The organism is Bradyrhizobium algeriense, assembly GCF_003062295.1.
Lineage (GTDB): Bacteria > Pseudomonadota > Alphaproteobacteria > Rhizobiales > Xanthobacteraceae > Bradyrhizobium > Bradyrhizobium algeriense.
On record NZ_PYCN01000014.1, the window covers coordinates 52,458 to 163,780 of the forward strand.

Here is a 111,323-nt window from a genome sequence, read left to right on the forward strand (position 1 = left end):
CTGCGCATGGGCCGGGCCCTGCGCCAGGGCCGCAGCGACGACGACGATCAGCAGGCCTTGGAGCGCCCTCTTCATAAAGCGCAGGTTGCGTCGAGACGCCCTGAAATTCAAGGTTCCAGCCCGCTCTCGCGCAACGCCGGCGCGACCTCGGGCGAGGCGAGAAACCGCAGCAACCGGTCTGCCTCGGCCGGCTTGTGCGTCGCCGCCATTCGCCCCGCGGAAAACACCGCAGGCGTTTGCAGTTCGTATGGAATGGGCCCAACCACCTCGATCCCCCCAACCTGCTTCAACTCGCTGATCTGCTGGACCGCGAGATCGGCCTCGCCGGTCACGAGCTTCTCGGCGGTAAAGCCCTGTGGGATGATGACCGCCTTTGCATTGATGTCGGCGGCAATGCCGAGGCGCTCGATCAGCTTTGCGAACAGAATGCCGCTGGCGCCGAGCCGCGAATAGGCCACGGAGCGGGCACCAAGCAGTGCCGCACGCAACGCCGCCTCGGTTGAGATATCCGGATGGGTCGCGCCGGCTCTCACGGCGATGCCAACCCAGGAGCGGGCCAGATCCACGCAACTTTCAGCGACCACCCGCCCGTCGCGGACGACCTCGTCCAGCCCCTCGCGGGTCAGGATCACGACGTCGGCCGCCTCTCCGGCGCACAACCGCTTCAACAGCGCCAATGTCGGAGCGAAATCGGCATCGATACGCGCGCCGCCGGCCGTTTGATAGCGGCCCACCAGGCCGTGCACGGCGCCCTTCAAAGCCAGCGTCGAGAGCACGCGGATGGCGTCGCTCATCGGCCGCTACACTTGGTGCATCAGCTTCAGCACCGCGGTCATGCGAAGGCTGCGCTTGCCGGCGAGCGCGGTCGCCTCAAGCGTCGCGCCCTCCTTGTCGCAGGTGCCGGAAAAGCCGATGCCGACTTCGTGGCCGCCGAAGATGGGGTTATCTCCCATGGCCGGCGTGTGCTCCTGATTGAGGATCTGGCCCTTCCAGCGGCCATTCTCCGAGGTGTAGGTGCCGAGATAATAGAACGAGGCATCGCCGCCCAGGATGCGGCCTGCATTGAGCAACATGACGCCGGTCAGGCCGCCCTCGACACCGTCAAGCATGCGGATGTGAATGGAATAGAGGCCGTTGACGATGCCATCCTTGCCGACGCCGCCGGCGATCGGTACGGCGTCCTGCTCGATCGGCGTCATCACCGAGTGAAACGCCACGCCGGGCAATTCCTTCAAGCCCCCTTCGAAACGATAGAGGTCTCCGTCAGCCCTGCCTTTCGCCAGCAGGGTGGCATCGTCGGTGCCGGCCATCGCGCGATAAGCCGGGTCCGGGTTATGGCGGACGGTCTGGATCACGATGTCGACGCCATCGTCCCGCTTTTCGTATGTGCCGATATGGGCGAACGCCGAATTGCCGCCCAGCATCCTGCCGTCGCGCGCATACATGACGCTGCGGCCGACCGCAGCGCCAAGCTGAAACCTGACTTTGTAAAATCCCTCAAACAATGCCGCGTCCCCGGCAGGCCAAGCCGCTGTCTAGCGCGCTTCACAACGCAGGGAAACGGTCTTGAACCGGCGTATTTGAATCAATCTCATCAAGACGCCGTGTCATCAAAACGCAATGATCCGCCAAGGCGGTTTCGCCTTGGCGGATCAGCTTTGCAGCCCGGGCACCCCCGGGATCATATCGTGGATCGCTTAGGCCGCGGCTGCCTTGGCGTCGGTCGGGACTTCCGCGATGGTCTTCAGGATCTGGGACGCGATCTGGTAGGGGTCGCCCTGCGAATTCGGACGGCGGTCTTCCAGATAGCCCTTGTATCCGTTGTTGGCGAAGGAGTGCGGAACGCGGATCGAGGCGCCACGGTCAGCAATGCCGTAGCTGAACTTGTTCCAGGGAGCGGTCTCGTGCTTGCCGGTCAGGCGCTTGTCGTTGTCCGGCCCGTAGACGGCAATGTGGTCCATGAGATTCTTGTCAAAGGCCGCCATCAGCTTCTCGAAGTACTCCTTGCCGCCGACTTCGCGCATATACTTGGTCGAGAAGTTGGCGTGCATGCCGGAGCCGTTCCAGTCGGTGTCGCCGAGCGGCTTGCAGTGGAATTCGATGTCGATGCCGTAAGCTTCGGTGAGGCGCAGCATCAGGTAGCGCGCCATCCACATTTCGTCAGCGGCCTTCTTGGAGCCCTTGCCGAAAATCTGGAATTCCCACTGGCCCTTCGCCACTTCGGCATTGATGCCTTCATGGTTGATGCCAGCGGCGAGGCAGAGGTTGAGGTGCTCTTCCACGATCTTGCGCGCGACGCTACCGACGTTCGAGTAACCGACGCCGGTGTAGTACGGGCCCTGCGGCGCCGGATAGCCATCCGACGGAAAGCCGAGCGGACGGCCGTCCTTGTAGAAGAAATATTCCTGCTCGAAACCGAACCAGGCGCCTTCATCGTCGAGAATCGTTGCGCGCTTGTTCGAGGCGTGCGGGGTCTTGCCATCGGGCATCATGACTTCGCACATCACCAGCGCGCCGTTTTCCCGCGCAGCGTCCGGATAGACAGCGACCGGCTTCAGCACGCAATCGGAGCTGTGGCCTTCGGCCTGCATGGTCGACGAGCCGTCAAAGCCCCACAGCGGAAGCTGTTCCAGCGTCGGGAACTTGTCGAATTCCTTGATCTGCGTTTTGCCGCGCAGATTCGGCGTCGGCGTATAGCCGTCGAGCCAAATATACTCGAGCTTGTACTTGGTCATTGAGCCTCTCTTGAGTTGCTAGTGGAATGCGGAAGACCGAAGCCTTGAAATCTGGATTTTGACGCCCAGCCCCCTGGAGGTCTCCGCATACGTGTACCCGGCCACGTCAGGCCACGCCCTACTAAGCATTTAACGTGCCAATCGCTGCACTGCGGCAAGACCTGTCCACAGGAGGCCGGGCACGCCAGCTCAAATAAAAGGTGCGACATAGAAGCGCGGCAGGCCTGCAAAACGAGCGGCTGAGCGACAGATTTGAAGTTCGAAATCAGCTCATTTCTCCGGCATTTCCGCTTCCGGACCGTTCCGCGATTAAAGCTGCGCCACCCCTCCGAACCACCCGTCCGGCACGCCAGCCTCCCCGGGCAACCGTCCCGTCGGCTCATGCGTTGATCGTCCACGCGCTGCCTTGCAGGAAGCAACGCCGCGAATGCCTACGAATTAGACACGATGTGACGCTCTCTTGGTCAGCTTGCATCCATCGAGGGCACGAACGATATCGCCCTTTGTAACCACTAGAGAACGAGTCGGGCGCACCATGGAGGCTAGCGCTTCGATAGAAGGAGAGACTGACATGATGAATACGGGTTTGAGTCAGGGGTCTGCCAAGATCTACCAATTCCCAGCCGGGGGCCGCGCGGCTCTCGGGGGACGTCGCTATGGCGAGACCAAGACGGCCGAGATGACCGCCCAGCCGGTCAACCTCGCGGACTGCAGCGGTAGCTGGTACCACGCCGCCGCCATTGCGGACGACAGCAACGAGCGTGACCACTGATGCCTGGAAGGTGTTTGGCAGAAGCGCGCCCAAGTGAGGCGCGGACGGTGAACTAAAAAAGGGTCGGAACAACGCCGTTTCGGCCCTTTTTCATGTCTGCTGCTCGCATGTGGTGGTCGGCCGCCTGGCATGCTTGAGCGTCGTGACCCCGGCCTTGGTGATCCTCAGGGTCACGCCCTTCGCCTGATAACGCGACCCCGACAGCGTCACGCGCTTGGGTAGAGTGAGCGCCTTGCCGTCGAGCTGCAGATGGGCGCGGGAATCGTACTGAAAGAACCCGACCATGAATTGCGCCCCGTCGGCGCAGCGATAGTTCCGGAAACTCGACTGCGCGAACGCGGCTGACGGTGCGCTCGCCACCGCCGCGGCGCATAGCGCAGCGCCAAAAATCGTATTCCTGCGACAATTCATATTTCGCCCCTTGCAGATTTCAGTATAGACGAGACGGGAGCGGACGACATGCCCTTCCGTCGTTTGTCCAGGTGACGGACCCTACCGGCCCCAGAATACGGGCGCCGCTTTGAACCGCCGCCATCTCTTGCGCAGCGTTCTTGCAGCAGCAATCTGATCGTGGGCTTGCCAACCAGCCACTGCGCCGATGGCGAGATGAAGCGCAGGTTGGTCTTCCTGCCTGATGGTGTCGAGCAGAACGCGGGTGCTTGCGATGTCGCGCACGCGTCCGAGACTGGTCTGGAGCCTGGCGAGCCGCCTCGCGTAACGCCTGGCGCGCGCCTGCGTGGCATAAAGCGGCAGAAAGAACTCCGCCGCATAACGCAGCTTCTTGAGGTCGATCCTGAGATCGTGCTGCGCATCGACGTTGAGCTGCCGAAAATGCGCGCCACGCCTGAGCGCCTTGCGATGCAGGCGCGCCAAAATCTTGTTCGCAAGCGTCGGCATCGGTAACGACAGCGCCGCCAGCGCTTCGCTGTCGATCTCGTTGCGCCAGCCACGGCTTTCGACCAGCTGCCCCAGCGAGAGCAGGAAACGGCTGCAGCGGGGATCGGCGAGAACGGTCTGCAAGGCGGCGTAGCTCGATTTGCGCTGCCGTTCGACCGCCTCGCGCAGGCCGCCGAAATCGACATCCGGAGCCGCCGCGACCAGGCGAGTGATGGTCGTCTCGGCGAAAACATCCCACTCCCGCGCCGGGCCGAGCTGCTGCATCAGCCACCGCGCTTCGCTGTTGACCGTCTGGAATGCAGGCGACGGAATATCGCGCCGGAACAGCGCACATATCGTCCGCAAGCGGCGCAAGGCGACGCGCATCTGATGCACGCCTTCAGGGTCCGATCCCGCCTCCGCCACGGCTTGATTTTTCAGAAGATGATGCCAGCAGGTCCCCAACAGGAGTGCGATGACGTCGTCGACCACATGCTCTGCGGTAATACTGAACGGCTCGGCTTTCGCCGCCGGCTGCACGACGTCGAACGCGAGCGCATAGCCGCGCTCCGCCTTGCTGCGCGTACCGACCTGTAGCGGCGCAGCGTCGAGCAATTGCGTTCCGAGATCGAACAGGATGCCGGCATTGCCGCTCTTCAATTCAAGTTCGATTTCGGACAGGACTTCCTGGCGCCCGCCGGCCTCGATCATCCCCTCGTCGAATGCGATTTCAACGGAAGCATCGGGCAGATCGAGCTGCCGCGCGTGCCGGCGAATTCTCGTCGCGAAAACCGGCACCAGCGCGTCGTTGGTGAGCGTCGTCACGGGATCGCCGACCTCGTCGACGGGAAGCCGCTCCAGATCGGGGGCGACGTTGTCAACCGATGCTTCCCACTGCCGTCGGGTCAGAGGTCGTCCGGCATTGGGTAGAAGCTTGAGTGTCTGAATGAAGTGCTTGCCGCTGCGTCGCACGCGCAGCGACATGCCATGCCGGAACAGCAGGCGCTCCGGCGTGTCGTAATACACCGTTTCCAGCCGGTGAACCGCGCCGCGGTTGCGCGCATGCTGCACGATGACAGGCATCTCGCGCAGTTGCTCGAGGGCGCCTTGCGGCGCGAGCAGCTTAAGTTCGATTTCCGCCTGTTCGGGCCGTCGCACAACCATCGTCGCGCCGGAATCGCTCACGACTGGCTGCGGCGCGCTCAACGATGTTACCATTGGGGCGGTGTATGAATTTTTTATGACAATGAAAAGGCGTGTCCAAGTTATCCAGGGGAATGAGCCTACGAATTGAAGCGAGGATCACATAATAGGGTTTGCGCGACGCAGGATTGCGCGTAACGCGCGGCGCCGCAAGCCGCGGGAACGCCTCTCTCAGACCAAGAGCAGGTTCAGCCTGATTCGCAGTGCCGGGTGAGGCCAGGGGTGGTTGACCCCGGGGCACAGCAGTACGGAACCGGGCTTGTTATTGGCCTTCAAACCAAGACCGCCCTCGGGTGGCGGGCCCCGGCCTTTCGCAAGTTGTATGGTCACCGCCCTGCAAGGGTGATAATCTCTATTTCAAATCAACTAGCCGGAGGAGGTCCCGCCATGCTTGCGGAGAAATTCTTCCTGGTGCTGGAAACACTCAGGAGTTTTGCTTCGGACGGAAGCGCAAAGGTGGTTAGCACCACGCCGCATATCCCGGTCAAGGTGCCGCCGCCACAGAAATAGCCCAGAGGCCGCCTCAGTAGGCGGCTTCTTCGCTTTCGGGTTTTCGATTCCATATCCCCTTCACGAACGCCAAGCGCCAAAAATCATAATCGTCCGACAATTGATGTTTCGCCACATGGCGGGTTCAGTGTAGACGAGACGGGGGCGAGCAGCATGCCCTCCGTCGTTTGTCCGCAAGCCACGAGATCGTTCAAACCGCCGATGACAGAATCCCCTGCCTCCCCCGCCCGCCATCTCAATCTCTCCGGCGCCAGCAATTTCCGCGATCTCGGCGGCTATCCCACCAGCGACGGCCGGACCGTGCGCTGGCGGCAGATATTCCGTTCCAACCATCTTGGCCATCTCACCGACGACGATGTCTCCGTGCTGCGGGAGCTCGGCGTCCGCAGCGCGTTCGACTTTCGCGGCACCGAGGAACGCGCCGCCGCCCTGTGCGGCATACGTGAAATCACCGTCCATTCGCTCCCGGTCGAACCCACCGTCGTCGCGGCGCTGCGCGCCATCGCGGCCGCCGGCACGCCGCTGTCGACGGACCATGCCGTCGAGGTGATGCGCGACTCCTACCGCAGCTATGTACAGAAAAACACGCAGCACTTCCGCACGCTGTTTGCACATCTGCTGGAAGATCGCGCGCCGCTGGTGATCCACTGCACCGCCGGCAAGGACCGCACCGGTTTTGCGTGCGCGCTGATCCTGCATACGCTCGGCGTTGCCGACGACATCATCTCGGAAGACTATCTCCTGACCAATCGCTTCTACCGCCGGGATCCCAACTCAAGCATCGACCTGCCCGACGACGTCAAACAGGTGCTCGGCTCGGTGCAGCAATCGTTTCTTGCCGCCGCGTTCGATGCCATCGACGCCGACTATGGCGATCTCGAAACCTATCTTCGCGACGGCCTCGGGCTCGGTACCGCCGAGCGCACCAGCCTCGAAGCGCGCTACCTGCAAGGCTGATCTACAAGACTGACCTAGTCCGACTTCACCCGCCGCACCGACACGACCAGCGCGGACGGCTTGTCGCCTGTCGTCCTGATGTTGACCTGCACTTTATAGTCGTTGCTGGTTTCGCCCTTGGGCACATAGAGCATCGCGGTAAAGCGCAGGCGGCCGCGCGCATCGAGCGTCACCGGCAGATCCTCACGCACACGAAAGGAATTGCCCTGTCGATTTCGCGGCGGCAGCCTGGCCGTCATGACAGGCTCGACCAGCGCGCGCAGGTCGAGCCTGGTCGCCGTTGCACCGTCAATCCGATAATAGGCAAAGGAATCGCTGTCCCAGCGGCTGTTCGCGACCTCGATGACCGCCCGGCTATCGGGCGACCAGACCGCGAGCAGATCGTAGCGGTTCGCCCGCATTTCGCCGGTCGCCCAATACTCACCACCGAGCTTGGCGAGCACGGTGCCGTCAGCGATGCGGATCAGGAGATTTTCGACGCCGGCTGGCTGCAGATCGCGGCCGGATGGCAGGCCCTGCTCGCTGCGCCAGGCGAACGCGTAATTCTTCGATGGAGAAGTGGTGTCGGCGACGACACGCATGGCGGCCTTCCCCTCGCCGCACACGAGGCCGCCTTGTTGATCGGCAACGCAGGCCTGCGCATGCGCAACAGCCGCTTGCTGCACATAGAGCGCGGTAAGAACGAGTGGAAGAGCCAGAGCTGGGCGCATGCCGCGATCCTATCCGGCGCACGCAAACCGTAAAGTAGGCCGCAAACCAAACCTTGGACGGTTCGGAGGGCGGCGCGCTATCGGCTCAAGCGGCCGCTTCCATTTCCATTTCGGCATCGAGATCGGCGATGACGTCCTCGAACGCCGAGATCGCCTGCTGGATCGCAGCGATCTGCATCAATTCCCAGCTCGAGACCGGACCGCTGCGATTCTGCAGCGCTACGACCAGGTCGCGCCGCTGCTCCTTAAGCTGAACAAGCGGTAAACCGTGATCCGGCAAACCCATGACAAATCCCCTGCCTTTTTGTTGGTAGCCGGTTGTACCGAACGGATTCTGAAAACGGCTTACAGAACTCCGGCAAATTTTATCGATTCCGCCCTATCCCGTAGTCCTACGCAATTCGCCTCCTCCGGATGGGCGCGGCTCGCGGCAATTTGGGCGCGTGAGACAGATCGTTCCATGCAGAATTCGCCGCATCCCAGTGAAAAACTCCTGATATGGTGCGCTCCCGTTTCCCGGCAGGCGGAGGCCCTTCATGGACGGAAAAGTCATTGTCGTGACCGGCGCGCTGGGTGCGCTCGGCCGGGTGGTCGTGGACGAAGCGCTGGCGCGGGGCGCCCGGATTGCAAGCGTCGATCATGCGCCGACGCAAGTGCCGGCCACGGTTGATCTGTTCGAGCTCGGCGGTGTCGACCTCACCGATGCAGCCCAGGCCGGCAAGGCGATCGCGGCCGCTGCGGCGCATTTCGGCAAGCTCGACGCGCTGATCAATATCGCCGGCGGCTTCGCATTCGAGACAGTGACCGACGGCGATCCCAAAACGTGGCAGCGGATGTACGCGCTCAACGTCATGACCGCGCTGAACGCATCGCGCGCGGCAATCCCGCATCTCATCGCGTCGGGCGCCGGCCGTATCATCAATATCGGCGCGATGGGCGCGCTGCAGGCCGGGAGTGGCATGGGCGCCTACGCCGCCTCCAAGGCCGGCGTGCACCGCCTCACCGAGGCGCTTGCTGCCGAACTCAAGGGCAAGATCACGGTCAACGCCGTGCTGCCGTCGATCATCGACACCGCGGCCAACCGCGCCAGCATGCCCAAAGCCGATTTCACCCAATGGGTGACGCCGAAGGAATTGGCCGACGTGATCCTGTTCCTCGCCAGCGACGCCGCAAGCGCCGTCACCGGCGCGCTGCTGCCGGTGAACGGGAGGGTTTAGCCTTCAATCTCCACCAGCTTTCGCAGCACCGCCTTGAAGCGGATGCTGCGCTTGCCGGCGAGCGCGGTGGCTTCGCCTTCGGCGCCCTCGCCGTCATACGTGCCGGAAAAACCGATACCGACCTCATGGCCGCCAAACACCGGCCGCTCGCCCTTTGCTGCCGTATGTTCGCGGTTGACGAGTTCGCCCTTCCATCTCCCGTTCGCCGCCGTGTAGGCCCCGATATAGTCGAAGAACGCATCGCCGCCCCTGATGCGTCCGTCATGCAGCATCATGACACCGGTGTTGCCGGCATCGATGCCGTCGAGCATGCGGATGTGGATGGAGTAGAGCCCGTTGCCAATCCCGTCGGGGCCGACCGCACCGGGCGGCGGCGCGTCGGAATCGTTGATCGGGGTCAGCACGGTCGTGAACCGGACTCCCGGCAAGGCCGCGCTGCCGCCCTCGAAATGAACTTCCTCCCCGCGGCGCACGCCGGTGAAATGCATCGCGATATTGTCGACCTCGAACATCGGGACATATCTGGGGTCGTGGTAGTGGCGCGACATCACGCATTCGGCGGAGACGACGCCGCAGGCCTCGACAAAATGGCCGACGAATGAAGAGCCGGAATCGCCGCCATAGAGCCTGCCGCCCGCGGTGGCGAACATCACGCCGGAACCTTCGCCGCGCTCCGTCGTGAAACGGAATTTGTACAACCCCTTCAGCACGCCCTGCTCACTCCGAAAATCGGCAAAGGTCTATGCCCCGCGAACGATCGATCGCGGGGTTCCCTCAATTGCCGTTGGCCTTGTCCCCGGCCCCAGATTAGCCGCTGAGATGCTGCCCGATCAAACGCTTTGCCGGAATTCGGCTAGAGTCCGGACGTTGAGTCGCGGCCCACGCGCCGCCGGAGCAAATCTTGGAAACCGCGCTTTATCTTCCCGTCAAACGCTTCCTGGAAAAGCTCGGCTTCACCGTCAAGGGCGAGGTCGGGGGCTGCGACCTGGTGGCGTTGAGCGGCGACGATCCGCCGGTCGTGGTGATCGGCGAACTGAAGCTTTCCTTTAACCTGGAACTGATCCTGCAGGCGGTGGATCGCGCGGGCGCAGCCGACGAGGTCTGGCTGGCGGCCAAATTATCGGCCCGCGGCAAGGGCCGCGAGAGCGACGCGCGCTATCGCAATCTCTGCCGCCGCTTGGGCTTCGGCATGCTGGCGGTCACCAACACGGGCGATGTCGAGGTGATCGTCCAGCCTGCGACGGCAGCCCCTCGCCGCAACCCAAAAAAGCGGTCACGGCTGGTCACCGAGCATCAGAAGCGCAAGGGCGATCCTGCCATGGGCGGATCGACGCGCGCACCGATCATGACGGCCTATCGCCAGCAGGCGCTGGCCTGCGCCTCGGCGCTGTCAGGCGGGCCGCGGCGTGTGAAGGATTTGCGAACCGAAATTCCCGACGCCGGAAAAATCCTGTTGCATAACGTCTATGGCTGGTTCGATCGCGCCGAGCGCGGCATCTATGTGTTGACCGATGCCGGACATGCCGCGCTGAAGCGCTGGCCGCAGCAGCCGCTGGACCTGAGCGCCGCCGGCAATTCCGCGCCGTGAGAGCTGCGACAAAAACGGGAGGACAACATGATCGTGGTGACCGGCAGCGTGACCGCGCGCGCGGACAGCTTTGACGAGGTACGCAAATTGAGTCTCGAACACGTTCGTCGCTCGCGCACCGAGCCCGGCTGCATCTCCCACGCCGTCCATGTCGATTGTGAAAATACGCTGCGGCTGGTGTTTTTCGAGCAATGGGCCGATCGCGCCGCCCTGCTGGCGCATTTTGCCGTCCCTGCCTCGCGCGATTTCGTCCGGTCGCTGCAAGCCCTTGCGGAAAGCGCCACCACCATCGAACTGTATGACGCTACCAGGCTGGAGAAATTGTAGGTGCATGGCTGTATTGCCATGCGAAATTCGTATTGCAATGCAGCATAAGGGCACCTAGGTATCTCCGCAATGATATGCGAGGCCCCTATGAGCGAAGACTGGAACACGAAATACGGCACACGGCGCGTGCGGCGGGATCCGCCGACGCTGGAGGAGGCAATCTTCGCCGCGGTAGGGATCACCGACGATCAGCAGCAGCAGGCGGAAATCGCCGCCGCGCTGATGGGCCTGCCCTACGAGGAAGTGCTGGCTGAAGTGAAGAAGACCGGCCGCGCCGTAGCGCGATCGGCCACCCGCATCATCGCGGGCGAGCAAGGCGCCCAGCGCGCCGTCGTGGTCGAGCGCCGTGTCATCAGGCGATTCGGCAACGACAAGCGCACCGGCACCTGAAGCCCATAGCGTTTTTGAAAAGACCAGAGCCCGGTTCTGTTTCAATCAGAACCGGGCTCTAAGTTTTGGGCAATTCGCTGGATCCAACATCAGCGAATTGCCCTGATTGAACGCGCCGCTCAGGCAGCGCGACCCCAGCCATACATCCGCAGCAGCATCCGCCAATAGGCGCGGTTGAAATTCGCGACCGTGCGCGCGGCGTTCAGCGTGCTGTCCGCCCAGGTGGTCGCAAGCTCTGTGTGATCCTGTTTCGTCAGGTCGATGGTACCGGTGGATTCGCCGTGCCGGAACACCAGCTGCGCGCCGAACTTGTTGGCGAGCGCCCGCATCGGCTCGTTCTGCGCACCAGTCGTGATCCGCAGGCTCTTGTAGCCCTTGGCGCGCGCCACCGTGATCAGCTTGCGGAACAGGATGCTGCCGACGCCCCGCCGACGCACCGACGCTTCAACGCTGAAGGCGATCTCGGGCAGCGAATCCGGTGACTGGTCCGGCGGATGCAGCTCCGCTGCGCCCCGAACCACGCCGTTTTCAAAGAAGGCGATGATGGTCGTGCCGTCATTGGCGCATTTCTCGGCGTAGCGCTCGATGAAGCTGTCGTCCATGAAGCCATGGAAACGGTCGCGGCGGCTGGTGCGGTCGAGCCGCAGCAGGTGATCGCGCAACAGCGGCAATTCTTCCTGCTGGCTCAGCGTGCGCACGCTGCTATTGGCGAGCGCGGCCGCGATATGGGTGAGGTACATATCCTAAACTCCTCTGAGAGAAGCCCTCGAGGAGGCGTCGAATCCCTAGACCATCTATATTGTGCATCGCAGCATGAAATTCAAGCCCGGATTGTCCGTATACTGCCTTAAATAATGGCAATCATTCCAGCGGCTTAGCGACATCACTATTAACCAATTGTGAAGGCTGGGCACCCGGCGCAGACTGGGCACGGGGATTGCTTATTTCTGAACGCTGCAGGCTTTAAACAACACCCGGATGGTTCGTGGAGGTCCGTCGTGGCTGTCATGCTCGACACGAGTTCGTGCCTTCCGGAGCGCCGGCTCGCGGTGTGGCAGGACATCGTCTGCGACACCTTCGTCGGCCTCGACTGCAAATCGGACATGCGCGGCGCGTTCTGGGGCGCGGTGTCGCAATGCAGAATCGGACCGGTGGCGCTTACGCAGGTCGATTCCACCGCCCAGCGGGTATTCCGTACGCCGTCGCGAATAGCCCGCGCCAGCGAAGATTACGTGCTGATGGCGCTCGGCAACAACGGCGTGAACGGCGTCTTCCAGGACGGCCGCGAAGCTGTTGTCTCCGCCGGACAATTCGTCCTTTATGACACCACCCGTCCCTACGAGCTGCGCTTCGACGACAGTTTTTCGCAGACCATCTTCCAGATGCCGCGCAAGCTGCTGCAACAGCGCGTCGGCTCGTTCGATGGTTTGACCGCGACCACGTTCGCCGGCGATCGTCCGCTCGAACGGCTGACCTATGATTTCGCGCGCAATGTGAGCCGGACGATCGAGCAGGTCGATGCCGCGGCCGCAAGCCGCCTGCTCGACCAGACGCTCGACCTGCTCGCGATGACGCTTGCCGACAGGCTGCACGCGCGCCTGCCGGACCAGTCGGTCCACCGGTCAGCGCTGCTCTATCGCCTCAAGAATCATATCCTGACGCATCTCGCCGATCCCGAACTATCGCTGCCGCGCGCCGCGGCGGCGACAGGAATCTCGCGGCGTTACGCCAGCGATCTGATGGCCGCCGAACAGACCTCGTTCCGCGGCTACGTGCAGACGCAGCGGCTGGAGCGCTGCAAGCGCGACCTCGCCGATCCTGCGTATCAGGCCCGGCACATCGGCGAGATCGCCTTCGCATGGGGCTTTAACGACCTCGCCCATTTCAGCCGCATCTTCAAGCAGCGGTTCGGCGTCTCGCCGCGCGAATGGCGCGAGCTGCCGCGCCATTGACCGCCCCGCATCCTCCTTCCTGCCACGCCACAGCCATCCGGCGTCCATCTGCCGGTTAAGACAAGTTTTCGTGCCGCTGCGGACAAGCGGCGTGCGTCGCCATGGCTGTAGGTTGGCGACCGAGCGATTGTCGGTCGCCAACGCGAAAGGAACGATGCGATGGGTCTGGTTCATCAGAAATACAAGGTGGCGGTGGTTCAGGCGGCGCCGGTTTTTCTCGATCTCGATGCTACCGTCGACAAGACCATCGCGCTGATCGAGGAAGCTTCCGCGCAAGGCGCCAAGCTGATCGCGTTTCCCGAGACCTTCATTCCCGGATATCCGTGGCAGATCTGGCTCGGCGCGCCCGCCTGGGCGATAGGCCGCGGCTTCGTGCAGCGCTACTTCGACAATTCGCTCGCCTTCGACAGCCCGCAGGCGGAAAAGATCCGCAACGCCGTGAAGCGCGCCAAGCTGACCGCGGTGCTCGGACTATCCGAGCGCGACGGCGGCAGTCTCTATATCGCGCAATGGCTGATCGGCCCCGACGGCGAGACCATCGCCAAGCGCCGAAAGCTGCGTCCGACCCATGCCGAACGCACCGTGTTCGGCGAAGGCGACGGCAGCGATCTTGCGGTCCACGATCGCGCCGACGTCGGACGACTCGGCGCGCTGTGCTGCTGGGAGCATCTGCAGCCATTGTCAAAATACGCGATGTACGCCCAGAACGAACAGGTGCATGTCGGCGCCTGGCCAAGCTTTTCGCTGTACGACCCATTCGCGCATGCGCTCGGCCATGAGGTCAACAACGCCGCCAGCAAGGTCTATGCGGTCGAAGGGTCGTGCTTCTTCCTCGGTCCCTGCGCGGTCGTTTCGCAGGCAATGATCGACGAGCTCTGCGACTCCCCCGAAAAGCACGCCTTCCTGCATACTGGCGGCGGCCACGCGGTGATCTACGGGCCGGACGGAAGTTCGCTGGCCGAGAAACTGCCGCCCGACCAGGAAGGCATTTTGTACGCCGATATCGATCTCGGCATGATCGGGGTAGCGAAGAACGCCGCCGATCCGGCCGGGCATTATTCGCGGCCCGACGTCACGCGGCTGTTGCTCAACACCACGCGCGCCAACCGTGTTGAGCATTTCTCGCTTCCCGTCGATGCCGAGGTCATGAGCGAAATCAGGCTGCAGGCCTGAAGCGTTTCTATTCTGACAAGGAGCAGGCCGATGGAATCCGCGATTCCCGAACATCTGCAAACCGCACGTACGCGTCACCGCCGGGTCGGCGACGATTATGCGCCGCCCTACCCGTCCTTCGTGGCGCGGCACAGACCAAACGTGACGCGGGTGGTGATGGCCTATTTCGGCCTCCAATCCCGCGGCGCTCCGCCGGCCGCCGCCGAGCAGGCGTTGGCGCGGCTCACGTCGGATTTCGCAACGGCCGATGGCCCATCGCATTGGGACCGCGCGAGCTATGTCGACGAGGCCGGCTTCACCAACGTCGTCACAGTGGCGTATTGGGACGACCGGCAAACATTCGATCGCTGGTTTCCGGCCGCGCGCGAGCGCTGGACCGGCGAGCAGCGGACCAACAACGGGTTCGGTACCTTCATCGAAGCGCTTTATCCCTCCGTGGAGGGCTATGAAACGCTGTTCTCTTCCCTCGGAAGGCCCGAAGGCGTCGCCGTTCTCGCCGACGGCATGAGCGGCGAAGTTTTGGAGCACGCCTATTGGGGCGGCATGCGCGACCGCATCCCGTTGTCGCAAACCAGCGAGATGGCGCCGTCAGGCGCGCCCCGCGCGATCCGCGACGGGGCACGCATCCGGATCGTGCCGCATGACAACCTCTGCCTGATCCGATCGGGCCAGGATTGGGGCAACACCGAAGCCGCCGAACGCAAGATGTATCTCGGCGATGTCGAGCCGGTGCTGCGGGAAGGCATGGATTTCTTGCGCGACCAGGGACGTTCGATCGGCTGCTACGCCAACCGTTACATGACCGTCGTCGGAGCGGACGGCGCCGTGACCGAAAAATCCTACGGCATGAGCTGGTGGAAAAGCCTGTCGGCGCTGGAACGCTGGGCTGAATCGCATCCGACCCATGTCAGGATTTTCGGCGCCGCCATGAAATATCTGTCGACGCTGGGGCCTGCCGCAAAACTGCGGCTCTACCACGAAGTCACCGTCGCCCGCGCCGACGAACAGCTTTTCGAATATGTGGATTGTCATCCGCAAACCGGAATGCTGAACGCCGTGCAGACGGTGGAGGCGGCCTGAAGCTACAGCACCATCTGGGTCTGGGTCACGATCGCCACGAGTTTGCCGTCCTCGGTTTCCAGGCGGGTCTGCCAGACTTGGGTGCGGCGTCCCCTATGCACCGGGGTTGCAGTGGCGATCACCGTCTGCCCCTCCTTGGCGCCGCCGATAAAGTTGGTCTTGCTCTCGATCGTCGTGGTGCCCTTGGCGTCCTCAGGCAGGTTGATGACGGTCGCCGCAGCGCCAACCGAATCCGCGAACGCCATCACCGCGCCGCCGTGAATCGTGTTGCGCAGCGTGCAGAGGTCCGGCCGCACCAGCATACGCGCGACCACGCGATCCTTTTCGACTTCAGTGAATTTCACGCCCTTCAGCTCCGCGAACGGCATCTTCATCGCATTGACTTTGTCGAGCAGCGACATGTTCCGGCGGTCCTCCCGTTTCTTGCAATGCACTTCTGATACGCGGGATCGCGTGGCCGATCCATCGATCCCGATCGAAGCATGGACGGCGCACGTAAGCCAGACAATGACTTCCGAGGTAATGGCTGCCGTGACAATGCCCTGTTAATTCGGCATATCGTCCGTATGCGCCAGTTCCCACCCCGCCGGATCGTTTGCCTCACCGAAGAGACCGTCGAGACGCTGTACCTGCTCGGTGAGCAGGACCGCATCGTCGGCGTCTCCGGCTATGCGGTGCGGCCGCCGGGAGTGCGCCGCGAAAAGCCGCGGGTTTCCGCCTTCATCTCCGCGGACATTCCGAAGATTCTGGCGCTGGAGCCGGATCTCGTGCTGGCGTTTTCCGACCTGCAAGCGAATATCGTTGCCGACCTGGTGCGCGCGGGCGTCGCCATCCACGTCTTCAACCAGCGCGACATCCCGGGCATTTTCGCGATGATCCGCACGCTTGGCGCCATTGTCGGGGCAGCGGAACGTGCCGATCAACTTGCTAGTGATCTTGAACAGCGTCTTGCGCGGATCGCCGCGACGCCCCGGCTATCGCCCAAGCCAAAAGTCTATTTCGAGGAGTGGGACGATCCGCTGATCTCCGGCATCGGCTGGGTATCTGAACTGATCGAGATTGCCGGCGGCGAGGACGCGCTACCAAAACTGCGGTTTCAGCAGGCGGCCAAGGATCGGATCATTGCGCCTGATGTGGTGCGCGAGGCCGCCCCCGATGTGATCCTGGCGTCATGGTGCGGCAAGAAGGTCGTGCCGGATCGCATCCGGCAGCGTCCGGGCTGGGGAGATATCCCGGCGGTGAAGAACAACCGCATCGTCGAGATCAAGTCGACGATCATCCTGCAGCCGGGGCCAGCGGCGCTGACCGATGGGCTTGATGCGATCGTGAAGGCGTTGTGGGGATAACCGACCATCTAACCGTCGTCCCTGCGAACGCAGGGACCCATACGCCGCGGCCCATTAATGACGCGGCGTAGCAGTTACCTCCCGTTCCAATAAGCGCCGGTGGTTATGGGTCCCTGCGTTCGCAGGGACGACGGGAGAGTGACCTACACCCTCTCCACCCCGCACCAATCCGCGATGAACAGCGCGGTCGCCTTCGTCGACTTCCGCAGCGACTCCAGTTCGACATATTCGTTGAAGCCGTGCATCGCCGCACCCGTCGCGCCGAAGCACAGGCTCGGGATGTTGTAGTTCAACCCGTAGAACCGCGTATCGGTCAGCGCGGTGAACGCGCGGTCCGGCACCGTGCCGCCATAGACAGCGCCAAACGCTTTTGCAAATGCGGCCTCCGGTTCGGCCGAATTCGTCAGCTCATACCCCTCCGACAGGAAGCCCGACCATTCGACCTGCGGCGGATTGTTGGAGAGAAATCTGTGGTCACGCGCCGAAGCCGACACGCAGGCCAAAATCTCCTTCTGGCATTCCGCAATCGACCAACCCGGCAGCACCGCGATCCGGCAATCGACATCGCACCAGGCCGGCACGCTGGAGGCCCAGTCGCCACCCTTGATGATGCCGGGGTTGAAGTTGAGCGGATGGGCGACCGCGTTGAAATGGCGATCCGCCTTGGCGCGCTCGTTCCACTCTTCTTCGAGCTTCTGCAGCGAATGAATCAGATGATACGCCGCCATGATGGCGTTGGCGCCCGCGCCGGCCTCGAACACATGCACCGGAAAACCGCGCACCTTGAGGCGAAACCAGATCACGCCGACCTGCGAGCGCACCATGGTCTCGCCGGTCGGCTCCGGGATGAAGCAGGCGTCCGCGCGGTAGCCGCGCTGCAAGGTCGAGAGCGCGCCGACGCCGGTGGATTCTTCTTCGATCACGGACTGGAAGTGGATGCGCCCGGTCGGCTTCAGCCCAGCGGCCTTGATCGCATCCAGCGCATACAGCGCGCCGATGGTGCCGGACTTCATGTCGCAGGCGCCGCGGCCGTACATCCGGCCGTCCTTGATGACCGGCGAGAACGGCGGCGTCTCCCACATGTCGAGGGGACCTGTCGGAACGACGTCGCAGTGGCCCTGCAGGATCAGCGATTTGCCGGCATTGTTCGCGGGACGGCAGGTGCCGACAACCGAGCGCGCCCTGGAGAAATCATGCTCGATCGGCCCAAAGCCGCGCAGATCCTTCAAATCCCCGACGTCGATATGCCAGTCGTCGACCTCATAGCCGCGCTGGCGCAGGAGATCGCCGATCATGTCCTGGCACGGCCCCTCGGCGCCGCGGGTCGAGGGGATAGCAACGAAATCCCTTGTCGTCGCCAGTTGCGCATCAAAGCCGGCGTCAACGGCATCGAGGATTTTTTGTTGCGTATCGGTCGTCATGCGGCGGCTCCAGTCGAGAATTCAAAGAGATCGGGAGCGCGCACCCTACCCCGATCTCAGCCGCCGGCGTAATGCGCAAAATGCGCATCCCGCAATGCATCTTCGAGCAGGCGGCCTTCCGAATAGCCGCGCAGCGACGCCGGGCGCTCGACGCCGTCGAGCAGCCGCGGGCACGGTTCAGGCGCGCCCAGCACGGTACGCACCGGAATGCGCTCGGCATAGATCGGCAGCTCGTAGTCCTCGTCGTCGTCGGCGACGCCCTTCGACCTGATCTTGGCGGACGCCTGCTCGATTTCCATCGCTATCACCGACGTCGCCTTGATCTCCTGCACCGTGCTTTGTCTTAAGGTCGCGGTCCGATCGGGGAAGAAGCGGTCGACCATCGCGACCAGCGCACGCTCCTTCTCGGCCGCATCGGTGACGAGGTAGGCAGTGCCGAACGCCATCACCGCGCGGTAATCCGCCGAATGATTGAAGCCGCATCTGGCCAGCACCAGGCTGTCGAGATGGGCGACGGTGAGACACGCCCTCTGGCCGTCGGACTGGTTCCGCAACATGCGGCTGGCGCTGCTGCCGTGCCAGTACAGATTGTTTTCCTCCCGCCAGAAGAATGTTGGCGTGCAGTAGGGTTGGCCGTCGATCACGTAGGAAACGTGGCAGAGCATCGAGGCATCGAGCAGGCCGTGAATCGTCGCTTTGTCGTAAGAGCCGCGCTCGTGCAGGCGCTTGACCCGGTTGCGTGGTGACAACGGGTAGGAAGTGGTGGTCTCGCCTTCGGTTATCACGTCAGCTCCTCTCGGGATTGGCCCAGTCGAAGAAGTTGTACCGGCGAATTTGGTCTGCGATAGTGCCAATTCCATGCGAAAAATTCCGACCAATTCTCCGGCGACCCGGCGCAAGGCCGAGCTTCCGCTCGACCTTGACGGGCCCCATGTAACGCAAGACGCCTCCTCGCAGCACCGGCTCTATCAGGCGCTCTGCCACGCCATAATCGGCGGGATCGCCAAACCGGGCGAGCCGCTGCCGCCGCAGCGCACGCTGGCAAAACAGACCGGCTTTCGCCGCAACGCCGTCACCTCGGCCTATGAGCGGCTGATCGCGGACGGCTTTGCGGTAGCCACCACAGGCTCCGGCACGTTCGTCGCCGCCCGCATTCCCGCCCACGTCAACGACGCACGCAAGACCAGGATCGCGGTCGAGGCGCCGCAGCAAGGCGCGCTCGCGCTCGGCTGCACGCATATCGATGAAAGGGCGCTGCAGCGCTTCAGGGCGTTTGCCGGCCGGCGCTTGCGCGCCTTCGGCAACGAGCACCTGCAATACGGCGACCCCAGGGGCAGCCGCGAACTGCGCGCCGCGATTGCCGATCATTTGTTGGCGGCACGAGGGCTGCGCTGCGATCCGGACCAGATCATGCTGGCGTCGGGAACGCAGCACGCCTTGCGGATCGTGCTGGGCGCAATCCTCAAGCCCGGCGATCACATCTGGTGCGAGGATCCCGGCTATCCTGCCGCGCGAAGGGCAATCGGGCATTATGGCCTGCGCCCCGTCTCCGTCCCGGTCGACTCTTCCGGCATGATCGTGGCCAAAGGCCGGGCGCTGGCGCCGTCGGCGGGCGCGGCCTATGTGACGCCGTCGCACCAGTTTCCGCTGGGTGTGCAGATGTCGATGACGCGGCGGCTGGAATTGCTCGACTGGGCCAGGGAGACGAGCGCCTTCGTGATCGAAGACGATTACGACAGCGAGTTTCGCTACAACGGCGCGCCATTGCTGTCGCTCGCCGGCATCGATCATCTCTCGCGCGTCATCTATATGGGCACGTTTGCAAAGACGCTGTTTCCCGGATTGCGCATCGGCTATTGCGCGATGCCCGAACGACTGGTCGGGCCGGTGACGACGGCCCGCGCCGCGCTCGACCGCTTTCCCGGCACGCTGCTCGAGGGCGCGGTGGCGGACATGCTCAATTCCGGCGCGTTCGCGGCAAATCTGCGCAAGGTGCGCGGGATCTATCGCGAAGCGCGTGACGTCCTGGCTTCAACCTTGTCGGCGGCATCGGACGGGCTTCTCACGGTGCCGGTGCCCTCGCAGGGCCTGCATCTGGTCGCGCGGTTCGATCCATCGACCGATCCGCTGGTGGCCGCCAAGGCAAAGACGGAGGCCGGCGTCGCGGGCTGGCTGCTGGCGGAAACCTATTTTCGTGCGCGTCCCCTTCCAGGTTTCGTCCTCGGCTTTGCCGGCCATCCCCTGCCGCAACTGATCGCGTCGGCCGAACGGCTGGCGAAGTCATCGCTCGCTGCCTTTCAAATAAGTCGCTGGCCGAACAAGGGTGGAACCGGCAAGGTCAAACAGCGGAAGGCCGCGACCTGACCGCAGGCGTCGGCCGTCGCCCTATCAGAATCGCCGCCGCGTCACTAAGCTCGACGCCTGATTGAATATCACGGCGGAAACACCGGATGCCCGGCAATCGCAACGTTCTGTATCTCGTCATCGGCGTGTTGATCGTCGCGGTCGGCGTGCTCAGCTACAATCTCTACAAAGCCAAGCAGGAACCCGAAGGCCTGCAGATCAATGTCGGGCCCGATGGGCTGAAGATCAAGACCAAGTGAGCGAGGCCGGAATGATGACGACAAAGGCTGCCCGATCGCTTGCCCTCCCCGCGGGCGTCGCGCTGTGGCTCCTTACGAGTCCCGCCGTCGCGCAGGCGGCCTCGCGCGAGCAGGACATTATCGACCTGCGGCTCGGTCAGCGCGTCCTCGTCGACGACGGATCGTGCCCGGCAGGACAAATCAAGGAAGTCCAGGGCTCGCAGATGACGGCTTCAGGCGTGCTACGCACCCGCAAATGCATTCAGCGGCTGGGAACGAAGAAGCGATAGCGGCAACCTTGTAGCGCTAGAACATGCCGTTGGTGTTGGCGGCCTTCTCGGGAATCTCCTGCACGACGTCCCAGTGTTCGACAATCTTGCCGTTCTCGAGCCTGAAAATGTCGACGATGGCGCGGCCGCGCGTACCCTTCTCGCGCACGCTGTGAACGTGCACGATCACGTAGTCGCCGTCAGCGAAGGCGCGCTTGATCTCGCTCCGGGAGTCCGGGAATTTCTCCCGCAAGAAGCCGAGGAAGGCCTTGAAGCCTTCGATGCCGTCCGGCGCCGTCGGGTTGTGCTGGATGTAGTGCGGCCCGAAGAACTTCGCGGCGGCGTCGAAATCCTTGCGGTTGAGCGCCGCATCGTAGAATTCGAGCACGGCTTTCTTGTTGGCTTCCTGCGTCGCGGCGTCGGCGGCGAACGCAGGCGATGTGGCCAGCGACAACAGGCCGATCAGGCCGATAAGAAGAGATCGCATGACAGTTCCCTTGTGCAAGCGGTTTCGATGCCGACGAAACTCGTCGAACGGTCATTGATTACAATGGCCGTTACCGGCGCGTCGAGCCTGCGGAAATTTGGGAGACCAAGTATCGCCGAGGTTACTGGTTCGTCGCCGGCTCGAACATGCATTGCAATGTCGGCTTGGCGATCTTGGTGAAGGTCGGGCCGATTTCGGACTGCTTCGACGCCGGCACCCACGCGGTCTCGATCGTCGGCACCCCGGTCTCGCTGATGCCGCGCAGCAGCGCCTCGCGCAGGTCGGCATCTTCCACGGTCGCGGCGGCGTAGTCGTGCAGGCAGCCGCAAACGCTTTCGGGGTGCGCCCAGCGGCCGACCATATGGGGCGCGCAAAGCCGCACGAACTCGCCGCGCGGATCGGGCACCTTGAACAGGGAACGGAACGAGGTCTGCGGCGGCTGAAACTGGAGCTGGACTTGAGCTTGGGCTTGCGCCGAGCCGCTGAGAAGGAGGAACGACAGGATTACAGCGGAGCAGATGCGTACGAACATGCAGGGCCTTTACCGGCGATCTTTTTTGCTATCGGCGACCTTTTGCAAAAGGACTGCTTTTGCAAAAGTTCCGTCACGCTCAGTTGGCGGCCACGACCATCGGCTGGGACGCAGGCGTCGCAACCGGCGAGCCATGATAGGCGAAGGTACCGACGCCCGGGAGGTGCTGGTCGGAAGAACCAGCCATCGAGGGACCAGCTAGGATGAAGGCGAAGGCGAGGATGAAGCTGGTGGTCCGCATCTGACTGTCTCCGGTAGTCGGTGGCCGGCAGTGCCCGCCGTCTCGTTGGCCACGTGATAACCATCGGCTGTTTCCGGACATCTGCGCCAAAAACGGAAAATGGTTTCGTCGCACAGGAGAATTGTTTCGTCGGCTCGATCGGACGAAACAATGGCTGGAAAAATTCAATGAATTCAGCCGCGACGCTCGCACTTGCGAGGATCAGGCTGAACACTGGAAGCCCGCCATTGAAGCCGCTTTGGCCCTCCTTCCGTGGACGAGGACGGCCTCGTTCACCGGCCGATTGGATGAACCCAAGCCCCGGTCCGGCCGACTCAACGCCGTGCAACTTTCCGTGTGCTTGTGCGTTGTGACCCGTTCCTCAACAAAGGATAGCCGTCGTGGGTAATGGCAACATCGATGTTGGCAGTGCAACCCCGACCCGCAAACCCGGCCAGCCGGTGGAGCGCCAGGGAAAGACCTCGGAAGGAAAAACCTCAGAGCATCCTGTGAGCCTTTGTGGCGCGATGTCGCAGCAAGGCGGCGAATTTCGCGGCAATGTATCGGCCCCGCAAAAGCTCGTGCAGCTCGTCGGTTGTCGCGACCGCAAGGCCGGGCCCGGCCCGGAGGCCCGCCAATATTCCAATCCGGTCAAACGGTAAGCCCGAAGCCCTCATCCCGGATCCGATTTCGGACCCGGGATCTCGGCTGGCATCGGACTTACTGGATGAATTCACCGCATTTCTGAACCGCGGCGTCGGCGGCTCCCCAGGGCATGATCGGCACCGAGGAGGTCGAGTTTTTGGGGGAACCCTCGATCAGCCTGTCCGAATAGACCATATAGACCAGCACGTTGCGCTTGGCGTCGCAGCCGCGAACGATCTGCATCTTCTTGAAGAACAGCGAGCGGCGCTGCCGGAACATGTCGTCGCCCTGCTCAAGCTTGTGCTTGAAGTGGATCGGGGCGATCTGGCGGCACGCCAGCGAAATGTCCGAGACCTCCTCGGCAAGGCCGAGCCAGCCTTTGAAGCCGCCCTTTTCCGGCACGGTGAAGTGACAGGCTACGCCATCGACCTCGGGGTCGTCGACCGCGTAGGTCGCGAGCTTGTCGTTCGGGCTCAGCCACTTGAACACGGTCGAGCGGCGAAAAATCAGGTCGGGCTCGTCGGCGGCCGACGCCGGGCCAGCCTGCCAAAGCAACAGCGCCAACACCCCCAAGGCCAGACTTCTCCACTTCTTGTTCCACTTAACGATGGCCTTGGATGTCATTGATATCTCCGCTGAAGGGCACGCCGCCTATGTAGTGGCCGGAAAGCCGCACAGGAAGGCCGCCGCCCGGAGGTGCCCAACCGACCGCCGTTTAACGGATTGTGAGGCTTTTTTGCTACGATCGGGGCGAAAATCGCTGAAATTAGAAGGCCTACGCTGGTGAACGCGTTTTGCCTCTGCGACAACAAATAATTATCGGAAGAGTGGATTCGAGTAACCGGATTTGAGGATCAAGCGCGTGAGCGGGCATCGAGTTTTCAGTGCGGGTATTGCGAGCGCAGCTAATTCCAAACGGCGATTTTGGCAACTGGCGATGTTGACGGCGGCCGGCACCCTGGTTGCCGTTCCCCAGGCAGATGCTGCCGCCCTGTTCTACTGGCAGGACTCCGATCCCGGCTACTACCGACCGGCGCCGGTGGCGCAGCCGCGCAAGCCGAAGGTCCGCCGCCCGTCAGCCAAGACCGAGGCGGCGCTCAAGGAAACCAACGCCAAGCCGCAGGGGCCGCTGATCATTGCGGTGTCGATCGAGCAGCAGAAGGTCCGCGTCTACGACGCCAACGGCCTGTTCGCCGAAAGCCCGGTCTCGACGGGCATGAAGGGTCATTCGACCCCGATGGGCGTGTTCAGCATCATCCAGAAGCACAAGATGCACCGCTCCAACATCTACAGCGGCGCGCCGATGCCTTACATGCAGCGCATCACCTGGTCGGGCGTCGCGATGCATGCCGGCGTATTGCCCGGCTATCCGGCGTCGCACGGCTGCATCCGCATGCCGACGGCCTTTGCCGTGAAGATGTGGAACTGGACCAGGATGGGCGCGCGCGTCATCATCACGCCGGGCCAGATCACGCCTGCCAGTTTCTCGCATCCATTGCTGGTGGCGCAGAAGGTCGTGCCGCAACCCCTTCTCGCCGACGATCCGGCGAACGACGCGCCCGCGGTGAAGAGCGACAAGGGCGCGGATGCCGGCCATGCGAACAAGCTGGCGAATTCGGAGGCGGGCCTGGATCTCCGATCGACCGTCGGTCACGCGGCACCGTTGCGCGAACAGACCCACACCGCGGATGCCCGCGCCGCGATGCCGGCGATGAACGATGTCGTGTCCGATGCAACGCCGTCCGCGGCCAAGGTTCAGCCTGCTAGCGATACTTCGAACGCGGAAGCGAAGGCGGACACGCCAAAATCCGAGCCCGCCGACGCTGCCGATGTCAAATCCGCCGAGAGCGCAGCCGAGAGCGTGAAAGCCGAGGACATCCCCGGCGAGGCAAAAGTCGAAACCAGCTCGGAGATGAAATCCGACGCTTTGAGCGCCGAGGCTTCCACGGCAGCGATTACCAATGTCGAGGAAGCCAAGACTCCTGAGTCCAAGACTCCCGAATCCAAGCCTGCTGAATCCAAGGCTGCTGAATCCAAGGCTCTCGAAAAGCCCACCGAGCCCGTCAAGGCGGTGGCCGATGCGCCGGCAGTGCCGGCGGTTGCACCCGACGTGAAGAAGGATACGGCGCGGCCGCCCGGCGCGGCTGCCAAGGCCGAGCCGCCCAGGCGTCCCGGCCAGATCGCGGTATTCGTGAGCCGCAAGGATTCCAAGCTGTACGTCCGCGAGAACTTCAAGCCGCAGTTCGACGTTCCGATCACCATCGCGCCGAGCGACCGGCCGCTGGGTACGCATGTCTTCACCGCCGAGGCCGACAAGAAGGATCCCAACCTGTTGCGCTGGTCGGTGGTCTCGCTGCCGGTCACGGCCCGCAATGCGGCCCGGACCGACGAGGACGACCGCACGGCACGGCGCCGCAAGGTGGCCGGCGGAGCCCTTGCCGAGGCCAGGCCGCTGCCGATGCCGAACAGCCCCGCCGAGGCGCTGGACCGCATCACCGTTGCTCCCGAAGCCATGGCGCGGATCGCCGAGGTACTGACCACCGGCGGCTCGATCGTGGTGTCCGATCACGGCGTCAACCAGGGCGGCGAAACCGGCGAAGGCACCGACTTCATCGTCCCGCTGCGCTAATCTCTTCTTCTGACGCGTTTTCTTTACGCGAATTCTTTACGCGAACCGGTACCCACTTCGCTCGAAAACGCTATGGCTTCCCATAACGGCTTGTTGAGCGGCATCGTCCCGCGCGTTGCGCTATCCTTCGTCAGTTGAACCGCTGTCGAGGCTTTTCCATGATGGACCGCAGGAGCGTGATATCAGCGGCGCTGGCCGCGATCGCAGCCGTCAGTTCGAACAGGCAATCCCTGGCGCAGGCCGGCATGAGCCGGATCACGGCTTACGCGTTTTCATTTCCGGGATTGGCCGGCGGCGATATCAGGCTTTCCGAATTTGCCGGCCGGCCGATCCTGATCGTCAACACCGCTTCGCTCTGTGGCTTCACGCCGCAATATGGCGGGCTGCAGGAATTGTGGACCGAGTTTGGCGACCGCGGCCTAATGATTGTCGGCGTCCCCTCCAACGATTTCGGCGGCCAGGAGCCGGGCGGCGCGACCGAAATCACCGCGACAACGCAGAACCACCACGTCACCTTTCCGATCGCCGCAAAAGCCGTCGTCAAGGGACCGACCGCGCATCCGTTCTACAAGTGGGCGGCGGAAGCGCGACCGAAGGATGTTCCACGTTGGAACTTCCACAAATACCTGATCGGCCGCGACGGCTACATCGCCGACGTCTTCCCGGAGTCTGTCAACCCCGTGGATACACGGGTGAAGACCGCCATCGCGCGGGCCCTGGCCGCTTCCTGAATTAACCTGTCCGCTGACAAATCGGCTGGGCGTAACCGCAGCGGTTGCGTTGGCGCGCCTGCTCCAACTAGGCTACTATGTGCGTCGGGGAATGGAGGCAGACCGGACGACGGCAGCGCCGCGACCGGATGCGGGATTCAAATTTAAGGAAAACAAGATGCGTATAGCGGCAGGGATGATCTTTGCAGGCGCAGTTTCGCTGTTGGCATCAAGCGCGGCGTGGTCGCAGGCTCTACCCACCAAGGGCGCGGCAGCCGCTCCTCAGGCGGCACCAGCTCCGGCGCCAGCCCCCGTCCCGCCGCCGGCGCCGGTCTCGACCCGTCCGCCCTGCAATAATCCCAACGCGCTCGGCATCGGCCGCACCGTCGAGATCGACACCACGGGCGGTCCCGGCTTCGGCTTCGAACATTTCAAGGAGCTCGACTTCCTTCGCGACAAGGAAGTGGTGTTGACCTTTGACGACGGCCCGTGGCCGGTGAATACGCCTGCGGTCCTGAAGGCGCTGGCGGAGGAATGCACCACCGGCATCTTCTTCCCGATCGGCAAGCACGCCACCTATTATCCCGAAATCCTCAAGCAGGTGATGGCGGCCGGCCATTCCATCGGGTCGCACACCTGGTCGCATGCCGCCCTCGTCAACAAGAAGCTGAACGAGCAGCAGCGCAAGGATGAAATCGAAAAAGGCTTCAGCGCCGTGAAATGGGCGCTCGGCGGCAAGTCGCCGGCGCCTTTTTTCCGTTTCCCTGCACTGCAACACCCGCCGGAGATGGTGACCTATCTCGGCGCCCGCAACATCGGCATCTTCTCCTGCGACCTCGATTCCTTCGACTTCAAGGCGAGCAAGGCGCAAACCATCATCGACAACGTGATGCGCAAGGTCGAAAAGAACGGCAAGGGCATCATCCTGATGCATGACTTCCAGAAGCATACCGCCGAAGCCTTGCCCGAGCTCCTGAAGAAGCTGAAGGCAGGCGGCTACAAGGTGGTTGCGATGCGCGCCAAGACGCCGGTGCAGACCATCGCCCAATATGACGAAGACATCGTCAAGGACCTGAAGCTGCCGACCGTGAGTTCGCGCCCGGTTTCCAGCGTCGTGCAGACGATCTCGGAATAACGCTAAGCGACACGCCCCTGTGCCGGCGCTGCGTATCGAAGGCTATGTCATCGTCTCGGCGGACGGCATGCTCGCCGACGCGCGCAATGTTATGCCGGACGAATTGAAGTTCGAGGGCGACAAGGCGTTTTTCACCGCCGCCCTCGACCGCGCCGACCTGATCCTGCACGGCCGTAACTCCTACGAGGACCAGCCGAACTCGCCGCGGCGCAGGCGCGTCATCCTGACGCGGACGGTCGAGGCGATCGCGCCCGATCCGTCCAATCCGAACGCCACGCTGTGGAATCCCGCGGGTGCGACCTTCGAAGCTGCCTGCGCGCAGGCAGGCGTGCGTGACGGCACTGTTGCGATCATCGGCGGTCCCGGCGTGTTCGGCATGTTCATGGACCGCTACGACGTGTTCTGGCTCTCGGTCGCGCCGCATGTTCGCCTGCCCGGCGGCGAGCCTTGCTTTCCCGGCGTCCCTGCCCGTACGCCGCAGCAAATCCTCGCCGCGCATGGGCTACGTGCCGGTGACGTGCGGACGCTTGATGCAGTGCACGATGTCACCGTCACGCCGTGGCGGCGCAGCGCTTAGAGCGTCATCCTTTCGTACAATCGGCCTCGCCGAAGCCGGCCTCGGTCAGAGATCGCTTGACAGTACGCAGGCGCGGTTCCACCCTGAAAAGAAAAAACATACATATCATCATCGGGAGGACCACGACATGTTGAGGTACGCTTCAACTATGCTTGCAGCGGTGACTCTTGGAATCGTCACCATCTTTGCTCAGCCGGTTCACGCTCAAACCACTGAAAAGCCGTTAGTGCTGAAGGGTCAGTCGACCCACCCCGCATCCTCGAACTTCCATCTCATCTTCAAGCTGTGGGCGGAGACCGTCGAAAAGATGACGGCCGGACGCCTCAAGATCGAGACGCTTCCGGCGGGAGCGATCGTGCCGCCGTTCGAGGTGTTCGACGCCACCTCCAAGAACGTTCTCGATGTCGGCATGGGACCGTTCGGCTACATCCTCGGCCGCAACACCGCGACGATACCGATGTCGCACGGTCCGCTGTACGGCATGGACGGCTCGGACTATTGGGCCTGGTACTATGACGGCGGCGGCATGAAGCTGCTGGATGAGTTCTACCGCGACGTCCTCAAGCTGAACGTCGTCGGCTTCCCGATCCCGACGGACTACCCGCAGGGCATGGGCTGGTTCAAGAAGGAGATCAACAGCCTCGCCGACCTCAAGGGCTTGAAGTACCGGATCTACGGCATCGGCGCGGAGACCTACGGCCGGCTCGGCGTGTCGGTCGTCACCATTCCCGGTGGCGAGATCGTGCCGGCGATGGAGCGCGGCGTGATCGAGGGCGCCGAATGGATCAACTGCGAGGAAGACAAGAAACTCGGTCTGCACCAGGTCGCCAAGCACTACTACACGCCGGGTATGCACGAGCCGGTCACCGGTGGCCAGTTGATGATCAACGGCGACGTCTGGAAGAAGCTCACGCCGGACTTGCAGGAGATCATCAAGGTGGCGAGCGTTTACGCCACGACGCAGCGCAACTTCGCCTTCAACCGCGAGACAGCGCACGCTTGCCAGGAACTGATCAAGATGGGCGTGCAGATGCATCGCACACCCGACGAGATCCTGAAGAACTTCCTCGACGAGTGGGAGAAGATCCAGACCGAGCACGCGGCCAAGAACCCCTTCTACAGGAAAGTCATCGACAGCCAGAAGGCCTACGCCGAACAGATCGTGCCCTTCAAGCTCTCCTGGTTCCCGCCGTACAACTTTGCCGGCGAGTACTACTGGAAGAACAAGATCTACCTGACCAAGAAGTGATCTCTCTGTAACGGAGCTGCTGGCGTCCGAACCGCCGGACGCCAGCACTGTCTGAAGAGGAGCGATCATGTCCGCGGACCCCAGCAGTGCTTCGGTCGCCAGCAATCCCGGCGGCGAATTCCCGCGTGCTTTTTACTCGATCATACGCGCGATCGACCACTTCACTGATGTGACCGGCAAACTCATCGCCCTGTCGATGTTGTTTCTGGTGGTAACGATCTCCTACGAGGTCGTCATGCGTTACGGGTTCGGCGCGCCAACCGTTTGGGTCTACGAATCCAGCTTCATGGTCAACGGCGCGGCCTTCATGCTCGGATCGGGATACGCGCTGTTGAAGGGCGCGCATGTTCGCACCGACATCTATTGGGAGAACTACTCGGAGCGGAAGAAGGGCATCGTCGACCTGATCTCCTATCTGTTGTTCTTCTATCCGGCCATGATCACGTTCATGCTGATCAGCTATGACGATGCGTTGCACTCCTATGACACCGGCGAACGGTCGCAGGAAAGCGTGTGGCGCGCGATCATGTGGCCCTTCCGGGCAACGATCCCGCTGGCGGCCCTTCTTCTCATGATCCAGGGCGTGTCCGAGGTCCTGAAGTGCTGGTACCAGGTCCAGTTCGGGCGCGAGTTCGAGCACAAGGAAAAGATCGAGATATGACGGGACTCGAACTCCTCGGACTTGCCATGCTCGTCGTGATGCTGGGGGCGATCTTCATCGGCCTGCCGATCAGCTTCACGCTGCTGTTCCTGGCGCTGTCGTTCGGCTACGTCGGCATGGGCGAGCGCGTCTTCAACCTCGCCTACCTGCAGACCATCGGCCTCATGAAGCAGGACGAACTCGTCGCGGTACCCATGTTCATTCTGATGGGATTCATCTGCGATCAGGCCGGACTGATGGAGCGGCTGTTCAAGGCGTTCCGCGACCTGTTTGCGCCGATCAATGGCGCGCTCTACGTGGTCGTCATCCTCACGGCGACGCTGTTCGGCATCGCCGCCGGAACCGTCGGCGCGACGGTCGCTCTTCTCGGCATCATGGCCGGGCCGATGATGATCCGCGCGGGCTACGACGTGCGCATGTCCGCCGGCGCCATTGCCGCCGGCGGCACGCTCGGCATCCTGATCCCGCCGTCGGTGATGCTGGTGGTGATGGCGCCGGTGCTCGATATCTCGATTATCGACCTCTATGCTGCGGCGTTCGGCCCGGGCTTTCTGCTGTCCGCGATGTTCATCGCGTACACCCTGATCCGTTGCTACTTCAATCCCAAGCTCGGCCCGCCGGTGCCGGTGGAGGAGCGGCCCGATTCGATGCGGATCGTGCTGTGGGAATGCGTGGTCGGCCTCGTGCCGGTTACGGTGCTGACGATCGTGACGCTCGGCGCCATCCTCGCCGGAATCACGACGGCCGCGGAGGCGGCCGCGTTCGGCGCATTGGGGGCTATCTTCCTTGTAATTGCCTACGGCCGGTTTTCATGGCGAGGCCTGCTGGATGCCTGCTACGCCACACTGGCAACGACCAGCATGGTGCTGCTGCTCGCGGTAGCCTCCAATGTGTTCGGTTCAGTCTTCTCATGGCTCGGCACGGCGACCTGGATGACCAACGCCCTGCTCGCTTCGCCGCTGCCGCCCTGGGGCACGATGTCCCTGCTCCTGACCCTGATCTTCCTGCTCGGCTGGCCGTTCGAATGGCCGGCCATCGTCTTCATCTTCCTGCCGATGCTCGCGCCGGTGGCCAAGGGCCTCGGCTACGACATGATCTGGTTCGGCTGCATCGTCGCGGTCGTGCTGCAAACCGCCTTCCTGTCTCCGCCCGTCGCCATGTCGGCCTACTATCTCAAGCAGGTCGTCAAGGAATGGAACCTGAGGCTGATCTACCGCGGCATGGCCGACTTCATGGTGCTGCAGGTCGCTTGCGTGGCGCTGGTGCTGATCTTCCCCGCCATCGCGATGTGGTTCCCGCAATGGCTGCAGGCGCGCAGGGTTGCGGCGCGCACCGCGCAGATCGAACAGATCGTGCCGACGCAGAACGTCGCCGTGACACCCGACGGTCCACGCGTCGCAATCCGGAATTTCTGACTCGGTCTGGAGCCGCCACTACCGGCTTCAGACGTCCCCGTACGCCGGTTCATTCGGCCGTGGGCCACGGCCGTAGCCCGCGATCATGAACAGCGCGCCGATGATCGACAGGTTCTTCAATGCCTCGATCAGCGTCTTGGCATTTTCGGGCGACGGCTGGTTCCAGAAATCGTGGAAGTAGAAGGTCGTCGCGATGACGAAGATGATCAGCAGGAACGCGAAGAAGCGCGCACCGAAATTCACCGCGATCATCAGGCCGGCCAGGATCTCGAAGCCGCCGACGCCGACCGCCAGCAATTGAGGCATCGGCATGCCCGCCATGGTTTCGAGCTGCGAGGTATAGGGCGCAAGCATCGCGGGAATGGTCACCTTGGTCGCGATGAAGTCTGCCGTCGGCTGAATCGCGAAGAGCTTGGTCGCCCCCGTGTACATGAAGAGGACGGCGAACAGGACTCGCCCGAAGGTAACTAACGCTGGCATGGGATCGGCCTCACTAATGGCATGCAAAGGGTGCAGGCGGCGCGAAACGATTATGGGCGTTTCGTCACCGCTTTTCAAACGCTCAAATCGAAACCATCCGCGCAGGAGCCTGCGCGGGCTATAACCAAACCTTTTGATAGAAGCAGAACCAAGGCCCTTTTTTGGCCATGGCGTTTTCGAGATGCATTCCGCGCAGAGAAAACGCGTCAAGACAAAATACTAGAGCGGGATGACGTTTTCTTCGAATCGGCATCCCACTCTATCTCTTTGATTTGAGCGTGATCTCCGCGCAAACGCGTTCCGCGTTTGTCGCGAGGGAAAACCGGTGTCCACTTTTCCGGATCATGCTCTAGAGCGGGGTTCTGTTTCCATCAGAACCCCTCTATCCAAATAACGTCGGCTGCTGGCGGCCAGCACGCTCCTGGGCTTCGACGGCGGCAACCGCGGTCATGTTGAGCACGCCGCGCGCCGTCACCCCCGGGGTGAGGATATGCGCCGGACGCGCCGGCCCGATCAGGATCGGCCCGACCGGCAGCGCATCCGCCAGCGTCTTGATCATCTGGTAGGCGACGTTGGCGGTGTCGAGGTTCGGCATGATCAGGATGTTGGCATCGCCTTCCAGGTTGGAATGCGGCAGCACCAGCTTGCGCGCCGCAGCCGAGAGCGCGGTATCGCCCTGCATTTCGCCATCGGCCTCGATCTCCGGATGCTTTTCCTTCAGCAGCGCGGTGGCGCGGCGCATCTTGCGCGAGGAGTCGGTGTCATAGCTGCCGAAGTCGGAATGTGACACGAAGGCGACGCGCGGCTTCATGTTGAACCGCTGCACATGGCTTGCCGCCAGCGACGCCACCTCCGCGAGTTCCTCGGCGCTCGGGTTCGGGCGCACCTGGGTATCGGCGATGAAATAGGAACCCTTGGTGGTGATCATCATCGACAGCGCCGCGAAATCGCTGACACCGGGCAGGAACCCGACGATCTCCCGAACATGGCGCAGATGGCTCATGTAGCGGCCTTCGACGCCGCAGATCATGGCATCGGCCTCGCCGCGAACCACGGCAAGGGCAGCGATCACGGTGTTGTTGGTGCGGACCACGGTACGTGCAGCCTCGGGCGTGACACCGCGCCGGCCGGCGACGTCGATATAGGTCTGCACATAGGAGCGATAGCGCGGATCGTCCTCGGGATTGACGAGATCGAAATCCTGCCCGGCCTTGATCGAGAGGCCGAACCGCTTGAGCCTCGCCTCGACGACGGAGGGGCGGCCGACCAGGATCGGCCGCGCCAGTTTCTCCTCAAGCACGACCTGCGTGGCGCGCAGCACGCGCTCGTCCTCGCCCTCGGCATAGATCACGCGGACCGGCTGCGTCTTGGCTTTGGCAAACACCGGCTTCATGACGAGGCCAGAGCGGAAGGCAAAGCGTTCCAGCAGCGCGGTATATTCGTCGAAATTCTTGATCGGGCGCGTCGCCACGCCGGATTCCATAGCGGCCTTCGCCACCGCCGGTGCGATGCGCAGGATCAGCCGCGGATCGAACGGGCTCGGAATCAGCGAGCCCGGACCGAAGCCTTGCGTCTCCCCGCTGTCGAACCCGCGCGCCACCGCATCCGATGGCGGATCGCGCGCGAGCTGCGCAATCGCTTCCACCGCGGCATGCTTCATTTCCTCGTTAATCCCGGTGGCGCCAACGTCGAGCGCGCCGCGGAAGATGAACGGGAAGCACAGAACGTTGTTGACCTGGTTCGGGAAGTCGGAACGCCCGGTGCAGATCATCGCGTCGGGGCGGGCCTTGCGCGCCTCGTCCGGCATGATTTCCGGGTTCGGATTGGCCAGCGCCATCACCAGCGGCTGGTCCGCCATCGACTGGACCATCTCGGGCTTCAGCACGTTGGGCGCGGACAACCCTAAGAAAATATCCGCGCCGCCGATCACATCCGCCAGCACGCGCGCGTTGGTCTTCTGCGCATAGACCGCCTTCCAGCGGTCCATCAGCGTGTTGCGGCCCTCATGCACGACGCCGTCGATGTCGCAGACCCAGATGTTCTTGCGCTGCGCACCGAGCGAGACCAGAAGATTCAGGCACGCGATTGCGGCCGCGCCTGCACCTGAGCACACGATCTTGACGTCGGCCAGCTTCTTGCCGTTCAGCAGCAGCGCGTTGGTGATCGCGGCCCCGACGATGATGGCCGTGCCATGCTGGTCGTCGTGGAACACCGGGATCTTCATGCGCTCCTTGAGCTGCGCCTCGATCTCGAAGCATTCCGGTCCCTTGATGTCCTCGAGATTGATGCCGCCGAAGGTCGGCTCCAGCGCCGCCACCGTCTCGACCACCCGCTCGATGGTGTCGGCGGCGATTTCGATGTCGAAGACGTCGATCCCGGCGAATTTCTTGAACAGGACCGCCTTGCCTTCCATGACGGGCTTGGAGGCCAGGGGGCCGATATTACCGAGCCCCAACACCGCGGTACCGTTGGAGACCACGGCGACCAGGTTAGCCCGGGAGGTCAGCGACGCCGCTTCGGCCGGATTGTTGGCGATTTCGGTGCAGGCCGCAGCGACGCCCGGCGAATAGGCCAGCGCGAGGTCGCGCTGGTTGGCGAGCGGCTTGGTCGCCTGGATCTCGAGTTTACCCGGGCGCGGCAGCCGGTGATACGCAAGCGCCGCGGAGCGGAGATCTTCAGAATAGGACGACATACACTCCCCCACGGGCTTTCTCGACCCCGAATTACGTGCCGAGGCCGGTCTTCGTTCGAACCGTTAGCTTTGCGGCAGATTTAGCCGGATGTGAAGCACGGGCCGCCACTTGGATGCAACATTCGAAAGCGCCGCCGTCAACAAGGGGCTGATCGACGGGAAGCAACAAATCCGGTAGCATATTCGCCTCCCTACCCCATCCCCTTGACCGACAATAAGGCAAATTTGCCTCCCGCAATGTCGGCGTCCGGAGCACAACTAATGGTAAAGATACTGATGGGCCTGGCCGCTGCGGTCGTGATCGCGGTGGGTGGCTTCTTCGGCTTCGAGTTTTATACACAGCACCGGATCGCCGGCGAAGTAGAGACCGCGTTCGAGCAGATTCGCGCGGGCGGCGGCAAGGCAAGCCACGGCAAGGTGTCGTTCGACCTGCGCAGCCGCACGGTCAGGATAGACGATATCGCGACTGAATCGGCAACGCAGCCCCCCGTGAGCGTCAAGATCGCCAATGTGACGGCGGCAGGTGTCAGCCAGCCCGACACGGCGCGTTTTTCGGCTGACAACATCGAAGGTGCCGGCCTGGAGGTCAGCTTCGGTATCGCAGGCCCGACAGGCGGGCGCGTCACCTACAAGGCGCCGCAAATCGTCATGAAAGACTATTCGGGCCTGGCCAGCCTGCCGGTACGGCCCGCTTCGACCTCCATCGTCGAGGCGTATCGGTCCGCGCTGGAGCAGTTTGCTACCGTCTCGGCGTCTTCAATCACGGCGCCCACCATGGTGGGCACCATCAATAACTTCGGCACGGTTACGTCGGCTGATTTCACCTATACGGGTATAGCGCTGCGGGAGATCAGGAACGGCAAGATCGGGTCCATGCAGATCGAGCGCAACGCTTTCACCGCCAGCACCCAACAGGCGGGCAAAGCCGACAAATTGAGCGGCGAAATCGTCAATTTCGCTTCGCGTGATTTCGATGCCGCCGCCATTGCCGCCATCCTCGATCCGCAAAAGGCGAACGACGACAAATACTACCGCGTCTACGGTCAAACGACGGCTGGGCCCTACACCATTACGTCGGGGCAAGGCTTGCGCATGCGCATCGACGGGATGACCGTCGACGATATCAGCGTGCGGCCGTCGCGCCTGCAACTTCCGGCGCTGCTCGCGCTGACGCCGGCGGCCGGCGCCACTCCGACGCCGGCACAGGCGCGCGAGATGATGGACAAGATGGCGAATATCTATGAGGGCATGCGGGTCGGAACAGCCGAGATGCGCGGCATCTCGGCGGACACGCCAGAGGGCCCGTTCAAGCTCGCCGCGGTCAGGTTCAATCTGGAAAACGGCAAGGTCGGCGAATTCGCGGTCGAAGGACTCGATGGACGCTCTCCGAAGGGTCCCGTCAAGGTCGGACGCTTCGCGCTCAAATCCCTCGATATCGCGGGTCTGCTGCGAATCGCGGCGCAATTCTCGAACCCGGGACAACAGCCGTCACCCGACAGGGCGCTGGCGCTGATTCCGCTGATCGAGGGCGTCGAACTCAAGGGCCTCATGGCGCCATTCAAGAACACGGGCAAGCCGGTCAACATCGATACTTTCAGCCTGGACTGGGGCCAGTTCGTCGGTCCGATCCCGAGCAAGGCACGGCTGACGATGAAAATGTCGGGCCCGCTCGATGCGAGCGATCCCGGACAGAAGGTGCTGGTTGCCGGCGGCCTGGACAGGGCGGCGGTCGACCTCGAACTCGGCGCGGCCTGGACGGAAACCTCCGGCGCATTCGTGCTGGAGCCGGCGGCACTCGAAATCGGCGGCCTCGTGAAGGCATCGGCGCGGCTTTCGCTCGCCAACGTACCCAAGGGGGTATTCTCGGCCGACCCGGCCAAGGCGATCGCCGCGGCGGCGCAACTCGAAGCTGGCGCCATCGAACTCACGGTGCGCGATACCGGCGCTGTCGATCTCGCGTTCGCGCAATACGCCCGGGCGCTCGCCGTCAGTCGCGATGCCGCACGGCAGCGTTTCGTTGATGAAATGAAGGCCAGCGGCGAAAAAGCAGCGGCCGCGGATCCTGACATGGTGGCTGCCGTGCATGCGCTGGCCCGCTTTCTCGAGAGCCCGGGGCAAACGCTGATCATCAAGCTGACGCCGCGCGCCAAAGTGCCGGCGCTGCAGCTCATCCAGTTGTTGAAGACCGACCCAGTCATTGCGCTGTCGCAATTCCGGATCGAGACTTCGACGGGACTGTGAGCTACCGCGAGTCCTACGTCTTGTCCGGCAGGTTAAGCCGGATGTGGAGCTCGCGGAGCTGCTTGGTCGTAACCTCTGATGGCGCGCCCATCAGGAGGTCCACGGCCTGCTGGTTCATCGGGAACAGCGAGATTTCACGCAGGTTCGTGGTGCCGCAGAGCAGCATCACGATGCGGTCGACGCCCGCCGCCATGCCGCCGTGCGGCGGCGCGCCGTACTGGAACGCGCGGTACATGCCGCCGAAACGCTCGACGACATCCTTCTCGCCATAGCCCGCGATCTCGAACGCCTTCACCATCGCCTCGGGGCGGTGGTTGCGGATGCCGCCGGAGGCGATCTCGTAGCCGTTGCAGGTGATGTCGTACTGGAACGCCTTGATGGTCAGCGGGTCCTGCGTCTGCAACGCATCGAGGCCGCCCTGCGGCATCGAGAACGGGTTGTGCGAGAAATCGACCTTCTTGTCTTCCTCGTTGTACTCGTACATCGGGAAGTCGACGATCCAGGCGAGTTCGAACTTGTCCTTGTCGATCAGGTTCAGTTCCTCAGCCACCTTGGTGCGGGCGAGGCCAGAGAACTTCCAGAATTTCTCCGGGTCGCCGGCGACGAAGAACGCAGCATCGCCCTCCTTCAAACCGAGTTGCGCACGGATCGCGGCCGTCCGTTCCGCGCCGATGTTGTTGGCGAGCGGACCCGCGCCCTCACCGCCCTCGCGCCACATGATGTAGCCGAGGCCGGGCTGGCCCTCGCCCTGCGCCCACGAGTTCATGCGGTCGCAGAACGCGCGTGAGCCGCCGCCCGTGCCGGGGATCGCCCAGACCTGGTTCTTGGGGTCTTCCAGCATCCGCGCAAACACCTTGAAGCCGGAGCCACGGAAGTGCTCGGAGACGTCCTGCATCACGATCGGGTTGCGCAGGTCCGGCTTGTCACTGCCGTATTTCTTCAAGGCTTCGGCGAACGGAATCCGCGGCCAGCCTTTTGTGACCGGCTTACCCTTGGCGAAATCCTCGAACACGCCGGTGATGACAGGCTCCATCGCCGCGAACACGTCGTCCTGGGTCACAAAACTCATCTCGACGTCGAGCTGATAAAACTCGCCCGGCAGGCGGTCGGCGCGCGGGTCCTCGTCGCGAAAACACGGCGCGATCTGGAAGTAGCGGTCGAAGCCCGACATCATCAGGAGCTGCTTGTACTGCTGCGGCGCCTGCGGCAGCGCGTAGAATTTTCCGGGGTGAATACGTGACGGCACCAGAAAGTCCCGCGCGCCCTCCGGCGAGGACGCCGTCAAGATCGGGGTTTGGAACTCGAAGAAGCCCTGCTCCTTCATCCGCTTGCGCATCGAATCCACGATCGCGCCGCGGGTCATGATGTTCTGGTGCAGCTTCTCGCGACGGAGGTCGAGGAAGCGGTACTTAAGCCTGATGTCTTCAGGATATTCCTGCTCGCCGAACACCGGCAGCGGCAGCTCGGCCGCAGGCCCGAGCACCTCGATCTCGCTGACATAGACTTCGACCATGCCGGTCGGCAGTTCCGGATTGTCGGTGCCGTCGGGACGGCGGCGAAGCTTGCCGTCGATCCGCACCACCCATTCCGAGCGGAACTTTTCGACATCCTTGAACGCCGGCGAATCCGGGTCGGCCACGCATTGGGTCAACCCGTAATGATCGCGCAGATCGATGAACAGCACGCCGCCATGGTCGCGGATACGATGGCACCAGCCGGAAAGGCGGACGGTTTGGCCGATGTCGCTCTCGCGGAGCGCGCCGCATGTGTGTGACCGGTAGCGATGCATGGAATTCCCAAAATCAGATGTCGGAGGTCAGAATCGGGGCCAAAGGCCGCGCGAATTGCGGGAGGGTTTACCCGACGGCGCGAGGGGCGGCAACCAATGGCAGGGCCTGTTTTGGACCCGGAAAGCGAGATTTCCGCCTGCACCGGCCCGAACCGTTTGCCTATTCCGTGCCCGCGCCTATCTTTAGGTCATGACCGTCCATTTCCCGTTCCAGAACACCTATTCGGCGCTGCCGGCGAACTTTTTCGCCCGCGTGGCCCCGACGCCAGTCGCCGCCCCCCGGCTGATCAAGCTGAACCGGGCCCTGGCCGTCCACCTCGGGCTTGATCCCGACGTACTGGAGAGCCCGGAAGGGGCTGAAATCCTCGCCGGAAAGCGCCTGCCCGACGGCGCCGACCCGATCGCGATGGCCTATGCCGGCCACCAGTTCGGACAGTTCGTGCCCCAGCTCGGCGACGGCCGGGCCATCCTGCTCGGCGAGGTCATCGACAAGGACGGCGTCCGCCGCGACATCCAGCTCAAGGGATCAGGACCAACGCCGTTCTCGCGCCGGGGCGACGGCCGCGCCGCGCTCGGCCCGGTCCTGCGCGAATACATCGTCAGCGAGGCGATGTTCGCCTTGGGCATCCCCACCACCCGCTCGCTCGCCGCCGTGACCTCGGGCGAGAGCGTGATGCGCGAGACCATGCTGCCCGGCGCGGTGCTGACCCGCGTGGCCGCAAGCCACATCCGCGTCGGCACCTTCCAGTTCTTCGCCGCGCGCAGCGACACCGATGGCGTGCGCCAGCTCGCCGACCATGTCATCGCGAGGCACTACCCCGACGTGGCAAAAGCCGAGCGGCCCTATCACGCGCTGCTCGAAGGCGTCGTAGCCCGCCAGGCCGATCTGCTCGCGCGGTGGCTTTTGGTCGGCTTCATCCACGGCGTGATGAACACCGACAACACGTCGATCTCGGGCGAGACCATCGACTACGGCCCCTGCGCGTTCATGGACGAATACAATCCCGCGCAGGTGTTCTCTTCGATCGACGAAATGGGCCGCTACGCCTACGCCAACCAGCCGCGCATCGCGCTGTGGAATTTGACGCGGCTCGCCGAGTGCCTGCTGACGCTGTTCTCCGACGAACAGGACAAGGCGATCGAACAAGCGCAGTTCATCCTCGGCGAATTCGCCGAGAAATTCACCGCCGCCTATCAGGCCGGATTGCGCAAGAAGATCGGCCTGTTCACCTCACGCGACAGCGACGAGGCGCTGGTGCAGGACCTGCTCGACGCGATGGCCAAGAACCAGGCCGACTTCACTCTCACCTTCCGCCGCCTGAGCGATGCCGCTGGAGACGCTGACAACGACAGCGTCAGGGCCCAGTTCACCGATCCCACAGCCTTCGACGAATGGGCCTCGCGCTGGCGCCAGCGCCTCGCGGACGAGCCGCAATCCGCGGCCGAGCGTCAAGCCGCGATGCGCGCGGTCAATCCTGCCTTCATTCCCCGCAACCACCGCGTCGAAGCCGTGATCGCGGCGGCCGTGAACAACGACTACGCGCCGTTCGAGGAATTGCTAACGGTGCTGTCGAAACCGTACGAGGATCAGCCGGAGTTCGCGGCCTATGCCGAGCCGCCGCTGCCCGAGCAGCGCGTGCTGCAGACGTTCTGCGGGACGTAGAAGCACCGCGCGCGGATCGTAGGATGGGTAGAGCGAAGCGAAACCCATCAATAGCTTGCGCGGGGCTGATAGGTTTCGCTTCGCTCTACCCATCCTGTACGCACTGTGAGCAGGCTACCCGCGTTAACCGCAATCCTTAAGCGCGCGTCCACCATCCGCGCATGCGCGCCTCCCCCAGTTCCACGAATTAAGAAACGGTCAACGCGCTCCCCGCAATTCTAGTGGCTTACTCGTGGAGAATTGCCGTGGACGCCTTTGCCTTCGAATTCATGGGAATGGTGATGATTGGGCTCTGTCTCATCGTGCTCGCGATCCCGTCGGGCCGTCGACGGTCGCGGCGCATCCGGTACGAGTAGTCCGGGCCCCGCCTCCGTACCCGAAAGGCCCGCAATCCCGTGCACGGCGCCTAGCCGGAAACGGGTTGCCCGGGCGCCTGACCTAAAAACGCCCGCAACGCGCTTGCCGTCTATGGCAGCCCGCCCGCCAAACGACGCAAAAAAGCCGTGCTCAGGCTCAAATGCAGGGCTCAAATCCTGCCCAACACCCTTGACATATCAGCGTTTTCGGCAGAACGCCTGTCGGACGCGTCATGGATTGTTCATGGATCTGATTACCACCACTTCCGACCTCGCCGCTGCCTGCTCCCGGCTCGCCCAGCACAAGGTCATCACCGTCGACACCGAGTTCCTGCGGGAGACGACCTACTATCCCTTGCTCTGCGTCGTGCAGATGGCGAGCGCGGACGAGGCCGTCGTGATCGACACGCTGGCCCCCGGCATCGACCTCAAGCCGTTTTTCGAACTGATGGGCAACGAGGCGGTGCTGAAGGTGTTTCACGCCGCCCGCCAGGACATTGAAATCGTCTGGCATCAGTCCGGCACCATTCCGCACCCGATCTTCGATACGCAGGTCGCGGCCATGGTGCTGGGTTATGGCGACAGCATCGCCTATGACCAGCTCGTCGAGCGCGTCACCGGCCACCGGCCGGACAAGACCCACCGCTTCACCGATTGGTCGCGCCGGCCGCTGACGCCCGAACAGATGCATTACGCGGTCTCCGACGTCACCCATTTGCGCGACGTCTTTGCAGCGCTTGATGCCGACTTGAAGAAGCGCGCCCGCAGCGACTGGGTCAGCGAGGAGATGGAAGTCCTGACCTCGCCAAGAACCTATGATTTCCACCCCGAGCGCGCCTGGGAGCGGCTCAAGACGCGGGTGCGCAAGCCGAAGGAACTGGCGGTGCTGATGGAAGTCGCGGCCTGGCGCGAGCAGGAAGCGCAAAGCCGCGACGTGCCGCGTTCGCGCGTGCTGAAGGACGATGCGGTCGGCGACATCGCCACCCACGCCCCGACCTCACTGGAGCGCCTCGCCGGCCTGCGCTCGCTGCCGAAAGGTTTTGACCGCTCCAAATGGGGCACCGATATCATCGCCGCCGTGCAGCGCGGCCTCGCCCGCGATCCTCATACGCTGCCGAAGATCGAAAAGCCGCGCGGCAATTCCAATGGGGCTGCGACCGTCGAGCTCCTGAAGGTGCTGCTGCGGATGACGTCGGAACGCCACGCCGTCGCCAGCAAGGTCATTGCCACCGTCGACGATCTCGACCAGATCGCCGCCGACGACCAAGCCGACGTCGCCGCGCTGCATGGCTGGCGGCGCGAATTGTTCGGCGAAGCGGCGCTGGCGCTGAAACACGGCAGGCTGGCGCTGGCGATCGAAAAAGGCCGCGTCGTCAGGGTCGACCGGGCGTAAGCTTCGCTCGCTTACCTCTCCCCGCAAGAGCGGGGCGAGGGTGGAAGCAATCTACCACTTCAACTCCAGCCCGAGCGTGCCCTGATGCGACTGCATCGCGGCGCGTAATTTTGCGTCGTAGTTGACGTAGAGCCGCGCGGTGTTGGTCAGGCTCAGCGATGCCGAGGCACCGGCATCGGCGCCATACCGGCTCTCGCCGATACCCTGGAACGTAATGCTCTGCACGCCCTGGCTGACGGTGATGTCGGAGAAATTCTGCACGACATTGTCGACGAACTTGCCGTAGCCCGACAGGTCGAAAATCTTGCCGTCGAATATCCAGTAGTGACCGATCTCCGCGCCGATCAATAGCCGCCCGCGCTGCACGGTGGCGCCGGTCGCCATCACCGGATCAAGGCCGCCGATCTCCTGCAGCGAACCGGTCTGGGCGCGGACATATTCGAACGCGGCCTTGGGCACGATGCGGCCCTGGTCCCTGGTCCAGTAGTAGCTGATCTCGCTCAGGACGCCGTCGAGCTTCGCATGGTATCCGGCGGTCGCAATCCCGATGCCGGTGTCGCGGCGCGAATTGATGTGGCCGAAACCATGGACCACCGCGCTGGCCCAGGTCCATGGCCCGCTGTCGACGGAAGCCGTAAAACCGATCTGGGTCAGGTCGATCGTCGCCGATTGCAGCGCCAGCGGAATGTCGATCGCGGAGCGGCTCTGGTCGATCGACAATCCGATATTGATGCCCGGCGCCACCCGCGCGCCGATTCCCGCCACCCCGCCCCAGGTCTTTCTAGTGTCGCCGACGAAATCGCCGATTGCGCCGTTCTTCGTGTAGTTCCCGTAGCCTTCGAACCAGGTCCGGTAGCGCGGCGCTTCCGTGCTCTCGGAGGCACCGCCGCCGCCGGGATTGGTCCGCTGCAGGCGGTTGAAGCCGTTGCTCGACTGATTGGCCAGCCGTTCCAGAAAATTGCTGCCGAGATTGGTCACCGCCGCACCCGACGACACCGTCGAATTGATCACCGTCGGCGTCGGACTGGGTGTCGGTGAAGGCGTAGGGGTTGGGGTTGGAGTGGGCGTCGGTGTTGGCGATTGCGCATAGGCGGACGACAGCGTGCCGGTCGCGAGGATGAACACAATCGCCAGTCGCATGAACGCGCGACCGGTCCCGATTTTTCGTGCCCGCGAAAGCCGCGATGAGCAGCGCATGCAATCCATTCCCAAAGGCAAAAGCGCCGGCCCGAAAAATGCGCAAAACCCAATCAACAGGAGCGATTTGCTCCCAATTCGCCGGAAGGGTCAATCGGTTGACCCCCAGGCCGGCCGCCGAATACGCATCATTGTTGTTCGGCTGCCACAGCTCGCGCGACACGGCGACGACGTTTCCGGCAGTCGCCAAACCTTGCGAACGCCCTGCCCCGGCATTCAGGCTGCGGCCTGGCAGCCCGCGATCTCCTGGAGTTCCGGATAGTATCGCGCGGTCATCCGGCCGACATACCGCCGCAAATTGCCATGGCTTGCGGCCGCCCGCTGCAAATCCGATTCGAACAACGGACAAATCGCGCTGACCGCGAAGGCAAACATCGTCGCATCGATGCCGGCAGGCTCACTGCCCATGAAGAACGGCTTGTCGCCGAGATAGGCCGCCATCGCATCGATCGAGCGGATTCCGATCGCGGTAATCTCGTCGGCGGAGTGACGCCCGATCCCCTGCCCGTGCAACGTCTTGCGCAGGCGGCGGCGGATCATCGAGGCGACAACGGGCCGGACCGGCGCAGGCACACCCCTGAAGAAATTGACCGGCCCTTTGCGGAAATTGTCATCGATCATCCAGCGGAAATAGACGCTGGCCCAATATAGATTGTCCTCCGCCATTTTCTCGAACGCCCAGGCAATGGCGAGCTGCTCGGCGCTGAGCCCCTGGTCGAAATCGATCCCGTATTTCTTTTCGAGGTGCCAGCGGATCAGCGTGGAGTCGCCGAGCAACTGGCCGTCGTCCTCGATGTAGGGGATCTTGCCCTTCGGCGCCTTCGAAAAGCTCATCAGCGCCTTTTCGAACGGGAGTTTCGACATCCGCAACAAGGTCTCGGCCTTGGTCACGAACGGGCTTGCGTCGGGAAGGCCGAAATTGGGCCCGGAGCCATAGAGCGTGATCATGGAACCTCGATGATTTGCAGAGCGCGGTTTTACGGCGCACACGGCAGATAATATCAGATCGTCCGAGGCGAAATCAGGGTGCCGTCGCGATCGGCGCTGTCGGCGAACCTGCAGATGTCGCCTTCGAGGCGAAGCTTGCCGCTCGCAAGCAAGCGCAGCGCCTCCGGATAGATCCGATGCTCGATGCCGAGAATGCGCTGCGACAGCGTCTCGGCCGTGTCGCCGTCAGCCACCGTGACCGCGCCCTGCATGATGATCGGCCCGGCGTCGGTTTCGGGGATCACAAAGTGCACGGTCGCGCCCGAGATCTTGACCCCGGCCCGTAACGCCTGGCCGTGCGGATCGAGACCGGGGAACGACGGCAGCAGCGAGGGGTGGATGTTGAGCATCCTGCCGTACCAGCGCTGCACGAATTCGGCGGTGAACAGCCGCATGAACCCGCCGAGGCAGATCAGCTCGACCTTCTTTTCTTCCAACGCCGGCTGCAGGACGGCTTCGAAGCCCGCGCGATCCTTGCCGAACGGCTTGCTCTCAATGACGATCGTCGGGATGCCGCTTGCGGCTGCCTTCTCGAGCCCAAGCGCATCGGCCCGGTTGGAAATGACGGCAACGATCTCGGCCGGAAAATCCGCAGCCTTGGCCGCATCGATCAGCGCGGCCATGTTCGAGCCGCGCCCGGAAATCAGGATGGCGACACGGCGCTTCATTGCGCGAGATCGAGGTGACCGTTGTAGACCACGCGATGTTCGCCCGTAGCCGGGATCACTTCGCCGAGCAAGGCGACGGTCTCGCCGCTTTCGGTCAAAACTTCCGTCACCTTCTCGATCGCATCCGGCCTGACGATGGCGATCATGCCGATGCCGCAGTTGAAGGTGCGCAACAATTCGAGTTCGGCGATGCCGCCCTGCTCCGCCAGCCACTTGAACACCGGCAGCACCGGCAGCCGCGCCAGATCGATGCCGACGCCGAGATGCTTTGGCAGCACGCGCGGAATGTTGTCGGTGAAGCCGCCGCCGGTGATGTGGGCGAGCCCCTTGATCGCGCCGGTTTCGCGGATCGCGCGCAGGCAGGATTTCACATAGAGCCGCGTCGGCGCCAGCAGCGCACCGCCGAGCGTCATGACCGGCGAGAACGGCGCCGGCGCGTCGAAAGCCACCCGGGATTGCTCGACGATCTTGCGGACCAGCGAAAAACCGTTGGAGTGCACCCCCGACGAGGCCAATCCGATCACCGCGTCGCCCACGGCGATATCCCCGCTGGGCAGCAGCGTGCCGCGCTCGGCGGCTCCCACCGCAAAGCCCGCGAGATCGTAATCGCCGTCCTTGTAGAGCCCAGGCATCTCAGCGGTCTCGCCGCCGATCAGGGCGCAGCCGGATTCCCGGCACCCCTCGGCGACGCCAGCCACGATGGCCGCCGCGGCCTCGGGATCGAGCTTGCCGCAGGCAAAATAGTCGAGGAAGAACAGCGGTTCCGCGCCCTGCACCACGAGGTCGTTGACCGACATCGCCACCAGGTCGATGCCGATGCCGCCATGCAGGCCGGTCTCGATCGCGATCTTGACCTTGGTGCCGACGCCGTCGGTCGCCGCCACCAGGACGGGATCCTTGAAACCCGCCGCCTTGAGGTCGAACAGGCCGCCGAATCCGCCGATTTCGGCGTCCGCGCCCGCCCGGGCGGTGGCGCGGACCATCGGCTTGATGAGATCGACCAGGCGGTTACCCGCATCGATATCAACGCCCGAATCGGCGTAAGTGAGCCCGTTTTTGCGGTCGATCATGCCCAAATTCCAGTATGATGACGGCTGGTTACGAGGAATTCCGCGATCCTGCAATGGCTCGCAAGCGCTTGGCGCATATACTATGTAGATAAGAACCGGCAGAACCCGCCAGGGGCCGGATTTAGGCCGGGAGCCGGGAAGCGACCGAGTTGAGTATTCCAAATATCATTACGCTGGGCCGCATCATTCTGGTGCCGGTCATCGTCTGGGCGATCGTTTCCAGCCAGATGGAGATTGCGTTCGCAATCTTCGTCATCGCCGGCGTCAGCGATGCCGTCGACGGCTTTCTCGCCAAGCGGTTCAACATGCAGAGCGAACTGGGCGCCCTGCTCGATCCGCTCGCCGACAAGGCGCTGCTGGTGTCGATCTATGTCGCGCTCGGCATCTGGGGCGCCGTTCCGCGCTGGATCGTCATCCTTGTGGTGTCACGGGACATCATGATCGTCACGGCCGTGATCGTGTCGTGGCTGTTCGACAAGCCGATCCCGATGAAACCGCTGATGGTGTCGAAGCTCAACACGGTGGCGCAGGTGGCGTTCGCGGCACTGGTGCTGGCGTCGCTCGGTTTCAATTTCAAACCGGCGCCTTATGACGTGATCCTGATGGGTTTTGTTACGGTCTTTACTTTGGTTTCGGTCTCGCTCTATCTCGTCGAGTGGGTGCGGCACATGAGCACGATCGAAGCGCGGTAACCGTCCTTTTGTTTTGACGCGCTTTCTTCACGCGAACCGGTGCCCACTTCGCTTGAAAACGCTATGAAGGCCGTAATATCCCGGCCTGGAGACTTGCGTGGCAGTCCGCGTTCAACCTCGTCAGCTAGCCTTTGCGCTGCCGCATGCGGAGAGCCTGACCCGCGACAATTTCCTCGAAGGGCCGGCCAACGAAGCCGCTCTCGCGCTGATCGAAAGCTGGCCGGACTGGCCGAACCGCATCATGCTGCTGGTGGGACCGGAGGGCTCCGGCAAGAGCCATCTCGCCGCGATCTGGGCCGAACAGGCCGGCGCGCGCGCGATATCGGCGCACGCGCTTAGCCCCGCCGCCGTCCCCGGCGCGCTCGCCACCGGCGCCCTGGTGGTCGAAGACCTCAAGCCCGGCGATTTCGACGAACGGGCGATGTTTCACCTCCTGAACCTCGCGCGCGAGGACGAGGCCTTCGTCCTGATCACGGGGCGCGTCCCGCCTGTCGCATTCGAGGTCGAACTGCGCGATCTCAGGTCGCGGCTGCGCGCCGCGCCCGTCGTGTCGCTTTTGCCGCCCGACGACCTGCTGTTTCGCGGCCTGATCGTCAAATTCTGCGCGGACCGCCAATTGAGCATCGACGAGACGGTCGTGAGCTACCTCGTCACCCGGATCGAGCGCTCCTATGCCGCCGCCCGCCAGGCGGTCGACCTGCTGGATACCGAGGCGCTGCGGCTCGGCCGGCCGGTGACTCGGGCACTGGCTGTGGAACTGCTGCGCAACGCCTGATTGGCAAGGCGCATGCTGCATCCTGCCGCCTTGACGGCGGCTGTAGGCGGAACATCAATGTCATTGAAACGTCATCGGCGTATCACATGCTGTGAGCTGCATTCCCCTTAAACTAGCCCTACGCCTCTCCGAGATGGATCAAAGCCTTATGGAATCGGCACAAGTTATTGAAATAAAAGAAAAAGAACCAGTTGCCGAGGCTCCACCCTCTATTGCCACGAGCCCGGAACGATTCATCAATCGGGAACTATCCTGGCTGCATTTCAATCGCCGGGTGCTCGAGGAATCGGTCAATCCCGGCCATCCCGTGCTGGAACGGGTCCGGTTCCTGTCGATTTCCGCCAATAACCTTGATGAGTTCTTCATGGTCCGCGTCGCCGGCATCAAGGCGCAGGTCCGTGAAGGCATTGCCGAGCGCAGCCCCGACGGCCTGACGCCGTTGGAGCAGCTCGTACTCATCAACAAGAACGTTTCGGAACTCGCCTCCGACCAGCAGGCCATCTGGCGCGATCTGCGCACCACCCTGTCGGAGGCCAGCATCGTGCTCGTCGACGGCCACGACTTCACCAAGGCGGAGCGAAGCTGGCTCGAGGATCACTTCCTCCGCAACATCTTCCCTCTGCTGACGCCGCTTGCCATCGATCCGGCGCACCCGTTCCCGTTCATCCCGAGCCTCGGCTTCACCATCGCGCTGCAGTTGTCGCGGGTATCCGACGGCAAGGCGATGAATGCGCTGATCCGCATGCCCGGCAAGATCGACCGGTTCATCCGCATACCCGCCGGCAAGGATGGCGCGGTGCACCTGATCCCGCTGGAGCAGGCCACCGGCCTGTTCATCGGCCGTCTGTTCCCCGGCTACACCGTCAAGGGCCAGGGCGCCTTCCGCATCATCCGGGACTCCGAACTAGAAATCGAGGAAGAGGCCGAAGATCTGGTCCGCCTGTTTGAGAGTGCGCTGAAGCGACGGCGCCGGGGATCGGTGATCCGCCTCGAGATGGAAGCCAAGATGCCGGAAGCGTTGCGGGGCTTCGTGCAGCAGGCGCTTGCAGCCGACGACGATGAGGTATTTCTGGTCGACGGCGTGCTGGCGATGAACGAACTCTCGCAGCTCACGCGGCTCGACCGGCCTGACCTCGAATTCATGCCCTACGTGCCGCGCCATCCCGAGCGGGTGCGCGACCATGGCGGCGACATCTTCGCCGCGATCCGGCAGAAGGACCTGATCGTCCATCACCCTTACGAATCCTTCGACGTCGTCGTGCAGTTCCTGCAACAGGCGGCACGCGACCCCGACGTGGTCGCCATCAAGCAGACGCTCTACCGCACCTCGAACAATTCGCCGATCGTGCGCGCGCTCGCCGAGGCTGCGGAAGCCGGCAAATCGGTAACCGCCCTGATCGAGTTGAAGGCGCGGTTCGACGAGGAAGCCAATATCCGCTGGGCGCGCGACCTCGAACGCGCCGGCGTGCAAGTGGTGTACGGCTTTCTCGAACTGAAGACCCACGCCAAGCTGTCGATGGTGGTGCGGCGCGAGGGCGGCAACCTGACGACCTATGTCCATACCGGCACCGGCAACTACCATCCAGTAACGGCGCGCATCTATACCGACCTTTCCTACTTCACTTCGGACCCGATCATCGGCCGCGATGCGGCGCGGGTATTCAACTACATCACCGGCTATGCCGAGCCGAGCGACATCGAGCGGATGGCGGTGTCGCCGCTGACGCTGCGCAAGCGCATCATCGAACATATCAAGGGCGAGGCCAATCACAGCAGGCACGGCAAGACGGGCGTGATCTGGATGAAGATGAACTCGCTGGTCGACCCTGATGTCATCGACGCGCTGTACGAGGCCTCGCAGGCCGGCGTGTCGATCGAACTGGTGGTGCGCGGCATCTGCTGTCTGCGGCCGGGCATTCCCGGACTTTCCGAGAACATCCGGGTCAAATCCATCATCGGCCGATTCCTGGAGCATGGCCGAATCTACTGCTTTGGTATGGGGCAAGGCCTGCCCGGCCCGAAGGCGGCTGTGTATATCTCGTCCGCCGACATGATGCCGCGGAACCTCGACCGCCGCGTTGAAATCCTCTGTCCATTGCAAAATCCCACGGTGCATCAGCAGGTTCTCGAACAGATCATGGTCGCGAACCTGAAGGATACCGAGCAGAGCTGGCAGTTGTTGCCGGATGGGTCTTCAACGCGTATGAAGGCCGCGAAAGGCGAAGAGCCGTTCAATCTGCACAACTATTTCATGACGAATCCGAGTCTCTCAGGCCGTGGAAAGTCTCTCAAGGAATCTTCGCCGCGCCGCCTTACGCGCCGTAACGAACGCCAGCAATCCCCATAAGGAGTTCCGGCTGTGAAGCGACCGCGCAAGCGCGCTTCCAGCGTCGCCGTCATCGACATCGGTTCGAACTCGGTTCGTCTCGTCGTCTATGAGACGATGGCGCGCAGCCTCGTCACCATCTTCAACGAGAAGGCGCTGTGCGGGCTCGGCCGCGAAGTGCAGAGCACCGGCCTTTTGGCCGAGGATGCGGTTGCCAAGGCGCTGACGGCGCTGCGGCGTTTCCGGGCGCTGTGCCGTATCCAGCAGGTGGGACGCGTCTTCGCCATCGCCACCGCGGCCTGCCGCGACGCCAAGAACGGTCCCGACTTCATCGCCAAGGCCGAGCGCATCTGCGGCGCCAGCATTGAAATCCTGTCGGGGCCGCGCGAGGCAAAACTTTCCGCGCTCGGCGTCGTCTCCGGCATCCACAATCCCGACGGCATCGTCGGCGATCTCGGCGGCGGCTCGCTCGAACTGATCGACGTGCAGAAAAACCGCGTCCACAGCGGCGTCACGCTGCCGCTGGGAAGCCTGGCGCTGCAGGACCTGTCGGACAAATCGCTGAAGCGCGCCGAACGCATTGTCAGCAGCAATCTGTCCGACGTGGCCCAGCTCAAGGCCGGCAGTGGCCGCACCTTCTACGCCGTCGGCGGCACCTGGCGCGCGCTGGCGCGCATCCACATCGTCCAGAGCGGCTATCCGCTGCGGGTGATGCACGGCTATGAGTTGCCGGCCGCCGACGCGCTGGATTTCGCGCGGCGCCTGCGCCGGCTCGCGGCGGCCAACATGCTCGCCGATATCGAAGTTGTCGCCGACGCCCGGCGCCCGCTCCTCACCTATGCGGCGCTGGTGCTCGAATACATCATCCGCGTCGGCAAGCCGAAGACGATCGTGTTTTCGACCTTCGGCGTGCGCGAAGGCCTGCTCTACGAGATGCTGCCGCCGCAGGAGCGCGCCAAGGACGGATTCATCTGCGCCACGCAAACCCTGAACGGGTTGTTGTCACGGTCCGCACGCCACGCCGAAGAACTGGTCGCCTGGACCGACCGGCTGGTGCGAGTCGTGAAGTTGCGGGAGACCGAGGAAGATCGCCGCCTGCGCCACGCCGCCTGCCTGCTCTCCGACATCGGATGGCGGGTGCATCCCGACCATCGCGGCGAGGAAACGCTGAGCCTGATCACCAACGGCAATTTCGGCTCGATCAGCCACCAGGGCCGCGCCTTTGTCGCGCTGTCGGTGTTTTATCGCTACGCCGGCTTGAGCGAGGAAAACGAGCCGCCGACCCAAATCCGCGAACTGGTGCCGCCCGCCATGAACGAGCGCGCGCGCGTGCTCGGCGCGGCGTTCCGCGTCGCCCATCTGATCTCGGCGGCACGCACCGGCGTGCTGCCGGCGACGCATTTCCGCAGCGGCAGCCGCAAGCTGATGCTGGTGTTCGAGCATCGCATGGTCGATCTCGTCGCCGACCGCGTCGGCAGCCGCTTCAAGCAACTGGCGCGGCTGGTCGGCCGCACCGGCTCGATCGTGCGGAACTGACGGCTGAACGGCGCCGGCTAGGCAAGTCGAGATTGATTGGTGAGGCTTACTCGACGTCCGCCATGCCCCGACAGCGACCAAATTCTGCATCGCAGCGAAAATGACGCGATGTGCCAGAAGCCAGCGCGCCATGCCGGCACCATTGGACCGCCTCCTCCAGAAGATTGGCGATCCAGAAGAAACACCCGCTCGGTCTAGCGATGGCCGTCCGCGTTCCTGGGGCGGCTGCGACGGCTATCCAGCCGCTGGCGCCGAGATCGCCGCTAAAGTAACATTCCACCGGATCGCTCGACGGGGACTGATTGGTCGCACTGGTTGGTGCGGCCCGTTTTCACGGGGTCCACGACGGGGCTGCCTCTGAGGGTCAGCTGATGGCCACTGCAATGACCAGCGTCTCGTCTCCGCCAAGGCCGACGCCGCCCCGGGGGTATTTGGCCGTTATCCGCACCATCGACAAGTTCACGGAGTGGACCGGCCACCTGTTCGTGCTCCTGCTGATTCCCCTGATCTTCGCAAACGTGATCGAAGTTTTTGCCCGATACGTGCTCAGCGACCCAACGATCTGGGCCCTCGATATAACGACGATGTCGTACGCGGCCCTCTTCATGTTGGGGTCCGCATTGGCGCTCCTGAAGGGCGCCCACGTCCGCACCGACATGTTGTGGGCAGCGTTCTCGGACCGAACCAAGGGCATGATCGACAGCCTGGCGTTTCTGCTGTTCTTCCTGCCGACAATGGCCGTGTTGTTCGTCATCTCGATTGACGACTTCCTGTACTCGGTTTCGATCGACGAGCGCTCGAGCTCCGGTGCGTGGACGCCGATCTTGTGGCCGCTGCGCGGCATTATTCCGTTGGCTGCCTTCATGCTGCTCTTGCAGGGCATCTCGGAACTCATGAAGAGCCTCTGGGCCTGGCGAACCGGCGAGTTCTTGACCAGGCACGAGAAGATCGAGGTCTGAAGCATGAGCTTTACCGAGACCCTCGGACTCATCATGCTCGTCGGCATGGTCGCGGTCATCTTCATCGGTTTCCCGATCTCCTTCACGCTGCTATTTCTCGCCCTCATCTTCGGTGGGCTCGGGCTGGGGTGGGAGCAGACGTTCAATCTGGCCTATCTGCAGATCTGGGGCACGATGAAGGACGAGATCTTTCCTGCCGTGCCGCTGTTCATCTTCATGGGCTATATGACCGAGCAGGCCGGGCTCATGGAGCGGCTCTTCGGAGCGCTGCGCAGCCTTCTCGCGTCGGTGCGCGGCTCGCTTTATCTGGCGGTGATCCTGACGGCGACGATCTTCGCCATGGCGACAGGCATCGTCGGCGCCGCCGTGACCGTGCTCGGCGTCATGGCCGCCCCGATGATGATCAAGGCCGGCTATGATGCCCGACTATCGTCCGGTGCTATCGCCGCCGGAGGTACGCTTGGCATTCTGATCCCGCCCAGCGTGATGTTGGTGGTAATGGGCCCGACCATGGGCGTGCCCGTCAATCTGCTCTATTCGGCAGCGTTCGGTCCCGGCTTCCTGCTCGCCGGCTGTTATGTCGCCTACACGCTCACCCGTAGTTTCATCAATCCGAAGCTCGGTCCACCAATGACGATGGAGGAACGCCGATCCGCTCACGACCAGATGACCACGGAAAAGGTCGGCGCGCCTGTGGTGGGATTGGGTCTCGTCTGCCTGGTGGCGATCACCTATTTGCTCCTGGACTGGATGCTGGGTCGAGCAGATGCCCCGCGTCTTCGCGTCAGCATTGGTCCATCGGGTGTTTCGGCGGTGGCATTGGTACTGGCGTTGTTGACGACGTTTCCCTATGTCCGAAGCGCCTATTTCCGCGCCATCGTCCTCGGTATAGCGCCGCTGAGTGCGCTGATCGGCTTTACCTTGGGAACCATCGTCGGTGGCTTGGCGACGCCGACCGAGGCCGCCTCGTGTGGCGCCTTCGGTGCCGCCTTGCTGGCGCTGCTCTACGGTCGACTCAGCATGAGGTCGATCATCAACGCGGGTACTAACACCATGGTGACCTCGGCCATGGTGCTGTTTCTGGCCGTGGCCTCGACGGTGTTCGGCGCCGTCTTCACGAAGCTTGGCTCGGCGAATTTGATCACAAACTCGCTATTGGCCATTCCTCTGGGAGACGGGTGGAAGCTGGCGCTGATCATGTTCATCTTTTTCGTGCTGGGATGGCCGTTCGAGTGGCCTGTGATCATCCTGGTCTTTATGCCGATCGTTCTGCCGGTGGTGGAAAAGCTCCAGTTCGGCCTGAACAAGCTCGACTTGCTGCTCTGGTTCGGGGCCCTGACCGCCGTGAACATTCAAACTGCGTTCTTGAGCCCGCCTGTTGCCATGTCAGCCTACTATCTGCGCAATGTCGTTCCACAGTGGAGCCTGGCGACGATCTACAAGGGCATGGCCGACTACATGGTGATCCAGGTATTCGTCCTGATCCTGCTGCTGTTGTTCCCGCAGATCGCTCTGTGGCCGCCGAGCCTGTTGAGGTAGGATCTGCTTTTTCCTCGCTCAGGGCCTGCGGCGAGGAGCTATAGCGTTTTCGAGCGAAGTGGATACCGGTTCGCGTGAAGAAAACGCGTCAGAACAAGAATCTTGAGCTTCGGTTCTGATTCAATCAGAACCGAAGCTCTAGAAGGCTTGCTTGTAGGTTGGGTCGAGCGTCGGCGATGACCCCAACATAAATCGGGAGCGCCGCACTGGCTCCTGTTGGGGGCACGCTTCGCTTGACCGAACCTCCGGAGCAAGAAGGGCGGCCAAGGCCGCCCTTCCATCTATCCTCTTGTCCCGAAATATCCGTCAACGCCATGTCATTGCGTTTTCGCGGGCCAATAGTGATCGGCCTGCAATGCGTAAGGCGGAAACATGAAGCGCTTGGCCGGCACCACCTTTGAGGCATAGGCCCGCTGGGACTCGTAGACCTTCTTGAAGAACGGATTCTTCGCGGATTCCGCCGCCGCGAACTCGTCCCAGGTTTTCAGGAACGCCGTGTTGACCTCCGGCGGCGTCGTCAGGAGCTTCACGCCGTGCTTGGTCGTAAACTCCGCAATGGCCTCCGCGTTCATCCTCTGAAACGTCGCCCACCAGCGCAGGAAGGTCTCCGATGAGGCCGACTTGATCGCTTCCTTGTTCTGATCCGGCAGGCTGTCCCAGACATCCTTGTTGATCGCGAGTTCGGCGACCGAGGCGCTCTCGTGCATGCCGGGCGTGTAATGGTACTTCCAAACCGTATGCAAGCCGAGGCGCAGGTCCTCGACTCCACCAACCCATTCCGCACAATCGATAGTGCCACGCTCGGCAGCAGGCAGAATCTCACCCCCCGGCATATTGACGACAGCCATGCCCATCTTGGCATAGAGCTGGGAGACGATACCGGTCTGGCGGCACTTCATGCCCTTGAAGTCGGGGAGGTCCTTGATTGGCCGCTTGAACCAGCCGAGCGCCTGCGGACTGGGCGGGATGCTCGGGAATGCGACCAGATTGAGCTTCAGCTCCTTCTGATAGAACTCGTTCCACAGCTCGAGGCCGCCCCCGTCGTAGACCCAGCCGATGAAGTCGATTGCATCCATGCCGGCAATGCCGGCCGGAGTGTTCGCGAACAGCGTTGCGGCATTGTTCTTGCCGACCCACCAGTAGGAGATGCCGTAAGCACCATCGATCACCTTCTTGTGCGTGGCATCCAGGATCTCGAAAGGCGGCACGACCGCGCCGCCTGGCAGCGCGTCGATCTTGAGGTTGCCGCCGGTCAGCTTGTCGACCCGCTCGGCGAAGAACTTCAACGCGTCCTGCGTGGTGGTCGACGCGGGCACCGCTGACTGGATCTTGAGGATTCGAGGCTGCTGGGCATGCGCCGTGACGGCGAACGCCAATGTGGCAGAGACTGCCGCGACCAGAGCCGTCCTCGTAAGCGAACTGATTTTCATTGGTTTTTACCTCCCTCTAGTGTTCGTTGTACCTCCCTTTAACAGCGTGCAGGCGAGCCATCGGGTTTCCGCCCGCGAACAATCCTACCGCGGATGAGGTGCTTCAGCCAGAGCGACCCGCCGGAGCGGGCTTACTTGCCAATGAGACGAATTTCCCTGCGAAATGGCTGCCGGGCGACCGGGCCGTTAGGGTCATTCGCGACCGGGTCAAGCCAACAGCAAGTCGGGCCATGTCCGCCATGCGGCTAGTTTGGTCGCGCGCTGCCCTCGTACATGAACGTCATCGCCTTGGGTCCAGGCATATAGCCGGTCTCCACCCGATCGATCCTGAACCCTGCACTTTCGATCATCGCGCCGATGGGTCGATTGAGATGACAGCCGCCACTGATGCGTTTCCAGGCCGGCGTCAACCAGTCCTGCCATCGCCGGACATTCTTGTCCGGCGCCATGCCGTGCTCCACGAACAGGAGCTTGCCGCCCGGCCGAAGCACGCGGCGCATTTCAGTGAGCGCCATCGCGGCATCTGGAATGCTGCACAAGGTCCAGGTGGTGACAACGGTATCGACGCTGCGATCGTCGAGTGGAATGGCTTCCGCGGAAGCTTCGATGAAGTTGACCGGCATACCCGGACGCAGCGCCTGTCGCGCCATCGCGATCAGCTTCGCAGACGGCTCCAGCGCCAACACCTCTTGCACCGGTGATCTATAGAACGGCAAGTTCCGGCCTGAACCGATCCCGATCTCGATCACCCGCCCTTCGGCCGCACCGGTCACCCGCTCGCGATACGGCCGCAGTTGCTTGTTGCGCATCGCGAGATCACAAACCCGCGGCAGGATATGGTCGTTGTAGAAGCCCATGGCTCATTTCCTTCGGGCGCAACCTGTCACTTTTCGAGCCGAGCGGCAATGACGGCAACAAGATCCACTGCGGCCCGCCTTGCCGTCACATCAGCGACATCACGCGCGCCACGAGCGCCGGCTCGCGCAGCGCGGCCTGCGGCTTGAGCAGTTGCGAGACTTCCACGGTCAACCGGTGCACCTCGGGATCCGCAGCGGCGAGCCTGGTCAAGGCCATACCGTATTGCAAGCGCTGCGCGAGGTCGGCGGGCCGAACGCCGCGCGTGGCGGGGTAGACGAAATCGGAGACGGCAACGCCCCACGGCGTTGCGATGGTGTCCTGGATGGCAGCAAAGAAGTCTCGCGCGAGCCGCTCCATGGGAACACCTTCCGCCAGCAACCGCTCCAGGATCACGGCCTCCTGTGCCGCCACGCTCATGCCCTGCCCGAACACTGGATTAAAGCGGCAGAGGGCATCGCCGATCACGAGCAGCCCTGCCGGGAAAGCCTCAAGGCGCTCGAAATGCCGCCGCGTGCTGCAAGGCAGCTGGTAGCGGACGATATCAGTCAGCGGCCGCGCATCCCGGACCGCGTCATAGATGGTCGGGGTGCGCAGGCTCCTGACGAAATCCATGAATCCTGCGCGGTCGCCCGGAGGCGCATCGCCATGATTGGCTCCGACGGAAAGCAGCCACCGCTGCTTCTCGATCGGAAACAGGAACGCTCCGCGGCTGCTGGCGGGTGCTGACGGCAGGATGATATTGCCGAGCCAGTCAGCATTGTGATCGATTGGTCGCTCGACGATAGTGCTCGCGTAAGCCTGATCAATGCCGATCTCGGTTTCCTCGGGCCTCTCGAGAGAAAGCTCTTCGAGCAGCTTCAGCGTCAGGCCGCAGCGGCCGGAGGCTTCAACAACCAGGTCGGATTCCTGGGTCACGGCAGGACCATCTTCGCTGTCATAACGGACCGCCTCGATCCGCTTTGCATCACGCGATGCGACCAGCCCGGTCACGCGGGAGCGCACGCAAATGTTGATGTTGGCCGTCTGCTGAACGCGTCGTCGCGTCACGGCTTCGAGCAGTGGGCGCGACATGCAGAAAATGTCGAAGCCGAGATCGCGAATCGGGAAAGGATCAAACCCGGGACGCTCAAACCTTATATCCTTACCCGTGCGGATCTTCACGGCACCCGCTTCCGCCAGATCGTTCTCAAATCCCGGAAACAGGGTCTGCAGCGCCTTCAGCCCGCCTGCGAGCAGTATATGGGCATGCTGGGCCTGCGGCGTGCCGCTTCGGGGCGCAGCGTCGGCGGGAAGCACGTCCCGTTCGATGATCGTGACTTTCCCGAAATGCCCCGAGATCGCCTGAGCGGCCGTAAGGCCGGCCATGCCGGCGCCAATAACCACGGCATGGCTTCTGCTAAGATCTGGCACGTCTTCCTCCTGGAACGGAGTATGTCAAACAAGATCGAAAGGCGATCAACGGACACGTACGGCGGACGCAGCTGCTGCGGGTAACCAAGCTTATCTGATCTTCCTTGGGGCGATGGTGAACGGCATCACAAGTTTGAGTTCGGAGCCCATCACCAAGAGGTCAGCTCAACCAGGTTGCAAACAGCGCCTAGATCACACTGGCTCCTGCTTGTCCGGGCTCCGCTTTCCTCACCGGAACTTGCCAAGCCCCGCCCCCTTGACCATCGCGTAGATCGCCGGGATCACGATCAGCGTCAGCAGCGTTGACGAAATCATGCCGCCGATCATCGGCACCGCGATGCGCTGCGTCATAGGAACGCCTCTTGCTGCGATGAAAGGAAATGTGATGGGTTGCGGGAGTAGACGATCAACCGCAACCCCTCTTGCTTAGATCGCGCCAATGCCTCGGCCGGCGACTTTCATACGGCGGTATAGCGCGGCTTTGGGTATCAACGACCCTTCGGTCCGCCCTGGTAGCGGAACGCCGATCCGCCGGCGATCGTGGGGGCCGGACGGGACGTTGCCCGATCATAGGCGAATGCAGAATACGGATCGGCTTGCGAGCCAGCTCTGATCGGCGTGCTCTTCCTGGCCTCGTTCGGCCAATAGCTCCTATCGGTAATGGTCGAGGCTGCTTGTGCGGTAGTGGAGACCGCCACGAGCGGCAACAAGAGTGAGATTGTCAGAAGGTGTTTGGTTGACATGTTCCGGCTCCATGATGTTTGAAAGCGCCGTGATATGCGCTTCTAACCATGAGTTCGGAGCCGGTTGTCAGCCGGTTACAGGCTCACGTCGACGTGAAGCCACCTGATACGTCATCACCAACGAAGCAGCCGTGGTCCCAATGCTGCACCTGCTAGAGTGCACAGCACAATCGTTCCGCCGTACCAGACGGCAATAAACGGCAGCGAATCGTCCGTGCAATGGAGCGCATAAGCCATCGCGCTGACGCCTCCCGCAACGAGACCTGCGAACGCGCCGGCTCGCGAAAGATTGGTGGGAGCGCCTTTTCGCACGGCCCAAATCGAAACAGCGAAGGGAACGATCGCAATGACCGGAATGGAGAGAAGGCATTCCAGCCATTCATCGCCCACAATCATCCTTTCCCAATGTGACTGGGGTGCGGATCCAAGGCTGATGGCGGCAAGAACCACGATGACGAGAAACGGCACAGCGACAAGCAAGGCGGGCGAGATTTTCCGTTCCCCGCCCGGCCGTGCCAGTCTCGTCAGGTAAAGCAGCGCGACGCCGACGATACCGATTGCAAAGGCAAGCTTTACGGCGAGAAACATCAGTGCGCGGGCTGTTACCAAGTCGGCGCGGAAGCCCAAGCCGACAACGGCGATGCCGAGCGCCACGATCGCCCCTGCGACAATTGCAACGCAAAGCGTGCGAACGACCGCATTGCGGTCGATCGGTTCAAGGTTGGTACTCAGGAGTTCAACCAGATCATCCGTCTTCATGTTCGGGTTTCCCGGGCAATCAGCGCAGCCAGCGCCTTGAGCCCACGGTGGATGTTTACCTTTACGCCCGACTCGGAAAGACCGCATCTTCTTGCGGCTTCGGCTACGCTCAGTCCGTCAAGCTTCACAGCCTGGATCGAACATTGCATGCCTTCCGGCAGCCGTTCCATCAGTCGTCTGATATCATATGTGCTTTCGGCGCCCGTATGGTCGTCATCCGCCATGACCTCGTCGGCTTCGTCGATCGGCACGTCGGCGAGCGAAGCACGGTTGCGACGCAGAAAATCGATCAATTTGTAGCGCGCGATGGCGTGCACCCAGGGCGTCAATGGCTCTCTCGGGTCGTAGGTATGCCGCTTGATATGGATTGCCAATACAGCTTCTTGAACCAGATCTTCAGCCTCCGATGTACCTCTGCCGAGCGCTGCGAACTTAGTCTTGTAATAAGCGCGCAAGCGGCGGCTCAACTGATCGAGCAACGAGCGGTACGACGCCGCGTTACCGTCCAGGCTCGCAAGCATCAGGGCCTTGAGTTCGATTTCCAGGGTCGTCATGCCTGCTATCTCGTGAGTTCGCCGGCCCGACTGGTTTGGTTACAGTCTACTGCCGCTACGACGAAAAAAATCGCGGATGGCATGACGAGTATCCGGACCCGACCCACGTCTGCGCGAATTGCCATAGTGCCGCTCCGTTATGCGACGGCCTCTGGTCGCTTACGTTCGACGGGCTCAATTGCCGGCGGCGGCGATCGGCTACCGGCATCGTCCACGTTTCCCAGCCGAAAGCCCTTCACCAGGCCAAAGATCGCCGGAATCACGATCAGCGTCAGCAGCGTCGAGGAGATCATGCCGCCGATCATCGGCACGGCGATCCGCTGCATGATTTCGGAGCCGGTACCGGTACTCCACATGATCGGCAGCAGGCCCGCCATGATCGCGACCACCGTCATCATCTTCGGGCGCACGCGCTCGACCGCGCCCTCCATGATGGCATCGTAAAGGTCGCTGCGCGTCAGGGCGCGGCCCTCGGCGTCGCTCCGGCCCTTGATCTCAGCCAATGCCTGGTTGAGGTAGATCAGCATCACCACGCCGGTCTCGGCGGCTACTCCAGCCAGCGCAATGAAGCCGACGGCGACCGCGACCGACAGGTTGAAGCCAAGCCACCACATCAGCCAGAGACCGCCGACCAGCGCGAATGGCAGCGAGAGCATGACGATCATCGTCTCGGTGATCGAGCGGAAGTTGAGGTACAGCAGCAGGAAGATGATCAACAGCGTCACGGGGACGACGATCTTCAGCCGGGCAGTGGCGCGCTCGAGGTATTCGTACTGGCCACTCCACATGACGTAGTAGCCCGGCGGAAACTGGATGCTGGCCTGCACAGCGCGCTGGGCGTCAGCGACATAGCCGCCGAGGTCGCGGTCACGGATGTCGACATAGATATAGGTCGCCAGTTGGCCATTCTCGGTGCGGATCGAGGACGGCCCCCGCGCCTGCGCGACCTTTGCGACTTCGCCGATCGGGACGGCGCCGCCGGCTGGCATCGGCACCAACACGTCGCTTTCAATCGTCTTCGGACTATCGCGCAAATCCCGCGGGTAGCGCATGTTGACGGAGAAGCGCTGGCGTCCCTCGACCGTCGTTGTGACCGTCTGCCCGCCAAGCGCCGTTGCAATGGTGTCCTGGACGTCCTGGACCATGATGCCGTAGCGCGCCATCGCTTCGCGGTCCGGCGTGATCTCCAGATAGTAGCCACCGATGCCGCGCTCGGCGTAGGCGGACGAAGTGCCGGGGACCGCCTTCACGACCTGCTCGATCTGCTTGGCTAGCTTGTCGATCTCGATCAGATCGGTACCGATCACCTTGACCCCGACCGGGGTGCGGATGCCGGTCGACAGCATATCGATGCGGGCCTTGATCGGCATGGTCCAGGCGTTGGAGACGCCAGGAAACTGTAGTGCCTTGTCCATCTCCGCGATCAAGCTGTCGATTGTCACGCCGGCTCGCCACTCCTGCTTCGGTTTGAGATTGACGATGGTCTCGTACATTTCCGACGGCGCCGGATCGGTTGCAGTCGCGGCGCGGCCTGCCTTGCCGTAGACGGACGCGACTTCAGGAAAAGAACGGATGATCCGATCCTGGGTCTGCATCAGTTCAGCGGACTTGGTGACAGAGATGCCCGGTAATGTCGTCGGCATATAGAGCAGCGTGCCCTCGTTCAGGTTCGGCATGAATTCGGTGCCTAGCTGCCGGGCGGGCCAGACGCTCACTGCCAGAATCGCGAGTGCGAGCAGGACAACCAGCGTTTTGGCGCGCAGGACGCCCTTGATAACGGGCCGGTAGATCCAGATCAGAAAGCGGTTGATCGGGTTCTTGTGCTCGGGAACGATTCTGCCGCGGACGAAGATCACCATCAGCGCCGGCACCAACGTCACCGAGAGCAGTGCGGCGGCAGCCATGGCAAAGGTCTTGGTGAAGGCGAGCGGGCTGAACAAGCGCCCTTCCTGCTGCTCCAGCGTGAAGATCGGCATGAATGAGACAGTAATGATCAGGAGGCTGAAGAACAGCGCCGGCCCGACCTGCGAGGCCGCTTCGATCAGGACGGCCACCCGGGACTTTCCAGGCTCCGCTCGTTCGAGGTGCTTGTGCGCATTCTCGATCATGACGATCGCCGCATCCACCATCGCTCCGATCGCGATCGCGATGCCGCCGAGGCTCATGATGTTGGAGCCGATCCCGAGCAGCTTCATCGCGCCAAACGCCATCAGCACGCCGACCGGCAGCATCAGGATGGCGACCAGTGCGCTGCGAACGTGCAGCAGGAACACGATACAGACCAATGCTACGACGACGCTCTCCTCAAACAGCGTGTGCTTGAGCGTGTCGATGGCCGCGTATATCAGGTTCGAGCGATCGTAGACCGGCACAATCTCGACCGATTTCGGCAGGCTGCTGGCGATTTCCTTGAAACGCTTCTTGACGTTCTCAATGACGTCGAGCGCGTTGACGCCAAAACGCTGCAGCACAATACCGCTCGCGACCTCGCCCTCACCGTTCAGTTCGGTGATGCCGCGCCGCTCGTCGGGGCCTAGCTCCACCCGGGCGACGTCGCGCAGCAGCACCGGCGTGCCGTTGCTTACCTTCAGTACGACGTTGCCGAGGTCATTGATGCTCTTCAGGTAGCCCTTGCCGCGAATGACGTATTCGAATTCGGACAGTTCGACGGTGCGGCCGCCGACATCGGCGTTGCTGGCGCGGATCGCCTCGCGAATCTTCTGCATGGTGATGCCGCGGTCGCGCATGCGCTGCGGATCGAGGATCACGTTATATTGCTTGACGAAGCCGCCAACGCTCGCGACTTCCGCGACACCTTCGGCCTTGGCAAGTGCAAACTTCAGATTCCAGTCCTGGATCGCGCGTGTTTCGGAAAGGTTCAGCTCCTTCGACATGATAGCGTATTGGTAAACCCAGCCGACGCCGGTCGCATCCGGGCCGATGGTCGGCGTCACGCCCGCGGGAATGCGCGAGGTCGCGGCGTTCAGGAATTCCAGCACGCGGGAGCGCGCCCAATAGATGTCGGTGCCGTCCTCGAAGATGACATAGACGAACGACACGCCGAAGAACGAGAACCCGCGCACGACTTTCGAGCGCGGCACCGTGAGCATGGCCGTGGTCAGGGGATAGGTGACCTGGTCCTCGATCACCTGCGGCGCTTGCCCCGGATACTCCGTGTAGACGATCACCTGCGTATCAGAGAGGTCCGGAATGGCGTCGAGGGGCAAATGCGCCAGCGCGTAGAGACCCGCTGCGGCGGCAAACGTCGTGCCGAAAAACACCAGCAGCAGGTTGCGCGCCGACCAGGCGATGAGGCGGGCAATCATGGCTGGGCTCCCTCGGCAAAGCCTTTCAGCGCCGCCTTCAGATTGCTCTCGGCGTCGATCAGGAAATTGGCCGAGACCACCACCGCATCATCCTCGGCAAGGCCCTCGCGGATCTCGACATATCCCTCTCCGCGCTGGCCGAGCTTGACCTCGCGCGGCTCGAACCGCCCTCCCCCCTTATCGACCAGAACCGCCTGCCGGCTACCTGTATCCATGACGGCGCTTTCCGGAACGGCCAAAACGGCTTCCGGACTGCCAGTGTCGATTTCGGCATCGACATACATGTCGTGAATCAACAGCAGTTGCGGATTGGACAGTTCGACGCGCACGCGCGCCGTTCGCGTCTCCTTGTTGATCTGCGGATAGATGACGTTGATCTTCCCCAGAAATTCCTTTCCGGGAAAACTGCGCGCGCGCACTGTCGCGCGCTGGCCGATCGCCACGCTACCGAGGTCGCGTTCGGCCACGTCGATGATGGCCCACAGCACCGAGTGATCGGCAATCCTGAACAATACGTCGCCCGGTTGGGCGCGCATGCCTTCAGTGACGTTGCGTTCGAGAACGATCCCATCGCGTGGCGATGTCCATTCGATCCCGATCGGAACGTTGCGGCTCTTCTCGATGGCGAGGATGGCCGCTTCAGGCACGTCCAGATTCATCAGCCGCTGACGCGAGCCCCTGCCATATGGCCCCTCGCTGCCGCCGGTGACTTTGGAATTGAGCGTCGAGATGTATTCGGCAGCCGCGGACGAAACCGCCGGGCTGTAGATTTCCATCAGCGGCTGGCCCTTGACGACGTGCGCTCCCGTGGTGACGTCGGCAACTTTCTGGACATAGCTTTCGGCGCGCATCGAGATCACGGAGACGCGCCGTTCATCGAGCTGAACCGTGCCGGGCGCGCGGATCATGGTGCGGATCACGCGCCGGACGGCCGGCTCCGACTTGACGCCGGTGCGCTGGATCTTTCCGGGCGAGACCTTGACCGATCCGTCGTCGCTGTCGTCGCCCTCGTAGACGGGGATGTAATCCATCCCCATCGAGTCCTTCTTCGGCGTCGGCGAAACATCCGGCAGACCCATCGGGTTGCGGTAGTACTTGATCTTGCGGTCGGCAGGCGGCGCAGCCGCCACTTCCGCCGGATCGTCGAAACTGACGTCGGCGCCCGCGGGGACGGCACGGTAGTCACGGCCGTCAGATGTCTTTTTCGGCACCAGCGAATAGAGCGGCTTGTCGTCCGGATCCTGGTAGTAGATCGCAGCGGCAGCCGGTTCGGCTTGCGCGATGACATGAGCGTGCTTGGTATCTCCACTCGACAAGACGAACGGACGCGAGATGATGACGGCCACCGTCGCAGCCGCAATGGCAGCGGCTGCCACGACTAGCAGGATCGACCGTTTCATTTGTCGGCCTGAATGACGAGCTTGTTTTCGACCGTGCCGGTTTCACCCTGCACCTTGGCGCCAAGCGACAACTGCCAGCGGCCGGCCATGCTGAAATTGGCCTTGAACCGGTAGGTGCCCGGCTCCGATCCCGGGAGCGGGATGACCTTGGTGACCATCTCCTGCATGGCATCGGGCGCCATGTCGAGGCGCGTGGCGAAAATGACCGCGTCCGGAACGGACTTGCCCGTCGTCTTGTCGACGAGCTTCACGGTGATGGTCTTGTCGGGGCCGGCCTTCACGGTCGGTTCGACAAACCTAAACTCGTAGTTCTTGATGTCGGCAAGCGCGACGGTGGCGGCGCAGGTCATCGCAGCGCCGGTCAGCGCAACCCAAAGGGTGCGCGAAAACTGATTGGCCTTCATAGTGATAATCCTCAGGTCTCGTGGTCAGCCGCGATGGCGGCATGGGCGCGGACGCCGCAAGAGCGCCGCGTACTCCGGCGAGCTACGCCGAAAGGACCAGGGACCGGGGAGGTTTTGGAGGAGGTGAATACCCGACGCTTTCCACTTCGGGATCGCTGCCGGGAAGCAGCATCCGAAGCGTAACGGGCAGGATTTCAGCGACACCAGCCGGCAGCGGCGCCTGCAACGTCGTCGACACGCAGAGCGCCATCAACGGGCACTGGCCGCAATCCACAGGCGACGATTTATCCGGGCAGCACGGCATATCGTCGGACATGGCGGTCATGTCATCGGACATCGACGTCATCGATGCCGTCGCGCCCGTATTCGCCCGCGCCGTGAGCGGGGCGATGACGAGGCCGACGATCACAAGGACCGCCAGCAGCCGGCAAAGGTGGATCGAGCGTTTCACGGGACCAGTTTCGCACAACCCGACCCATGATGGGAAGCAAAGTTCCATCACGAAATCGCGGGTTTCGTTAACATATCCCGGTCGGGAATGATCGCATTGCGATGAATCAAATCCATCCGCACCGGCAGGGCCAGGTTCGTATTGCCGGAGAGCCAGAACATTTTTCTGGGCCGCGACTTAAAGGTAACGACCGCCCGGTTGGCGGTCTGCCCTCCAGCCAGGAGCACCACCATGCACGCCCGCGAAATGATCGGCACCCACCCGGCCGTCCAGGGCCAGATCAACGACGCCCTGATCCGCTGCATCGAGGAATGTTATTCCTGCGCCCAGACCTGCACCTCCTGTGCCGACGCCTGCCTGTCAGAGCGCATGGTGCAGGAGCTGACCCAGTGCATCCGCCTGGACCTGGATTGCGCCGACATCTGCAATATCACCGGCCGCATCATGACCCGCAGGACGGGTTCCGATGACGAAGTGATGCGCCGCATGCTCAGCGTCTGCGCCGCCGCCTGCCGGCTTTGCGCGGAGGAGTGCCAGAAGCACGCTTCCATGCATGAACATTGCCGCATCTGCGCGGAAAGCTGCCGCCGCTGCATGGAGGCCTGCCAGGAATTGGCACGCGGCATGGCGCACTAGGTTGGACCGACATTCAGGATTCTCAAACCTTGCCGCTGCCATGGTCTGGCTGCGTTGAATGTCATCAAACCTAGTCCAACCCGATCTTGCCCTGCGCCCAATAGGCCTTGCTCTTCACCCGCGATGATACGATGCCGACTGCTTTCAGGGCCCGGCTTACGCGCTGGATCGACGATGCCTTGCCCGTAAGAACGAAATGCGCGCCGCTTGCGGCAAGGCGCAACACCTCGGCTTCGGCTGCGGCGAGATGGGCGTCGGCGGCGAGGCGCTCGATCAAGGTCGCTTGGCCGAGGCCGATCGCCTCCAGCACCGGCCGCGACTCCACGACATCCGAGACCTCGAACACATGGGTTGCGCTGGCACCCTGCGGACTATCGCGGAGTGCCGCCGCCAGGCCGAACGAGGTTTCATCGCCGAACAGAACCACCGGCGATTCAAGGCCGGATAGATCGAGCGAGCGGCGCGGACCGAAGAACTGGCAAGTTTCGCCTTCGCGCAGGCCGCTTGCCCATCGGCTGCCGGGACCGTCGCCATGCGCGAAGGTGAGCATTCGTGTCCTGCCGCTGTCGGCGTCCCACGACATCGGCGTATAGGTCCGCGCGCTAAGGCCCGAGCCCATCGAAACCTGGACCTTTTGGCCCGCCGTCCAGGCGACGTTCCTGAGCGCCTCGCCTTCCAGGTCGGCCAGCCGGAAGCGGGGCGAGAGCGTCTCGACTGCCGCGACGCGCGCGGGACGCATGAACCATCGCAGCAACGTCCGCGTGACAGGGCCCGGCGGAGTGAGCGGCGGCGCAGAATTTTGCGGTTCGTCGGCGGGTTGGGTCAAAGGTTCGCTCCTCTCACCGACATTTCGACGTCGTGGCCCACGCGGATCACCTCGTCTTGACCGTGAATTCGTTGCCGCGCCCCGGATCGAACGACAGCGGCAGTGAGAGATAGCCGTTCTGCGGATCGCGGACATACTCGATGTAGCCGCCCGCCTCCGTGAACGCGTTCTCGCCGATGATTATCGCGCCGGGCTTCAGATGGGGCTCCAGCAGCGTGAGGACGGGAAGATAGAGGGTGAAGGCGCCATCGAGCATCGCCATGTCGATGTCGCCGCCGACGCCGGCTTTGAGGGTTTCCCGCGCATCGCCGATCCGAAACTCGACAAGATCGGCCAGCCCGGCGGCCCTGAGGTTCGCCTGCGCCCGCTCGGCCTTGCTGGGTTCAAGCTCGGTGCCGATCAGGATGCCGCCGCCCATGTCACGCAGCGCCGCCGCCATATAGATGGCGGAAATCCCCATCGAAGAACCGAACTCGACGATGCGCTTAGCCTTGCAGCTACGGGCGCACATGTAGAGAAAGCGCCCAAACTCCGGGGAGACGCTCAGGAAATTATCGGCGTAACCGTGATACAGTCCCGTCAAATCCTTGTTCTCGGCCTCGACAACCTGTTTCATCGCCTGCTCGACATTGGTTATCTCGCTCGCGTAGGCCTGCATCAGCGGTGCATCGGCCGCATCCGCTTCCTGATGAAGGCGTTGGAGAACTTCCGCGACGAGACCGCTGCTGACTGAATCCATTTTTTTCCGGCTCCTAGGGACGCGCCAGTGCGTACGCGTCAGAGCCAGAAATACGAGATCGGCCGCCTGACCGCATTCCGCAAATACGACAATATATTGCGATTTCTGGTCAGCGCCGCGAGGGGATTTGTCCGCGGGTGGACCAGCGCTCACGCGGCGATGCGGCGTTCCGCCAAATACCGGGCGGACAGCCCCTGGGCGGGCGGCCGAACGTTCCGAGGTATCTGCGCGCAGACCAGAGTCATGCGCGCTTCTGACGTTGGGCCAAGCCATCCACGATGAGCGTCAAGCCCGCTTCAAACGCTGCCTCATAGTCTACAGGCGCACCATCGGTCCTGCGATCCCTATCGGCACTCAAGCTGGCGTCCGCCTGCTCTTCCAGCACGCTGCCAACGGTGAAGTGGCCGGCAGCGAGCATCGCCATCTTGGCATCCTGTTCTCCCAGGCCGGAAGCGACCAGGAAGGCGATCTTGTGCGCAATCCGGTCCATATCCGCAACTCCGGGACGGGATCCGGCATGGAGCCGCGCGCCGTCGCGGCGCCACAGGAGCGTTCGTCGGAAGCTGCGCATGTTAGCGAGGAACCAGGCCCGCCAGTCGTCCGTGGGTATCGGTAGCGGCGCGGTCGCATGGGGCGCCATCGCTTCATCAGCCATCGCAGCGAGCAGTTCCGTCTTCCTGCGGAAATGCCAATAGAGCGAGGGCTGTTCGACGCCCAGCCGTGTTGCCAGCCGCCTTGTGCTGACGGCGTCGAAGCCAACCTCATCGAGCAGATCAAGCGCCTCGGCGATGACGGTTTCACGAGTCATCTTGGTCATCTTGACAATCTATCATCGATAGATAATTCTGCAAATGAATCTATCAGCGATAGGCTTCCCTCTATTTGTGCAAACTGAAACCGGAATGACCTGTGAAAATCCTCATCTGCGGCGGCGGTTGTGCCGGGCCGGCCCTGGCCTACTGGCTCGCCGGAGGTGGTCATCAGGTCATCGTCGTCGAACGCTTTCCGGCGCTCAGGGCTGCAGGCGCGCAAGTCGACCTTCGCGGCCAAGGCATCGATGTCGTCAAGCGCATGGGGCTCCTCGACATCATCCGCAGCAAGCTTGTCGATGAAGCGGGCGTCGCTTTTGTAGACTCTCAAGGCAAGGTGAAGGCGACCATCATGGCCAACACATCTGGCCAGGGCGCGCAGTCTTTGACCTCCGAATACGAGATCATGCGCGGAGATGTTGTGCGCATTCTCTACGATGCGACAAAGGATGACGTAGACTATGTCTTTGGCAAATCCGTCGATCGCTTCGAGCAAGACACAAGTCAGGTCATTGCTTACTTCTCTGACGGCACATCCGACACGTTTGATCTTCTGGTCGGAGCGGACGGCCAGGGGTCGCGCGTCCGCAAGGCCATTCTGCCACCCAACGCGCCTGACCCAGTCTGGCGAATGGGAATGCACATGGCGTATTGGTTCATCCCGCCCACCGAGACGGACAATAACATCCGCCGGACATACCTTGCCCCCGGCGGGCGCATGATTTTTCGCAGAAGCCACAATCCGAGAGAAACCCAAGTCTACTTCACACTGAGGGACGCTTCCAAGGAATCATCATCCATTCATCGAGCGCCGGTCGAGCAGCAAAAGCAGTTCTGGAGCGATAAATTCCGGGACGCCGGATGGCAGACCGAGCGATTTCTCGAAGGCATGAAAATAACTGAAAACTTCTACTCGCAAGAGGTCGTGCAAATTCGCACAGCTCCTTGGTCCATGGGGCGCGTGGTTCTCGTCGGAGATGCGGCGCATTGCGCATCGCCATTCAGCGGCATGGGTGTCTCCGGCGCTTTGGTCGGGGCCTATGTCCTGGCCGGCGAGATCAACCGACACGCCGGTAATCTGTCGATGGCGCTTGCCAGTTACGAGACGACGCTGCGGCCATTCGTAAACGAGATTCAAGATGTGAATTCATTCCTGCTGCGGCTGGGAATTCCCAGAACGCAGTTGGGAATTGACGTTTTCCATTTTGTTACGGGATTGGCTTGCTTCCTCCGCATTCCGGATCTCATCGCAAAATTTTCGGTGCAGGACAGGGGCGGCGGCTGGAAATTGCCAGACTATCCAGAACTCAGGCCGGGCCGGTCGATCCCGTGCAGACGCCGCCAGGATTGAAGGTCGCCTAAGGCGGGCCGGCATTGCGTGACATAGAAACCGAGCCAAGGAGGCGCGTCGCCTGACGATCGAGTTGCGCCATCTCCGCTATGTAGTGACGGTAGCCGCCAAGGATGCCGGGTTGATTGGGCGCTCCGAGAGCAGTGTCCTACGCATCGGCATTGTCTCATCGATGGCTTCCGGCTTTCTCGCGGAACTGGTCACGCGGCAATGCGGCGTTCCGCCAGATACCGGGCGGGCGGCTTGCCCAGGGCCTTGCGGAACATGGTGACGAAGGCGCTCGCGCCCTCATAGCCGAGATCGAGCGCCACCGTCTGGACTGACGCTCCTTGCGCGAGACGCTGCAACGCTATGAGGATATGGAGTTGCTGGCGCCAGCGGCCGAAGCTCATGCCGGTCTCGCGTTTCAAGGCGCGGGTCAAGGTCCGCGGGGCAACGGCCATGCGCCGGCCCCACTCGTCTATCGTCGCGCGGTCGGCGGGATCGGCCATCATCGCGGTGGCGATCTTGCGCAGCTTGGCGTCGACCGGCATCGGGAAGTTCAGCTTCTCGACGGGCGCCAGAGACAGTTGGTCGAGCAGCACCGTGGCGATCCGGCCGTCCGCGCCCTCGACATCGTACAGGACCGGCATCTGGGCGACGTGCAACAGCAAACGCTCCAGCAATGGCGAGATCGACAGCGTGCAGCATTGCCTGGGCAGCGCCGGCGCCGCATCCGGTTCGACGAACAGGAGATAGACCTCGACATTTCCGGCGGCGGTCACGCTGTGGGGAAGATTGCCGGGAATCCACACCGCACAGCGTGGCGGCACAATCCAGACGCTTTGGTCGGCTTCACACCTGACGACGCCACGCAAGGTCAGGATAAGCTGGGCCTTCCGATGCGCGTGAATGGGCATCTCCACGCCCTTGGTGAACATGTCGATTCCGACGGCGGCGATGGCGCGGGGCACGTCCGCGGGATCGAAATCATCATCGGGCCGAAGATCGTCTTCGTTGGGTCGGTAGAAGGGCATGGCGAGCGTCAATCTATCCGAATGCGATTGACTAGATAAGACAATATCAGTCCGCGATTGCGATTTTCAACACAGGAGGGGCCGTGTCAGCGGACGGCTGCTCCACCGCTCACGCATTCACAACGAATATTGAATGTCGATCAGTCCTGGCGGACGCGGCAGGCGCGAGTTAGTCCTCGCGCCTGAATACGCTGAACTGGAAGATCTGCCGGGAATCCCACGGGGTCGCGTGTTCGTGCCGCTGCGTGTGCACCAGCTTGAACGCGGTGCCGAGCGTCCGCCCCAAGCTTGCGCTGTCGTAGCGGGCGACCGGCAAGCCGCTGCATTTTTCGGGGCCGTCGAGCGCGAAGGTGGCGATGATGGCGTGCCCGCCGATTTTCAGGCCCCGCTCAAGGCGGGCAATGTAGCCGGCGCGATCGCTTGCGTCGGTGAGAAAGTGAAACGCTGCCCGGTCGTGCCAGATGTCGTAGGCCCTGGCCGGCTCCCAAGTCGTCGCGTCCGCGACGATCCAGCTAACCCGATTGGCGCTGGCGCCAAGATGGCTCTCAAGGCGGCTTCTTGCGGCAGCCAGCGCCGCGCCTGACAGATCGAGCACGGTGACATCCTCAAACCCCTGCTCGACGAGATGGTCGACCAGCCGCGAAGCGCCGCCGCCAATGTCGATGATGGCCGAATTGCTGACAGCGCCTGCCTGCACGATCAAGTCGAGCGAAGGCGCCGGGGTTTGCTGAAACCAGCTGACCTCGTTCTCGCGCTTCGTCGTGTAGACGTTTTCCCAATGAGCCTGACGGCCGGCATCTTCCATGAGCCTCACCTCCCTGTCCGTACATGGTCATGCGGCCCGTCTTCGACAACGAGCCAACGACCAAGCTCTGCTGCGCGGATGGCATCCGGAAATGCATAACCAACGGGATATGTTAAGCTCAGGGCCAGCGGTTCCCTTAGTGAGGCCTGCTATTTCGCTTCAAATTCCCACTTGACCAACCCATATCTCCGCGGTTATGCATCAATCAATAACCCATAGGTTATCGATCCCAGATGCCGAACGCCCAAGACGTGCTCTTCAGAACCCTCGCCGATCCTTCCCGTCGGGCGATCTTCGAGCGGCTGTGCCGCGAAGGAGAGCAGACGGTGGGAGCCCTGACGGCGCGGGCCGGGATCTCGCAACCGGCGGTCTCGAAACATCTCGGCGTTCTCAAGCAGGCCGGGCTGGTGCGCGACCGCCATCAAGGTCGGCAGACGCACTACAGCGCACAGCTCGGCGCCCTGGCCCCGCTGATCGACTGGACGAGCGAGATGGCGGGGTTCTGGCAGAGGAAATTCGACGATCTCGAAGATCTGCTCAAACGGATGGACCAATGACCAACACCACGACCGAAACCCGCTCCGTCGTCGTCGAACGCGAGATGCCGCATGCCCCGGAAAAGCTCTGGCGTGCGCTTACGCAACCGCACCTGATGGAGGAATGGCTGATGAAGAACGACTTCAAGCCAGCCGTGGGCCACCGTTTCAATCTTCGCGGCGAATGGGGCGGCGTGCTGGATTGCGAGGTCCTCGCCATCGAGCCGAACAAGGCGCTGTCCTATACCTGGAATTTCAAGCACGAGGATGCGGCCTTCAATCTGCAGAGCGTGGTGACGTTTACGCTCACGCCAACGCGCACGGGGACCCAGCTGCGCATGGAGCAGTCGGGCTTCCGGCCGGATCAGAAGCAGGCCTACGGCGGCGCCCACGCCGGCTGGCAGCAATTCTTCGCGAAGCTGGAAGAACTCGTGGCGCGGACGGACTGAAACCGCCGCGTTGCGCTTCGGCTCGTCTTCAAGGGGAGGTCTCATTGAACTGGAATATGTCTATTCGGCAAATTCACCGCTGGCTGTCCATTGCCTTCACGGTGGCCGTCATCGTCAACGTCATCGCCATGATGCAGGAGAAGCAAGCCGTCTGGGTGGGCCTGCTGGCGCTGTTCCCGCTCATCTTGCTCTTGCTCACCGGCCTCTACATGTTTGCGCTGCCCTATGCCGCCAAATGGCGCAGCGCGCGAGGCATCAGCGGTTAGGAGTGAACGCAATGGCCGGCAAGACGCCCGCAAAGTCGGCGAAGGTCGCAAAGAAAGCCGCCGCCAATCGGCCGACCACAAAGCCTGTTCTCCTCTCCGGCGGCAATCCCCAGATCGCGAAGGGAGACGGCGACGCCCCCGTGCAGGCCTACATCGCGGCTATGCCGGGATGGAAACGCGACGTCGGGCGCCACCTCGATGCGCTCATCGTGCGCACCGTCCCCGGTGTGCGGAAGGCCGTCAAATGGAACACGCCCTTCTATGGCGTCGAGGACCAGGGCGGCTGGTTCATCGCCTTTCACTGTTTCACGAAGTACGTCAAAGTGACGTTCTTCCGCGGCACGTCGCTGCGCCCTATCCCGCCCGGCGAGTCCAAGCACAATGAAGTGCGCTATCTCGACATCCATGAGGGTGAGCTTGACGAAGCGCAGTTCGTTGCCTGGGTGAAGCAAGCCAGCCAATTGCCCGGCGAACGATTGTGAGTGATGCATGAGCGATGACTGGGACTTTTACGCCCTCCGCGTCGACGGTGAACCGGCGTCGATCTTTGTCGACTTGGGAATAAGCAAGGATGCTCCCATCAGAAGTCATACGACGATGGGTTACCTCCGCGTTCTGATGCTCCGCGCACGAGAGGACGGCCTCTCCAGCCAGGATGAATTCAACGATCTCATTGCATTGGAAGACCACGTCACGGCAAAGGTCATCGAGAATGGAGCGGCGGTCTTCGTTGGTCGAAACACGTCCAGCGGAAATAGGGATTTCTATTTCTATGTTGCCGATCCCACAAATTTCGAGAAGACGGCCAAAGCCGCGATGCGCGAGTTTCCTGCCTACGAGTACGAAACGGGCACGCGCGCGGATCAGGAGTGGCGAACGTATTTCGACTTTTTGTATCCATCAGAAATTGACTTTCAGCGCATCATGAACCGCCGTGTCCGTCAGCAACTGGAAAAGAACGGCGACAACGCGAGCAACGAGCGCAAGATTGATCACCTTGCCTTGCTCCCGAACCCGAAGGCGCAAGCTGCGTTTACAGATTACGTTCAGGGCGAGGGTTACACCGTCGAGAGTGCCCCCGACGAGCCGAACGCCGATGGTCAATTCCGCGTCGAGTTCTACAGAGTAGATCAGCCCGCGCGCATCGACGAGATTGCCATTCCGTTGTTTCGGAAGGTCGCTGAGCTAGCGGGCGAATACGACGGCTGGGGCTGCGAAGTATCGCCCTGAATGTCGGCGAAGGTCGCGGAAAGTTATCGGCAACAACCATGAAGAATACAACCATGAAGATAAAGAAGAGCGGCACGAGCGAAGCAAAAGGCGGCAGCTCTCCTGCTCAGCACATCGATGCAAGAATCAAGGAGCTGGGCGATTGGCGGGGCGAGACGCTCGCGCGTATCAGAAGCATCATCAAGCAGGCCGTCCCCGAAGTGGTCGAGGAGTGGAAGTGGCGGGGCGTTCCGGTGTGGGAGCACGATGGAATCATTTGCACCGGCGAGACCTACAAGGCGGTCGTGAAGATGACCTTCGCCAAGGGCGCCGCGCTGGACGACCCGTCAGGCCTCTTCAACTCCAGCCTCGAAGGCAACACCAGGCGCGCCATCGATTTCCATCAAGGCGAGAAGATCGATGAAAAGGCATTGAAGGCGCTCATCCGCGAGGCCGTCGCCCTGAACATTTCGGCGCGAGCTTCCCGGAAGAAGCCAAAGAACGCTTGAGGCAACGATGGCGACGGACTCGATCAAGGCAGGATTACAGCCGCATCGGGTAACAAAGTTACGGCGCCTTCGCCCGCAATTGCTCAAAGCTCACAATGCGGCCCGCAATCGCGCTGGCCGCCACCGTCGACGGGCTCGCCAGCCAGACTTGTCCGGGTCCGGAACGCCCCGGAAAATTGCGGTTGATCGCGCTCACTGTCACCTGTTCGGCTCGATCTGAAACGCCGGGACCGGCGTTCACACACGCGCCGCAACCCGGTTCGATCAGTTCGACGCCCGCGCGCTCAAACACGTCAAGCATTCCGCTCTGCACGCAATAGCTGCGGACATCCTGGCTTCCGAACTGAAGAAAGAAGCGTGTTCCGGGAGCGACCCGCATGCCCCGCTGCACCGCCCATTCGAGCACGGCATGGTAATGCAACAAGTCTTCACGCTTGCCACCCGTACATGAGCCACCATAGGCGATATCGATGCCCACCGTCCCGGCCAATTCCGATATGGCAATACCGTGACCGGGATCGCCAGGCCTCGCCAGCATCGGCTCGAGCCTGTCGCACTCGACTTCGATGATGTGCGCCAATTCGGCGCCCTCGTCGCTGCACATCCAGGGCTCGAGTTGCAAGTCGGTGCCACGGCGGTCCCTCACAAAGCGGCGCGTCTCTTCGTCAGGCACGACAATTCCACTGAAGCCGCCGATCTCCGCCACCATGTTGGTCAGGGTCGCGCGCTCGTCTGTGGACAGGCTCGACAAGGCTTCGCCGCAATACTCAATCACCTGACCGATTGCCCTTCCCTCGCGCACATAGGGCAAGCGCAACAAATGCAGAACGATATCCTTCGCCTCGACACCTGCCGGAAGCCGACCGTTGAGCCGCACACGGCAAGTCCGAGGGACTTCAACGCGCACCTCTCCCGTCATCCATGCGTTTGCCATCTCGGACGTACCGATACCAAACGCCAATGCCCCCAATGCGCCGCAGTGAGGCGTATGGGAGTCGGTGCCGACGACCAATTGACCGGGCCGAACGTAACGCTCGGTCATGATCGAATGGCTGATGCCTTCCGAGCCGTCACGGTCCGCAAGATAGTCGTGCAAACGTAGCCCGTGCGTTTCGCAAAATTGCTTTTGAACCTTGGCCAGTGCCTGGGCCGCTTCGAGCAGCCCCCGCGCGCGCCGCTCCGGTGACATGCTCCGGTGGATGAAGGGCAAGTGATCGCCAAAGCAGACAATGCTCGCGCGGTCATGGAGCGTGATCTGGTCTCCCATCTCCCGTCCGAGAAAGCTGATGCACATCGGCGTCACATATTCATGCGCGTAGCGCCAATCCGCCCTTGCGAAAATTGCGTCCCCGGCGCGAACCGCTCCGGAATTGCCGGCGGAAGCGCGTGCGATGATCTTTTCGGCATAGGTCATCGGCCGCGGCGCGGTGGCATGCGTGGTCGGCGACCATCCGTCCTTTCGCGCACGCACCAGCTTGAACAACCCTCCTCGGCGAATGAGCTCGGCCGTGAGCTCATCCTCTCCTTGCGTGAACTCGCTGACAGGAATGCTCTCGCCGCGGCGGATGCGTTCGATCAACCCGAAATCGGTCGAGGTGTAGATGCCGAGGTTGCGGCAGTTCTGCCGATAGATACGTTCAAAACTTTCAGCAATCACCAGCCGGATGCCGGCACACCACTCGGCGTATGGACTGGCCTCGCGCGACGAACCCTTGCCGTAGCGCCGCCCCGCCACCGTCACACCGAACCCGCCGGCCTTGACGCTGCCGGCGGTTACCGGCAGGCGCTGACCGCATTTCAGCCCCAGATAGGGATATTCCCCGAGCTTTTCGTCGTAATAGTAGCAGATCCAGGCCGGAGTGATCTCGTCGGTCGACACGTCGCTGCGCAACGGCAACGCGTCGGCCAGCGATACATCCGCCCCCCGCAACTGGCTCTCCACCACGTCCGCGTCTTCAGACAGGAACAAGATACGGCCATCAAACCGGACCTGTTCGCTTGATGCCGTTGCCATCATGCTTCCCTCGCTCACTCGGCGGTGATGCCGAGAGTTCGGACGAGTTCACCGCGCGCCTGATAGTCGACCTCGATCTGGCGCCTGAAATCATCCGGCGTGCCGCCGAGCGCGACCATGCCCTGCTTGTCCAGCCAGGCACGCATGGAATCCGTGCCAAGCACCTGGTTCACTTCCTTGTTCAAGGTAGCGATCACCGGCTTTGGCGTGTTCTTTGGGAGCATGAACCCGATATAGCTGATGATCTTGAACTGCGGAAAGGTTTCGCTGATCGCCGGCACGCCTGGAAGCAACGGGAATCGCTTTTCCGACGTGACGCCGAGCACCTTGATCTTGCCCGCCGTAGCCAGCGGCTCCACCGCCGTCGGCGCGCCGAATAGCAGCGGTATCTGCCCGCCCAGCAGATCGTTCACGGCAACCGACGTTCCCTTGTAGGGAATGTGGGTCATGGTGAAGCCGCCGTACTTCTGCAGCATCTCGCCGGCGAGGCGGTGCGGCGTCGAGCTGCCCGAGCTCCCAAAGCTCAAATTCTGCGCCTTTTGCTTGCCCAGCGCGACGAGTTCAGCCACCGAATTCGCCGGCACATTGTTGGCTGCGGCAAGCAGCAGCGGCGACCATGCAACGTTGATGACCGGCTCCATCGCCTTCGAAAGGTCGAAGTGATTGCTGGTGGCGAGGTGCGGATCGATCGTGACCATCGCATCCGTCACCATGAGAAGGGTGTATCCATCAGGCTCGGCGCGCGCGGCCGCCTGGGCCGCGATCATGCCGTTGGCTCCCGTCTTGTTCTCGATGACGACGGATACTTTGAGGTTCTCGCCGAGTTGCTTGCCGACGATCCGGGCCAGCGCGTCGGCCTGCCCTCCCGCGGAATAGCCCACGAGGATCGTGATCGATCGCGATGGAAACGGTTGCGCCTTTGCAGGGAGCGCGATCGCGCTCAACGCAAGAGCCGCGGTCGCCACACCGAGGATGCGAGCTTTCGCTCGAACCAGTTTGCCGGAAATCATACTCCGCTTCCTCCCTGACCATGTTGCATTACGCGAGGCGGTTGGACCGCTCTTGTTCGCTTCGTCTCATCCGCTTCTATGCGGGCACGCTCGCAGCCTCACCCAATACGCCCGCCGCGCGCAGTTCGATGATTTCTTGCTCCGAATATCCGGCTGCGCTCAGAATCTCGCTCGCGTGCTCGCCGACCTTCGGCGGCTGGCGGTCGAGGCCCGCGCGTTCGCGCCCGTCGCCGAACTCCATCGGAAGCGCGGGGATTCCGACCAGCGGTCCGCCGCCCAGTCCGGAAACGGCTGTCGCAAGCAGGCCGCCATGGGCAAGCAGATGCGGATCGATCGACAATTCATCGGGCCGCCCGACGCGCGAATAGGCCACCCGCGCTGCCTCGCACTTCCGAAGGATTTCATCGAGCGGCAATTGTGTGATGCGCCGCTCCAATTCTGGCAGCATCCACTCGCGCGCCTCGCAACGATTGGCATTCCCCGCAAGCCGTGGATCGTCGCGCCAGTCATCGAATCCGAAAGTTTCGCAGAAGCGTTGCCAGTGTCCGTCCGACGTGCAGCCGATGAAGACCTGGCCGCCATCGGAAGCGGTGAAAACGTCGTACACGCCCCAGGCGTTCTTGCGTGCCGGCATTGGCGGCATCGGTCCGCCGGTCACGGCACTGCCCACGACGATCGCGCCGAGCATGAACGTCGCGCTTTCAAACAGCGAACTCGCAACCTTCTGCCCAATGCCGGTGGCGTCGCGCTCGCGAAGCGCTGATAGCGTGGCCACCACGCCGAACACGCCGCCGAGAATGTCGATGACAGGTGCACCGGCGCGCAACGGCCGGCCCGGCGGCCCGGTCATGTAAGCGAGGCCGGACTGCATCTGCACCACCTCGTCGAGCGCGCCGCGGTTCTCGTATGGACCTTTAAGGAAACCCTTCATCGAGAGGTAGACGAGGCGCGGGTTGATCTGGCGCAGATCCTCCCAACTGCACTTCAGCCGTTCGATGGTTCCCGGGCCGAAATTCTCCAGCACGATGTCGGCATCCCTGACCAGCCGATGCACGATCGCCTGCCCCTCGGGCCGCTTCAGGTCGATCGCGATCGAGCGCTTGTTGCGATTGTAGGTCGCAAAGAATCCGGCGGCGAAGCCCGGCAACCGCCTGGTCGGGTCGCCGTCGACCGGCTCGATCTTCACCACGTCGGCGCCGAGATCGGCAAACACGACGCCGGCGCACGGCCCCATGATGGTGTGACCGAAATCGAGCACCTTCAGCCCCGCGAGCGGCCTGGAGGAAGTCGTCATGCAGCCCGTCTCCTGAATGCGGCGAGCGTTCCCGATCGCAATGCGGCGCTCGGCAGCCTGCGTCCGACGATCCGCTCCGCGAGCCGCCCGGCCTCGATCAGCGCCTCGATGTTCAGGCCGGTAGCGATACCCATCTCCTCGCAGAGCAGCGCGAGCTCTTCGGTGGCGATGTTGCCCGGCGCCCCCGGCTGGCCGGCAAACGGGCAGCCGCCGAGGCCCGCCACCGCGGCATCGAATGCGGTCACGCCAAGCCGCAGGCCCTCATAGGCGCAGGTGATGCCCTGCCCGCGCGTGTCATGCAGATGAAGCGCGATCCGCACATCGTCAAAACGGTCCCGGACGGCGCCGATGGCATCCGCGACCCGCCTCGGCGTTGCCCAGCCCATGGAGTCCGCGAGCGTGACGTCCCGCACCTCCACGCCGGCTTCGCGCGCGATGGCGCGCGCGTCCGCCACCGCCTCGACGACTTCGGCCGGCGAGACGTCTCCGGCAAAATTGCAGCCGAAGGCGGCCATGACGATGATTTTTGCAATCGGCACGCCGGCTTGTCGATGCACGCGCACATATTGGCGCATCGCCTCGATCTGTCCGGCACGGTCGCGATTGAGATTCCTGATCGCGAACGGTTCGGATGCGCTCAGCGAAATGAATCCGGCAAGGGTAAGCTTGCCCTTGAATGCGATTGCGCGCTGCATCCCGGCCTCGTTGAACCACACCGCCGAATATTCGACGCCTTCCCGCGCGGCAAGTCCGTCCACGACCGCCTCGGCATCGGCCCAGCCCGGAACGTGCTTGGGATTGACGAAAGAGGCGACCTGGATCCGCCGAAGCCCGCACGCGGAGAGCGCGTCGACCAGCGCGATCTTGTCCGCCGTCGCGATCGGACCCGCCTCGATCTGAAAGCCTTCGCGCGGCCCCTCCTCGCTGATGACGACGCTATCAGGCAGGTCCATGCGCCGGCGCTCCCCGGTTGTCGTTATCGGCTATGACGGCAGCTTGCCGCGCGCATAGACATCTGACAAATATAATATGAAGATCATTTCGTTCTGATAATTAGATATGAGGGGTGATTTCAGTGGCGCTCGGATTGCGGCAGATCAGATATTTCATCGCCATCGCCGATGCCGGCGTGCTGTCGCGGGCGGCGGAGACGCTCAACGTCGCGCAGTCGGCGTTGAGCCACCACATAGCCGCGCTCGAAACGGATCTGGGCGTCAAGCTGCTCGAACGAAGGCCGCGCGGGGTCGCGCTGACCGCGGCTGGCCAGCGGCTCTACGAGCATGCCAGCGCCGTGCTGTCGGCGCTCGGCAAGGCGGAAGAAGACGTGCGGACCTATAACGAAGCCGCGACCGGCCCGGTTAGCCTCGGCCTCAGCCATACCGCGCTCTCCATGGTCGCACTCGATGTCATGAAGGCGGTGCGAAAGAACTCCCCGGGCGTCCATCTGACGGTCGTCGAGGCGCTGTCGCCGGCGCTGGTCGAGCGCGTCTTCTCGGGCACGGTCGATCTCGCGCTGGCCTATAATCCCCCCAGGGATGCCCGCCTCGACGTCGAGTCGCTGCACGACGAAGACCTCTATCTCGTCGGCAATCCGAGCCTGATCGGCCGGTCATCCGGTCCGATCGCGTTCTCCGCCATTCCGCAACGAAGCGTGATCGGACTGACGCCGACGCCGGCATCGCGCGCCATCATCCAGACCCAGGTTCTCCGCAATCAGATCACGCCGAGCGAGACGCTCGAAGTCGATTCGTTGTCGGCGTTGCGAATGGCGCTCGAGGCCGGACTGGGATGCGCGATCCTCTCCCGCGCCACCGTCCTCTCCGACCTGGCGGCGGAGAAATATCACGCGCGCCGCATCATCGATCCACCGCTGACGCGCTCCTGCGCTCTGGTTGCGCTCGCGGACCGGCCGCAGACCAAGGCGTTCCTCGAGGTGCGCAAGACCATGATCGAGATCGTCCACGTAGCCGTCAACGAAGGGCGCTGGCCGGCGAAAGGAAACGGCCGGAGGAACAAGCGCGCCACCACCTAGTGCCGCCAGTCAGCGGCGACACTTAACCAGGCGGCATTCGCTCGAATGTCTGCAGCGAGGAATCTATCGTATCCCAGGCATGGCCGCGGATGCCGTATGTGACCAGTTGCGGATTGAACCGGCTGGGGTCGTCAAGGCTGGTCGCGTGGACCGCTATCAGTTCCGGCATGGCGACGAATGTCAGGTAGACCGGCGTTCCGCAGGTCGGGCAGAAGGCGTGGAGCTTTTCGTTCCCGCTGTCGCCCGCTACCCGCCAGTCTTTCGCTTCACCCGTAATGATCACGTCCGCTCGCCGGGAGAAGACCAGATAGGATCCATGCCCCGTGCCGCTTCGCTTCTGGCAATCGCGGCATTGGCAGTGGGTCTCGACGATGGGTTTGCTGCTCGTCTCATAATGGATCGCGCCGCACGCACATCCGCCGGTATATTTCGTCATGTCGTTCTCCTGTTTTTGATTGATACGGCGGCGATCAAGCCGATTTCGGCTTGGCGAAAACGTCGAGGCCCTGGCCGGTTTCGAGCAGGGATTTCAGGCTGGCGAGGACGACCGGCCACCCCTTCTTGATGCCGTTCGCCATCGCGCTGCCGGCGGCGAGTTCGTCATGGGTGACGGTCAGCCGGACCATGTCGTCGTATTCCTCGATCTCGAACGTCACCCGGCTGGAGGCGGAAGGATCGGAGGCCTGCGACGGATTCGCCCAGGTGATGACGAGACGGGTCGGCGGCGAGACCTCGATGACCTTGCCGACGAGTTGGACGGTCCGCTCGTCATTGGCGCGGACGTGCTCCCATTTCGATCCGGGATTCCAGTCAGAGACGTTCTCGTGGCCCCAGTAACGCCTTGCGATCTCCGGTTTCGTGATCGCCGCGAACACCTTGTCCGGCGTCGAGCGAATATAGGTCACGTAGACAAAGCTGGTCGTCTCTCTGGTCATCGTCATTCTCCTTCGAGCTCTTTCTTCAGATCGTGCAGCAAGCTGAGCCGCTGCCGTTCGAATTTCCGCACCCACCGTTCGTAGACCTCGTGAAGCGGCACGGGGTTGATGAAATGCAGCTTTTCCCGGCCACGCTTGACCGTGCTTACGAGATTGGCCGCCTCCAGGATTTCGAGGTGCTGCGTGGCCGATTGCCGGGCCATGTCCAGGTTTTCGCAAAGCTGGCCGAGCGTCTGCCCGTTCTTCTCACAAAGAAGGTCAAGCAGCTTTCTGCGTGTCGGGTCGCCCAGCGCCTTGAAAACCTTGTCGGCCTGCATTGGTCTCGCTCTTGATCGAGAACATAATATGCAGGTAAATACCTGCATGTCAAGCAACAGCAATCAAGCTCGCGATCAGGTGATCGTCACCTTTCGGATCAGGACTGACGATTGGATTGGCGACGGGTCACGTCCGGATGCGGCTATTGGCCCACGCCTTGATGGCGCCGTCGCAACAACCGTCGTCGGCCGGCAGTGGCTTCAGGCCTGGCCGTGTATCCGTCGTTGGTACTATTGATCGGCCGACGTCGTGTCGGCGCGCGCATGAGATCGCGCGTCGGCCGCCCGGATCGCATGCCAGATGCGGGCGGGCGTGGCGGGCATGTCGAGATGCCGCACGCCGAGCGGCGTCAGCGCGTTCATCACGGCGTTCATGATGGTGCCTGGGGCTGCGATAGCGCCGGCCTGACCGCTTCCCTTCACACCGAGCCGGTTGGCGCGGCTTGGAAAGTCTGATGTCAAACTGCCCTCGAACGCCGGAAGATCGTCGGCGCGCGGCAGCGCATAATCCATCAGCGAGCCCGAGAGGATCTGGCCCGTCTCCGGATCGAACAGTGCGTGCTCGAACAACGCCTGCCCGATGCCTTGCGCGACGCCGCCATGCACCTGCCCCAGCGTCAGGCGCGGATCGAGCAGCCGGCCGTAGTCATCGAAGATGACGTAGCGGTCGAGCCTCACCTCGCCGGTCTCGGGGTCGATCTCGACTTCGGCGACATGGCATCCGTTGGGAAAGGTGTAGCGGTCGCAAAGGTGCGTCGCCTTGTGCGCTAAACCAGGCGCGACATCGTCGCCAGGCGTCTGATACGAGGCGCGCGCCACCTCCTCGAGGCTGATCTCCTGCCCGGTCGCGGCCACGCGCAGCATGCCCCCTTCGTAGTGAACCGCATCCATACTGGCTTGCAGCAGACGCGCGGCAAGCCGCCGCGCATTTTCGATCACGCCTTCGGCTGCCATCAGCAGTGCGGTGCCGCCCTGATGCATCGAGCGCGCCCCGCCATGCCCGCCGCCGGCGTCGAGATCATCCGTATCGCCCTGCCGAAACCGGAAGTGCGGGAGCGGCAGGCCGAACGCATCGGCCGCGATCTGGGCAAATGTCGTCTCGTGGCCCTGGCCGTTGGAATGCGTGCCGACCATCAGATCGATCCGGCCGTCGTCACCGACGCGCACTTTCGCCACTTCATTGGGCTGGCCGCGCGACGTTTCGAGAAAGCAGGCGTAGCCCAGGCCACGCAGCCTGCCCCGCTTGCGCGAGCTTCGCCGGCGCGCATCGAATCCCGCGGCGGCCTTGACCGCGTGATCGATCGCGTGGGCAAAACTGCCCTGCTCGACCGTGAGGCCCATCGCGCTTGCATGGGGAAAGCGGCGAAAGATGTTCTTGCGCCGCAGCTTCAGCGCATCCATCCCGAGCTCGGCGGCAGCAATATCGATGCAGCGCTCAATCAGATAGTTCGCCTCGGGCTTGCCGGCGCCGCGATAGGCATCGACCGGCGTCGTGTTGGTGAACACGCCGCAGGTTTGAAAGGCGATCAGCGGGATGTCATAGACGCCGCCCATGGCGCTCGCCATCGCCATTGTCGGCACGGCCGGCGCCACCGTCGAGACATGGGCGCCCAGATTGGCGAAGACTTTTGTGTCGAGCGCGAGAAAGCGGCCATCGCGGTCGAGCGCCAGGCGAGCCCGGATCAGGCTGTCACGGCCATGGGCGGAGCCGGTGAAATCCTCGCTGCGATCCCCGATCCACGTGACCGGGCGGCCGAGGCGGCGCGCCGCCCACAGCACCAGCACCCATTCCGGATAGAGCACGTTCTTCATCCCGAAGCCGCCGCCGACGTCGGGAATGCTGACGCGAAGCTTTTCCCTGCCGATGCGAAACACACCGTCGGCGAGCAGGTCACGGATCGCGTGTGCGCCGGCGGCCGAGGCTATCAGGTGCAGGCGACCGCTCGCGGCATCGAACTCCCCCAGCGCACCGCGCGTCTCCATCGGCGCGGCGACGACGCGGTTGTTGACCAGCTCGCATTCCACGACATGGGCGGCGTCGCGGATCACAGCTTCCACCGGGCCGATCTCGCCCCGGTTGAACTGGAACGCGATGTTGCCCCGCGCCTCCGGCCAGATCGACGGAGCGTCCGGCAGAATGGCATCCGCGATCGAGACCACCGGCGGCAGCGGCGCATAGTCGACGATGACGGCCTCGGCGGCATCGCGCGCGGCCTCAGTGCTTTCCGCAACCACGAACGCGACCGGCTCGCCGACATAACGAACGACGTCGCGCGCCAGTGCGTGACAGGGCGGCACCACGAGCGGCGTGGTCATCGGGATATGGGTCACCGCGCACGGCAGCGGCCCAATATTGTCGGCGGCCAATTCGGCTCCCGTGAGCACAGCCGCAATGCCGGGCATCTGGCGTGCCACATCGACGCCGATCGCGGCAATCCGCGCATGCGCATGCGGCGAGCGAACGACGACGCCATGAAGCGCGTTTGGCGCCACGAGATCGGCGACGTAGCGCCCGCGTCCCCGCACGAAGCGCTCGTCCTCAAGGCGATCGATGCTGCGCCCCAATAACGGCTCGGTCATGTGAAGCTGTATGGAACCGGAGGGCTTCAAACGCAAGCAGAAGCCCCGCGAATGCGGGGCTTCCGTTCACCATCATGCGATAACGCGATCAGTCGCTGGCGACTGCCCTCTCCGCCGGGCCGGGAGTTTAAATCCCTACGCCGTAGCGGAATGCGCGGCGCCCTGCAGCTTGCGCTTTCGCCAGATCGATCCCACGACAAGCACAATGGCGATGCCCATGAGTCCAAGGATCACCTCGCCGCCATGCCCGCCATTGGCGAACTGCGGCGCCATGCCGAGCGATTTGAGGAGTCCATCGAGGCCGACACCGACCGGACCGTTGAAGAACGCATGCAGCGGCGGCTGCACCACGGGATCCGTCGCCATCACCTCGCCGGCGATCCAGCCGAGCAAGCCCGCACCGGCCCACACCAGCGCCGGAAGACGCGTCAGCAACGCCATGATCAGCGCGGCACCGGCGACGATCAGGGGAACGCTGATGGCGAGCCCGATGACAAGCAGGGGAATGCTGCCATTGGCGGCCGCGGCAACCGCAATCACGTTGTCGAGGCTCATCACGATGTCGGCGATCGCCACGATCTGCACGGCTGCCCACAGATGCGCAGCCGCATCTACGTCGCCCTCTCCCTCGTGCTCAGGCACCAGCAGCTTCGCTGCGATGAAGAGCAACGCGAGGCCTCCGACCAGCTTGAGGAATGGCAGCCCCATCAACGTCACGACGATGCCGGTGAAGATGATGCGCAGCAAAACGGCGACGCCGGCGCCAAGGACCATGCCCCAGAACCGCTGCCGTGGCGGCAGCCCGCGGCACGCCATCGCGATGACAAGCGCGTTGTCACCTGACAGCAGGATGTTGATCCACATGATCTTGCCGAGCGCGACCCAGAAAGCCGGCTGCTGCATCTCGGCCTGAAACTGGGTGAAGAACGCCGAGATCGTCGCAGGATCGAAAATTTGCCACAGCCAGTTCACAGCGTCTCCCCCTCGGCTCTTTCAGCCGTTGCGCGCGGCAACTATTGCCGCTGTCCTAATAAATCAGCCGACGATTTCGTTGCCCGAAAAGAACTGCGCGATTTCGATCGCGGCGGTCTCCGGTGCATCCGAACCGTGCACCGAGTTCTCGCCGATCGACTTCGCGTGGACCTTGCGGATCGTGCCGTCCGCAGCCTTCGACGGATCGGTGGCGCCCATCACGTCGCGATATTTCAGTACGGCGCCCTCGCCTTCCAGCACCTGCACCACGACCGGCCCCGAGGTCATGAAGTCGACCAGTTCGCCGAAGAACGGACGCGCCTTGTGAACGGCGTAGAAGGTTTCCGCCTGTTCGCGGGTCATGCGAATGCGCTTCTGGGCCACGATCCGCAGCCCGGCCTTCTCGATCAGCGCGTTGACGGCGCCAGTCAGATTGCGCTCGGTCGCGTCCGGTTTGATGATCGAGAAAGTGCGTTCAATCGCCATGTCTTGGTCCTTGCAGAATACTGATGGAGAGTTGGCAGAATACTGACGGAGAGTTGCGGGGCTTATATCGGCGCCACCTCACGACGGCAAGCGACCCGGTGACGCGGCTACCACCCAATTTTGGCGTGTTTTTCGCGCGGCGGACACGCCGCGGGGACAAAGATTACAGCAATTTCACGGAGGTGAACCCTGTCTGAAGCCGCCGTGCCGTCTTCATTCAGCTTCGCGGCCGTAGACTTACGGATGATCGAACGCAGGGCGCGCGCATCCGCCGGGTCCTAAGGCGTCACGGGACCCGATCTCACTGGTGGTGCCAACTGGCACCGAAACTTTGAGGAGACGACTATGTTACGCAAACTCTCGCTCGTTGCAGTGGCGGCAGCTTCGCTGGGTGCGGCCGCGCTGGCGCCGACAGCGGCCTCGGCCGGCGGCTGGCACCATGGCGGCTGGCATCGTCATCATCATCATGGCTGGGGCGGCCCGCGCGTCTTCATTGGCGGTCCGGCCTATTACGGCGGCGGATATGGCGGCTGTTACGCGCGGCGCCTGGTTCCGACCCCTTGGGGTCCGCGCTGGCGGCTGGTGAACCGCTGCTACTGACCTGATCGAGCTTCCCCCTGACTGAGCCCCGGCCGCCGCGCCGGGGCTTTTTTTGTGCCGTGGAACCGGATGCCGAACGTGCTTCGACCACTTGCAGGCGAACGTATATCGCCATGCACGGAAACCAATTTCGCCGCTGTGACTTGACCCATCAATAATAATCAAAGCCTTGCGATTGCTGCTAGGTGGAACTCGTAGAGACCGCTCATGGATGGCCGAATCAACAACGATTTCGAACAGATCGATCACAAGACATGTGTGTCGATATGCGACGCCATCGGCGAACGACTGCAGCGCAGCCTGTGCCCCGAAACCGAGCTGTCCCCGCGTTTGCGCGAGCTCCTCGATGAGCTGCGCCGCCGCGACAACGAGTTGCATTGAGCGCCATCGGATGTCGGCTGATAGATTTTGCCGATACGCCGATAGATTTTACCAATAATGAGCTGCGTTTGGGGTTGCGTTTGCCGGGCACTCCGGTGACAACGCCGCATGCTCTCAATAACGGATATTTCGGTCCGCATCGCCGGGCGGCTTTTGATCGACAGCAGCACGGTGCAGATCGTGCCCGGCGCACGCGTCGGCTTCGTCGGCCGCAACGGCGTCGGCAAGTCGACGCTGTTTCATGCGATCCGCGGCGACCTGCCGACCGAGTCCGGCAGCATCACGCTGCCGCCCCGCTGGCGCATCGGCAGCCTGGCGCAGGAAGCGCCCGATGGGCCGGAAAGCCTGATCAACGTCGTGCTCAAGGCCGACCTGGAGCGCGACGCGCTGCTCCATGAAGCCGAAACCGCTGACGATCCGCACCGGATCGCCGAGATCCAGACCCGACTGGTCGACATCGATGCGCATTCCGCGCCGGCGCGAGCGGCGGCGATCTTAAGCGGTCTCGGATTTTCCACCGCCGACCAGGCGCGGCCGTGTTCGGAATTCTCCGGCGGCTGGCGCATGCGGGTGGCGCTGGCGGCGACGCTGTTCTCGGCGCCGGACCTTCTGCTGCTGGACGAACCGACCAACTATCTCGATCTCGAAGGCACGCTGTGGCTGGAAGACCATCTGGCCAACTATCCACGCACCGTGATCGTCATCAGCCACGACCGCGATCTGCTCGACACCTCGGTCGACCAGATCCTGCACCTCGATCGCGGCAAGCTGACGCTCTACAAGGGCAGCTATTCCTCGTTTGAGGAACAGCGCGCCACGCGCGAGATGCTGGACGCCAAGCACGCCAAGCGCCAGGCCGACGAGCGCAAGCGGCTGCAGGCCTTCGTCGATCGCTTCAAGGCCAAGGCTTCCAAGGCGCGTCAGGCGCAGTCCCGCGTGAAAATGCTGGAGCGGATGAAGCCGGTCACCGCGCTGGTGACGCAGGATGTGCGTGAAATCACGTTCCCGACGCCGGAGAAGATGCTGTCGCCGCCGATCATCGCCGTCGATGACGTCTCGGTCGGCTACGATCCGAAAAAGCCGGTGCTCAATCGCGTCACGCTGCGCATCGACACCGAGGACCGCATCGCCCTGCTCGGCTCCAACGGCAACGGCAAATCGACGCTGGTCAAGCTATTGGCCAACAAGCTGGCGCCTTTCTCCGGCCGGATCACACGTGCGGAAAAACTCTCGGTCGGCTATTTCGCGCAGCATCAGGTCGACGAACTCAATCTCGACGGCTCGCCCTACGACCACGTCCGCCGGCTGATGCCCGATGCGCCGGAAACCAAAGTGCGCGGCCGCACCGGCGCGATCGGGTTTTCCGGCAAGGCCGGCGACACCCTGGTCAAGAGCCTGTCCGGCGGCGAGAAGGCGCGGCTGTTGCTCGGGCTCGCCACATTCTTCGGCCCGAACATGATCATCCTCGACGAGCCGACCAATCATCTGGACATCGACAGCCGTGCGGCGCTGGCCGAAGCGATCAACGATTTTCCCGGCGCCGTCATCATGGTCTCGCACGACCGCTACTTGATCGAAGCCTGCGCCGATCAATTGTGGGTCGTCGCCAATCAGACGGTGACGACTTACGACGGTGACCTCGACGACTACAGGCGCATGGTGTTGTCGATCGGCGACGCACGCAACGGCTCGCGCGAGCGGTCCAAAGAGACCGCAAGACCGGAGCGCGGGAAGAGCGAAAGGCGATCGCCGCTCAAACAGCGGATCGCCGTGGCCGAGGCCGAAATCGAGCGCATCAACGGCATCATCGCCAAGATCGACACCGCGCTTGCCTTGCCGGATCTGTTCACGCGCGATCCCAAGCAGGCCGCCCAGCTCAGCAAGGCGCGCGCCGGCGCCGAAAGCGCGCTGCGGCGTGCCGAGGAAGTTTGGCTTGAGGCCAGTTCGGAATTTGACGAAGCGGCAGGCTGAAACTGATCGTCGTTGCCGGGTCTATGCAGCCGGCTTCTTCTTCGGCTTGGCGCCCTTGGCCGGCGCCGCCTCCGGTGCACGTTCGATCGAGGTCAGGCGTCCCGCGGTGAAGGTGTAGATGCCGGCACGCTGGCCACGTGAATAGTTGACGACCGCCACGCGGTCGCCGCGGGCATTGTTGGAAAAATTGACGTTGTCGGGTGCACCAATGCCACGCACAACGTCGCATTCGGTGTGCCCAAGCGCCACCCTTCCCGTCGTCGAGGGAGGCGGGCTGCCTGCAGCACCGTCCGCCAGCGCGTTTGCACCAGCCCCCGGCGCCGCCATTCCGGGACAGCCGCCATCGGCGCTGACGAGTTCATCCGGCGTCACAGGCTTGTCCGGACTGAGCGGAGGCGTTTCGATCGACACGTTTCGGATGAACACGCGGCCGGTGCGCGAAAACCAGTCCGCATCTTTCGACATGAGGTCGGTCGCACCGGAACAACCTGCAAGCGCAGGCCCGAGCAGCAACAACGTCAGCAGTGGCTTTCGATCGATCGTTCTGCGTCGCACGCTAGACCCAGGCTCCGCTCTTAACTGTAACCATTTGTCCGACCATCACTTTGCGGCACGACCATGGCTGCCCGCAAGGTCCGGCTCAGAATCCGCAGATTATCATTAATTCCTGTAGATTCGCTATTGCCGCCGCTGCCAGCGGCCCCGCTCATCAGCCTGCCAATAAGTCAGTTCGAACCCCCGCGCCTTGCAATCGGCCCAGGCACCGCGCGCCGCGGTCAGCGCGTCGTCATCATCGCCGTTGAAGACCAGCACCACCCGTTCGTAGCTGTCGCAATCGGCCGGTAACGCCGCGTTGTCGATCAGGAATCTGACATTGGCCCGGTTCGGGTTGCCGTCCTCGATCGAGAGAATGATGGGCTGGTCCTGCGCATCGCCGGCGCGCCATGTCGCGTGCGGCAGGAACGAATCGTCGCTGTAGGTCCACAAATGCGCATCGAGCGCCTCGGTGCGCTCCGGCGAAGTCGATTGCACGACCACGCGCCAGCCGCGCTCGAGCGATTTTTCCAGGAGCGGCGGCAATACGCTTTCGAGCGACATGCCCTGCAAATGATAGAACAGGATTTCCGTCATCCACCTGCAACCGAACTACTTCGTGGCTTCGTAATATTCCGCGACCAATCGGTCCAAAAGACGAACGCCGTAACCCGAACCCCAACTGTGGTTGATGTCGGTCTTCGGCGCGCCCATCGCGGTTCCCGCGACGTCGAGATGCGCCCACGGCGTGTCGTCGACGAAACGCTGCAGGAACTGCGCGGCGGTGATCGAACCGCCATGGCGCCCGCCGGTATTCTTCATGTCGGCGAATTGCGAATCGATCTGCTTGTCGTATTCGGGACCAAGCGGCATGCGCCACACGCGTTCGCCGGTTTCGGTTCCGATCTTGCTCAGCCGTTCCGCCAGCTCGTCGTTGTTGGAGAACATGCCGGCATATTCGGTTCCGAGCGCGACCATGATCGCGCCGGTGAGGGTTGCAAGATCGACCATGAATTTGGGCTTGAACTTCTTCGCCACATACCAGAGCACATCGGCCAGCACGAGCCGGCCTTCGGCGTCGGTGTTGATGATTTCGATGGTCTGCCCCGACATCGAGGTGACGATATCGCCGGGGCGCTGGGCGTTGCCGTCGGGCATGTTCTCGACCAGGCCGATGGCGCCGACCACATTGACCTTCGCCTTGCGCGCAGCCAGCGCATGCATCAGCCCGACCACGCAGGCCGCGCCGCCCATATCGCCCTTCATGTCTTCCATGCTGGCGGCGCCCTTGATGGAGATACCGCCGGTATCGAAGCAAACGCCTTTGCCAACGAAAGCAACGGGTTGATCGCCCTTCTTGCCGCCGTTCCAGCGCATGATCACGGTGCGGCCGGGCTGCGTCGAGCCTTGCGCGACGCCGAGCAAGGCGCCCATGCCGAGCTTCTTCATCGCCTTGACGTCGAGCACTTCGACTTCGACGCCGAGCTTCTTGAGCTGGCTCGCGCGGCGCGCGAATTCCACAGGATAGAGAACGTTCGGCGGCTCATTGACGAGTTCGCGCGCGATGATCACGCCGTCCACGACATGGGATGCGGGCGCAAGCGCCTTGCGCGCGGCGGCGACATCCGAAACGGCGATCGAAATGTCGGCGCGAAGCGCGCCGTTCTCGCCGTCTTTCTTCTTGGTCTTGTAGCGGTCGAATTTATACACGCGCAGCCGGATGCCCGACGCGATGGCAGCGGCGGCATCGCCCTGCATCGCCGCCTCGGGCAGTTCGGCGATCACGGTGACCGATTCGCTGGCGGCGTTGAGCTTGCCCGCCGTCACGCCGCCGAATTTGAGAAAATCCTTCTCCTTGATATCGGCCGTCTTGCCGACACCGACCACGATCAGGCGCTCCGCCTTGATTCCGTCCGGCGCCGGGATATCGAGCGTCGACCCGCTCTTGCCCTTGAACTGGTTGGCGGCCGCGGCCCGCTTGACGGTATCGGTCGCCTTCCCCAGCGCCTTCCGCGTCGCCTCGCCGAACTTCAATGCGTCATCGCAAAACACCACGAGAACGCCGCGCGGCGCTGTGGAAAAAGCGACAAAGCCGACCTTGACGGCGTCGGACATGGGTAAATCCTCCAGAATTCAGGGCTGTCTTGCGGGTCCGGAATCGGCCCGTACTATGGAATATTCTCTTCGGTAACGGCCCAAATGGCTCCGGACCTGATGCTTTCGGCACTATGACCCGTTAGCCGCCGCACTGCCAAGGGCCGCAGTGACCGGAAGGCCACATGAAGTGAATTATTAGTCATATTGGAAGCGCGCCACGGCCCGGCCATTTTGTTGACGGATCAAAGGGATGGTAGTGAGAATGCAGACGGCTGACGATTGGCGGCCCGACCAAAGGGGACCCTCAAACAGGGGTTGGTCGGAAGCCGCTCTTTGGGCGTGCAAGGTGGGATCGTACGGTAACGATGGGGTCGATCGACAGGTACATTTTCCGCACGACGCTCGCGTCGTTTGCGCTGGTCCTGGTCAGCCTCACCGGCGTGATCTGGATTACGCAGGCGTTGCGCGGCATCGACCTGATGACGAGCCAGGGCCAGACCATCATCACCTTTCTCGGCATCACCAGCCTGGTGATCCCGGCGCTGGTTTTGATCATCGCGCCGATCGCGCTGATGATCGCGATCTCCCACACGCTGAACAAGCTCGCCACCGATTCCGAAATCATCGTGATGAATGCCGCCGGCTTTTCCCCGTACCGGCTGTTCCGTCCGTTTTTCTTCGCCACGTGTGTCGTGGCGACGCTGGTCACCTTCATCGGGGCCTATCTCGCTCCTGACGGCCTGCGCCGGATCAAGCAATGGGACGCCGAGATCACGGCCGACGTGCTGACCAACATCCTGCAGCCCGGACGTTTCGCCCAGCTCGACCAGAACCTGACGATTCGTATCCGGGAACGGCAGCCGGGTGGCGTGCTCGCCGGCATCTTCGTCGACGACCGCCGCGATCCCAAGGAGCGCGTCACCATCATTGCCGACCATGGCACGGTGCTGAAGAACGAGAGCGGCTCTTATCTGGTGCTGGAGGACGGTAACCTCGAACGTTTCGAGGCGGGAAAGCGCGATCCGGCGCTGGTGGCCTTCGCCCGCTATGCCTTCGACATGTCGAAATTCTCCAATCGGGGCCGCGACGTCGCGCTGGGAATTCGCGAACGCTATCTCTGGGAACTGGTTTCGCCCCCGGAGGACGATCCGGTCTTCAAGCAACTGTCCGGGCAGTTTCTCGCCGAGCTGCATGACCGCTTCATGTCGCCGATTTATCCGTTCGCGTTCGCGGTCCTGACCTTTGCCTTCCTCGGCACGCCGCGCACCACGCGCCAGAGCCGCAATTTTTCGATCGGCGGATCGATCTTTGCGGTGTTTGGGCTGCGCATGGCGGGATTCGCCTGTTCGGTGATGACGGTGAAGACGCCGGGCATGGCGCTCGTTCAATACGCGATGCTGTTCGCATCGATCGGCATCGGGCTGTGGATGATCGTCGCCGGCATCGTGGTGGAGCCGCCGGCCGCGCTGATGGAAGCCATCAACAGGTCGAATGCGCGCCTTGCGCGGCTCTTTGGGCGGCCCGCGACAGCATGAGCATGATGACCAATACGCTCGGGCGATATTTTGCCGGCCGCTTCCTGGTCGCGGCGGTGGGCGTGTTTGCGAGCATTTTCGTGCTGCTCGTGCTGGTCGACTACATCGAAATGGTCCGCAAGACTTCCGGGCTGGCGTCGGCATCCGCGATCACGGTGGCTCAGACGTCGCTTTACCGGGTGCCGCAACTGCTCGAAAAGCTGATGCCGTTCTGCGTCCTGATCGGCGCCATGACCTGCTATCTCGCGCTGTCGCGGCGGCTCGAACTGGTGGTCGCACGCGCGGCCGGCGTATCCGCCTGGCAGTTCATCTCGCCGGCGCTGGCAAGTGCGATCATCCTCGGCACCGTGGCAACCGTTGCATACAACCCGATGTCGGCGAACTTACGCGAACTTTCCAAGCGGATGGAGGCCGAACTGTTCGGCTCGGCCCCAGGCGGCGGCATCCAGGATGCATCCGGCTTCTGGCTCAACCAGATCAACAGCGACGGCCAGTCGATCATCAATGCGGCGCGCAGCGAGCAGCAGGGTGTCCGGCTGACCGGACTGACCGTGTTCCGGTTCGATCCTGATCTGCAGTTCAAGGAGCGAATCGAAGCGCGCGAAGCCTCCCTCGAGGAAGGCCGCTGGGCCTTCAAATCGGTACGAAGATACTCCCTGGATAAACCTCCGGTTGATCAGGAGAATTATTACCTCTCGACCACCCTCACCCCGGCCCAGGTTCGCAACAGTTTCTCCACCCCCGAAACCGTGTCCTTTTGGCAACTGCCCGGCTATATCCGCTCTTCCGAAAGCTCGGGCTTCGCGACCGCAGGCTACCGTCTGCAGTACCATAAGCTCATCGCACAGCCATTTTTGCTGGCTGCAATGGTGATGTTGGCGGCTTCTGTCAGCCTTCGCTTCTTCCGGATGGGCGGCGTGCAAAAGATGGTTTTGAGTGGCGTGGGCGCAGGCTTTCTGCTCTACGTTCTATCGAAAGTTACTGAGGATTTGAGCAAGGCTGAGTTGATGCATCCGATCGCTGCGGCGTGGTTGCCCGTCTGTGTGGGTGGCCTCACCGGCTTTTTGGCCTTGTTGTACCAGGAGGACGGGTAGTGGCCGTTGTCGCCGCCCGCCAATTGAGGTCGCCTGCGTTCAGGCGGCGCACCGATGTGCGCCGCTATCGAACTCGCATGGCTGCCTTTGGCGTTTCTATGTTTGCGCTGCTCGGCGGATTCGTTTTCGCGGGCTCGATCGAGCTTGCCCTGACGGTGCCGGCCTCGGCGCAAAGCTTCACCTACAATCCGCGGCCGCCCAAGCCGCCGCCACGGCCTGCCAACAACGACGGCAGGATGCTCGTGCAAGCGGTCGAGGTGGACTACGATTACAACAACCAGCGCGTGTCGGCGGTCGGCAACGTGCAGATGTTCTACAACGGCACCAGCGTGGAGGCCGACAAGGTCGTCTATGACCAGAAGACCAAGCGGCTGCATGCGGAAGGCAACATCCGCCTGACCGACGCGGAAGGCAAAGTCACCTACGCCAATATCATGGATCTGAGCGACGACTACCGTGACGGGTTCGTCGATTCGCTGCGCGTCGACACCGAGGACGCGACGCGGATGGCGGCGACGCGCGCCGACCGCTCCGCCGGCAATTACACCGTGTTCGAAAACGGCGTGTATACCGCCTGCGCGCCGTGCAAGGACAATCCGAAGAAGCCGCCGCTGTGGCAGGTCAAGGGTGCGCGCATCATCCACGACCAGACCGACAAGATGCTGTACTTCGAAAACGCACAGCTCGAGTTCTTCGGCGTGCCGATGGCGTATCTGCCGTATTTCTCGACGCCCGATCCGACCGTCAAGCGCAAGACCGGCTTCCTGATGCCGTCCTTCACGACGGTCACCGGCTATGGCTACGGCGTGGATACCCCGTTCTACTGGGCGATCGCGCCGGATTATGACGCGACCTTCAGTCCGCGCTTCACCACCCGGCAGGGCGTGCTGTTCCAGGGCGAATTCCGCCAGCGCCTGATCAACGGCTCCTACCAGATCCGCGCCTACGGCATCGATCAGCTCGACCAGGGCGCCTACGCCGGTCAGCCCGGCGACCGCCAGTTCCGCGGCGGCCTCGACACCAAAGGCCAGTTCGCGATCAACGACAAATGGGTCTGGGGCTGGGACGGCGTCCTGCTGTCGGATTACTACTTCTTCTCGGACTACCGGCTGGCCCAGTACAAGGACCCGCTGGGCTCGTTCCTGAGCCTGCCGACGGAAGCGATCTCGCAGCTTTATCTGACCGGCGTCGGCAGCCGCAGCTACTTCGACGCGCGCACGATCTATTACCTGTCCTTCTCCGGCAACCAGGATCAGGTGCCGGTGATTCATCCGGTCATCGACTACAACAACGTCATCAACCACCCGGTCCTCGGCGGTGAAGTCAGCTACAAGACGAACTTCACCAGCCTGTCGCGCACGACCGCGGCCTTCGACCCGATCACGACACTAGCCAACACCAATGGCCTGTGCCTGACCGCATCAGCCGATCCGCTGGCCCGGCTGCCCTCGCAGTGCCTGCTGCGCGGCATGCCCGGCACCTACACGCGGCTGACGGCTGAAGCGCAGTGGCGGAAGTCGTTCACTGACCCCATGGGCCAGATCTGGACGCCGTTTGCGATCATGCGCGCCGACGCCATCGACGCCTCGATCTCGAACCAGCCCGGCGTTTCGAACTTCCTGCCCGTGGGCGACACCCAGGCGGTCCGCCTGATGCCGACGGTCGGTCTCGAATATCGCTACCCCTTCATCAACGTTCAGCCGTGGGGCACCACCACGATCGAGCCGATTGCGCAGATCATCGCTCGTCCCAACGAGACCTTTGCCGGCAGGCTGCCCAACGAAGACGCCCAGAGCATGGTGTTCGACGCCAGCAACCTGTTCGCAGTCGACAAGTTCTCGGGCTACGACCGCGTCGAAGGCGGCGGCCGCGCCAATGTCGGCGTGCAGGCGACCACGCAGTTCGACCGCGGCGGCAGCGTCAATGTGCTGTTCGGACAGTCCTACCAGTTGTTCGGCCTGAACTCGTACGCCGTGGCGGACGCGACCAATACCGGGCTCGAATCCGGCCTGCAGAACACCCGGTCCGACTACGTCGCCCGCGTCAACTATTCGCCCAACCGCACATATACGTTCAGCGTGCGCTCGCGCATTGATGAGGCAACGACGAACGTCAATCGCTTCGAAGCCGAGGGACGCGCCGCGTTCGATCGCTGGTCGGTCAGCATGATGTACGGCAATTATGCCGCGCAGCCGGAACTCGGCTATCTGACCCGGCGCGAGGGCCTGCTCGGCACCGCATCGATCAAGTTAGCATCGAACTGGGTCGTGTCGGGCTCGGCGCGGTGGGACCTTGAAGCCAACAAGCTGAACCAGTACATCGTCGGTGCCGGTTATGTGGATGACTGCTTCGTGCTGGCGGCCAATTACGTTACGTCCTACAGCTACTCCGCGGGGGCGACACCGCCGGTGCTCAGCCACGCGTTCATGGTGCAGATCGGCCTGCGGACCATTGCGAACTCGTCCTCATCCGCCGGCAACACCGGCATTCAGTAGCGTGAGGCCTGACCTTGCCGGAGAGTACCCAGCACAACGCGGTACGAGTTGGTTGATACGGCTGACATGACCATGACGACCATCAAGCTCCTTTCCCGCCGGCCTTGGTCTCTTGTCCGGTCCCTTGCCGCCGGCTCCGCCGTTGCACTTGCGATGCTGGCCGGCAGCGCTTCACCATTGCCGGCGCAGTCTGTTGCCTGCATGGTCGGCGGCGAGCCCATCACCAGTCTCGATATCGAGCAGCGCACCAAGCTCATCTTCCTGACCACGCGCAAACCCGCGCCCAAGCAGGAAGTGATCGATGAGCTGATCAACGAAAAGGTGAAGATCAAGGAAGCCAAGAGGTTCGGTGTCGATCCTACCGCGAGTGATATCGACCAGGCCTATTCGGGAATGAGCCAGCGGATGCGGCTGACGCCCGATCAGCTCACCAAGTCCCTGGAGAGCCAGGGTGTCCGGCCGGAAACGCTCAAAGCCCGCCTCAGGGCCGACATGGTCTGGGGCAGCCTGGTGCGCGGCCGCTTCAAGGAGAGCCTCCAGGTCGGAGAAAAAGACGTTGACGCCGCCGCCCAGCAAGGCGGCGAAGCGACCCAGACCGAAGCATTCGAATACAAGCTGCAGCCGATCGTGCTGATCGTGCCGCGCGGCTCGGCGCAAAGTGCAATCGACCTGCGGCGCAAGGAGGCGGAATCCCTGCGCGAGCGCGTCCAGACTTGCGAGCAGGCCAACTCATACTTCAAGTCGATGCAGAACGCTGCGATCCGCGACACGGTCACCAAGACCTCGGCCGACATCCCCGGCCCGCTTCGTGAGCTCCTGAACAAGACGCCGATCGGTCACTTGACCCCGCCCGAGATCACCAAGCAGGGCGTGGAGATGGTGGCGTTGTGCGAGCGGAAGCCGACCAAGGTCGACACGCCGAAGAAGCGGGAAATCCGGGAAAAAATGTACGCCCAGAAATACGAGGCGAAGTCGAAAGCCTATCTGGCCGACATCCGCAAAGCCGCGATGATCGAATGTCGTTGATGGCCAAGGATCCGACGTCCAAGGATCTGATGTCCAAGGCTCTGATGTCCAAGCCTCTGATGTCCGGGGCTCCAAAAATCAAGGCACTCGCGCTGACATCCGGCGAACCGGCGGGCATCGGCCCCGACATCGCCCTCGCCGCCTGGCTGCGGCGCAAAGAGCTGGACCTGCCGCCGTTCTATCTGCTCGGCGATCGCGCCTTCTTCGCTGATCGGGCGAAACTCCTGGGATTGCAGGTCGAGCTCGCCGATGCTGTCCCTGAGGAAGCGAGCGCGGCATTTGCGAAAGCATTGCCCGTGGTGGCGACGGGCGAAATCGCCACCGCGCGCCCCGGACAACCCGACGATACCAGCGCGACCGCTGCGCTGGCCTCCATCCGCCAGGCGGTCGACCATGTCAGGAGCGGTAGAGCCGGCGCCGTCGTCACCAACCCGATCGCCAAGAGCGTGCTGTACCGCGCCGGATTCCGCCATCCCGGCCACACCGAGTTTCTCGCCGAGCTTGCCGCCGATGGCGGGCGTCCACCGCAGCCGGTGATGATGTTGTGGTCGCCGGCGCTCGCCGTCGTTCCCGTCACCATCCATCTTTCGCTGCGTGAGGCGCTGGAGCAGCTCACGAGCGAGCTGATCGTGACGACGGCCCGCATTGCGGTCGCGGATCTGAAAGCGCATTTCGGGCTGGCCCGTCCGCGCCTTGCGGTGTCGGGCCTCAATCCGCATGCCGGCGAAGACGGCTCGCTCGGCAGCGAAGACGTCGACATCGTCGCACCCGCTATCGAAACGCTGCGCGCTGAGGGCATCGACGCCAGGGGCCCGTTGCCGGCGGACACCATGTTCCACGCCGCGGCGCGCCACAGCTACGACTGCGCCATCTGCATGTATCACGACCAGGCGCTGATCCCGATCAAGACGATTGCGTTCGAGGATGCGGTCAACGTGACGCTGGGATTGCCGTTCATCCGCACCTCGCCGGACCATGGCACGGCCTTCGACATTGCCGGCACCGGCAAGGCCAATCCTTCGAGTCTCGCCGCAGCGTTGCGCCTTGCCGCGCGCATGGCGACGACCAGGCCTTCATGAGCGCGATCGACGATCTGCCGCCACTGCGCGACGTCATTCGCGAACATTCCCTGTCGGCACGCAAATCGCTCGGCCAGAATTTCCTGCTCGACCTCAACCTCACCGCGCGGATCGCGCGCGCCGCGGGTCCGCTCGAAGGCGCCACCATCATCGAGGTCGGCCCCGGCCCCGGCGGGCTGACGCGCGCGCTGCTGGCGCTGGGCGCAAAGCGGGTCATCGCGGTCGAACGCGACGAGCGCGCGCTGGCCCCGCTCGACTATATCGCCAGGCGATATCCCGGGCGGCTCGAGATCGTGCACGCCGACGCGCAGCGCTTCGATCCCCGCCCGATGCTCGGCGGCGAGCCGGCAAAGATCGTCGCCAACCTGCCCTACAATATCGCGACCGCGCTCCTGGTGGACTGGCTCTCGGTCGAGCCATGGCCGCCCTGGTACGACATGATGGTGCTGATGTTTCAGCGCGAGGTCGCCGAGCGGATCGTCGCCAAAGAGAATGACGAGGCCTATGGCCGGCTCGGCGTGCTCGCCAACTGGCGCACTGAAACAAAAATCCTGTTCGACATTTCCCCGGCCGCCTTCGTGCCGCAGCCCAAGGTGACCTCCTCGGTGGTGCGGCTGGTGCCGCGCGTGGCACCCGAGCCGTGCGACCGCCGCGTCCTCGAACAAGTGGCGGCCGCAGCCTTCGGCCAGCGCCGGAAAATGCTGCGGCAGAGCCTCAAATCGCTGTCGGTCGATCCGGCCCGGCTGGCCGAGGCCGCCTCGGTCGATGCGACGCGGCGGGCGGAGACCATTCCGGTTTCCGGCTTTGTTGCCATGGCCCGCGAATTGACCGATATACGAAATACAAAAACTCAAACGCCCTGAAGAAACCCGGGCTCAAGGGAGATTGCCATGGCGCTGATGCGTCGCCAGTCGCTGGTCAAATTCGATGCGCCGTTGTGCGAAACCATTGTCGACACGCCGAAGCCGCAAGGCCGAGAAGTTTTGGTCCGCATTGAACGCTGTGGTCTGTGTCATTCGGACCTGCACATCCAGGACGGCTATGCTGATTTGGGCGGCGGCAAGCGGCTCGACACCACGCGCGGCATGACGCTGCCGTTCACGCTCGGCCACGAGATCGCCGGCGTCGTCGATGAAGTCGGTCCCGATGCCTCGAAGGAGCTGATCGGAAAGAAGCAGGCGGTATTCCCCTGGATCGGCTGCGGCCAGTGCCGCGACTGCGCCAATGGCGACGAGAACCTCTGCGTCAAGCAGCGCTTCCTCGGCGTCTCCATCGATGGCGGCTTTGCCACCCATGTGCTGGTGCCCGACGCAAAATACCTGCTCGATTACGATCCCCTGCCCGTCAACCAGGCGGCAACGCTGATGTGCTCGGGCGTCACCGCCTATGGCGCGCTGAAGCGGCTGGTCGACCGTCCGCGGCAGCGCAATTTGCTGCTGATCGGCCTCGGCGGCGTCGGCATGATGGGGCTTTCGTTCGCGCAAGCCATGTTCAAGCAGAACATCACGGTGGCCGATCTCAGCCCCGCCGCGCGCGAGACCGCGCTGAAGAACGGCGCCGCGGCCGCCTATGATCCGTCCGAGCCCGAAATCATCAGGCGCATCCTGAAAGAAACCGAGGGCGGCTTCGACGGCGTTGTCGATTTTGCCGGCAACGAGAAATCGATGGCGTTCGCGGTTGCGACGGTGGCGCGCGGCGGCAAGGTCGTGGTCTCCGGCCTGATGGGCGGCAATTTCAGCCTGCCGATGGTGCAATGGGTCTACAAGCGCATGACCATCGAAGGCTTCATGGTCGGCACCCTCGCCGAGGCGAAGGAACTGATGGCGCTCGCCCGCGCCGGCAAGATCAAGCCGACGCCGATGAAGGAAGAGCCGATGGCGGATGTGCAGAAATGGATCGATGAGCTGCGGGCCGGGAAAGTCGTGGGGCGAATCGTGCTGAAGAATTGAGGCGGGGCGCTCGCGTCACTGCAACGACGGAGCCTTCGGCCCGCTCCGTCCTTCTGATTCCGATAGCTTCCCGCCGAGCTGCTTTCGTCGAAATGGCCTGAGAGGTGGGCACGGCGCGAAGTGCCGTGCCCACGCTTGAAACTACCTGCTGTACACCACGGGCGCGCGGCGGAACGCCACGCGCGGCGGCGGACCGATGTCGCGCTGCCAGACGCGGCCGTCATCGAACTGAATGCGCATGCCATCGGGCGAATAGACAGCGCCCTCGTCGCGCGCCTCGATCCAGATTCGGCTGAAGGGCGCGCTCCAGTCGGGCCAGGCCCGGTAGGACTCACCCGCTTCCGTCGTGAGGTTCACGGCGTCCCCGTTCTGCGTGACGAAGGTGGGAGCGCCGAGCATGCCGTTCCGGCACATTTGGATGCAGCGGTAGGTGCCGGTCAGGTTGACCGTTTCGGCTGAGGCGGCAGTGGCGGCGCATGCAGCCAGGAGGCCCAGGGCCAGCGGCAATCGTCTCATAAGGATTACTCCATTGCTTGTATGAAGATGAGCCCGACCAAGCGGACAAGGAACAAGCGCTGATGAAAGCAGCTCGTTCCCCCTGTTCCCTGCAGTTCCAACACCTCTGCGTGAAATGGAACGAGAGGGGCCGCGGGTCAATTCACGAGGAACAGTGCACTAACTTCATGATGATCGCAGGCGCGACGCGTCTATTTCCAGCACTGTCACAGTAATGACGGAAACCACACGACATCGCCCGGCACCCTTCCTCGACAGGTCAGCCCTCAGCGTCTTCCTGAGCGAAGGGTGCGCCCGGCTGTGGAAGGCGAAGTTGTCTTATCAATTGCCGCCGAGTCTGAGCGGCCGTCATGATCCTCGGCCATGTCGCTGAGCGCAGGCTCCAGTGAGCTCAACGCCGCATCGACCTTCTCCATAAGGCGTTCCAGTTCGGCGCGCTCATTGGGCCCCGGGTCCTCCTCCAGCCTGCCCAGCAGTTGTTGCTTTTGAGTGAGAAGTTTCGCAAGTGAAGTCATGGTGTCCTCGTCCGAGTAAGGAGCGGGAGGGCGCGGAGAACAAATCGATCAACCATTCAGAACGGCGTCGGGTTCCTCCGCTCGCAACCACAGGCGTGAAACCCGCATCGAGTACGACAATAGCAAACGGGGTTCTGCCGGTACCGCGACGAGCGTTCGGCGATCGAAACCGAGACGGTTCGCTGCAATGTTCTTTGGCGGAACCTAAGATGACGGCGCCATCAAAATCTCCGCCAGGCGGAACGAATGCCTTTCGAAGCCTTTGATTCTGGTCGACAAGAGGAGGTATCTATGAAGCTATCTGCCTTGACGATTGCGACACTGCTTACGGTCGGAACCATCGCTTCGGCCAACGCTGTTGAGTTTGGCGTCGGTCCGGGCGGCGTCTACGTTGGTCCCGGCTATGATCGCCCCTACTACCGTGATCGTGATTACAGAGATGATTGCCGGATCGTGATCCGCGAACGCACCAACCGCTTTGGTGAACGCGTCAGGATTCGCGAGCGCATCTGCGACTAAACACGCGCTCGACGGTTAGCGACGATCAGCTCAGGGTCCGGCGGGGATGCTGGACCGATCGGTAGGTCAGGAATTGGTACGATGTCGCCCCGCGACATCGTTCCCGCAGAAGAAGGGCCTCAGGGGCCTGCCAGACTCTTCTTGCGTTTCTTGGATGCTGTCAGTCGGGACAGCATCGCGCCCGCTGCCGAAAATCTTCGTCATGGCGTTGCGGGGACGGCAAGTAGGCTTTGAGAACCAAGCAATCCTCGCCGGTCAGCCTCAGCAACTCCATGACGTGCAATTACGGTGACGCCTAACTTGCCTGTGATGGTAGCGAAGGCGCGGCTACCAATGACCGTGCCTTGTCGACGCCGCCGACGATCGCGAGCTTCATCGCCCACGCCACACGATGCGTGGCCCAGTCGCTGTCGTGCAGCCTGTGCTCATCCGCCGACTCAACCATCCGGTCGAACGAAACCTGTTCGACTTCATACAAGCCCTTCATGAATGCGAAGCGGCGGAACACATTGACGCGAGCGTTCCGCGCCAGTTCGCTGATCGCCTCGACCATCGCGATCGCCTTGGCCTTCTTGGACGGCGTCAGCACGGCCGGCACATATTGCAGGTCCATCAGGATGACGTCGGCCTGCGTTTCGTCGCGCAGTTTGACTAGTCCATTGCGGATGGCGCCGGTGGTTTCGTCGAAGGACGGAGGTGGAGGATTCGAGTTCGGGCTTTGCCAGATCGCATTCGTCCCGACCTGCCAGATCACCAGATCGGGCTTCTCGGCGATGACGTCGGTATCGAACCGCTGAAACTCGAGCGGCGCTTCCTGGCCGCCGATTCCCTGGTTGACCATGGTGATCCTGGCGTTCGGATATCCGGCCTGAAGAAACGACAGCAGCCGCTCCGGATAGGGCTTGATATTGCCGTGGCCCACCGTCGACGACGAGCCGATCGCGACGATCTTGGCTCGTCCTCTGAGGCTCTGCGCAAAGTGGGTCAGGCCCTGCTCGAATGGAATCGGCTCAACCGGAATCTGTGAGGGATCGCTGTCCATGGGTCACCAGTGTCGCAGCCGAGACAATGTGAGGCGAAAGAATAGCGCGCCAAGACGAGATCGCCTAGCCGGAGGAAACGGTCGCTGATAGGATTCAGCAAGTAGCCCGCATGAGCGAAGCGATATGCGGGATCGGCACGAACCAAAGCCCGGATGTCGCTTCGCTCATCCGGGCTACGCTTGCTAGGAAACTAGAATGGGTGACGCCAAGCGGAGAAAGAAGACCGACCCAAGTTATGGGCGACCGGTTCGCGGGCTTGTTTTGACCTGCCCAATTGAGCCACTTCAAAATGGGTTCTCCATCAAATCTGCAAACCTAGACCCTCAGGATTTGCGTCACGCTCTTCTGTTCTGGGATGAATTAGTTTGGCCGACGAACAACCTGATAGCAATCGGGAGTGGTCCCGAGGCCGAGTTCTTGGAAGAGGCGGGTATCCTAACGAGGCCCCTCTACGTCTTTGCATCTGCGAAGAATGCCGAGCCTCTGATTTTGTCTCAGCTCCAAGCATTCAAAGAACGTGATGGAGCCAAGAATAGCACTTGGGATATCTGCCAAAACTCATCGATTCTGTTGAGTGCTAGCGCTGATGCGGTCACGGACGCTGGCATTCAGATGGAATTGCTCAACGCGATCCCAGTGCCTGACAAAGACGTCCCTCTGAATGAAATTCTGGAATTTAAGCGAAGACGAAATGATGAATTTGTCGCTCTCAGGGGCGAGATAGATAATCTTGTTCAGTGCATCAACTCCGCCGGGGATCCACGTGCTGAGCTGGAGCGAAAGATCACGCACCTTGATATGGCTTGTGCCGATGCCCTTAAGATCTCGGCGGAATGGCAATTTCCAGTACGCCTTTCTAGCCAGAAAACCACTCTCGATTTAAAGCCGTTCGAGATTGTTGCGGGTGGGCTCGCAGGATATCTCGGTGCGGCGCCTCTCGGCCTATCAAGCGACGTCTTGGCCGGAGTGTGTGGAGCAGCAATGGCCGCGAAATCGATACTCAATATAAAAGCGGACATAGGGTGGAGGAGTCTGAAGCCCCGAGCGACACCTTTTGCGTATGTGGCGCGCTTCAATAAGGAACTGTTCTAGTCGACGAGCAGCCTTTGGCGCCCGCGACGCTCTGTGCTTAAGTTGAACCGCTTTCCCAACACTATCGGACCGGATACAGTGCGGTTTGGGGAAGATTTTCGAATTGCGGTGACAGTGCATTCAATAGACGTTTTCGCGTGATCGACGTTCTCGCGCGCGCTCGCGCGATTTTCGCTGAACGGCCTCAGCACTGATTTGCCTCCCACGGCAAGAAACTTATTTCGCGCTCGCTCAAAATTTTTCGCTTAACGCGGCACCCAAATCAAACCTACAACTCCCGCTATCCTGTCCCGAGAAGAGGGGCGTTGGCCATCGTCACGAACGTTGGGGCAGGTTGCGGTGGACGCGGCAGCGTCGGGCGCGCACGTGGTTGCAGGGCGGTTATTCCCGTGAGCGATCGAACGGCGCGCAGACGACCGGCGCTTAAACGCTTCAGTCGAAACTTCTTCCGGCAGCATGCGGGCCGGTTGGAGCGTATGGCTCGAGGAAGCTGCGGACGGCAAAACCGTGTGGTCCTGGCACCCGTTGCTGGTGTCAAGCTGATGGAGATTGTCGGGCCCAACCGGGCCTTCGATCAATCGCTAATCCGTCAGCGACGGAGGCAAGAGGAATTCGTCTCCGGGGAGAGCGCGGCATAAGCCGTAAAACCACTGCGCAGGGAAGGCCGGGTGATCCGGCGCACCTGCGGTCCGCCGTGTGCATTCTTGCGCACGACTGCGGGTGTCATGGGCACCCGGCTTTCCCTGCGCCCTCCTTTCGAGAGGGCATCGTAGACTTATAACTTCGGGCGCACCGCGCCGCGAGATCGCAATGTCGTATCCAGCCGCCGGCCGCATCTATCGGAAACAACTACGCGCAGGGAGTACCGACATCGCTCTACCCGCCGGGGGTGTGAGCTGGACCAGTTCGGGCCGCATGTCGGCCCACAGCGGCTCCGGTTCATTCGTGCGATCCGACGGCTGTACCGGACGCTGGACGGCCTTCAGACAGTAGAAAAAACGCCGGTTTTCCACAGGTTTAGCCTGCCTCAATTGAGGCGGCGCGCAAGCCCCAATTAAACCCCATCTGCTCCGAAATTGCGGCTCATTGCCACCCAAGTCTCTGACCAGATTGGCGGCATTAAGCGTCGTGTTGCGTGCGTTGCCGGGGATACAGAATGTCGAACCGTTCCGTGAAATTCGTCCCGGCTCTCCTTGCCGGTGTGGTGGCAGGCGCCAATCTGGCCGCCACGACGGATCTCCGGGCCCAGGTATTAACAACAGCCGCGGAAGCCGCCCCATCACAAGCGATCCAGGCCGCCGCGGACAGTTGCCTGCCCGCGCCGAAGGGCGCGAACCCCTCGGGCAGCCACTGGTACTATCGCATCGATCGCGTCACCAAACGCCAGTGCTGGTATCTCCGGGAGGAGAGCGACACGGCTGACGACAAGTTCGCACGCGCCGCGCCGCCGGCTTCGGCGCCAGCTTCAGCCCCTTCAGCAGCAGAGGAGCCGGCGCAGCAACGAACGATCACGCGCAAGTCGATCTCCGACGCGCGTGCCGAATGGGTCTCCCAGCAACCCCGCGCCGAGCCAAATTCGCCCGCCAAAGTCGAGCGAACGGTTGCGGCAGCTCCCGCACCGGCCGTGCACAATAACCCGCGCGCAACCATGCCGAATGTGCTGGCGCCAGCGCCACTGTCGTCGGTGCGATGGAACGACGCTCCCACCACAAGATCTTTGACCACGCCAACCAATCTCCAGACGGCGGCAGCCGCGCCCGCAGCCCAGCCGCCACAGGCCGAGGAAATGCAGCAGCCCGCGGCGGATCAGGTTGCGCCCACGGCTGCGGACGCGGCGACGGCAAAGCCGACGGCATCGCTGCAGAAACTGCTTCTGGTGATGGCCGCCGCGCTTGCGCTGGCCGGCCTCACGGTAAGCGCGATCGTCAGGATCGGCCGCATGCGGGCGCGCCGCGCCATGCGCCGCAAGCGGCGCGCGATGTGGGATTCCGCAAAGACAAGGCGGCGTTCGCCGCAACCGATGTTCCATGACGAGGACGCCGGGCTGCGGCGCACCGGCGGCGTGCACAATCCGCGGGTGCCCCAGGACCGGACACGCGTGCCCCAGGAGCGAACGCGCGTACCCCAGGAGCGAACAACGCGCATGCCACAGGAGCGGCCACGCCCGCCGCAGGAACGACGACACGTGCCCCAAGGACACGCGCCCCAGGATCGGGAGCGGGAGCGGCAGGTTACGGAAATGCTGTCCCGGCTCGCCCGCAGCGCGCAGACCTGACCGAAATGGAAGCGGCGGCTATTTCTCCAGCTGGCGCTGCAGCTTGCGAACGAACTCGGTCAGGCCAGTGCGGCGCTCACGTTTGAGCCGCTCGGCCTTGAGGATCGACTGCACCTCGGCGAACGCGTCATCGACGTTGTGGTTGACGACGATATAGTCGTATTCCGCCCAGTGACTGAGTTCATGGGTGGCGCGGCTCATGCGCCCGCGAATCACCTCGTCGGAATCCTGCGCACGCGTGTGCAGCCGTTTCTCCAGATCGGCGGCCGATGGCGGCAGTATGAATACCCGAACGACATCGACGCTCGCCTTCTGATGCAGCTGTTGGGTGCCCTGCCAGTCGATGTCGAACAAGACATCCTGTCCCGCCGACAATGCCGCTTCGACCGGCGCACGCGGTGTACCGTAGAGATTGTCGAATACGGTCGCCCATTCGAGCAGTTCGCCCTGCTCCACCATGGTCTCGAATTTCTGCTTGTCGACGAAGAAATAGTCGCGTCCCTCGACCTCGCCCGGTCGCCTCGAGCGCGTCGTCGCCGAAACGGACATCTTCAGGCCTGGCTCGCGCTCAAGCAGCATGCGCGACAGCGTGGTCTTGCCCGCGCCCGAGGGCGACGACAGCACGAACATCAGCCCTCGCCGTTCAACCCCGTCGAAACCTCCAGCCGTCATCGGTTACTCCAGGTTCTGGACCTGCTCGCGGAATTGCTCGACCACGTTCTTCATCTCGAGCCCGGTCTGGGTCAATTCCAGATCATTCGATTTGGAGCAGCAGGTGTTGACCTCGCGGTTGAATTCCTGGGCGAGGAAGTCGAGCCGCCGGCCGACCGGTCCGCCCTTGCCGATCATCTCCCGGGCCTGCGCGACGTGCGAGGCGATGCGGTCGAGCTCTTCGCGAATGTCGGCCTTGGTCGCGATCATGATCGCTTCCTGATTGAGCCTGTCAGCGTCGAAGCGTTCGGAAGTTTCCAAGAGTGCCGTCACCTGCTCGGCCAGGCGCGCCCTGATCGCCTCCGGCTTGCGGCCGGGCGCAGCCTCGGCCTTCTTCGCCAGCCTCTCGATCTCATCCATGCGCTGGATCAGAATTTGCCCGAGCGTCACGCCCTCGCGGCGGCGCATCTCGACGAGTTGGGCGAGCGCCTGCTCGAAGGCTGTGGCCGCGGCATCCCTCGCCGCCTTGTCTTCCGCCTCGTCGCTTTCGGGTTCGACGACCTCGATGACGCCCTTGATGCCGAGCAGACCGTCGATGCTGGGCGCCACGGCGTCGATCCGGCCGGCGAGTTCGCCCGCGACCTTCACGATCGAGGCCAACACGTCTTCATTGATGCGCACGGTGGAGACCGCGTTGGCGCGCTTGACGCTGAGGTTGGCGTAGACCGTGCCCCGCGACAGCACCTCGCCGGCGCGTTTCTTGGCCAAGGCCTCCAGCTCGTCCCAGCCCGGCGGCAGGCGCAAGCGCAGGTCAAAACCCTTGGCGTTGACCGACTTCAGTTCCCATTCGAACGTATAGGGACCGCTGGCGCCGTGACTCCGGGCAAAACCGGTCATGCTCGATAGCGCCATCGCGTAACACTCTCCGAAAAACAGGGGTTTCAAGACTCGAAAGGGACGGCGCGACCTTAAGCCGATTTCCGCCAAAGTGGAATTGCGTTCCGGCCGTAGCGGAAATGCCGACTTAACCGGCCGGGCGTCAGCGCTGAACCACCGGCGGCGTCGTGGTCGACTGCGCGGCGCCCTGGCGGGCCGGCGCCGTCGCTGGCGCCGCAGGACGGGCGGGCGGCTTCTTCGGCCCCGCCGGCCGCGGCGTGGTCGCGGTTGGATTGGTATCGGCCGGCCCTCCGGCCGACGTCGGCGGCGGCGCATCCTCTGATGGTTCGACGGTGTCGTTCTGAATCTGTTTTTCGAGCGCCCGCAGCTTGGCGACGTTCTTCTGGTGCTGGTCGTAGGTCTCGGTAAAGGCGTGCCCGCCGGTCCCGTCGGCCACGAAGAACAGGTCGCGTGTGCGCGCCGGGTTGGCGGCGGCTTCGAGCGAGGCGCGGCCCGGATTGGCGATCGGTCCGGGCGGCAGGCCTTCGATCACGTAGGTGTTGTAGGGCGACGGTTGCGTGATCTCGGAGCGCTTGATCGGCCGGCCCAGCGTTCCCTTGCCGCCGACCAGGCCGTAGATGATGGTCGGATCGGACTGCAGCTTGATCCTCTGCCGCAGGCGATTGGTGAATACGGCAGCCACGCGGCTGCGCTCGTCGGCCCGGCCGGTTTCCTTCTCGATGATCGAGGCCAGCGTGATGAGCTGCTCCGGCGACTTGACCAGAACATCCGGATTGCGGCGTTCCCAGATCTCCGCGAGCACCCGCTTCTGGCTCTGTTGCAAGCGGTGGATCACCTGCTCACGCGTGGTGCCGCGCGGGAATTTGTAGGTTTCCGGCAGCAGCGTGCCTTCGCGCGGCATTTCCCGCACGCTCCCAGCGAAGATGTCGTTGTCGATGAGCCGCGCCACGATCTGTTCGGACGTCAGGCCCTCAGGGATAGTGACGGCGTGCTGCACCACCTTGCCCTCGACGATGGTGGCGATGACATCACGCAGGCTGGCATTTTTCTGGAAGGAATATTCACCCGGCTTGAGGTCGGAACTCGCCTTCAACGCAAACACACCGCCGATGAATACCCAGGGATTGACGTTGATCACGCCCTCACGCAGCAGCGCATCGGCGATGTCGCGCTTGCCGGCACGCGAGGGAATGTTGACGATCTTGTCTTCCCGCAGCGGGCCCGGCGTCTCCAGCATTTGCCTGCCGTAATAGTACACCGTTCCCGCCCCGATCATCAGAATGATCAGGATGGTGATGATGGCATTGCCGACTACCACGAAAGGATTGCGGGCGCGCTCCGACCGCTTCGGCGGCGGCGGCACCTGCTCGGGCTCCAGCGCCGCGCGCGGGCTTCGTGGTGAAATGGGCGGCCTCTCACTCATCGATGCAACCTGAATCCTGTCGGTTCAATCGCGGCCGGGCAATCCTATGCCCAGCCGATAGCATACGCCCACATGTAGAAGTCATCGCCGAATGCGGCAAAACGGTGGAGTAGTTATAAACACTTGCTAGTCAGCCACGCGCCGCACGATCACGGAGGCATTGGTGCCCCCGAAACCGAAGGAATTCGACAGCGCGACGTTAATCTCGCGCTTGCGCGCCGTCTGCGGCACCAGATCGATTGCCGTTTCCACCGACGGATTTTCCAAATTGATGGTGGGCGGAGCAATATTGTCGCGAATCGCAAGGATACTGAAAATGGCCTCGATCGCACCGGCAGCACCGAGCAGGTGACCGGTCGACGATTTCGTCGACGACATCGACACCTTTGAGGCGGCATTGCCGAGCATCCGCTCCACCGCGCCGAGTTCGATCTCGTCGCCGATCTGCGTCGAAGTTCCGTGGGCGTTGATGTAGTCGATATCGGATACCGCGATCCCGGCGCGCTTGATCGCCGCGCTCATGCTGCGGAAGCCTCCGTCGCCATCCGGCGATGGCGAGGTGATGTGATAGGCGTCGCCCGACAGGCCGTAGCCCACCACTTCGGCATAGATTCGCGCACCGCGCTTTTTCGCGTGCTCATATTCCTCGAGCACGACGACGCCGGCGCCCTCGCCCATCACGAATCCATCGCGGTCCTTGTCGTAGGGCCGCGAGGCCCTGTGCGGCGTCTCGTTGAAGCCGGTCGAGAGCGCGCGCGCCGCGCAGAATCCCGCCATCGCCAGCCGGCAGATCGGTGATTCGGTGCCGCCCGCCACCATGACGTCGGCGTCGCCGAGCGCAATCAGGCGGGCGCCGTCGCCGATCGCATGCGCGCCGGTCGAACACGCCGTCACCACGGAATGGTTGGGGCCTTTAAGGCCATGCTCGATCGAGACGTAGCCGGAAGCGAGATTGATCAGTCGCCCCGGGATGAAGAACGGCGATACCCTGCGCGGCCCGCGTTCCTTCAGCAGCAACGCCGTATCGGCGATGCCGGACAGTCCGCCGATTCCCGAACCGATCAGGGTGCCGGTGGCGCATTTGTCTTCTTCAGTCGAGGGATGCCAGTCGGCGTCATCGAGCGCCTGGCGCGCTGCGGCCATCGCAAAGATGATGAAGTCGTCGACCTTGCGCTGTTCCTTTGGCTCCATCCACTGGTCGGGATTGAACGTGCCGTCACTGCCGTCGCCGCGTGGAATCACGCAGGCGATCTGGCTCGCCAGATCGGCAACTTCGAATGTATCGATCTTTTTGGCGCCGCTCTGACCGTTGAGGATACGCGCCCACGTTGTGTCAACGCCGCAGCCGAGCGGCGTAACCATGCCCAGCCCCGTGACGACAACCCGCCTCATGTCAAAAACTCCAACCCGAAACCAATGGCGCAAAACAAGAAACCGGGGGACCGTTCGACAACGGCCCGTCCGGCTCTGTCTCTACCCGCCCGGGACGTCGACGTCAGCTTTTCGCGTTCTTCTCGAGAAACTTCGTGGCGTCGCCGACGGTCAAAATCGTCTCGGCGGCGTCATCGGGAATTTCGCAGCCGAACTCTTCTTCAAATGCCATCACAAGCTCGACGGTGTCGAGACTGTCGGCGCCGAGGTCGTCGATGAAACTTGCGTTGTCGACAACCTTATCGGGTTCAACACCGAGGTGTTCGACCACAATCTTCTTAACCCGCTCGCCAATCTCACTCATCGTTCAACCTCGTGCTTGTTCCATTGGACCCGACCCCAA

At 62.9% G+C, this 111,323-nt stretch carries 114 protein-coding genes and 1 pseudogene (1 of these 115 only partly in view); 53 read left to right on the forward strand and 62 right to left on the reverse strand.

The genetic code is table 11. The features are described 5' to 3' along the window. The 4 genes from C7G61_RS24475 to C7G61_RS24490 all read right to left on the reverse strand — a co-directional run. A protein-coding gene (locus tag C7G61_RS24475; protein WP_108519240.1) for a tetratricopeptide repeat protein crosses the window boundary here: on the reverse strand, positions 1-75 show its beginning. Its footprint begins 750 nt before the window's first position; 75 of the gene's 825 nt are visible here — the first part of the coding sequence; the start codon lies at positions 73-75; its stop codon lies beyond the left edge, outside the window. A gap of 32 nt (positions 76-107) precedes the next feature. Next, complete coding sequence (locus tag C7G61_RS24480) at positions 108-794, reverse strand: substrate-binding domain-containing protein (protein WP_108519241.1); 687 nt, start codon at positions 792-794, stop codon at positions 108-110. 6 nt (positions 795-800) lie between these two features. Then, positions 801-1,505, reverse strand: a complete 705-nt coding sequence (locus C7G61_RS24485; RefSeq protein WP_108519242.1) for a hypothetical protein — start codon at positions 1,503-1,505, stop codon at positions 801-803. A gap of 192 nt (positions 1,506-1,697) precedes the next feature. Next, the gene (locus tag C7G61_RS24490) at positions 1,698-2,735 is read right to left on the reverse strand and encodes a glutamine synthetase beta-grasp domain-containing protein (protein ID WP_108519243.1); all 1,038 of its coding nucleotides are present in this window, start codon (positions 2,733-2,735) and stop codon (positions 1,698-1,700) included. Positions 2,736-3,306: 571 nt separating this feature from the next. On the opposite strand from C7G61_RS24490, the gene C7G61_RS24495 reads away from it, so the two are divergent. Further along, a complete protein-coding gene (locus C7G61_RS24495) occupies positions 3,307-3,507 on the forward strand; it encodes a DUF2735 domain-containing protein (RefSeq protein ID WP_108519244.1) in 201 nt (66 codons plus the stop codon). Between the two features lie 90 nt (positions 3,508-3,597). Here C7G61_RS24495 and C7G61_RS24500 read toward each other — a convergent pair whose 3' ends face one another. Beyond that, positions 3,598-3,918, reverse strand: coding sequence for an MliC family protein (locus C7G61_RS24500; protein WP_108519245.1), 321 nt, complete (start codon positions 3,916-3,918; stop codon positions 3,598-3,600). An 81-nt stretch (positions 3,919-3,999) separates the two neighbouring features. Next, positions 4,000-5,568: a CYTH and CHAD domain-containing protein gene (locus tag C7G61_RS24505; RefSeq protein WP_190241956.1), complete on the reverse strand. Its 1,569-nt coding sequence runs from the start codon at positions 5,566-5,568 to the stop codon at positions 4,000-4,002. 405 nt (positions 5,569-5,973) lie between these two features. Here C7G61_RS24505 and C7G61_RS47065 point away from each other — a divergent pair, with 405 nt between their 5' ends. Then, a complete protein-coding gene (locus C7G61_RS47065) occupies positions 5,974-6,096 on the forward strand; it encodes a hypothetical protein (RefSeq protein ID WP_256474405.1) in 123 nt (40 codons plus the stop codon). Positions 6,097-6,297: 201 nt separating this feature from the next. After that, positions 6,298-7,053, forward strand: a complete 756-nt coding sequence (locus tag C7G61_RS24510; protein ID WP_108519247.1) for a tyrosine-protein phosphatase — start codon at positions 6,298-6,300, stop codon at positions 7,051-7,053. A gap of 14 nt (positions 7,054-7,067) precedes the next feature. On the opposite strand, the gene C7G61_RS24515 is transcribed toward C7G61_RS24510, so the two are convergent. Both C7G61_RS24515 and C7G61_RS24520 read right to left on the reverse strand, forming a co-directional pair. Further along, on the reverse strand, positions 7,068-7,763 hold the full coding sequence (locus tag C7G61_RS24515; protein WP_108519248.1) for a hypothetical protein: 696 nt from the start codon (positions 7,761-7,763) through the stop codon (positions 7,068-7,070). An 85-nt stretch (positions 7,764-7,848) separates the two neighbouring features. Further along, complete coding sequence (locus tag C7G61_RS24520) at positions 7,849-8,049, reverse strand: hypothetical protein (protein ID WP_057839937.1); 201 nt, start codon at positions 8,047-8,049, stop codon at positions 7,849-7,851. A gap of 250 nt (positions 8,050-8,299) precedes the next feature. Here C7G61_RS24520 and fabG point away from each other — a divergent pair, with 250 nt between their 5' ends. Then, positions 8,300-8,980: a 3-oxoacyl-ACP reductase FabG gene (fabG, locus tag C7G61_RS24525; protein ID WP_108519249.1), complete on the forward strand. Its 681-nt coding sequence runs from the start codon at positions 8,300-8,302 to the stop codon at positions 8,978-8,980. Here fabG and C7G61_RS24530 read toward each other — a convergent pair. After that, positions 8,977-9,690: a hypothetical protein gene (locus C7G61_RS24530; RefSeq protein ID WP_108519250.1), complete on the reverse strand. Its 714-nt coding sequence runs from the start codon at positions 9,688-9,690 to the stop codon at positions 8,977-8,979. The two genes, fabG and C7G61_RS24530, sit on opposite strands and share 4 nt — an antisense overlap. A 191-nt stretch (positions 9,691-9,881) precedes the next feature. Here C7G61_RS24530 and C7G61_RS24535 point away from each other — a divergent pair, with 191 nt between their 5' ends. From C7G61_RS24535 to C7G61_RS24545, 3 genes are all read left to right on the forward strand, one after another. After that, positions 9,882-10,568 carry a DUF2161 domain-containing phosphodiesterase gene (locus tag C7G61_RS24535; RefSeq protein WP_108519251.1) on the forward strand — a complete coding sequence of 229 codons (687 nt, stop codon included), beginning with the start codon at positions 9,882-9,884 and terminating at the stop codon, positions 10,566-10,568. A gap of 27 nt (positions 10,569-10,595) precedes the next feature. Then, positions 10,596-10,895, forward strand: coding sequence for a putative quinol monooxygenase (locus tag C7G61_RS24540; RefSeq protein WP_108519252.1), 300 nt, complete (start codon positions 10,596-10,598; stop codon positions 10,893-10,895). Between the two features lie 87 nt (positions 10,896-10,982). Next, the gene (locus C7G61_RS24545) at positions 10,983-11,285 is read left to right on the forward strand and encodes a hypothetical protein (protein WP_108519253.1); all 303 of its coding nucleotides are present in this window, start codon (positions 10,983-10,985) and stop codon (positions 11,283-11,285) included. Between the two features lie 119 nt (positions 11,286-11,404). Here the strand turns inward: C7G61_RS24545 and C7G61_RS24550 are convergent, their stop codons facing one another. Further along, the gene (locus tag C7G61_RS24550) at positions 11,405-12,025 is read right to left on the reverse strand and encodes a GNAT family N-acetyltransferase (protein WP_108519254.1); all 621 of its coding nucleotides are present in this window, start codon (positions 12,023-12,025) and stop codon (positions 11,405-11,407) included. A gap of 258 nt (positions 12,026-12,283) precedes the next feature. On the opposite strand from C7G61_RS24550, the gene C7G61_RS24555 reads away from it, so the two are divergent. The 3 genes from C7G61_RS24555 (at position 12,284) to C7G61_RS24565 (ending at position 15,490) form a co-directional block, all read left to right on the forward strand. Next, positions 12,284-13,237: an AraC-like ligand-binding domain-containing protein gene (locus C7G61_RS24555; RefSeq protein ID WP_420836792.1), complete on the forward strand. Its 954-nt coding sequence runs from the start codon at positions 12,284-12,286 to the stop codon at positions 13,235-13,237. A 159-nt stretch (positions 13,238-13,396) separates the two neighbouring features. Beyond that, on the forward strand, positions 13,397-14,410 hold the full coding sequence (locus tag C7G61_RS24560) for a carbon-nitrogen hydrolase family protein (RefSeq protein WP_108519256.1): 1,014 nt from the start codon (positions 13,397-13,399) through the stop codon (positions 14,408-14,410). Between the two features lie 30 nt (positions 14,411-14,440). Next, positions 14,441-15,490: a phenylacetaldoxime dehydratase family protein gene (locus C7G61_RS24565; protein ID WP_108519257.1), complete on the forward strand. Its 1,050-nt coding sequence runs from the start codon at positions 14,441-14,443 to the stop codon at positions 15,488-15,490. A gap of 2 nt (positions 15,491-15,492) precedes the next feature. Here the strand turns inward: C7G61_RS24565 and C7G61_RS24570 are convergent, their stop codons facing one another. Further along, a complete protein-coding gene (locus C7G61_RS24570; RefSeq protein WP_108519258.1) occupies positions 15,493-15,891 on the reverse strand; it encodes a PaaI family thioesterase in 399 nt (132 codons plus the stop codon). Between the two features lie 165 nt (positions 15,892-16,056). Here C7G61_RS24570 and C7G61_RS24575 point away from each other — a divergent pair, with 165 nt between their 5' ends. Then, positions 16,057-16,836: a cobalamin-binding protein gene (locus tag C7G61_RS24575; RefSeq protein WP_108519259.1), complete on the forward strand. Its 780-nt coding sequence runs from the start codon at positions 16,057-16,059 to the stop codon at positions 16,834-16,836. Positions 16,837-16,979: 143 nt separating this feature from the next. On the opposite strand, the gene C7G61_RS24580 is transcribed toward C7G61_RS24575, so the two are convergent. Together C7G61_RS24580 and C7G61_RS24585 are read right to left on the reverse strand one after the other, a co-directional pair. Further along, positions 16,980-18,257 carry an ArgE/DapE family deacylase gene (locus tag C7G61_RS24580; protein ID WP_108519260.1) on the reverse strand — a complete coding sequence of 426 codons (1,278 nt, stop codon included), beginning with the start codon at positions 18,255-18,257 and terminating at the stop codon, positions 16,980-16,982. A gap of 56 nt (positions 18,258-18,313) precedes the next feature. After that, a complete protein-coding gene (locus tag C7G61_RS24585) occupies positions 18,314-19,039 on the reverse strand; it encodes a pyridoxamine 5'-phosphate oxidase family protein (protein ID WP_108519359.1) in 726 nt (241 codons plus the stop codon). 76 nt (positions 19,040-19,115) lie between these two features. On the opposite strand from C7G61_RS24585, the gene pdxR reads away from it, so the two are divergent. From pdxR to C7G61_RS24595, 3 genes are all read left to right on the forward strand, one after another. Then, the gene (gene pdxR / locus C7G61_RS24590) at positions 19,116-20,621 is read left to right on the forward strand and encodes a MocR-like pyridoxine biosynthesis transcription factor PdxR (protein WP_108519261.1); all 1,506 of its coding nucleotides are present in this window, start codon (positions 19,116-19,118) and stop codon (positions 20,619-20,621) included. Between the two features lie 86 nt (positions 20,622-20,707). Then, on the forward strand, positions 20,708-20,860 hold the full coding sequence (locus C7G61_RS44830) for a hypothetical protein (protein WP_190241957.1): 153 nt from the start codon (positions 20,708-20,710) through the stop codon (positions 20,858-20,860). Positions 20,861-20,874: 14 nt separating this feature from the next. Then, positions 20,875-21,129, forward strand: coding sequence for a DUF6719 family protein (locus C7G61_RS24595; RefSeq protein WP_108519360.1), 255 nt, complete (start codon positions 20,875-20,877; stop codon positions 21,127-21,129). Positions 21,130-21,145: 16 nt separating this feature from the next. Here C7G61_RS24595 and C7G61_RS24600 read toward each other — a convergent pair whose 3' ends face one another. The 3 genes from C7G61_RS24600 to C7G61_RS44835 form a co-directional block, all read right to left on the reverse strand. Further along, entirely contained in the window at positions 21,146-21,595 is a 450-nt protein-coding gene (locus C7G61_RS24600) for a nuclear transport factor 2 family protein (protein WP_108519262.1), read from the reverse strand. A 121-nt stretch (positions 21,596-21,716) separates the two neighbouring features. Further along, complete coding sequence (locus C7G61_RS24605) at positions 21,717-22,127, reverse strand: hypothetical protein (RefSeq protein ID WP_108519263.1); 411 nt, start codon at positions 22,125-22,127, stop codon at positions 21,717-21,719. Between the two features lie 79 nt (positions 22,128-22,206). Beyond that, entirely contained in the window at positions 22,207-22,368 is a 162-nt protein-coding gene (locus C7G61_RS44835; RefSeq protein WP_190241958.1) for a hypothetical protein, read from the reverse strand. A 380-nt stretch (positions 22,369-22,748) separates the two neighbouring features. On the opposite strand from C7G61_RS44835, the gene C7G61_RS24610 reads away from it, so the two are divergent. Further along, positions 22,749-23,009, forward strand: a complete 261-nt coding sequence (locus tag C7G61_RS24610; protein WP_244608458.1) for a hypothetical protein — start codon at positions 22,749-22,751, stop codon at positions 23,007-23,009. Positions 23,010-23,067: 58 nt separating this feature from the next. Here C7G61_RS24610 and C7G61_RS24615 read toward each other — a convergent pair whose 3' ends face one another. Beyond that, the gene (locus tag C7G61_RS24615; protein ID WP_108519265.1) at positions 23,068-23,616 is read right to left on the reverse strand and encodes a CreA family protein; all 549 of its coding nucleotides are present in this window, start codon (positions 23,614-23,616) and stop codon (positions 23,068-23,070) included. 313 nt (positions 23,617-23,929) lie between these two features. Between C7G61_RS24615 and C7G61_RS24620 the strand changes: the two genes are divergently transcribed. The 7 genes from C7G61_RS24620 to C7G61_RS24650 all read left to right on the forward strand — a co-directional run bounded on the left by C7G61_RS24620 (position 23,930) and on the right by C7G61_RS24650 (position 31,368). Further along, positions 23,930-25,621 carry a L,D-transpeptidase family protein gene (locus C7G61_RS24620; protein WP_108519266.1) on the forward strand — a complete coding sequence of 564 codons (1,692 nt, stop codon included), beginning with the start codon at positions 23,930-23,932 and terminating at the stop codon, positions 25,619-25,621. A gap of 158 nt (positions 25,622-25,779) precedes the next feature. Next, positions 25,780-26,352: a glutathione peroxidase gene (locus C7G61_RS24625; RefSeq protein ID WP_108519267.1), complete on the forward strand. Its 573-nt coding sequence runs from the start codon at positions 25,780-25,782 to the stop codon at positions 26,350-26,352. Positions 26,353-26,509: 157 nt separating this feature from the next. Then, positions 26,510-27,466: a polysaccharide deacetylase family protein gene (locus C7G61_RS24630; RefSeq protein WP_108519361.1), complete on the forward strand. Its 957-nt coding sequence runs from the start codon at positions 26,510-26,512 to the stop codon at positions 27,464-27,466. A 67-nt stretch (positions 27,467-27,533) separates the two neighbouring features. Beyond that, positions 27,534-28,043 carry a dihydrofolate reductase family protein gene (locus C7G61_RS24635; protein WP_108519362.1) on the forward strand — a complete coding sequence of 170 codons (510 nt, stop codon included), beginning with the start codon at positions 27,534-27,536 and terminating at the stop codon, positions 28,041-28,043. A gap of 226 nt (positions 28,044-28,269) precedes the next feature. Beyond that, a complete protein-coding gene (locus tag C7G61_RS24640; protein WP_190241959.1) occupies positions 28,270-29,292 on the forward strand; it encodes a TRAP transporter substrate-binding protein in 1,023 nt (340 codons plus the stop codon). A 67-nt stretch (positions 29,293-29,359) separates the two neighbouring features. Continuing rightward, on the forward strand, positions 29,360-29,953 hold the full coding sequence (locus tag C7G61_RS24645) for a TRAP transporter small permease subunit (protein ID WP_108519269.1): 594 nt from the start codon (positions 29,360-29,362) through the stop codon (positions 29,951-29,953). Further along, complete coding sequence (locus tag C7G61_RS24650; protein WP_108519270.1) at positions 29,950-31,368, forward strand: TRAP transporter large permease; 1,419 nt, start codon at positions 29,950-29,952, stop codon at positions 31,366-31,368. Before C7G61_RS24645 ends, C7G61_RS24650 begins: the two co-directional genes overlap by 4 nt. Positions 31,369-31,395: 27 nt before the next feature. On the opposite strand, the gene C7G61_RS24655 is transcribed toward C7G61_RS24650, so the two are convergent. Together C7G61_RS24655 and C7G61_RS24660 are read right to left on the reverse strand one after the other, a co-directional pair. Then, complete coding sequence (locus C7G61_RS24655; protein ID WP_108519271.1) at positions 31,396-31,848, reverse strand: DoxX family protein; 453 nt, start codon at positions 31,846-31,848, stop codon at positions 31,396-31,398. Positions 31,849-32,230: 382 nt separating this feature from the next. Beyond that, on the reverse strand, positions 32,231-34,540 hold the full coding sequence (locus C7G61_RS24660) for an NADP-dependent malic enzyme (RefSeq protein WP_108519272.1): 2,310 nt from the start codon (positions 34,538-34,540) through the stop codon (positions 32,231-32,233). A 261-nt stretch (positions 34,541-34,801) separates the two neighbouring features. On the opposite strand from C7G61_RS24660, the gene C7G61_RS24665 reads away from it, so the two are divergent. Next, positions 34,802-36,781, forward strand: coding sequence for a hypothetical protein (locus C7G61_RS24665; protein WP_108519273.1), 1,980 nt, complete (start codon positions 34,802-34,804; stop codon positions 36,779-36,781). Between the two features lie 13 nt (positions 36,782-36,794). On the opposite strand, the gene aspS is transcribed toward C7G61_RS24665, so the two are convergent. Then, positions 36,795-38,570 (reverse strand): aspartate--tRNA ligase, encoded by a 1,776-nt coding sequence (gene aspS, locus C7G61_RS24670; protein WP_108519274.1) that lies wholly within the window; start codon positions 38,568-38,570, stop codon positions 36,795-36,797. Between the two features lie 190 nt (positions 38,571-38,760). Between aspS and C7G61_RS24675 the strand changes: the two genes are divergently transcribed. Continuing rightward, positions 38,761-40,233 (forward strand): protein adenylyltransferase SelO, encoded by a 1,473-nt coding sequence (locus C7G61_RS24675; RefSeq protein ID WP_108519275.1) that lies wholly within the window; start codon positions 38,761-38,763, stop codon positions 40,231-40,233. A gap of 600 nt (positions 40,234-40,833) precedes the next feature. Beyond that, complete coding sequence (gene rnd, locus C7G61_RS24680) at positions 40,834-41,982, forward strand: ribonuclease D (protein WP_108519276.1); 1,149 nt, start codon at positions 40,834-40,836, stop codon at positions 41,980-41,982. Positions 41,983-42,033: 51 nt separating this feature from the next. Here rnd and C7G61_RS24685 read toward each other — a convergent pair whose 3' ends face one another. From C7G61_RS24685 to purM, 4 genes are all read right to left on the reverse strand, one after another. Next, positions 42,034-43,179: an autotransporter outer membrane beta-barrel domain-containing protein gene (locus tag C7G61_RS24685; RefSeq protein WP_108519277.1), complete on the reverse strand. Its 1,146-nt coding sequence runs from the start codon at positions 43,177-43,179 to the stop codon at positions 42,034-42,036. A 216-nt stretch (positions 43,180-43,395) separates the two neighbouring features. Continuing rightward, on the reverse strand, positions 43,396-44,127 hold the full coding sequence (locus tag C7G61_RS24690; protein WP_108519278.1) for a glutathione S-transferase family protein: 732 nt from the start codon (positions 44,125-44,127) through the stop codon (positions 43,396-43,398). A gap of 53 nt (positions 44,128-44,180) precedes the next feature. Beyond that, on the reverse strand, positions 44,181-44,834 hold the full coding sequence (purN, locus tag C7G61_RS24695; RefSeq protein ID WP_108519279.1) for a phosphoribosylglycinamide formyltransferase: 654 nt from the start codon (positions 44,832-44,834) through the stop codon (positions 44,181-44,183). Then, positions 44,831-45,904: a phosphoribosylformylglycinamidine cyclo-ligase gene (gene purM, locus C7G61_RS24700; protein ID WP_108519280.1), complete on the reverse strand. Its 1,074-nt coding sequence runs from the start codon at positions 45,902-45,904 to the stop codon at positions 44,831-44,833. The genes purN and purM overlap by 4 nt, the downstream gene beginning before the upstream one ends. A 149-nt stretch (positions 45,905-46,053) precedes the next feature. Between purM and C7G61_RS24705 the strand changes: the two genes are divergently transcribed. The 6 genes from C7G61_RS24705 to C7G61_RS24730 all read left to right on the forward strand — a co-directional run bounded on the left by C7G61_RS24705 (position 46,054) and on the right by C7G61_RS24730 (position 53,731). Then, entirely contained in the window at positions 46,054-46,596 is a 543-nt protein-coding gene (locus C7G61_RS24705) for a CDP-alcohol phosphatidyltransferase family protein (RefSeq protein WP_108519281.1), read from the forward strand. Positions 46,597-46,693: 97 nt separating this feature from the next. Beyond that, positions 46,694-47,371, forward strand: a complete 678-nt coding sequence (locus C7G61_RS24710; protein WP_108519282.1) for a P-loop NTPase family protein — start codon at positions 46,694-46,696, stop codon at positions 47,369-47,371. A 148-nt stretch (positions 47,372-47,519) separates the two neighbouring features. Then, positions 47,520-49,718, forward strand: coding sequence for an RNA degradosome polyphosphate kinase (locus tag C7G61_RS24715; protein ID WP_108519283.1), 2,199 nt, complete (start codon positions 47,520-47,522; stop codon positions 49,716-49,718). Positions 49,719-49,730: 12 nt separating this feature from the next. Then, positions 49,731-51,233 carry an exopolyphosphatase gene (gene ppx / locus C7G61_RS24720; protein ID WP_108519284.1) on the forward strand — a complete coding sequence of 501 codons (1,503 nt, stop codon included), beginning with the start codon at positions 49,731-49,733 and terminating at the stop codon, positions 51,231-51,233. A gap of 371 nt (positions 51,234-51,604) precedes the next feature. Next, entirely contained in the window at positions 51,605-52,192 is a 588-nt protein-coding gene (locus tag C7G61_RS24725; RefSeq protein WP_190241960.1) for a TRAP transporter small permease subunit, read from the forward strand. A gap of 3 nt (positions 52,193-52,195) precedes the next feature. Next, positions 52,196-53,731: a TRAP transporter large permease gene (locus tag C7G61_RS24730; protein WP_108519285.1), complete on the forward strand. Its 1,536-nt coding sequence runs from the start codon at positions 52,196-52,198 to the stop codon at positions 53,729-53,731. 317 nt (positions 53,732-54,048) lie between these two features. Here C7G61_RS24730 and C7G61_RS24735 read toward each other — a convergent pair whose 3' ends face one another. From C7G61_RS24735 to C7G61_RS24785, 12 genes and pseudogenes are all read right to left on the reverse strand, one after another. After that, positions 54,049-55,161 (reverse strand): TRAP transporter substrate-binding protein, encoded by a 1,113-nt coding sequence (locus tag C7G61_RS24735; RefSeq protein ID WP_108519286.1) that lies wholly within the window; start codon positions 55,159-55,161, stop codon positions 54,049-54,051. A 245-nt stretch (positions 55,162-55,406) separates the two neighbouring features. After that, positions 55,407-56,018: a class I SAM-dependent methyltransferase gene (locus tag C7G61_RS24740; protein WP_108519287.1), complete on the reverse strand. Its 612-nt coding sequence runs from the start codon at positions 56,016-56,018 to the stop codon at positions 55,407-55,409. 85 nt (positions 56,019-56,103) lie between these two features. Beyond that, the gene (locus tag C7G61_RS24745) at positions 56,104-57,429 is read right to left on the reverse strand and encodes an FAD-dependent oxidoreductase (RefSeq protein ID WP_145963684.1); all 1,326 of its coding nucleotides are present in this window, start codon (positions 57,427-57,429) and stop codon (positions 56,104-56,106) included. 228 nt (positions 57,430-57,657) lie between these two features. Beyond that, positions 57,658-57,843 (reverse strand): annotated as a pseudogene (locus C7G61_RS47070) (hypothetical protein); the annotation flags it as partial. 74 nt (positions 57,844-57,917) lie between these two features. Beyond that, on the reverse strand, positions 57,918-58,172 hold the full coding sequence (locus tag C7G61_RS24750; RefSeq protein WP_108519289.1) for a hypothetical protein: 255 nt from the start codon (positions 58,170-58,172) through the stop codon (positions 57,918-57,920). A 114-nt stretch (positions 58,173-58,286) separates the two neighbouring features. After that, the gene (locus tag C7G61_RS24755; RefSeq protein WP_108519290.1) at positions 58,287-58,931 is read right to left on the reverse strand and encodes a DUF1109 domain-containing protein; all 645 of its coding nucleotides are present in this window, start codon (positions 58,929-58,931) and stop codon (positions 58,287-58,289) included. Continuing rightward, the gene (locus C7G61_RS24760) at positions 58,928-59,485 is read right to left on the reverse strand and encodes a sigma-70 family RNA polymerase sigma factor (protein ID WP_108519291.1); all 558 of its coding nucleotides are present in this window, start codon (positions 59,483-59,485) and stop codon (positions 58,928-58,930) included. Before C7G61_RS24760 ends, C7G61_RS24755 begins: the two co-directional genes overlap by 4 nt. 137 nt (positions 59,486-59,622) lie before the next feature. Then, positions 59,623-62,811, reverse strand: coding sequence for an efflux RND transporter permease subunit (locus tag C7G61_RS24765; protein ID WP_108519292.1), 3,189 nt, complete (start codon positions 62,809-62,811; stop codon positions 59,623-59,625). Next, positions 62,808-64,211, reverse strand: a complete 1,404-nt coding sequence (locus C7G61_RS24770; RefSeq protein ID WP_108519293.1) for an efflux RND transporter periplasmic adaptor subunit — start codon at positions 64,209-64,211, stop codon at positions 62,808-62,810. The genes C7G61_RS24765 and C7G61_RS24770 overlap by 4 nt, the downstream gene beginning before the upstream one ends. Then, on the reverse strand, positions 64,208-64,615 hold the full coding sequence (locus C7G61_RS24775) for a FixH family protein (RefSeq protein ID WP_108519294.1): 408 nt from the start codon (positions 64,613-64,615) through the stop codon (positions 64,208-64,210). The genes C7G61_RS24770 and C7G61_RS24775 overlap by 4 nt, the downstream gene beginning before the upstream one ends. A gap of 82 nt (positions 64,616-64,697) precedes the next feature. Next, positions 64,698-65,066, reverse strand: a complete 369-nt coding sequence (locus C7G61_RS24780; RefSeq protein ID WP_108519295.1) for a hypothetical protein — start codon at positions 65,064-65,066, stop codon at positions 64,698-64,700. Between the two features lie 47 nt (positions 65,067-65,113). After that, positions 65,114-65,299 carry a hypothetical protein gene (locus C7G61_RS24785; RefSeq protein ID WP_108519296.1) on the reverse strand — a complete coding sequence of 62 codons (186 nt, stop codon included), beginning with the start codon at positions 65,297-65,299 and terminating at the stop codon, positions 65,114-65,116. Between C7G61_RS24785 and C7G61_RS24790 the strand changes: the two genes are divergently transcribed. Further along, positions 65,298-65,702, forward strand: a complete 405-nt coding sequence (locus C7G61_RS24790; protein ID WP_108519297.1) for a four-helix bundle copper-binding protein — start codon at positions 65,298-65,300, stop codon at positions 65,700-65,702. The two genes, C7G61_RS24785 and C7G61_RS24790, sit on opposite strands and share 2 nt — an antisense overlap. A 70-nt stretch (positions 65,703-65,772) precedes the next feature. On the opposite strand, the gene C7G61_RS24795 is transcribed toward C7G61_RS24790, so the two are convergent. The 3 genes from C7G61_RS24795 to C7G61_RS24805 all read right to left on the reverse strand — a co-directional run bounded on the left by C7G61_RS24795 (position 65,773) and on the right by C7G61_RS24805 (position 68,084). Beyond that, positions 65,773-66,528 carry a siderophore-interacting protein gene (locus C7G61_RS24795; protein ID WP_244608460.1) on the reverse strand — a complete coding sequence of 252 codons (756 nt, stop codon included), beginning with the start codon at positions 66,526-66,528 and terminating at the stop codon, positions 65,773-65,775. A gap of 46 nt (positions 66,529-66,574) precedes the next feature. After that, complete coding sequence (locus C7G61_RS24800; RefSeq protein ID WP_108519298.1) at positions 66,575-67,267, reverse strand: O-methyltransferase; 693 nt, start codon at positions 67,265-67,267, stop codon at positions 66,575-66,577. 241 nt (positions 67,268-67,508) lie between these two features. After that, complete coding sequence (locus tag C7G61_RS24805; protein ID WP_108519299.1) at positions 67,509-68,084, reverse strand: TetR/AcrR family transcriptional regulator C-terminal domain-containing protein; 576 nt, start codon at positions 68,082-68,084, stop codon at positions 67,509-67,511. A 92-nt stretch (positions 68,085-68,176) separates the two neighbouring features. On the opposite strand from C7G61_RS24805, the gene C7G61_RS24810 reads away from it, so the two are divergent. Further along, a complete protein-coding gene (locus C7G61_RS24810; protein ID WP_202975793.1) occupies positions 68,177-69,427 on the forward strand; it encodes an FAD-dependent monooxygenase in 1,251 nt (416 codons plus the stop codon). A gap of 200 nt (positions 69,428-69,627) precedes the next feature. Here the strand turns inward: C7G61_RS24810 and C7G61_RS24815 are convergent, their stop codons facing one another. Then, positions 69,628-70,443 carry an AraC family transcriptional regulator gene (locus C7G61_RS24815; RefSeq protein ID WP_108519300.1) on the reverse strand — a complete coding sequence of 272 codons (816 nt, stop codon included), beginning with the start codon at positions 70,441-70,443 and terminating at the stop codon, positions 69,628-69,630. Between the two features lie 169 nt (positions 70,444-70,612). Further along, positions 70,613-71,248: a class I SAM-dependent methyltransferase gene (locus C7G61_RS24820; RefSeq protein WP_108519301.1), complete on the reverse strand. Its 636-nt coding sequence runs from the start codon at positions 71,246-71,248 to the stop codon at positions 70,613-70,615. A 233-nt stretch (positions 71,249-71,481) separates the two neighbouring features. Between C7G61_RS24820 and C7G61_RS24825 the strand changes: the two genes are divergently transcribed. Genes C7G61_RS24825 through C7G61_RS24850 form a run of 6 tightly spaced genes read left to right on the forward strand, consistent with a single transcriptional unit; the run spans position 71,482 to position 74,217 of the window. Beyond that, positions 71,482-71,805, forward strand: coding sequence for an ArsR/SmtB family transcription factor (locus C7G61_RS24825; RefSeq protein ID WP_108519302.1), 324 nt, complete (start codon positions 71,482-71,484; stop codon positions 71,803-71,805). Next, positions 71,802-72,233 (forward strand): SRPBCC family protein, encoded by a 432-nt coding sequence (locus C7G61_RS24830; RefSeq protein WP_108519303.1) that lies wholly within the window; start codon positions 71,802-71,804, stop codon positions 72,231-72,233. Before C7G61_RS24825 ends, C7G61_RS24830 begins: the two co-directional genes overlap by 4 nt. A 44-nt stretch (positions 72,234-72,277) precedes the next feature. After that, positions 72,278-72,499, forward strand: coding sequence for a hypothetical protein (locus tag C7G61_RS24835; protein ID WP_108519304.1), 222 nt, complete (start codon positions 72,278-72,280; stop codon positions 72,497-72,499). 11 nt (positions 72,500-72,510) lie between these two features. Then, a complete protein-coding gene (locus C7G61_RS24840; RefSeq protein ID WP_108519305.1) occupies positions 72,511-72,981 on the forward strand; it encodes a DUF1801 domain-containing protein in 471 nt (156 codons plus the stop codon). 7 nt (positions 72,982-72,988) lie between these two features. Continuing rightward, complete coding sequence (locus C7G61_RS24845; RefSeq protein WP_108519306.1) at positions 72,989-73,729, forward strand: DUF695 domain-containing protein; 741 nt, start codon at positions 72,989-72,991, stop codon at positions 73,727-73,729. A gap of 38 nt (positions 73,730-73,767) precedes the next feature. Beyond that, positions 73,768-74,217, forward strand: a complete 450-nt coding sequence (locus tag C7G61_RS24850) for a DUF1801 domain-containing protein (RefSeq protein ID WP_108519307.1) — start codon at positions 73,768-73,770, stop codon at positions 74,215-74,217. 58 nt (positions 74,218-74,275) lie between these two features. Here C7G61_RS24850 and C7G61_RS24855 read toward each other — a convergent pair whose 3' ends face one another. The 4 genes from C7G61_RS24855 to C7G61_RS24870 form a co-directional block, all read right to left on the reverse strand. Continuing rightward, entirely contained in the window at positions 74,276-76,231 is a 1,956-nt protein-coding gene (locus C7G61_RS24855) for an aconitase family protein (RefSeq protein ID WP_190241961.1), read from the reverse strand. 14 nt (positions 76,232-76,245) lie between these two features. Further along, positions 76,246-77,241, reverse strand: coding sequence for a Bug family tripartite tricarboxylate transporter substrate binding protein (locus C7G61_RS24860; protein WP_108519309.1), 996 nt, complete (start codon positions 77,239-77,241; stop codon positions 76,246-76,248). Between the two features lie 76 nt (positions 77,242-77,317). Then, entirely contained in the window at positions 77,318-78,535 is a 1,218-nt protein-coding gene (locus tag C7G61_RS24865; protein ID WP_108519310.1) for a CaiB/BaiF CoA transferase family protein, read from the reverse strand. Beyond that, positions 78,532-79,488 (reverse strand): hydroxymethylglutaryl-CoA lyase, encoded by a 957-nt coding sequence (locus C7G61_RS24870; protein WP_108519311.1) that lies wholly within the window; start codon positions 79,486-79,488, stop codon positions 78,532-78,534. The genes C7G61_RS24865 and C7G61_RS24870 overlap by 4 nt, the downstream gene beginning before the upstream one ends. A 122-nt stretch (positions 79,489-79,610) precedes the next feature. Here C7G61_RS24870 and C7G61_RS24875 point away from each other — a divergent pair, with 122 nt between their 5' ends. After that, positions 79,611-80,567 carry a LysR family transcriptional regulator gene (locus C7G61_RS24875; RefSeq protein WP_202975794.1) on the forward strand — a complete coding sequence of 319 codons (957 nt, stop codon included), beginning with the start codon at positions 79,611-79,613 and terminating at the stop codon, positions 80,565-80,567. A 22-nt stretch (positions 80,568-80,589) separates the two neighbouring features. Here C7G61_RS24875 and C7G61_RS24880 read toward each other — a convergent pair whose 3' ends face one another. The 6 genes from C7G61_RS24880 to ndk form a co-directional block, all read right to left on the reverse strand. Beyond that, positions 80,590-81,003 carry a GFA family protein gene (locus C7G61_RS24880; protein ID WP_108519313.1) on the reverse strand — a complete coding sequence of 138 codons (414 nt, stop codon included), beginning with the start codon at positions 81,001-81,003 and terminating at the stop codon, positions 80,590-80,592. A gap of 34 nt (positions 81,004-81,037) precedes the next feature. Beyond that, positions 81,038-81,502, reverse strand: coding sequence for an SRPBCC family protein (locus C7G61_RS24885; protein ID WP_108519314.1), 465 nt, complete (start codon positions 81,500-81,502; stop codon positions 81,038-81,040). Between the two features lie 2 nt (positions 81,503-81,504). Further along, positions 81,505-81,819, reverse strand: a complete 315-nt coding sequence (locus C7G61_RS24890) for an ArsR/SmtB family transcription factor (RefSeq protein ID WP_065745037.1) — start codon at positions 81,817-81,819, stop codon at positions 81,505-81,507. Positions 81,820-82,050: 231 nt separating this feature from the next. After that, a complete protein-coding gene (locus C7G61_RS24895; RefSeq protein ID WP_108519315.1) occupies positions 82,051-84,399 on the reverse strand; it encodes a xanthine dehydrogenase family protein molybdopterin-binding subunit in 2,349 nt (782 codons plus the stop codon). Positions 84,400-84,534: 135 nt separating this feature from the next. Then, positions 84,535-85,371, reverse strand: coding sequence for a TerC family protein (locus tag C7G61_RS24900; protein WP_108519316.1), 837 nt, complete (start codon positions 85,369-85,371; stop codon positions 84,535-84,537). A gap of 63 nt (positions 85,372-85,434) precedes the next feature. After that, on the reverse strand, positions 85,435-85,857 hold the full coding sequence (gene ndk / locus C7G61_RS24905) for a nucleoside-diphosphate kinase (RefSeq protein WP_108519317.1): 423 nt from the start codon (positions 85,855-85,857) through the stop codon (positions 85,435-85,437). Between the two features lie 345 nt (positions 85,858-86,202). Between ndk and C7G61_RS24910 the strand changes: the two genes are divergently transcribed. The 3 genes from C7G61_RS24910 to C7G61_RS24915 all read left to right on the forward strand — a co-directional run bounded on the left by C7G61_RS24910 (position 86,203) and on the right by C7G61_RS24915 (position 88,809). Beyond that, on the forward strand, positions 86,203-86,457 hold the full coding sequence (locus tag C7G61_RS24910; RefSeq protein WP_108519318.1) for a sulfur globule protein precursor: 255 nt from the start codon (positions 86,203-86,205) through the stop codon (positions 86,455-86,457). A 207-nt stretch (positions 86,458-86,664) separates the two neighbouring features. Further along, positions 86,665-86,838, forward strand: coding sequence for a hypothetical protein (locus C7G61_RS44840; protein WP_190241962.1), 174 nt, complete (start codon positions 86,665-86,667; stop codon positions 86,836-86,838). 108 nt (positions 86,839-86,946) lie between these two features. Continuing rightward, entirely contained in the window at positions 86,947-88,809 is a 1,863-nt protein-coding gene (locus C7G61_RS24915; RefSeq protein ID WP_108519319.1) for an ABC-F family ATP-binding cassette domain-containing protein, read from the forward strand. Between the two features lie 21 nt (positions 88,810-88,830). Here the strand turns inward: C7G61_RS24915 and C7G61_RS24920 are convergent, their stop codons facing one another. The 3 genes from C7G61_RS24920 to C7G61_RS24930 all read right to left on the reverse strand — a co-directional run bounded on the left by C7G61_RS24920 (position 88,831) and on the right by C7G61_RS24930 (position 91,458). After that, positions 88,831-89,319 carry a hypothetical protein gene (locus C7G61_RS24920; RefSeq protein WP_108519366.1) on the reverse strand — a complete coding sequence of 163 codons (489 nt, stop codon included), beginning with the start codon at positions 89,317-89,319 and terminating at the stop codon, positions 88,831-88,833. Positions 89,320-89,487: 168 nt separating this feature from the next. Further along, the gene (locus C7G61_RS24925; protein WP_108519320.1) at positions 89,488-89,940 is read right to left on the reverse strand and encodes a DNA polymerase III subunit chi; all 453 of its coding nucleotides are present in this window, start codon (positions 89,938-89,940) and stop codon (positions 89,488-89,490) included. A 15-nt stretch (positions 89,941-89,955) separates the two neighbouring features. After that, positions 89,956-91,458 (reverse strand): leucyl aminopeptidase, encoded by a 1,503-nt coding sequence (locus tag C7G61_RS24930; protein ID WP_108519321.1) that lies wholly within the window; start codon positions 91,456-91,458, stop codon positions 89,956-89,958. A 347-nt stretch (positions 91,459-91,805) separates the two neighbouring features. On the opposite strand from C7G61_RS24930, the gene lptF reads away from it, so the two are divergent. From lptF to C7G61_RS24965, 7 genes are all read left to right on the forward strand, one after another. After that, complete coding sequence (gene lptF / locus C7G61_RS24935; RefSeq protein WP_108519322.1) at positions 91,806-92,975, forward strand: LPS export ABC transporter permease LptF; 1,170 nt, start codon at positions 91,806-91,808, stop codon at positions 92,973-92,975. Beyond that, a complete protein-coding gene (lptG, locus tag C7G61_RS24940) occupies positions 92,972-94,069 on the forward strand; it encodes an LPS export ABC transporter permease LptG (RefSeq protein ID WP_108519323.1) in 1,098 nt (365 codons plus the stop codon). Before lptF ends, lptG begins: the two co-directional genes overlap by 4 nt. Positions 94,070-94,146: 77 nt before the next feature. After that, complete coding sequence (locus tag C7G61_RS24945) at positions 94,147-96,564, forward strand: LPS-assembly protein LptD (protein WP_190241963.1); 2,418 nt, start codon at positions 94,147-94,149, stop codon at positions 96,562-96,564. A gap of 72 nt (positions 96,565-96,636) precedes the next feature. Next, positions 96,637-97,590 carry a peptidylprolyl isomerase family protein gene (locus tag C7G61_RS24950; RefSeq protein WP_108519368.1) on the forward strand — a complete coding sequence of 318 codons (954 nt, stop codon included), beginning with the start codon at positions 96,637-96,639 and terminating at the stop codon, positions 97,588-97,590. Positions 97,591-97,649: 59 nt separating this feature from the next. Then, entirely contained in the window at positions 97,650-98,669 is a 1,020-nt protein-coding gene (gene pdxA / locus C7G61_RS24955; RefSeq protein ID WP_108519367.1) for a 4-hydroxythreonine-4-phosphate dehydrogenase PdxA, read from the forward strand. Further along, a complete protein-coding gene (rsmA, locus tag C7G61_RS24960; RefSeq protein ID WP_108519325.1) occupies positions 98,666-99,532 on the forward strand; it encodes a 16S rRNA (adenine(1518)-N(6)/adenine(1519)-N(6))-dimethyltransferase RsmA in 867 nt (288 codons plus the stop codon). The genes pdxA and rsmA overlap by 4 nt, the downstream gene beginning before the upstream one ends. A 27-nt stretch (positions 99,533-99,559) precedes the next feature. Continuing rightward, entirely contained in the window at positions 99,560-100,618 is a 1,059-nt protein-coding gene (locus tag C7G61_RS24965; RefSeq protein ID WP_108519326.1) for an alcohol dehydrogenase, read from the forward strand. Between the two features lie 141 nt (positions 100,619-100,759). Here C7G61_RS24965 and C7G61_RS24970 read toward each other — a convergent pair whose 3' ends face one another. Beyond that, positions 100,760-101,134 (reverse strand): hypothetical protein, encoded by a 375-nt coding sequence (locus tag C7G61_RS24970; protein WP_108519327.1) that lies wholly within the window; start codon positions 101,132-101,134, stop codon positions 100,760-100,762. A gap of 266 nt (positions 101,135-101,400) precedes the next feature. After that, positions 101,401-101,649, reverse strand: coding sequence for a hypothetical protein (locus C7G61_RS24975; protein WP_108519328.1), 249 nt, complete (start codon positions 101,647-101,649; stop codon positions 101,401-101,403). 246 nt (positions 101,650-101,895) lie between these two features. On the opposite strand from C7G61_RS24975, the gene C7G61_RS24980 reads away from it, so the two are divergent. Further along, a complete protein-coding gene (locus C7G61_RS24980; protein WP_145963685.1) occupies positions 101,896-102,168 on the forward strand; it encodes a hypothetical protein in 273 nt (90 codons plus the stop codon). Between the two features lie 295 nt (positions 102,169-102,463). Here C7G61_RS24980 and C7G61_RS24985 read toward each other — a convergent pair whose 3' ends face one another. Beyond that, entirely contained in the window at positions 102,464-103,210 is a 747-nt protein-coding gene (locus C7G61_RS24985; RefSeq protein ID WP_108519330.1) for an SGNH/GDSL hydrolase family protein, read from the reverse strand. 196 nt (positions 103,211-103,406) lie between these two features. Here C7G61_RS24985 and C7G61_RS24990 point away from each other — a divergent pair, with 196 nt between their 5' ends. Next, positions 103,407-104,303 (forward strand): DUF6236 family protein, encoded by an 897-nt coding sequence (locus tag C7G61_RS24990; protein WP_108519331.1) that lies wholly within the window; start codon positions 103,407-103,409, stop codon positions 104,301-104,303. A 1,156-nt stretch (positions 104,304-105,459) separates the two neighbouring features. Beyond that, complete coding sequence (locus C7G61_RS25000) at positions 105,460-106,578, forward strand: hypothetical protein (RefSeq protein ID WP_108519333.1); 1,119 nt, start codon at positions 105,460-105,462, stop codon at positions 106,576-106,578. An 18-nt stretch (positions 106,579-106,596) separates the two neighbouring features. Here the strand turns inward: C7G61_RS25000 and gmk are convergent, their stop codons facing one another. From gmk to C7G61_RS25025, 5 genes are all read right to left on the reverse strand, one after another. Continuing rightward, positions 106,597-107,250, reverse strand: a complete 654-nt coding sequence (gene gmk, locus C7G61_RS25005) for a guanylate kinase (RefSeq protein WP_108519334.1) — start codon at positions 107,248-107,250, stop codon at positions 106,597-106,599. Positions 107,251-107,253: 3 nt separating this feature from the next. Further along, positions 107,254-108,141: a YicC/YloC family endoribonuclease gene (locus C7G61_RS25010; protein WP_108519335.1), complete on the reverse strand. Its 888-nt coding sequence runs from the start codon at positions 108,139-108,141 to the stop codon at positions 107,254-107,256. 127 nt (positions 108,142-108,268) lie between these two features. Further along, positions 108,269-109,549, reverse strand: a complete 1,281-nt coding sequence (gene mltG / locus C7G61_RS25015; RefSeq protein ID WP_108519336.1) for an endolytic transglycosylase MltG — start codon at positions 109,547-109,549, stop codon at positions 108,269-108,271. 126 nt (positions 109,550-109,675) lie between these two features. After that, positions 109,676-110,941: a beta-ketoacyl-ACP synthase II gene (gene fabF, locus C7G61_RS25020; protein ID WP_108519337.1), complete on the reverse strand. Its 1,266-nt coding sequence runs from the start codon at positions 110,939-110,941 to the stop codon at positions 109,676-109,678. 103 nt (positions 110,942-111,044) lie between these two features. After that, complete coding sequence (locus tag C7G61_RS25025; RefSeq protein ID WP_008969609.1) at positions 111,045-111,284, reverse strand: acyl carrier protein; 240 nt, start codon at positions 111,282-111,284, stop codon at positions 111,045-111,047. Positions 111,285-111,323 lie beyond the last annotated feature (39 nt).

Coding starts and splice junctions, on each gene's coding strand:
- C7G61_RS24480 (WP_108519241.1), bottom strand. CDS start 794: ATGAGCGACGCCATCCGCGTGCTCTCGACGCTGGCTTTGAAGGGCGCC.
- C7G61_RS24490 (WP_108519243.1), bottom strand. CDS start 2,735: ATGACCAAGTACAAGCTCGAGTATATTTGGCTCGACGGCTATACGCCG.
- C7G61_RS24495 (WP_108519244.1), top strand. CDS start 3,307: ATGATGAATACGGGTTTGAGTCAGGGGTCTGCCAAGATCTACCAATTC.
- C7G61_RS24500 (WP_108519245.1), bottom strand. CDS start 3,918: ATGAATTGTCGCAGGAATACGATTTTTGGCGCTGCGCTATGCGCCGCG.
- C7G61_RS47065 (WP_256474405.1), top strand. CDS start 5,974: ATGCTTGCGGAGAAATTCTTCCTGGTGCTGGAAACACTCAGGAGTTTT.
- C7G61_RS24510 (WP_108519247.1), top strand. CDS start 6,298: ATGACAGAATCCCCTGCCTCCCCCGCCCGCCATCTCAATCTCTCCGGC.
- C7G61_RS24515 (WP_108519248.1), bottom strand. CDS start 7,763: ATGCGCCCAGCTCTGGCTCTTCCACTCGTTCTTACCGCGCTCTATGTG.
- C7G61_RS24520 (WP_057839937.1), bottom strand. CDS start 8,049: ATGGGTTTGCCGGATCACGGTTTACCGCTTGTTCAGCTTAAGGAGCAG.
- fabG (WP_108519249.1), top strand. CDS start 8,300: ATGGACGGAAAAGTCATTGTCGTGACCGGCGCGCTGGGTGCGCTCGGC.
- C7G61_RS24540 (WP_108519252.1), top strand. CDS start 10,596: ATGATCGTGGTGACCGGCAGCGTGACCGCGCGCGCGGACAGCTTTGAC.
- C7G61_RS24545 (WP_108519253.1), top strand. CDS start 10,983: ATGAGCGAAGACTGGAACACGAAATACGGCACACGGCGCGTGCGGCGG.
- C7G61_RS24550 (WP_108519254.1), bottom strand. CDS start 12,025: ATGTACCTCACCCATATCGCGGCCGCGCTCGCCAATAGCAGCGTGCGC.
- C7G61_RS24560 (WP_108519256.1), top strand. CDS start 13,397: ATGGGTCTGGTTCATCAGAAATACAAGGTGGCGGTGGTTCAGGCGGCG.
- C7G61_RS24565 (WP_108519257.1), top strand. CDS start 14,441: ATGGAATCCGCGATTCCCGAACATCTGCAAACCGCACGTACGCGTCAC.
- C7G61_RS24570 (WP_108519258.1), bottom strand. CDS start 15,891: ATGTCGCTGCTCGACAAAGTCAATGCGATGAAGATGCCGTTCGCGGAG.
- C7G61_RS24575 (WP_108519259.1), top strand. CDS start 16,057: ATGCGCCAGTTCCCACCCCGCCGGATCGTTTGCCTCACCGAAGAGACC.
- C7G61_RS24580 (WP_108519260.1), bottom strand. CDS start 18,257: ATGACGACCGATACGCAACAAAAAATCCTCGATGCCGTTGACGCCGGC.
- pdxR (WP_108519261.1), top strand. CDS start 19,116: ATGCGAAAAATTCCGACCAATTCTCCGGCGACCCGGCGCAAGGCCGAG.
- C7G61_RS44830 (WP_190241957.1), top strand. CDS start 20,708: ATGCCCGGCAATCGCAACGTTCTGTATCTCGTCATCGGCGTGTTGATC.
- C7G61_RS24595 (WP_108519360.1), top strand. CDS start 20,875: ATGACGACAAAGGCTGCCCGATCGCTTGCCCTCCCCGCGGGCGTCGCG.
- C7G61_RS24600 (WP_108519262.1), bottom strand. CDS start 21,595: ATGCGATCTCTTCTTATCGGCCTGATCGGCCTGTTGTCGCTGGCCACA.
- C7G61_RS24605 (WP_108519263.1), bottom strand. CDS start 22,127: ATGTTCGTACGCATCTGCTCCGCTGTAATCCTGTCGTTCCTCCTTCTC.
- C7G61_RS44835 (WP_190241958.1), bottom strand. CDS start 22,368: ATGCGGACCACCAGCTTCATCCTCGCCTTCGCCTTCATCCTAGCTGGT.
- C7G61_RS24615 (WP_108519265.1), bottom strand. CDS start 23,616: ATGACATCCAAGGCCATCGTTAAGTGGAACAAGAAGTGGAGAAGTCTG.
- C7G61_RS24620 (WP_108519266.1), top strand. CDS start 23,930: ATGTTGACGGCGGCCGGCACCCTGGTTGCCGTTCCCCAGGCAGATGCT.
- C7G61_RS24625 (WP_108519267.1), top strand. CDS start 25,780: ATGATGGACCGCAGGAGCGTGATATCAGCGGCGCTGGCCGCGATCGCA.
- C7G61_RS24630 (WP_108519361.1), top strand. CDS start 26,510: ATGCGTATAGCGGCAGGGATGATCTTTGCAGGCGCAGTTTCGCTGTTG.
- C7G61_RS24635 (WP_108519362.1), top strand. CDS start 27,534: ATGCTCGCCGACGCGCGCAATGTTATGCCGGACGAATTGAAGTTCGAG.
- C7G61_RS24645 (WP_108519269.1), top strand. CDS start 29,360: ATGTCCGCGGACCCCAGCAGTGCTTCGGTCGCCAGCAATCCCGGCGGC.
- C7G61_RS24650 (WP_108519270.1), top strand. CDS start 29,950: ATGACGGGACTCGAACTCCTCGGACTTGCCATGCTCGTCGTGATGCTG.
- C7G61_RS24655 (WP_108519271.1), bottom strand. CDS start 31,848: ATGCCAGCGTTAGTTACCTTCGGGCGAGTCCTGTTCGCCGTCCTCTTC.
- C7G61_RS24660 (WP_108519272.1), bottom strand. CDS start 34,540: ATGTCGTCCTATTCTGAAGATCTCCGCTCCGCGGCGCTTGCGTATCAC.
- C7G61_RS24665 (WP_108519273.1), top strand. CDS start 34,802: ATGGTAAAGATACTGATGGGCCTGGCCGCTGCGGTCGTGATCGCGGTG.
- aspS (WP_108519274.1), bottom strand. CDS start 38,570: ATGCATCGCTACCGGTCACACACATGCGGCGCGCTCCGCGAGAGCGAC.
- C7G61_RS24675 (WP_108519275.1), top strand. CDS start 38,761: ATGACCGTCCATTTCCCGTTCCAGAACACCTATTCGGCGCTGCCGGCG.
- rnd (WP_108519276.1), top strand. CDS start 40,834: ATGGATCTGATTACCACCACTTCCGACCTCGCCGCTGCCTGCTCCCGG.
- C7G61_RS24685 (WP_108519277.1), bottom strand. CDS start 43,179: ATGCGCTGCTCATCGCGGCTTTCGCGGGCACGAAAAATCGGGACCGGT.
- C7G61_RS24690 (WP_108519278.1), bottom strand. CDS start 44,127: ATGATCACGCTCTATGGCTCCGGGCCCAATTTCGGCCTTCCCGACGCA.
- purN (WP_108519279.1), bottom strand. CDS start 44,834: ATGAAGCGCCGTGTCGCCATCCTGATTTCCGGGCGCGGCTCGAACATG.
- purM (WP_108519280.1), bottom strand. CDS start 45,904: ATGATCGACCGCAAAAACGGGCTCACTTACGCCGATTCGGGCGTTGAT.
- C7G61_RS24715 (WP_108519283.1), top strand. CDS start 47,520: ATGGAATCGGCACAAGTTATTGAAATAAAAGAAAAAGAACCAGTTGCC.
- C7G61_RS24725 (WP_190241960.1), top strand. CDS start 51,605: ATGGCCACTGCAATGACCAGCGTCTCGTCTCCGCCAAGGCCGACGCCG.
- C7G61_RS24730 (WP_108519285.1), top strand. CDS start 52,196: ATGAGCTTTACCGAGACCCTCGGACTCATCATGCTCGTCGGCATGGTC.
- C7G61_RS24735 (WP_108519286.1), bottom strand. CDS start 55,161: ATGAAAATCAGTTCGCTTACGAGGACGGCTCTGGTCGCGGCAGTCTCT.
- C7G61_RS24740 (WP_108519287.1), bottom strand. CDS start 56,018: ATGGGCTTCTACAACGACCATATCCTGCCGCGGGTTTGTGATCTCGCG.
- C7G61_RS24750 (WP_108519289.1), bottom strand. CDS start 58,172: ATGTCAACCAAACACCTTCTGACAATCTCACTCTTGTTGCCGCTCGTG.
- C7G61_RS24755 (WP_108519290.1), bottom strand. CDS start 58,931: ATGAAGACGGATGATCTGGTTGAACTCCTGAGTACCAACCTTGAACCG.
- C7G61_RS24760 (WP_108519291.1), bottom strand. CDS start 59,485: ATGACGACCCTGGAAATCGAACTCAAGGCCCTGATGCTTGCGAGCCTG.
- C7G61_RS24765 (WP_108519292.1), bottom strand. CDS start 62,811: ATGATTGCCCGCCTCATCGCCTGGTCGGCGCGCAACCTGCTGCTGGTG.
- C7G61_RS24770 (WP_108519293.1), bottom strand. CDS start 64,211: ATGAAACGGTCGATCCTGCTAGTCGTGGCAGCCGCTGCCATTGCGGCT.
- C7G61_RS24775 (WP_108519294.1), bottom strand. CDS start 64,615: ATGAAGGCCAATCAGTTTTCGCGCACCCTTTGGGTTGCGCTGACCGGC.
- C7G61_RS24790 (WP_108519297.1), top strand. CDS start 65,298: ATGCACGCCCGCGAAATGATCGGCACCCACCCGGCCGTCCAGGGCCAG.
- C7G61_RS24785 (WP_108519296.1), bottom strand. CDS start 65,299: ATGGTGGTGCTCCTGGCTGGAGGGCAGACCGCCAACCGGGCGGTCGTT.
- C7G61_RS24800 (WP_108519298.1), bottom strand. CDS start 67,267: ATGGATTCAGTCAGCAGCGGTCTCGTCGCGGAAGTTCTCCAACGCCTT.
- C7G61_RS24805 (WP_108519299.1), bottom strand. CDS start 68,084: ATGACCAAGATGACTCGTGAAACCGTCATCGCCGAGGCGCTTGATCTG.
- C7G61_RS24815 (WP_108519300.1), bottom strand. CDS start 70,443: ATGCCCTTCTACCGACCCAACGAAGACGATCTTCGGCCCGATGATGAT.
- C7G61_RS24820 (WP_108519301.1), bottom strand. CDS start 71,248: ATGGAAGATGCCGGCCGTCAGGCTCATTGGGAAAACGTCTACACGACG.
- C7G61_RS24825 (WP_108519302.1), top strand. CDS start 71,482: ATGCCGAACGCCCAAGACGTGCTCTTCAGAACCCTCGCCGATCCTTCC.
- C7G61_RS24830 (WP_108519303.1), top strand. CDS start 71,802: ATGACCAACACCACGACCGAAACCCGCTCCGTCGTCGTCGAACGCGAG.
- C7G61_RS24840 (WP_108519305.1), top strand. CDS start 72,511: ATGGCCGGCAAGACGCCCGCAAAGTCGGCGAAGGTCGCAAAGAAAGCC.
- C7G61_RS24845 (WP_108519306.1), top strand. CDS start 72,989: ATGAGCGATGACTGGGACTTTTACGCCCTCCGCGTCGACGGTGAACCG.
- C7G61_RS24850 (WP_108519307.1), top strand. CDS start 73,768: ATGAAGAATACAACCATGAAGATAAAGAAGAGCGGCACGAGCGAAGCA.
- C7G61_RS24855 (WP_190241961.1), bottom strand. CDS start 76,231: ATGGCAACGGCATCAAGCGAACAGGTCCGGTTTGATGGCCGTATCTTG.
- C7G61_RS24860 (WP_108519309.1), bottom strand. CDS start 77,241: ATGATTTCCGGCAAACTGGTTCGAGCGAAAGCTCGCATCCTCGGTGTG.
- C7G61_RS24865 (WP_108519310.1), bottom strand. CDS start 78,535: ATGACGACTTCCTCCAGGCCGCTCGCGGGGCTGAAGGTGCTCGATTTC.
- C7G61_RS24870 (WP_108519311.1), bottom strand. CDS start 79,488: ATGGACCTGCCTGATAGCGTCGTCATCAGCGAGGAGGGGCCGCGCGAA.
- C7G61_RS24880 (WP_108519313.1), bottom strand. CDS start 81,003: ATGACGAAATATACCGGCGGATGTGCGTGCGGCGCGATCCATTATGAG.
- C7G61_RS24885 (WP_108519314.1), bottom strand. CDS start 81,502: ATGACCAGAGAGACGACCAGCTTTGTCTACGTGACCTATATTCGCTCG.
- C7G61_RS24890 (WP_065745037.1), bottom strand. CDS start 81,819: ATGCAGGCCGACAAGGTTTTCAAGGCGCTGGGCGACCCGACACGCAGA.
- C7G61_RS24895 (WP_108519315.1), bottom strand. CDS start 84,399: ATGACCGAGCCGTTATTGGGGCGCAGCATCGATCGCCTTGAGGACGAG.
- ndk (WP_108519317.1), bottom strand. CDS start 85,857: ATGGCGATTGAACGCACTTTCTCGATCATCAAACCGGACGCGACCGAG.
- C7G61_RS24910 (WP_108519318.1), top strand. CDS start 86,203: ATGTTACGCAAACTCTCGCTCGTTGCAGTGGCGGCAGCTTCGCTGGGT.
- C7G61_RS44840 (WP_190241962.1), top strand. CDS start 86,665: ATGGATGGCCGAATCAACAACGATTTCGAACAGATCGATCACAAGACA.
- C7G61_RS24915 (WP_108519319.1), top strand. CDS start 86,947: ATGCTCTCAATAACGGATATTTCGGTCCGCATCGCCGGGCGGCTTTTG.
- C7G61_RS24925 (WP_108519320.1), bottom strand. CDS start 89,940: ATGACGGAAATCCTGTTCTATCATTTGCAGGGCATGTCGCTCGAAAGC.
- C7G61_RS24930 (WP_108519321.1), bottom strand. CDS start 91,458: ATGTCCGACGCCGTCAAGGTCGGCTTTGTCGCTTTTTCCACAGCGCCG.
- lptF (WP_108519322.1), top strand. CDS start 91,806: ATGGGGTCGATCGACAGGTACATTTTCCGCACGACGCTCGCGTCGTTT.
- lptG (WP_108519323.1), top strand. CDS start 92,972: ATGAGCATGATGACCAATACGCTCGGGCGATATTTTGCCGGCCGCTTC.
- C7G61_RS24945 (WP_190241963.1), top strand. CDS start 94,147: ATGGCTGCCTTTGGCGTTTCTATGTTTGCGCTGCTCGGCGGATTCGTT.
- C7G61_RS24950 (WP_108519368.1), top strand. CDS start 96,637: ATGACGACCATCAAGCTCCTTTCCCGCCGGCCTTGGTCTCTTGTCCGG.
- pdxA (WP_108519367.1), top strand. CDS start 97,650: ATGTCCGGGGCTCCAAAAATCAAGGCACTCGCGCTGACATCCGGCGAA.
- rsmA (WP_108519325.1), top strand. CDS start 98,666: ATGAGCGCGATCGACGATCTGCCGCCACTGCGCGACGTCATTCGCGAA.
- C7G61_RS24965 (WP_108519326.1), top strand. CDS start 99,560: ATGGCGCTGATGCGTCGCCAGTCGCTGGTCAAATTCGATGCGCCGTTG.
- C7G61_RS24970 (WP_108519327.1), bottom strand. CDS start 101,134: ATGAGACGATTGCCGCTGGCCCTGGGCCTCCTGGCTGCATGCGCCGCC.
- C7G61_RS24975 (WP_108519328.1), bottom strand. CDS start 101,649: ATGACTTCACTTGCGAAACTTCTCACTCAAAAGCAACAACTGCTGGGC.
- C7G61_RS24980 (WP_145963685.1), top strand. CDS start 101,896: ATGCCTTTCGAAGCCTTTGATTCTGGTCGACAAGAGGAGGTATCTATG.
- C7G61_RS24985 (WP_108519330.1), bottom strand. CDS start 103,210: ATGGACAGCGATCCCTCACAGATTCCGGTTGAGCCGATTCCATTCGAG.
- C7G61_RS24990 (WP_108519331.1), top strand. CDS start 103,407: ATGGGTGACGCCAAGCGGAGAAAGAAGACCGACCCAAGTTATGGGCGA.
- C7G61_RS25000 (WP_108519333.1), top strand. CDS start 105,460: ATGTCGAACCGTTCCGTGAAATTCGTCCCGGCTCTCCTTGCCGGTGTG.
- gmk (WP_108519334.1), bottom strand. CDS start 107,250: ATGACGGCTGGAGGTTTCGACGGGGTTGAACGGCGAGGGCTGATGTTC.
- C7G61_RS25010 (WP_108519335.1), bottom strand. CDS start 108,141: ATGGCGCTATCGAGCATGACCGGTTTTGCCCGGAGTCACGGCGCCAGC.
- mltG (WP_108519336.1), bottom strand. CDS start 109,549: ATGAGTGAGAGGCCGCCCATTTCACCACGAAGCCCGCGCGCGGCGCTG.
- fabF (WP_108519337.1), bottom strand. CDS start 110,941: ATGAGGCGGGTTGTCGTCACGGGGCTGGGCATGGTTACGCCGCTCGGC.
- C7G61_RS25025 (WP_008969609.1), bottom strand. CDS start 111,284: ATGAGTGAGATTGGCGAGCGGGTTAAGAAGATTGTGGTCGAACACCTC.